This window comes from Microvirga zambiensis WSM3693 (genome assembly GCF_016735695.1).
In the GTDB taxonomy this organism is placed as follows: domain Bacteria; phylum Pseudomonadota; class Alphaproteobacteria; order Rhizobiales; family Beijerinckiaceae; genus Microvirga; species Microvirga zambiensis.
Genome location: NZ_JAERQD010000012.1, coordinates 1 through 109,167, shown reverse-complemented (window position 1 = coordinate 109,167; position 109,167 = coordinate 1). Strand labels below are relative to the sequence as shown.

Here is a 109,167-nt window from a genome sequence, read left to right as displayed (position 1 = left end):
TCGAAACGGTCACTTCGTGACCTCCTCAGGATGAGGTAGAGTAGATTGCGACGTGAATGGCCGGCACAAGGCCGGCCATGACGTGATGCGTGTCATCCCCGGCGAGCGCAGCGAGGGAAAGGGATCCATAGCGCCGAGCATGTGAGTGGGTTCCCTTCCCCTGCGATGGCTTTCGCCATCTCCGTCCGGGAATGACACTGAGGAGCGTTCGGCACTTTCAAACCGCTCACTGCCCCCAGGTGCGCTCCAGAACATTCACCCAGTTCTCGTAGCAGAGCTTGCGCAGGGTCGGTTCGTCGTAGCCGTGGCGGCGCATGGCGTCGACGAGGCATGGGAGGCCGGTGACGTCGCCGATCTCGGCGGGGATCGTCGCGCCGTCGAAATCGGAGCCGAGGCCGACGCCGTCGACGCCCACATGCTCGATCAGGTGATCCATGTGGCGGATCATCTCCTCCAGCGGCGTGTCGTCGTTGCGCTGGCCGTCGGGACGGATGAAGGAGGTGGCGAAGTTCACGCCGACCATGCCGCGGCTCTCGCGGATCGCGGCGAGCTGCCTGTCGGTCAGGTTGCGCGAGTGCTGGCAGATCTCCCACGCATTGGAATGGGTCGCGACGAGCGGCGCATCGGAGAGTTTTGCCACCTCCCAGAAACCCTTCTCGTTCAGGTGCGAGAGATCGAGCATGATCTTGAGGCGGTTGCAGGTGCGCACGAGCTCGAAGCCGCGATCGGTGAGGCCGGGGCCGGTATCCGGCGTCGAGGGATAGCGGAACGGCACGCCGTGGCCGAAGATGTTGGAGCGGCTCCAGACCGGGCCGATCGAGCGTAAGCCCGCCTCGTGGAGCACGTCGAGCATGGTGAGGTCCGGGTCGATGCCCTCGGCGCCCTCGATGTGAAGGATAGCGGCGAGCTTGCCGGTGTCGATGCAGTGGCGGATGTCGGCCACCGAGCGGCAGATCTTCACCTCGCCCTTCGAGGCCCGCTCGATCCGCATGAGGAGCGCTGCCATGTGCACCGTGACCTGCTGGCTCGAGGGGAGCGGCAGCGGCGTGGGCAGGGGCACGTCGTATTTCGTATGCGTCATCAGCGTGTCGACATCGACGCCACCGCTCTCGGACGGCACGTAGACCGCGAAGAACCCGCCGACGAAGCCTCCCTGCTTCATGCGCGGCAGATCGAGATGTCCGATATTGTCACCCTCCAGGAAGGCCTGTTCCGGAGGAATCTTGCCGCGCATCAGGCGCAGCAGCACATCGTTGTGACCATCGAAAACGGGCATGAGCGGAGATTGGGGCATCTTTTCACATCAAACGGTTAGAAATCAAAACAAGGCTCAGCCGGCCAGAGCCGTAGCCGGCTGCTTCGAAGCGCGGGAATAACCCTGGCTCGCCTGAATCAGCGACTGGGTATATTCGTTCGACGCGGCGCCCGAGCGCAATGCCTCGGCCGTCGTTTCCTCGACAGCCTCGCCATGGCGCATGACGAGCAGGCGCTCGCACAGATGGGCGACGACGGCGAGATCGTGGCTGACGAGAATATAGGTCAGCCCGAGCTTGCGGCGCAGGTCGTCGAGCAGGTTCAGGATCTCGGCCTGCACCGAGGCGTCGAGCGCGGAGGTCGGCTCGTCGAGGAGGAGCACCTTCGGGCGCAGGATCAGCGCACGGGCAATCGCGATGCGCTGGCGCTGGCCGCCGGAGAGCTGGTGCGGATAGCGGAAGCGGAAGGAGGGGCCGAGGCCCACCTCGCGCAGGGCCTGCAGGATCCGGGTCTCCGCATCGTTCTTCTCGCCGTGGATCGCGAGCGGCTCGGAGAGCGTGCGGTCGACGGTGTGGCGCGGATGGAGCGAGGCATAAGGGTCCTGGAAGACCATCTGCACCGTGCGATAGAAGGCCTTCGTCCGCGGCGTGGTGACTTCCTTCCCATCGACGAGTACGCGCCCGCCCGAGACCGGCGCCAGGCCGCAGATGGCGCGCAAAACCGTCGACTTGCCGGAGCCGGATTCGCCGACGAGCCCGTAGGCCGCGCCTTGCTCCACATGGAAGCTCACGTCCTTGACCGCATCGACCCTGAGGCGGCCGGTGCCGTAGACGACTTGAAGGTTCTGAATATCGAGCATCTTTACAGCGCCCAAGCAGGATCACGGTTGAGCGTGGGGAGTGGGCGAACGTCGTCCACCAGCGTCGGCAGGCAGCGCATCAGCCCCTGCGTGTAGGGATGCTGCGCTTCGCGCAGGTTCTTCGCCTCCAGCTCCTCGACCACGCGGCCCGCATACATCACCAGAACCCGGTCGCAGAACGAGGAGACGAGCTTCAGATCGTGCGAGATGAAGATCAGACCCATGCCGCGCTCGGTGACGAGCTCGTCGAGAATGCGTAAGACCTCCATCGAGACCGTCACGTCCAGCGCCGAGGTCGGTTCGTCGGCGATGAGGAGATCGGGATCGGTCACGAGCATCATGGCGATCATGGCGCGCTGGCCCATGCCGCCCGACACTTCGTGCGGATAGAGCGCGAAGACGCGGCCAGGATCGCGCATCTTCACCGCCTCCAGCATGGCGAGCGCCTTGTCGCGGGCCTCATTGCGGCCCGCCTTGGCATGAGCCTGATAGGCCTCGATGATCTGCTCGCCGATGGTCATGACCGGATTGAGCGAATACTTCGGGTCCTGCATCACCATGCTGATGCGACCGCCGCGCAAGGTGCGCAGCGTGCGATTCGAGGCCGTGAGCAGATCGATCCCGTCGAAGGCGAGGCGCTTCGCCGTCACCTCACCGGGAGGAGGGGTGAGGCCGAGGATGGCACGGCCCGTCTGCGACTTGCCGGAGCCGGACTCGCCGACGATTCCGAGGCGCTCGCGCCCAAGCTGGAAGGACACGCCGCGCACCGCTTCCACGGTGCCGGTGCGCAGATGGAAACGGACGCGGAGGTCCTCGACGTCAAGAAGCGGCTTCGTCATTTCGCAGCCTTCGGATCGAGAACGTCACGCAGGCCGTCGCCGAGCAGGTTGAAGCCGAGGCTCACCACGAAGATGGCAAGACCGGGCATGGCGGCGACCCACCATTGGTCGATGAGGTAGTTGCGGCCCGTGGCGACCATGGCGCCCCATTCCGGCATCGGCGGCTGTGCGCCGAGGCCGAGGAAGCCGAGGCCCGCCGCGGTGAGGATGATGCCGGCCATGTCGAGCGTCACGCGCACGATGAGGGACGAGAGGCAAAGCGGCACCACGTGGCCGAGGATGATGCGCGGCGTCGAAGCACCCTGCAGCTTCACGGCCGCGATGAAATCGCTGTTGCGGATCATCAGAGTCTCGGCGCGGGCGATGCGGGCGTATGGAGGCCAGGAGGTGATCGCGATGGCGATGATGGCGTTCTCGATGCCGGGTCCCAGAGCCGCCACGAAGGCCAGCGCCAGGACGAGGCGTGGGAAGGCGAGGAAGATGTCGGTGATCCGCATCAGGACCGTGTCGACCCAGCCGCCGAGATAGCCGGACACGGTGCCGACCAGGAGCCCGATGGGCGTCGCGATCAGCGCCACCAGCACCACGACGAAGAGCGTGATCCGCGAGCCGTAGACGACGCGTGAGAAGATGTCGCGCGCCTGGTCGTCGGTGCCGAACCAGAAGGTCTCGCTCGGCGGCAGCAGGCGCTGCGTGCGCAGGTCGCCGCCGGCGACGGGCGAATAGGGCGCGATGACATCGGCGAAGATCGCCAACAGGATCAGCAGGATGACGATCCCGAGGCCGACGACGGCGAGCGGGTTGCGGGAAAACGCGCGCCAGCCGAGATAGAACCGGCCGAGCCGCGCCTGCCACCGGGAATGCGGCTCGGGCGACAGGAGCCAGGCCCGGAGCCCGGCGGGTTGTTCAGCAAGAGGGGCGCCGGCCATCAGCGGGTCCTCGGGTCAAGCAGGCGATAGAGCAAGTCGGAGACGAGGTTGAGCAGCACGAAGACGGTTCCGATCACGAGGGTACCGCCCAGCACCGCGTTCATGTCCGCGTTCTGCAGGGAATTGGTGATGTACTGGCCTAGCCCAGGCCATGCGAAGACCGTCTCGGTGAGCACGGAGCCTTCGAGCAGGTTGGCGTAGGACAGGGCGATCACCGTTACGAGAGGCACCGCCGCATTGCGCAGGGCATGGCGCCAGATCACGCGCATCTCGGACAGGCCCTTCACCCGCGCCGCGATCACGTATTCCTGCGCGAGCTCGTTCAGCATGAAGGAGCGCGTCATGCGGCTGATATAGGCAAGCGAGAAATAGCCGAGCAGGCAGGCCGGAAGAATGACGTGCGAGACGGCATCCCAGAACGCATCCCACTGGCCCTGCATGGCGGTGTCGAGCAGCACGATGCCGGTGACGGGGGTGTAGAGATAGGAATAGGTCACGTCGATGCGGCCCGGTCCCGCGACCCAGCCCAGCTTGGCGTAGAACAGCAGGAGACCCATCAGGCCGAGCCAGAAGATCGGCACCGAATAGCCGACGAGGCCGAGCACGCGCACGAACTGATCGATCAGGGTGCCGCGCTTCACCGCGGCGAGGACGCCGAGCGGGATGCCGATGAGAACGCCGATGAGGGTGCCGAGGGTTGCAAGCTCCAGGGTCGCCGGGAAGACGTTGATGATATCGGTCATCACCGGATTGGTGGTGAGCACCGAATTGCCGAAATCGCCGGTGGCGGCCTTCTTCACATAGATGACGAACTGCTCGATCAGCGGCCGGTCGAGGCCCAGCTCCGTGCGAACGCGCTCATAGACATGGGCCGGAGCCCGGTCGCCGACGACGGCGATGACGGGGTCGATGGGAACGACGCGGCCGATGAAGAAGGTGACGGCGACAAGGCCGAGGAGAGTCGTCGCCAGGACGATGACGAACTGGGCGACTTTCTTAAGGAAGGAGCGGAGAGCACTGCCGTGCCCTCCGCCCCCGTTCATGACTGCTGAAACCATCGAGATGTCAGTTCTTCTTGGCCTGTGACACGTCGTTGTCGCTGAAGGACGGGCCGAGGACGAAGTTGTCCACGTTCTTGCGCACGGCAGCAACTTCCGTCTGCTGCAGGAAGATCACGAACGGACCGTCGTCGAGAACCGACTTCTGCAGTTCCTTGTACATCTGCGCGCGCTTCTCGCCATCACGCTCCATCACGGCGGCGCGGGTCTTGGCGGTCAGCGCGCCCGGATCCCACGAGTTGCGCCATGCGAGGGGCTTCGCCTTCGCATTGTCCGAGTTGTCGTCGTTGGCCGCGAAGGTGTCTGCGTTGGAGTTCGGGTCCTGATAGTCCGAGCCCCAGTTGCCGATATAGATGTCGTGCTGGCGGGCGCGGTACTTGGTCAGGGCCTGCTTGGAATCCATCGGCAGGATCTCAAGCTTGATGCCGGCCTGCGCGAAGGTCTGCTGCATCGCCTGCGCGATGCCGGTGATCTCGGCGGTGGAGCGGGTGTCCATCGTCACCGAGAAGCCGTCCTTCAGGCCGGCCTTGGCGAGAAGCTCCTTCGCCTTGGCGACGTCAAGCTTGTAGGGGTTCGAGGTCTCGGCGCCGAGGAAGCCCTTGGGCAGGAAGTTCTGGTGAACGTCGCCCTTGCTCTTCATGATGGTGTCGGCGATCGCCGAGTAGTCGACGAGATACTTCAGGGCCTGACGAACCTCGGGCTTGGCCAGGTTCGGGTTCTTCTGGTTCAAGCCGAGATAATAGACCGTGCCCTTGGGGCCGCTCTGGATCTTGACGTCCGCGTTCTTGGAAACCGCGGCGATCTCTTCCGGGTTCAGGTTGCGGGCAACATCGATGTCGCCCTTCTCGAGCAGGAGGCGCTGGCTCGCGGTTTCCTTGATGTGGCGGAAGATCACGCGGGCGAGGGGAGTCTTCTTCTCGTAGTTCGGGTTGCGCTCGAGGACGAGGACCTCGTTGGCCTTCCAGTCGCGCATGATGTACGGGCCGGAGCCGGCATACTTGGTCTTCAGCCAGTTATAGCCGAAGTCGCCGTCCTTCTCGTTCTGAACCAGCAGCTTCTTGTCGACGATCGAGGCGACCGAGTTGCCGAGGCAGTAGAGGACCAGGGTCGGCGCGTAGGCCTTGTCGACCTCGAAGGTCATCTCGAGCGGGCCGGTCTGCTTGACCTTGTCCTTCACGTTGTCCTTCGTCAGGCCGAACTGGCCCAGGATGAAGGCCGGGGACTTGTCGAGCGCCACGGCGCGGTGGAGCGAGTACACCACGTCCTCGGCCGTGATCGGGTTGCCCGAGGCGAATTTGCGGTTGGGCTTGATCTTGAAGGTATAGGTCTTGCCGTCCGGGGATACGGTCCAGGATTCCGCGACCTGCCCGGAGATCTTGGACACGTCCTTGATGTCGTAGGAGATCAGGCGCTCATAGGTGTTGCCGATGATCTCGGACGCGCTGAACTCGAACACCTCGGCCGGGTCGAGGGAGATGATGTCGTCGCTCTGCCAGGCTTGGACGAGGGTGTCCGCCGGGGTCGCCGCCATGACGGCGGAGAACGAGGTCGCCATGGTGGCAACCATGGCTGCAGATAGGAGAAATTTCGGAAGTCGCTTCATGGCCATTCCCTTACAGCGCTCAGAGCGCTTTTTGTTGCGCCAATATGAATGCAAATCACACAAAAGCTGTCGAGTCCAGCAAGTGGTTTTAAACTGGCAAACAATGCTCGGGCTGCCCAAAGGGAGGGCATGGCGGGCGATCCGGGTTGGCCTTCTCCGGTGAATTGTGGCAAAGGCTCAGCGACCCTCTCGATCGGATGAAGCACAGTGTCGGAAGAAGCCAAAAAACCGGGTGCCAACACCATGTGGGGCGGACGGTTCTCGTCCTCGCCCAGCGCGCTCATGGAAGCCATCAACGCCTCCATCGACTTCGACAAGCGACTGGCCTCCCAGGACATCCAGGGCTCCCTTGCCCACAGCGCCATGCTGGCGAAGCAGGGGATCATCGCGGAGAGCGACCGGGACGCCATCCACCAGGGCCTCCAGCGGGTGCTCGGCGAGATCGAGTCCGGCTCCTTCACCTTCTCCAAGGCGCTCGAAGACATCCACATGAACGTGGAGAGCCGCTTGCGCGAGATCGTCGGCGATCCGGCGGCGCGCCTCCACACCGCCCGCAGCCGCAACGACCAGGTCGCCACCGATGCCCGCCTCTGGGTGCGCGAGGCCCATGACCGGACCGACGAGCAGCTCACCAGCCTGATCAAGGCCCTGCTCGACAAGGCCGAGACCCATGCTGCCACCGTCATGCCCGGCTTCACCCATCTCCAGAGCGCCCAGCCGGTGACCTTCGGGCATCACCTCATGGCCTATGTGGAGATGTTCGGCCGCGACCGCAGCCGTATCCGCGATTCCCGCAAGCGCCTGAACGAGTCGCCACTGGGCGCCGGCGCGCTCGCCGGCACGTCCTTTCCCATCGACCGGCACATGACGGCGAAGGCCATGGGCTTCGACGGGCCGACCCGAAATTCGCTGGATACGGTCTCGGACCGGGACAGCCTTCTGGAGTTCATGGCAGCTGCTTCCATCTGCGCCGTGCACCTGTCACGTCTTGCGGAAGAAATTATCATCTGGATGTCAGCTCCCTTCGGCTTCGTCCGTCTGCCCGACCGCTGGACCACCGGCTCCAGCATGATGCCGCAGAAGCGCAACCCGGATGCCGCCGAGCTCGTGCGCGGCAAGACCGGCCGCGTGATCGGCTCGCTGGTCTCGCTGCTCACCGTCATGAAGGGCCTCCCGCTCGCCTATTCCAAGGACATGCAGGAGGACAAGGAGCAGCTCTTCGACGCCGCCGACACCATCGAGATCGTGCTCGCGGCGACGACCGGCATGATCAAGGACCTGGAGCCCGTGCCCGAGCGCATGGCGGCTTTGGCCGGAGCCGGCTTTTCGACCGCGACCGATCTTGCCGACTGGCTCGTGCGCAGCCTCGGCATCCCCTTCCGCGATGCCCATCACGTCACCGGACGGATCGTCTCCGAGGCGGAGACACGCGGCTGCAGCCTGGAGGAGCTCCCGCTCGACGCCATGCAGGCCGTCGAGCCCAAGATCCACCAGGGTATCTACGATGTGCTCGGCGTCGAGAACTCCGTCCGCTCCCGGACGAGCTTCGGCGGCACCTCGCCCGTGCGCGTGGCCGAGCAGGTCGCCTGGTGGCGGGAGCGGGTCTGATCCGCTCCTGCCAGGCGTCCCGGCAGGCCTTGATGGGGCAAGGCACTATTACCATATTGCTGACAACGGCTCCTATCCGGGAGCCATCCGGGTGCCGCGGATGCGGGCCCGGGATCACCGAAGTGCCTCTAACCTTGGGCTTCGAACATGTCGCGTCAGTCGCCCTTCGGGCATCCGTTTCTCTTAGGCTTCGACGAGATCGAGCAGGCGCTCGACCGAGTCTCCAAGGCCGCGGGGGACGGTTATCCGCCCTACAATATCGAGCGTCTGGCGCGTACCGAGAGCGCCCCTGAGCGCCTCCGCATCACCCTGGCGGTTGCCGGTTTCACCCGGGACCAGCTCGAGGTGACCCTGGAGGAGAACCAGCTCGTCATCCGGGGACGCCAGTCCGACGACAAGACAAGGCACTTCCTTCATCGCGGCATCGCCGCCCGTCAGTTCCAGCGTACCTTCCTCCTTGTCGATGGCATGGAGGTGATGGGCGCGGACCTGTCCAACGGACTTCTGTCGATCGATCTCGTCCGGCCCGAGCCGGAGCGGATCGTCCGTAAAATCGACATCAGTGCCCCGGACAAGGTGTGACGGCGTCCGCATCAAGGAGATGTCCATGAACTTCGATATCAAGCATCATGCCGAGCCGGTCCTCGATGTGGCCGAGCTGGCGGCTCTGGGGCTGGGCGAGATGGCCTATGTGAAGCCGATGGAGGCCGACGAGATCGCCCGCCTGTTCCCGCAGGCGCCGAAGCTACAGTCCGGCACCCAGCTCTTCGCGCTTCTCTCCGCCAGCGGCGAGCCCATCCTGCTGACCGACAACCGCGACGCGGCCGTGGCCAATGCCTGGGCGCATGACCTGACCACGGTGAGCCTGCACTAGGCTCATCTTCCCCCGCAAATCAGGCAATCGCTGCAACGGCCGCGATCAGTCGTTCGATATCCTCCGGCCGGGAGAGGCGGTGATCGCCATCCTTGATCAGGGTCAGCGAGACGCTGTCTCCCGGCAGGTGTTCCACCAGCTGCAACGCATGGTTCCAGGGCACATCGGGATCCTCCATTCCCTGCAGGATATGAACCGGGCAGCCGGTCTTGATCGGCTGCCTCAGGAGGAGGTGACGCCTTCCATCCTCGATCAGCTTCCAGGTGATCGGGTAGGGGTCGTCCGAATAGGCCGAAGGGCGGTGATAGACTCCTGTCTCCTGGACGTTGCGCCGCAATTCCTCGGGGAAGCGCGCCCACATCAGCTCCTCGGTCATGTCGACCGCTGGGGCGATGAGGACGATCCCTGCCGGCGCGATAGCGGGTCTTTTCTCCAGGACGTGCCGGGCTGCCAGCAGGCTGATCCAGCCTCCCATGGACGAGCCGACGAAGACGGGGCGCTCCTTCACGAACCGCTCGATTACGGTCAGGGCATCTTCGAGCCAGCGGGAGATGGTCCCCTCCTCGAAGGTGCCGCCCGACTCGCCATGTCCGCTATAGTCGAAGCGCAGGAAGGCGCGGCCGTTCGCTTCAGCCCATTCGTCGATGGCGGTGGCCTTGGTCGCGCGCATGTCCGACTTGAAGCCGCCGAGCCAGACGACGGGCGGGCCCTTGCCCTCCCTGGACAGCACGGCGATGGAGCGGGCATCCTGGCCGACCGTGACGCTTTGCGGCATGGTTAACTCATCCTCAACTGCTTTGAAGCAAGCGTTCATAGACGATTCTTTTGGACGATTCTTTTGAGAAGGCTCTGACTTCCGTGAGTTTTTCATCGCGACCCGGCGGAGGGACGGCTTTTCCGTCGTCTCATGTCCACCCGCTGGCAGGCCGGACAGTTCTCCAGATCGTCCCCGAGCTCGAGGCGGGCGGGGCGGAGCGCACGACTGTCGACATTGCCGAGGGCCTGGTCCATGCCGGCGCCCGGGCGCTGGTTGCGACCGAGGGCGGGCGCCTCGTCGGCGAGCTCCAGACCAAGGGCGGCATCTGGATTCCCTTTCCGGCCGCGACCAAGAACCCGTTCTCGATGCTGCTCAACGTGCGCAAGCTGGCGCGGATCTGCTACAACGAGAGGGTGTCTCTCGTGCACGCCCGCTCGCGGGCGCCGGCCTGGGTGGGGCTTGGAGCAGCGCGCTCCCTCAACATCCCCTTCGTCACCACCTATCACGGTAGCTATTCCGGCCGTTCTTCGGTGAAGGTGCTGTACAATTCGGTGATGGCGAGGGGCGATGCGGTCATCGCCAATTCCGAGTACACCGGCGAATTGATCCGGTCGGTCTATCCTCAATCCGGCGACCGGATCCGTGTCATCCATCGCGGCACGGACTTTGCCGTCTTTTCCCCCGGTGCCGTCGCCCCCGAGCGCATCGAGGCCCTGCGCAAGGCCTGGGAGGTGGCGCCGCATGAACGCGTGGTGCTGCTCGCCGCCCGCCTGACGGGCTGGAAAGGACAGAAGGTTTTGATCGAAGCGGCGGCCAAGCTGCGCGATGCGGGCCTTTCCGACGTCGCCTATATCCTTGCCGGCGATCCCCAGGGGCGGGATTCCTACGTGAAGGATCTCGACGGCCTGATCGAGGCGAAGAAGCTGAAGGGCATCGTGCGCCGGGTCGGCCATTGCACCGATATGCCGGCGGCATTCCTCGCCGCGTCCGTCGTCACCGTGCCGTCGACCGAGCCCGAGGCCTTCGGCCGCTCGGCGGTGGAGGCGCAGGCCATGGGAACTCCGGTCGTCGTCTCCGATCTCGGCGCGGTGCCGGAGACCGTTCTGTCCCCCCCGGCCGTGCTGCCGCACGAGCGGACGGGCTGGCGCATCCCGGCCGGCGATGCCGATGCGCTCGCCGATGCGCTCGGCGCGGCACTGAACCTTGGGGCGAGCGCCAGAATCGCCTTGGGTGCCCGGGCGAGGGCCCATGTGGAGCGTCATTTCTCGCTCGACCGCATGGTTTCGAGCACACTCGACGTGTATTCGGCCCTTCTCGAGGGCCGTTTTACCCATAGAACAAGTTGACTTCCCGCGCGTTTGCGCGAAATGTCGATTCATTCGTGGCAAGGCTGAGCCTACCTAGCAGGGATCCCCTGGGGATCTCCAATCCTCGGCCTAGCCCTTAACAGGAGATACGAGCCATTCGCAGACCAATGAGAGCCATGCCGGTGCCGCAGAAGGACGGACCGCGCGCCAACCGAGACATTCGCGGTGTTCGCGAAGTGCAGCTGATCGACGATGCAGGGCAGAACCGGGGCGTGATGCCCTTCTTCGATGCCCTGAAGGTTGCCGAAGAGGCCGGCCTCGATCTCGTGGAGATCTCGCCGAACGCAACCCCTCCCGTCTGCAAGATCCTCGACTACGGCAAATTCCGCTTCCTCGAGCAGAAGAAGGCCGCCGAGGCGCGCAAGAAGCAGAAGACGGTCGAGGTCAAGGAAATCAAGCTGCGTCCCGGCATCGATGACCACGATTACGAGGTCAAGATGAAGGCGATGAAGGGCTTCTTCGAGGAAGGCAACAAGGTGAAGATCACCCTGCGCTTCCGTGGCCGCGAAATGGCGCACCAGTCCCTGGGCCTGAAGGTCCTGGACCGGGTCAAGGCCGATGTGGGCGATCTCGCCAAGGTCGAGATGGAGCCGAACTTCGAAGGCCGCCAGGTCGTCATGGTCCTGGCGCCGCGGTAAGCGGCTCCGCCGACAGTGAAATTCATGGCCGCTGGGAAACCGGCGGCCATTGCCTTTTCGGCGGCCTTCTGTCATAAGCCGCCCTTCATTGAACCGCCCGGCTGTTAGGGCTGCCGTGGCGGTTCGTTTTGCTCATGCAGCAATGAAAAGGCCAAGGTGCGGCTCACGCTGCCTCCGAGGCCTGACCAAAGGAGAGCCAAATGCCCAAGCTGAAGACGAAGTCTGGCGCGAAAAAGCGCTTCAAGATCACTGGCACCGGCAAGGTCGTTTACGCCCAGGCCGGCAAGCGCCACGGGATGATCAAGCGGACCAACAAGCAGATCCGCAACCTGCGCGGCACGACGACCCTCTTCGAGGGCGATGCGTACAACGTGAAGAAGTTCTTCCTGCCCAACGGCTAAGGCGGTTCTTCCCTACATCCCGGATTTTGAAGGAGTTTTTCCATGGCCCGCGTCAAACGGGGCGTTACCGCCCACGCCAAGCACAAGAAGGTTCTGAAGGCCGCCAAGGGTTTCTACGGCCGCCGCAAGAGCACCATCCGCATCGCCAAGCAGGCGGTCGAGAAGAGCATGCAGTATGCTTATCGCGACCGTAAGAACAAGAAGCGCACCTTCCGCGCTCTCTGGATCCAGCGCCTCAACGCCGCTGTCCGCGAGCACGGCCTGACCTATTCCCGATTTATCGACGGTCTCGGCAAGGCTGGGATCGAGGTCGATCGCAAGGTCCTGTCCGAGATGGCCATCCACGAGCCGGCGGCCTTCGCCGCTTATGTGGAGCGCGCCAAGGCCTCCCTGCCGCAGCAGGCTGCCTGATCGGATAGACTAGCTTCGGTGCGGCTGGTTTTCAGCCGCACCGCCTTACTCCCCCTTCTCCGAGACCTTTCGCGCTGACGGCCTAAATGCGCTGTCGGTTGCCATTTCGCGGCTCGGAAGACTTGACGGTTCCCGCGCCGCGCCTCACTCAAAGCGCCTGCATTTGGCGTTTGTATCTGGCCAGGGACCGATGACCGATCTCAATCAACTCGAACATGACCTGCTTTCCCAGGTCGAAGCCGCCGGTGACGAAGCGGCTCTGGAAACCGTGCGCGTCTCGGCGCTCGGCAAGAAGGGCTCCGTCTCCGACCTCCTGAAGACGCTCGGCGCCATGACGCCGGAGGAGCGCAAGGAACGCGGCCCCCTCATCAACGGCCTGCGCGACAAGGTGCAGGGCGCGATCATGGCCAAGAAGGAAACGTTGGCGGAAGCCGCCCTCGACGCGCGTCTCTCCGCCGAGCGCATCGACGTGACGCTGCCCGTGCCGGAGGCGCCGGAGAGCCGCGGCCGGCTCCATCCGATCAGCCAGGTGATCGAGGAACTCACGGCGATCTTCGCCGATATGGGCTTCTCCGTGGCCGAGGGGCCGGATATCGAGACCGACTACCTCAACTTCACGGCGCTCAACTTCCCCGAGGGTCACCCGGCCCGCGAGATGCACGACACCTTCTTCCTTCGCCCCGACGAGAAGGGCGAGCGCAAGGTGCTGCGCACGCATACCTCGCCGGTGCAGATCCGCACGATGACCACCAAGGCGCCGCCGATCCGGGTCATCATCCCGGGACGCACCTACAGGCACGACTCGGACCAGACGCACACGCCGATGTTTCATCAGGTCGAAGGCCTCGTCATCGACAAGCAGGCCAACATCGCGCACATGAAGTGGGTGCTGGAGGAGTTCTGCAAGGCCTTCTTCGAGGTCGAGCAGGTGAAGATGCGCTTCCGCCCGTCCTTCTTCCCCTTCACCGAGCCCTCCGCCGAGGTCGACATCCAGTGCTCGCGCAAGGGCGGCGAGATCCGCTTCGGCGAGGGCACGGACTGGCTCGAGATCCTCGGCTGCGGCATGGTCCATCCGAACGTGCTGCGCAATTGCGGGCTCGACCCGGACGAGTATCAGGGCTTTGCCTGGGGCATGGGCATCGACCGCATCGCCATGCTCAAATACGGCATGCCGGACCTGCGCCCCTTCTTCGAGGCCGATGTGCGCTGGCTGAACCATTACGGCTTCCGCCCGCTCGACATTCCAAGCCTTGTGAGCGGTTTGACGTCCTGATGATTGTGCGCGAGCCCATCAATCCCTCTCCCCCCTTGTGGGGGAGAGTTGGAGAGGGGGGTAGCAACGGTTCGACCGGGAATGCCGATCAACCGGATGGCGCCGTACCCCCCTCCCTAGCCCTCCCCCACAAGGGGGGAGGGGATGAGCCTGCGCATGCTCACTTAACACCTCGCCAACGGTCCCAGGCCAAACGAATGCGCCGTGAGATGACGCCTGCCGAGCGAAAGCTCTGGTATGCTCTCAAGGCTCACCGTTTCCAGGGACTGCACATCCGCCGCCAAGTTCCCATGGGGCCTTATGTGGCGGACTTCGTCTGCCACGCTGCGAAAACCGTGTTCGAGGTCGATGGCTCTCAGCATGGTTTCGACCGGCATATCGAACGCGACCGTGCAAGAGATGCGTGGTTCGAGGCGCAGGGCTATCGAGTCCTCCGCTTCTGGAACCACGAAGTTCTGAGCAGTCTCGACAGCGTCCTCGATACGATCTTCGCAACCCTTTCATCCAACCTGCCCATTGCAGGAGATACACTATGAAATTCACCCTCTCCTGGCTCAAGGATCACATCGATACTTCGGCCTCCCTCGACGAGATCGTCGAGACGCTCACCCGCATCGGCCTCGAGGTCGAAGGGGTCGAGGACAAGACGAAGACTCTGGCGCCCTACACGGTCGCCTATGTGATCTCGGCCGAGCAGCACCCCAATGCCGATCGCCTGCGCGTATGCATGGTCGATACGGGCAACGGCTCGCCGATCCAGGTGGTCTGCGGCGCTCCCAATGCGCGCACCGGCATGAAGAGCGTGTTCGCGCCGCCCGGCACCTACATCCCGGGCAAGAACATCACGCTCGGCGTCGGCACCATCCGCGGCGTCGAGAGCGCGGGCATGCTGTGCTCGGGCTCGGAGCTGGAAATCTCCGACGATCACGACGGCATCATCGACCTTCCCGCCGATGCGCCGGTGGGCGTGCCTTATGCGACCTATGCCGGCCTCGACGATCCGGTGATCGAGATCAACCTGACGCCGAACCGTCCCGACTGCACGTCGATCCACGGCATCGCCCGCGATCTCGCGGCAGCCGGCCTCGGCACGCTCAAGGGCGACGCCGTTCCCGCCGTTGCGGCGAAGGGCGCGTGCCCCGTCTCGGTGACGATCGAGGACCAAAAACTCTGCCCCGCCTTCGCGCTCCGTCTCGTGCGCGGCGTGAAGAACGGCCCATCGCCTGAATGGATGCAGCGCCGCCTGCTCGGCATCGGCCTGCGCCCGATCAATGCGCTCGTCGACATTACCAACTACATGACGTTCGATCGCGGCCGTCCGCTCCATGTCTTCGATGCGAAGAAGGTGAAGGGCAACCTCACCGTGCGTCGGGCGAAGGAGGGCGAGGAGGTGCTCGCGCTCGACACCCGCACCTATAAGCTCGATCCGAGCATCGTGGTGATCGCGGACGAGAGCGGCGTCGAATCCATCGGCGGCATCATGGGCGGCGAGCATTCCGGCTGCGACGAGAATACAACCGACGTGCTGATCGAATCGGCGCTTTGGGACCCGCTCAACATCGCGCAGACCGGCCGCAAGCTCGGTATCATCACCGATGCGCGCTACCGCTTCGAGCGCGGCGTCGATCCGGCGTTCACGATGCCGGGCCTCGACATGGCCACCAAGCTGGTGATCGACCTGTGCGGCGGCGAGGCGAGCGAGGCCACGCTGGCCGGGGAGATTCCGCAAAGCAGGCTCGTGATCGATTTCCCGTGGAGCGAGGTTCCGCGCCTCTCGGGCCTCGACGTGCAGCCTGCCGAATCCGAGGGCATCCTGAAGAAGCTCGGCTTCCAGGTTCAGGGCTCCGGCGAGCGCGTCAGCGTCACCGCGCCGTCCTGGCGTCCGGACATCGAGGGCAAGGCCGATCTCGTCGAGGAGGTCATCCGAATCGCCGGCGTCGACCGCATCCTGCCGAAGCCGATGCCGCGCCTCGAAGATGCGGTGGCCAAGCCCATCCTCACCCTGATCCAGAAGCGCACGCGCCTGGCGCGCCGCTCGCTCGCCGTGCGCGGGCTGGTGGAGGCCGTCACCTGGTCGTTCATCTCGAAGGACGAGGCGGAGCTCTTCGGCGGCGGCGATGGCCGTCTGGCGCTCGCCAATCCGATTGCGGCGGAGCTTTCCGACATGCGCCCGAGCCTGCTGCCGGGCCTGCTGAAGGCGGCCCAGCGCAATGCGGATCGCGGGCTCGGTGACGTCGCCCTGTTCGAGGTGGGGCAGACCTTCGCCTCGGATCAACCGGAAGGCCAGTCGATCAAGGCTGCCGCCGTCCGCCGCGGCACGGCTAGGCCTGAGGGCGTCGGCCGCCACTGGGCCGGCGGGGCCAAGAGCGTCGATGCCTTCGACGCCAAGGCAGACGTGCTGGCCATGCTGGCGACGCTCGGCATACCCGCCGGCGGCCTCCAGATCGTCGCCGGCGGCCCGGCCTGGTTCCATCCCGGCCGCTCGGGCACGCTGCAGTTCGGGCCGAAGAACGTGGTCGGCGCCTTCGGCGAGGTGCATCCGAAGATCCTGAAGGCGCTCGACCTGAAGGGTCCGCTGGTGGCCTTCGAGCTCAATCTCGACGCGCTGCCGCCGCCCAAGGCGAAGCCGACCAAGATGAAGCCGAAGCTGAACCTGCCCGACTTCCAGCCGCTCACCCGCGACTTCGCCTTCGTGGTCGGCCGCAACGTCGCGGCAGGCGACATCGTGAAGGCGGCGCAGGGTGCCGAGCGCCAGCTCATCGTCGGCGTCGACGTGTTCGACATCTACGAGGGCACGGGCATCGACCCGGACAAGAAGTCCGTCGCCATCGCCGTTACCCTGCAGCCGACGGAAAAGACGCTCACCGACACGGAGATCGAGGCGGTGTCCGCCAAGATCGTTGGCGAGGTGTCGAAGAAGACCGGCGCGGTGTTGCGGGGGTAGCGCGCGCTCAACCCTCCCCCGAATGCGGGGGAGGGTGGCGAACGAAGTGAGCCGGGAGAGGGGGCGTTCGACGTCGAGCACAGCCCCTCTCCCGACCCTCGCTGATGCGAGGGTCACCCTCTCCCATCGCAAGTCGGGTGTTCCCGACTTGCGCATTTAGAATGCCGATATCGGGAACACCCGATATCGGTTGGGGAGAGGGTGTTAGCGCGGTGTCCCGTTCAACGGATTCCCCTCGTCCCATTCGTACCGCACCGTGTCGAACCGCATCGAAAGCGCGTCCACCATCAGCAGGCGCCCGACGAGGCTCTCGCCGAATCCGACGATCTCGCGGATCGCTTCCATCGCCATCAGGCTGCCCATGACGCCCGCGAGCGCGCCAAGTACGCCTGCTTCCGCACAGGTCGGGATCGCGCCTGGCGGAGGCGGGGAGGGGAAGAGGCAGCGGTAGGTCGGGTTGGGTCGTCCCTCCGGGCCGGCCGCATGGGCCCGGATCGTGGTGAGCGAGCCGTCGAACTGTCCGAGCGCCGCCGTGACCAGCGTTTTCCTCTCGAAGAAACAAGCATCGGAAACCGCATAGCGGGTGTCGAAATTGTCGGACCCGTCGGCGACGAGGTCGTAGCGGCGGACGAGGTCCCGCGCATTCCCATCCGTCACGCGAAAGGGGTGAGGCTCGACGCTCACGTGCGGGTTGAGGCGCCCGACCGCCTGGGCTGCGCTCTCCACCTTCGAGCGGCCGAGATCCGGCGTGCCGTGGATCACCTGCCGCTGCAGGTTGGAGAGGCTCACCGTATCGTCGTCGACGATGCCGATGGTGCCGATGCCCGCGGCCGCGAGATACTGAATCAGCGGGGCGCCTAAGCCCCCGGCACCGATCACGAGAATGCGAGCGCGTTTAAGCTTCTGCTGGCCGGGTCCGCCCACATCCCTCAGAACGAGGTGGCGGGCATAGCGATCGATTTCGTCCGGGGATAGAGGCATGCCATGACCTTAGAGCATCCTTTTCCCCACGATGCGCTGAAAAGGGTTTAGCTATCAACCATTCCTTGAAGGAAATAACATGCCGCCTTGACAGAGGCCTTGGCGTTGTGACCCTTGCCGTGCCATCGTCATGGGGCAACCGGCAGCAAGCCGGCGTCTAACAGGGAACAAAGCCGATGACAGTCACCAAGTTCGGCCTCGCGCTCGCGGGCCTCGCCATTTCCGCCACCGCTGCCTTCGCGCAGCAGGCCGCCTTCAAGCCTGCGGTCGTCTACGATCTCGGCGGCAAGTTCGACAAGTCCTTCAACGAAGGCGTCCATATGGGCGCGGAGAAGTTCAAGAAGGACACCGGCACCGAATACCGCGATTTCGAGCCTCAGAACGATTCCCAGCGCGAGCAGGCCCTGCGCCGCTTCGCCCGTGACGGCTTCTCGCCGATCGTCGCCGTGGGCTTCTCCCAGGAGACCGCGCTGAAGAAGGTCGCCGAGGAGTTCCCGAAGACCCAGTTCGCCATCATCGACGCTGTGGTCGAGAAGCCGAATGTGGAATCCATCGTGTTCAAGGAGCATGAGGGCTCGTTCCTGGTCGGCCTCCTGGCGGCCCAGGCCTCCAAGTCCGGCAAGGTCGGCTTCGTGGGTGGCATGGACATCCCGCTCATCCGCAAGTTCGCCTGCGGCTACGTCCAGGGCGTGAAATACGCCAAGAAGGACGCCGAGGTGTTCCAGAACATGACCGGCACCACCGGCGCTGCCTGGAACGACCCGGTGAAGGGCGGCGAGCTCGCCAAGGGCCAGATCGATCGCGGCGCCGACGTGGTCTATCACGCGGCCGGCGGCACCGGCGTCGGCGTGCTGCGCGCGGCTGCCGATGCGGGCAAGCTCGGCATCGGCGTCGACTCGAACCAGAACGCCATGCATCCGGGCAAGGTGCTGACTTCCATGGTCAAGCGCGTCGACGTTGCCACCTACAACGTGTTCGACCAGTCCAAGAAGGGCTCCTTCAAGGCCGGCCTCCAGGTTCTTGGCCTCAAGGAAGACGGCGTCGCCTGGGCGCTCGACGACAACAACAAGTCGCTGATCACCCCCGACATGAAGGCCGCCGCCGACAAGGCCGCCGCCGACATCAAGTCCGGCACGATCAAGGTTCACGACTACATGTCGGATTCCAAGTGCCCGATGTAAGATAGAGAACGTCCCGGCCGCAGGCCTTGGCGGGCCTGCGGCCGGATCCATTTTCGACCGCACTTTGTATTTCCGATAGGATCCGGCGTCTTAGTATTTGCCGGCAGACCGCTTGAGGCCGATGTCCCCAGCCATTGAACTCATTGCCATCAACAAGAGCTTCGGCACCGTTCACGCCAACAGGAACGTGAACTTAAGTGTGGAGCGCGGGACGATCCACGGCATCGTCGGCGAGAACGGGGCGGGCAAGTCGACCCTCATGTCGATCCTCTACGGCTTCTACGAAGCCGATTCCGGCGAGATCCAGGTCAACGGCCAACCGATCGCCATTCGCTCACCCAACGACGCCATCAATGCCGGCATCGGCATGGTGCATCAGCACTTCATGCTGGTGGAACCTCTGAGCGTGGTCGACAACGTGATGCTCGGCGCCGAAGGCGGCGCCATGCTGCGCGTAGGCGAGGCGAAAGCCCGTGCGGAGCTTGCGCGGCTGGCAAGAGATTACGGCCTCGAGATCGACGTGGATGCGACCGTCGGTGATCTTTCCGTCGGCCTGCAGCAGCGCGTGGAGATCCTGAAGGCGCTCTATCGCGGCGCCGACATCCTGATCCTCGATGAGCCCACCGCCGTGCTCACGCCGGCGGAAGCCGATGCGTTGTTCGAGCTGCTCCGCTCGCTCAAAGAGCAGGGCAAGACCGTCATTCTCATCACCCACAAGCTGCGCGAGATCATGGCGATCACGGATCGCGTCTCGGTCATGCGCCGCGGCGAGATGGTGGCGACGCTCGAGACGGCCGACACCTCGCCGCCGGAACTGGCGGAGCTGATGGTGGGGCGGCGCGTGCTCCTGCGCGTGGAAAAGGCCGAGAAGATTCCCGGCGCGCCTTTGCTCGAGATCGACAACCTCTCCGTCGTCGATGCGCGCGGCGTGCTGCGGGTGGCAAACGCTTCCTTCAATGTCCGCGCGGGCGAGATCGTCGGCATCGCGGGTGTGGCCGGCAACGGTCAAAGCGAGTTGTTGGAAGCCATCGCCGGCATGCGCCAGCCCATGCTTGGCTCGCTCCGCGTTGAGGGGCGGAACATTTCGTCCTCCGAGCACAACCCGCATCGCATGCGCCAGCTCGGCCTGCTTCACGTGCCGGAGGATCGGCTGCGCATGGGGCTCGTGCCGGCCTTTCCCGCGTTCGAGAGCGCGATCCTCGGCTTCAGCGACGAGCCGCAGCTCGGCCGCGGGCCGATCCTCGACCATGATCGCCTGATCGCGGATCTCACGAAGAAGATGGAGCAATACGACGTGCGCCCGCCGGCGCCGCGGCTGAAATCGTCGAAGTTTTCCGGCGGCAATCAGCAGAAGATCGTGCTCGCCCGCGAGATCGAGCGCCATCCCAAGGTGCTGCTCGTCGGCCAGCCGACACGCGGCGTCGATATCGGCGCCATCGAGTTCATCCACCGCCGCCTGATCGCCTTGCGCGATGCGGGCGTCGCGATCCTGCTCGTCTCGGTGGAACTCGACGAGATCATGAACCTCTCCGACCGCATTCTCACCATGTGCGGCGGCAAGATCACCGGCGAGCGCAAGGCTTCCGCGACCAACGAGCAGGAACTCGGCCTGCTCATGGCCGGCGTCACCGACGAGGCCGCCTGATGCAGCCGCGATTGACCCTCGTCACGCTCGGCGTGGCCGATCTCGCAAAGGCCAGAGCCTTCTATGAAGCCTGGGGCTGGAGGGCGTCGTCAGCGAGCCAGCCCAGCGTCGCGTTCTTCCAGGCGAATGGCCTCGCGCTCGGCCTCTTCGGCCGCGCCGACCTCGCCAAGGATGCCGGAGTCGAGGACAGACCCACGGGCTTTGCCGCCATCACGCTCGCCTACAACGCGCGCTCCAAGCAAGAGGCCGACGAGGTCTATGCGCTTGCCGTGAAAGCGGGCGCGCATCCCGTGAAGCCGCTGCAGGATGTTTTCTGGGGCGGCTATTCGGGCTATTTCGCCGATCCCGACGGGCATCTCTGGGAAGTCGCCTGGAACCCGTCCTTCCCCCTCGACGAACAGGGCCACATGTTCCTGCCGGATACTGAAACGTGAGCGCTCCTCTCGATCTGCCCCGATGGGCCGACACCGTTCTCGTCCCCGCGCTCTCCGTGGTGGCGGCGTTTCTCGTCGCCGGCCTCGTGGTGCTCGGCATCGGCGAGAATCCGCTCTCCGCGACGCGGTACCTTTTGCAGGGCAGCCTCGGCACCGGGGAGGGGCTCGGCTTCACCCTGTTCTACATGACGGATTTCATCTTCGTCGGCCTTGCCGTCGCGGTGGCCTATCATGCCGGATTGTTCAATATCGGCGGCGAGGGCCAGGCGACGCTGGCGGGGCTCGGCGTCGCGCTCGTCGTCAACAACCTCACCTTCCTGCCGGGCTTCCTGCTCATTCCGCTCGGCATCCTGGGCGCTGCCGCCTTCGGCGCCGCCTGGGCCGCCGTGCCCGGCTATCTGCAGGCCAAGCGCGGCAGCCACATCGTGATCACGACGATCATGTTCAACTGGCTCGCCAGCGTGCTGATCGTCTATCTGCTCGTGAACGTGCTGCGCGAGCCGCAATCCATGAACCCGGAAACGCGCGCCTTCCCGGACCAGGCGCGGATCCCCTTCGTTCACGAGGTCCTCGGCGCCATCGGCATCGAGATCCCTGCCTCCCAGCTCAACCTCACGCTGGTGCTGGCCCTCGCTGCATCCTATTTCGTCTGGCTTCTCATCTACCGCTCGCGCCTCGGCTACGCGATCCGCGTCGTCGGCTCGAACCCGAGTGCCGCGGTCTATGCGGGCATCTCGCCTGCCCGCATCACCATCATCGCCATGCTGCTCTCCGGCGCGCTCGCGGGCGGCCTCGCGGTCAACGAACTCATGGGCTACCAGCACCGACTGCTGCTCGAATTCACCTCCGGCTACGGCTTCGTCGGCATCGCGGTGGCGCTGATGGGCCGCGCGCATCCGGTCGGCATCATCCTGGCCTCGCTGCTGTTCGGCATCCTCTATCAGGGCGGTGCCGAACTCGCCTTCGAGCAGCCGGCCATCACCCGCGACATGGTGGTGGTCATCGGCGGCATCATCATCCTGTTCGCGGGCGCCCTCGACGGGCTGTTCCGCCGCGCGGTGGCGCATCTCTTCGCGCGTCAGAAGCTGGCGAGGGCGTGAGACCATGGATCTCGGCATTCTCGTCACGATCTTCGACTCGGCCCTGCGGCTCTCGATCCCGCTGCTCGCGGCCTGTCTTGCCGGGCTCTGGTCCGAGCGCTCCGGCGTGGTGGATATCGGGCTGGAAGGCAAGATGCTGGTGGCGGCCTTCGCCGGCGCCGCCGGCGCCTATGCCTTCGGCTCCGCCTGGGCTGGCCTTCTCGCCGGCATCCTTGCATCCATCGCCATCGGGCTCGTTCACGGCTTCGCCTCGATCAGCCAGCGCGGCAACCAGATCGTCTCAGGCGTCGCCATCAACATGCTGGCCGCAGGGCTGACCGCGATCGTCGGCAATGCCTGGTACGGGCAGGGCGGGCGCACACCGCCGCTGGAGGGCGATCAGCGCTTCGGCGCGGTGCTCTTCGGCCATTCGGCCCTGGTCTACGTGGTGCTACTGGCCGTGCCGGTGACCTGGTTCGTCCTCGGCCGCACCCGCTTCGGGCTGCGGCTGCGCGCGGTCGGCGAGAACCCAGCTGCGGTCGACACGGCCGGCATCTCGGTCACGGGCCTGCGCTACACCGCCGTCATCATCGCCGGGGTGCTGTGCGGGCTGGCCGGCGTCTATCTGTCCGTCGGACAGGCCGCGGGCTTCCTGCCCAACATGACGGCGGGACGAGGCTTCATCGCGCTCGCGGCCCTGATCTTCGCCAAATGGCGGGCCTGGCCGGCGCTTGGCGCCTGCTTCCTCTTCGGCCTGCTCGATGCCAGCGCCAACCAGCTGCAGGGCCTCTCGCTGCCGGGAATCGGCGAGGTGCCGGTACAGGCGATCCAGGCGCTGCCCTATCTTATGACCGTGATCCTGCTCGCGGGCGTCATCGGCAAGGCGATCCCGCCGCGTGCCGCCGGCGTGCCCTATGTGAAGGAGCGCTGAGCATGCCCTCGCTCGACACCCTGTTCGAGGCGGCCAGGGCGATCCAGGCCAAGGCCTATGCGCCCTATTCCCGCTTCAAGGTGGGCGCTGCGATCGCAACCTCCGACGGCCAGGTCTTCACCGGCTGCAACGTGGAGAACGCGGCCTATCCGGTTGGCGCCTGCGCGGAGGCCGGCGCCATCTCGGCCATGATTGCGGGCGGCGCAGGCCGTATCGCGCAGATCGTGGTGATGGGCGAGGGCGAGCACCTCGTCACCCCCTGCGGCGGCTGCCGCCAGCGCATCCGCGAATTCGCTTCGCCCGATACGCCGATCCATATCGCCGGCCCCGAAGGCATCCGGAAGAGCTTCACCCTCGACGAGCTGTTGCCCTTCTCCTTCGGGCCCGACAACCTGACGGGCCGGTAGGCCGGTCCGCCCTCTTTTGTGATGGAAGGAAGGCCTGCTTTTCAGGCCTGAAACGATGACGATGCAACAGATGATTCAGGAAGCGGCCGAGTTCGTGCGAAGCCGCGGCTTCGACGGCCATTTCGATGCGGCGTTCGTGCTCGGCACGGGGCTCGGCACCCTCGTCGACGAGGTGAGCGATGCGGTGAGCCTCGCTTACGCCGATATCCCGCATTTTCCGAAGAGCGGCGTCTCCGGCCATGCGGGCAAGCTTGTCGCCGGCACGCTGGAGGGCAAGCGTGTTCTGCTGTTCCAGGGGCGCGCGCATTACTATGAGACCGGCGATGCCGGCGCGATGCGCCTGCCGGTGGCCTTCGTGCAGGCCCTCGGTGTCCCGGTCTTCGTCGCCACCAATGCGGCCGGTTCGGTGAGTGCGAAGATTCGCCCCGGCAGTCTTGTCGCGATCAGCGACCATCTCAACCTCTCGGGCGCCAACCCGCTGCTGCGCGATCATACCGAAGGCCGGTTCGTTTCGATGACGGATGCCTACGATCCGGGTCTTCGGCAGGTGCTGCAACAGGCTGCAAAGAAAAGCGGCATCGCGTTGCCGGAAGGCGTCTATGCCTGGCTCTCGGGCCCGAGCTTCGAGACGCCGGCGGAGATCAGGATGGTGCAGGTTTTGGGCGGCGATCTCGTCGGCATGTCGACCGTGCCGGAGGTGATCCTCGCGCGCTATTACGGCCTCAAGGTCGCCGCGATTTCCGTCGTCACCAACCTTGCCGCCGGCATCGAGGGCGCCTCGCCCTCGCACCAGGAGACCAAGGACACGGCGGCGGAAGCCTCGGAAAAATTCAAGAAGCTCATCCGGTCCTTCGTTGCGGAGCTCTCCCATGTCTGATGTGCAAAACGCGACGCGCGCGCTACGCAGTCTCGATCTCACGGATCTGACGGATACCTGCACCGATCAGGCCATCGACGCGCTTTGCAAGAAAGCGCTCGATCCGCGCGGGCCGGTCGCTGCCGTGTGCGTGTGGCCGCAATTCGTGAAGCGGGCGCAGGCGAACCTCAAGGGCTCGCCCGTGCGCATCGCGACGGTCGTGAACTTCCCCGCCGGCGGCGAGGATGTGAGCCGCGTCGTCGACGATACGCAGGAGGCGCTCTCCGACGGCGCCAACGAGATCGATCTCGTCCTGCCCTACAAGGCTCTGCGCCGTGGCGATATCGCGGTCGCCACCGAGATGGTGGAAGCCGTGCGCGATCTCGTCGACGGGGATCGTCTGCTCAAGGTCATTCTCGAAACCGGCGAGTTGCAGGATCCGAAGCTCATCGAGGCGGCGAGCCGCATCGCCATCGAAGCGGGTGCGGATTTCATCAAGACCTCCACCGGCAAGACGTCGCTTTCCGCGACGCCGGAAGCGGCCGAGATCATGCTCAACGCCATCAAAGCGTCGGGCAGGCCTATCGGATTGAAGCCCTCGGGCGGCATTCGCACGGTCGAGGACGCGAAGACCTATCTCGATCTCGCCGACCGCATCATGGGGCAGGGCTGGGCCACGCCGAAGACCTTCCGCATCGGCGCGAGCAGCGTCTACGACACGCTGATCGCTGCCATCGAAGGCAAGACCGGCGCAGCCGCTACCGGGACTTACTGACATGGTCCGTCTTCCGCAGGAAATCATCCGTCACAAGCGTGACGGCGGCACGCTCGATCCGGAGCATATCGAGCACTTCATCGAAGGATTGACCGCAGGCCATGTCACGGAAGGCCAGGCGGCCTCTTTCGCCATGGCGATCTTCTTTCAGGGGCTCTCGATTCCGGAGCGCGTGGCGCTGACGCGCGCCATGGTGAATTCAGGCACTGTGCTGAAGTGGGACCTGCCGGGCCCTGTGCTCGACAAGCATTCGACCGGCGGCGTCGGCGATACGGTGAGCCTTCCGCTCGGGCCCGCGGTGGCGGCTTGCGGCGGCTATGTGCCGATGATCTCCGGTCGCGGCCTCGGTCATACCGGCGGCACCCTCGACAAGTTCGATTCCATTCCAGGTTACGTCACGCAGCCGGACATCGAAACCTTCCGCCGCGTGACGCGGGAGGTGGGCTGCGCCATCATCGGTCAGACTTCCGATCTCGCGCCCGCCGACAAGCGCCTCTATGCGATCCGCGACGTGACGGCGACGGTGGAATCGATCGATCTCATCACCGCGTCGATCCTGTCGAAGAAGCTCGCCGCCGGCCTCGACGGTCTCGTGATGGACGTGAAGTTCGGCTCCGGCGCCTTCATGGACAACGCGGACGACGCGCGCAAACTCGCCGAGAGCCTGGTGCTCGTCGCCAATGGTGCCGGCCTTCCGACGGCTGCGGTTCTCACCAACATGGACGAACCGCTCGCTTCCGCCGCAGGCAATGCGGTCGAGATGGCCTATGCGGTGGACTACCTCACGGGCCGCCATCGCGAGAGGCGCTTCCACGAAGTGACGGTGGAGCTCTCCGCCGAGATGCTCCTGCTCGGTAAGCTCGCCGCCACCATCGAAGAAGCGCGGGCGAAGATCGAGCACGCGATATCCTCCGGCAAGGCTGCGGAGGTTTTCCAGCACATGGTGACGGCGCTCGGCGGTCCCGCCGATTTCGTCGCGAACTATGAAAAGTATCTGCCGAGTGCTCCCATTGTCCGCCCGGTCTATGCCGAGCGCTCCGGCATCGTGCAGAGCATCGCCACGCGTCAGGTCGGCGTCGCGGTGGTCGCGCTCGGCGGCGGCCGCACGCGCGCGGAGGATCCCATCGATCACGCGGTCGGTCTGACAAAGCTCGCCTCCGTCGGCGACACGATCGATGCTTCGCGCCCGCTCGCCATCGTGCATGCGCGCAGCGAGCAGGCGGCCGAGGCGGCGGCGCATACATTGCGCGAATCCTATCGCATCGGCGATGCGCCGGCCGCATCCGCGCCCAGCGTCCTCGAACGGATCGAGGCAACAGCATGAGCCTTCTCGTTGCCGTCACCTGGGAGACGCAGCCCTGGGTCGAGCGCTTCCGGCGCCATCTGCCTGACCGTGACATCGTCGTGCTGGGCGAAAGTTTCGACAAGGCGGCCGTCCGTTACGTGGCGACCTGGGGGCCGAAACCGGGAAGCCTCTCCGGCCTGCCCAATCTCGAAGCGCTCTTCTCGCTCGGCGCCGGCGTCGATCACCTGATGGGCTATCCCGATCTGCCGGATGTGCCGATCGTGCGCGTGGCGCAGGACGATCTCACCCATCGCATGAGCGAATACATGGTGCTGCATTGCCTCATGCACCTGCGCGACCAGCGCCGCTTCGACGAGGACCAGACGGCGAAGCGCTGGCGGCCCGACCGTGCGCCACCCATCGCAGGCGATGTGCGCATCGGCATCATGGGTTTCGGCGTGCTGGGACAGGATTCCGCCCGCAAGCTGAAGACGATGGGATTCGATGTCGCCGGCTGGAGCCGCACGCCGAAATCCGTCGATGGATTCCAAGTCTTTGCCGGCGAGGAAGGTCTGACGCCGTTCCTCAACCGCACTGACATCCTCATCGCTCTCATGCCGCTCACGCCGGACACGAAAGGGATCCTCAACCGCTCCCTGTTCGAAAGGCTCGCCCGCGGCGGCGCGCTCGGCGGGCCGATCCTGATCAATGCGGGGCGCGGCAAGCTGCAGGTGGAGTCGGACATCCTGTCCTGCCTCGACGACGGCATCCTGCAGGCGGCGACCCTCGACGTGTTCGAGACCGAGCCGCTGCCGAAGGATTCACCGCTCTGGACGCATCCGCGCGTCACGGTCACGCCGCACAACTCGGCGACGAGCGAGCCGGAAGCGACCGCCCGCTACATCTCGCAGCAGATCCGCCGGTACGAGGCGGGGGAGGCGTTCGAGAACGTGGTGGATCGGGTGAGGGGATATTGAGGGAAGCACGTCATCCCGGACGAGCAAAGCGAGATCCGGGATCGCTAAACGGACGAGGCATTTCTCTCGACGTCATCACCGGCCTTGTGCTGGTGATCCCGATGAGCGAAACGCAGCGCTTTTCCAATCGGGATGGCCGGGACAAGCCCGGCCATGACGTGGTGGGACAGGCTTCAGCCCAGCCGCTTGATCGCGGTGATCGGCCCGTAGCTCGTCGTGCGGATACGCTCTTCGGCGACCGCCAGGGGCTCGACGATGACGGCCATGCCGTAGCCCGTGGCGTGGAGGAAGTTCGCCTCGTCCACCATCAGGCCGACATGGCCCTTCCAGAACACGATGTCCCCGCGCTTGAGGCCGCTCAGATCGGGCTTTACCTCGACGGGCGTTCCCAGCGCGCGCTCCTGCATGTCGCTGTCGCGCGGCGCCGTGATGCCGGCTGCCTTCAGCGCGGTCTGCACCAGTCCCGAGCAGTCGAGGCCGAGGCTGGTCTTGCCGCCCCAGAGATAGGGCGTGTGCAGGAAGCGCTCGGCCACAGTGACGTAGTCGGTCTCGTAGGCGTCGAGCCTGGCCAAGTGCGGGGCGTAGACCCAGCCGCCGGTGGCGAGCTTGGCATAGTCGCCCTCGGTCGCCATGACGGTCACTTTGGCATTCTGAGGCAGATAGTCCCGGGACGGCAGCTTCAGGTTCGGGCCCGGATAGACGAAGGTGCGGACGGCGCGAACCCGGTGCGTCGGCTCGAAATCGGCCTCACCGAAAGCCTCGGTCGGCAGGTAGCCCACATAGCCGTCATCCCGGACCTGCACCCAGGCCCAGCCTTCGTGCTCGTCATAGACGGTCACGCCCTCACCGAAGATCACCTGGCTGTCGACCGGCGCTTCGCGAGAGGGGTGGCGGTGGAGGGAGGCGAAGGGGACGACGATGCGCTTGAGGGTGCCCGTCGTGAAGTGCTCCGCCTCGACAAGCCCGCGCAGACGCTCATCGGCGAGGTCCGCCCGGACGGGCGTGAGACGGCGGTCGAAACTCATCGGGTCAGCTCCCTGCACGGGCAATGATCGTTCCTCCTACCATTTCCGCAGCTGGCCCGCCAGCTACCATTCGTTGAATAATAACGTTGCCAAAGCCTATCTGCTGCTATGCTTTAAGAACCGTAGCGCTCCTTCAGGAGGGCATACATCAGGCGGGCCGCCTGGACCTCGCCGCCTTCCGGACGGGCAGGCTTGGTCGCGCTGTTCCAGGCAAAGATGTCGAAATGCACATGGGCCTTGGCCGCCTCAACGAAGCGGCGCAGGAACAGGGCGGCGGTGACGGAGCCGGCCATGGGCCCGCCGGTGTTGTTCATGTCGGCGAATTTCGAGTCGAGCTGGCTCTGGTAGGGATACCAGAGCGGCATGCGCCAGACGGGGTCGTTCTCGGCCAGACCGTGGCGGGCGATGTCGGCGGCGAGCGCATCGTCATCGGTGTAGAAGGGCGGCAGCTCGGGGCCGAGCGCCACGCGGGCAGCCCCCGTGAGGGTGGCGAAATCGACGATGAGGTCCGGGCTCTCCTCGTCGGCGAGCGCAAGCGCATCGCCGAGGATGAGGCGGCCCTCCGCATCCGTGTTGCCGATCTCGACCGAGATGCCCTTGCGGCTGGCGAGAATGTCGCCGGGGCGGAAGGCGTTGCTGGAGATGGAATTCTCGACGGCCGGAATGAGCACGCGCAGGCGCACCGGCAGCTTGGCGTCCATGATCATGGAGGCGAGCGCGAGGGTCGCCGCCGCGCCGCCCATGTCCTTGCGCATCATCAGCATGGAAGCGGCCGGCTTGATGTCGAGGCCGCCGGTATCGAAGGCGACGCCCTTGCCGACGAGGGTGACGCGCGGCGCATCCGCCTTGCCCCAGGTGAAATCGATCAGGCGCGGCGGCGTGGCGGAAGCGCGGCCGACCGCGTGGATCATGGGAAAATTCTGCTTCAGCAGATCATCGCCGACGATGCTCGTGAAGGACGCGCCATGCCGCTCTGCCAGTTCGCGGGCCGCCGCTTCGATGCCGTCGGGGCCGAGATCGCTCGTCGGCGTGTTGACGAGATCGCGGCTCGCGATGACCGCACTGGCGATATGCGAGACCTCTTCCGCATCGACGCCCTTCGGCGTCACGAGGCGGACGGATTTCTCGCTGCGCTTGCGGTAGCGGCTGAAGCTGTAGCTTCCCAGGATCCAGGCGAGAGCGGCGAGCGTCGGATCCGGCGCTTCGGTTTCGAAGCGATAGTTGCCCTCGGGCAGCAGGGTGGGGAGCTTGCCGACGAGGAACGGGTCGCTGCGCTTGGCCTCGGCGCCGTTGATGCCGAAGGCGACGCCGAAGAGGTTCCCATCCGCATCCGGCAGCAGGCAATGGCTCCCGGCCTTGCCCTCGAACCCCTGCGCCTTCGCGAAGCCCTGAGCGACCGGCGGCAGGCCGCCGGCGATGTCGGACCATGTCTTGTCGGTCACGAGCCAGATGGGCGTCGACGTGTCGGTCGCGGGGGCGAGGAGGGGATGGGGCATGGGCTTGGCCTTAACGTTCAAGGGCGAATGTTGGGGTCGGTTTTAAGGGGTGAGGAAGCGTGTGTCATCCCGGACGGCGCGCATCCCTCCCCCTTGTGGGGAGAGGGGCGGGGGTGGGGTGGTAAAGTCAAAGCGCTGCGCTTCGTAACTCTTTCGATGTCATCACCGGCCTCGTGCCGGTGATCCCGATTGCATGAAGCGCTGAGCATCACAGGATCGGGATGGCCGGCACAAGGCCGGCCGTGACGTGGTGGGTGCATGACGCCTTATCTCACCCCAGCGCGTGCTGGCGCACGATCCGTGCAAGCCCTGCGATCAGGGCCTGCTGCGGCTCCTTGAACTCGGCCTCGATGCCATGACGCTTGAGCGCGTGAAGGTAGAGATCCGCGCGGCCCTGCTCGGCCAGGATGGTCACGGAGGACGGGCGCCCGAACTGGGCAAGCGCTCCGTTGATCTCGTCGCCGGTGAGCAAGCCGGAGAGGTAGGGCGCCAGCAGATTGCTGTTCATTTTCCCTGAGACTACGGAAGCGCGGGCGCTGAACAGGAGATGCAGCAGGCCGACGCGCCCATTGCCGCTGTTGCGCTTGGCAGCATCAAGCCCGAGATCGAAACCCTTCGAATCCTCCGGCGTCGTCGCCGGGCGGCCGATCATGGAATGCTCGCGCAGCAGCGCGTACATCTCGCCAGTCATGTAGGTGGCAAAGCGCGCGATGCGCCCGTCCTTTATCTCGATCCATTTGGGATGCGTGCCGGCGGCGCAGATCAGGCCGTTCTCGATCCCGGTGCCGAGCACCAGCGTCTCCTCGCCGCGCATGACGTCGGCGGCACCGGGAGCAGGCTCGCAGAACAGGCCGGGGATGATGTAGCCCTTGCGGCCGTTCTCCAGATCCACCGGTACGAGGGCTTTCGCGATCTCCGCAGGTCCTGCGGGGCAGGTGGCATAGGGTGCCTCGACCCAGCCCTCCCGGCTTCCCACCATGCCGACGAGCAGCACCGGCGCGTCGGGCTCGGCTTTGAGCCAGTGGCCGCAATGTTTGAGAAAAACATCGCAGTGCTGGCCCTTCTGCAGGGCCGACACGCCTTCGTTCGACGAGACCTGATCGAGAACGGTTTCGTTCTCTAGCAGGTAACCGCGGAAGCGGGTCGTTCCCCAATCGGCGACGATGAAGCGCAAGGCTGACAATCCTTAATTAGCGCGTGCCGTACATGCGGTCGCCGGCATCGCCGAGGCCCGGCACGATATAGCCGTGATCGTTGAGACGCTCATCGATGGAGGCGGTCCAGATGTGAACGTCGGGATGCGCGCCGCGCAGCTTCTCGATGCCCTCGGGCGCGGCGAGCAGGCAGACGAAGCGCAGGTCCTTGGCACCGCGCTCCTTCAGCCGGTCGATGGCCGCAACGGCAGAGTTCGCGGTCGCGAGCATCGGATCGAGCACCAGCACCATGCGGTCGGCGAGATCGGACGGGGCCTTGAAGTAGTATTCGACCGCCTGGAGCGATTCAGGATCGCGGTAAAGGCCGATATGCGCGACGCGGGCGGCCGGAACGAGGGTCAGCATGCCGTCGAGGAAGCCAACGCCCGCGCGCAGGATCGGCGCGAAAACGAGCTTCTTGCCGGCGATCTGCGCGCCTTCCATGGTGGTGAGCGGCGTCTCGATCTTAATGCGCTCCATGGGCAGGTTGCGGGTGACTTCGTAGCAGAGCAGCATGCCGATCTCGTTGAGGAGCTGGCGGAAGCCCTTCGTCGAGCGTTCCTTGTCCCGCATCAGGGTCAGCTTGTGCTGAACCAGCGGATGATCGACCACGGTGACGCCCTGCATGTTTTTTTCCTCTTTGATCGTCGTCTGCTGCTTCAACTAAAAAACCGTCCCGTCGCTGATCACGCTGAGAGGCGGCGAGCCGTCGCCGCGCTTCTCCTTCGCGAGCCTGCGCCCCGTCGCCCAAGTGCCGCCTTCGAGCGCCTTGGCCAGGGGAAAGTCCTCCGCGGCAAATCCTAGCTTCGCGCGGATCGGTTCGGCAATGCGGTCGAGAAGGGCGACCGTCAAGGCGCGCCATTCCACCACGAGCTGGGAATCCACAGCATGCGGGCGCTCCGCATCGGCCGGGTCCTTCAGGGCGATCACGCCGGTGTCGAGAAAAAGCCCGCCATTGCGGTATTCGGGTAGGCCAGTGAGGCCGTCGACATCGACGACGGTGAAGCCCGCCCATTCGAGTGGCTCGATGAGCGAATAGGACAGCCATTGCGACAGCTTGTGGAAGGGAATGAGCCCCTTCGTGACATCCGGCGCCTCGACCAATGGGTGACGCCAGGTATCGCCGAGATCGACACCGCCGAGCGTGATGCGGCCGGGCCAGATGGGCCCGAGATGGGTGAGCAGCGCCTTCAGGATCGCAGGCGCCGCGATGCGGTCGTCCTCGGCCGTTTCCGCGATGACGTCGAAGAGGCCGCCGGGGCGGGGATCGTCGTGCTGGCCAAAAATGTCCGGGTTCGTGGCGACGACGCGGCCGAGGCGGTTGAGCAGCGCGGCGCGGCCCTCGAGCCCGACGAGGGGATTGTCGGGAGAGACCTGGAAGCCTTCGGCCAGATCCTGCGCCGTCAGGGTCATCAGCACATCGGCATCGACGCGGAAGGGGTCTTCCGGTTTGCTGGAGAACGCGCCGCTCACGAACATGTCGAAGCTTGCCACCGCGAGCCCTTCGGAGCGGATATAGGTCTCGCCGGTGCGGCCCTCCTCGTAGCGCCATTGGGCGCCGGCGCCGGCATCGAGCAGCACCGAGACGATGGCGAGATCGAAGGCGGAGCGGGCCATCTCGGCCGCATTCTCCCAGGGCGCGCCGTGCATCACCGCATCCCAGCGGTCATGCTCGCCGGCGGCGAAATGGCGCCAGCGGGCGTGGAAGGGAATGTCGAGGGAGGGATAAGCCTGGCGGATCGTCTTGACGACCTCGTCGGCGCAGGGCTCGAGCTGGCCGAGATCGACCGTGAAATGCTTGAGGCGGCCGTCGAGGCCTGCCTGCAGGAGCTGATGCGACCGCTCCCGCACCGCGGCGGCGGAGAGAAGGCTCAGGGCCGCTTTCGTCTCAGGCGATAGGTCAGGCTGGTCGGTCACGCAGGGCTCCGGTGCTCTCTCGAGGGAGATGCGATAGCACAATGGCGAGCCCGCCCGGCATGCGCAAGGCGAGCCGTCTGGCGGAAAGGTTAAAAACGAAGCGGATGCCGACGGCAGGCCGGCATCCGCTTCGCTATTCCATGGCTCTAGAAGCGCTCGAGATCGCGGCCCTTCACCTGGTTGAGGTCGGAGGCGCTCGGCGCGCCGTCGGGCGTGTAATAGCCGGCGGCCTTCTTGGCTTCGAGCTCCACCTGCGCGTCCTGCGGCACCAGCTCGGCCGGGATCGGCACGCGCTCCACCACCTCGATGCCGGAGCCGGTGATGGCGTCGTATTTCATGTTCGACATGGACATGAGCCGGTCGATGCGGCGGATGCCGAGCCAGTGCAGCACATCGGGCATGAGCTGCTGGAAGCGCGCATCCTGCACGCCGGCCACGCATTCGGTGCGCTCGAAATAGGTGGCGGCCTGGTCGCCGCCCTCCTGGCGCTTGCGCGCATTGTAGACCAGGAACTTCGTGACCTCGCCGAGCGCTCGGCCCTCCTTGCGGTTATAGGCGATCACGCCGACGCCGCCCGACTGCGCTTCCCGCACGCATTCCTCGATGCCGTGCACGAGGTAAGGGCGGCAGGTGCAGATGTCGGAGCCGAACACGTCGGAACCGTTGCATTCGTCGTGCACGCGGCAGGCGATGCGGGTCTTGGGATCGCTCAGGCGCGACACCTCGCCGACCACATAGATTGTGGTGTTGCCGATGGGCGGCAGGAACACGCTCATGTCGGGACGGGTGACGAGCTCGGGGAACATGCCGCCGGTCTGCTCGAACAGGGTGCGGCGCAGCTCGCCCTCGGAGCAGCCGAAGCGCTGGGCGATGCCAGGCAGATGCCAGACGGGATCGACCGCGATCTTGGTCACCGAGATGTCGCCTGTGTCATGCAGGAAGCCGCCATCGGCCTTGAGCCGCTTCGCCCCCATGGCGGCGAGGATTTCCGGCATGTTGAGCCGCGCCTTGGTCACCGCGATCGAGGGGCGGATGTCGAGGCCGCCCGCGATCTCGTCCTTGTAGACCTCGCCGACCATGTGGCCCCAAGGGTCGAGGGAGACGATCTTTCCCGGCTCGAACCATTGCGGATGCGGGCCAATCTCGGCGGTCGGGTGGGTGTTGTGCAGGTCCGGACGGGCCAGCGGGTTGAGCGCCCGGGCGGAGATGGCAAGCGCCCGATACAGCGAATAGGAGCCGCCATGTGCGCCGATCACGTTGCGGTCGGACGGGTTGGTCACGGTGCCGACGATGGGGCCGCGCTCTTTCGGATCCTTCGCTCCCCATTTGATTGGATGCTTGATGGTGCCGGCGTTCGGCTCGGGATGGGAGGTGAGCCGGATATGGGTCGAGCGGTTAGGCGAGCTCATGAATGACTTCCACGCGAAACGGGAAGACTCCTCGACCGATCGCCGGAGAGCCTCCATACGATCTATGGGAGAGTGATCCAAAGTTTCGGGGCCGTCAATGGCGCGGGGGAGGGGTGCGGCAGCTTGGCCTGAAAGGGATATTCTGCGACATGGCCAAGGTTATGAGGGCCCGTCACTGCTACAGCCAGCGCCGCACCCGCGAGCGATAGCTACAATAGACATCGCCGAACTTGCGCTCGAGATAGACTTCCTCGCGCGCCACGACGCCGTAGCGGATGACGAGCGCGAAGGGCACCAGCATCACCAGCAGCCAGAGACCGTTGAACGCAATACTTAAGCCGATCAGTGCCAGGATCATGCCGAGATAGATGGGGTTTCGCGTGAAGCGGTAAGGCCCGCTCTCGACGATGGTGGTCGTCGGCCGGTTGGTGGGGACGTTCGAGCCGGCCCTGGTCATCGTCACGATGGCCCAGGCGAACAGCGCCAGCGCGAGGAGGAACACCAATGCGCCGAGGAAGCCCTTCGGGAAATCGGATGGCAGGAAAGGCAAAGGTATGAGCCAGTCGAGCGCAAGCCCGGCAAGAAGCGCGAGCCCCAAGGCAAGCGGTGGCCGAATGATGACGTGAGCGGTATCTGCCGTGTCAGCCATAGCGGGGACTGCGGAGCCCTTGTCTATGCCACTCGCACAATACCATCAAACGGCTTGTAAAGCTTGAGCCCTGAGCTGGGTCTTGCGCCGCATCGCCTTAGGCGTTCCTAAAGCCACGAAGTTCCCTTGCCGCCAAGGCGCACATCCAAATGCTTCAGCACGCTCGCGCCGATATCGGCGAAGCTCTCCCGCCGGCCGATGGCGACCCGCGCTGCGTCCGGCCCGAAGCTCAGGATCGGAACGTGCTCGCGGGTGTGGTCGGAGCCCTTCCACGAAGGGTCGTTGCCGTGATCGGCGGTGATGATGACGAGGTCGCCGTCCTTGAGAGCTGCCTCGATCTCGGGGATGCGCCGGTCGAAGGCCTCGAGCGCGGCGGCGTAGCCGGGGATATCGCGGCGGTGGCCGAACTCGCTGTCGAAGTCGACCAAGTTCGCAAAGACGAAGCCGCCATCAGGCAGATCCTTCAATGCGTCGATGGCCGCGGTGAGGCAGGCGTCGTTGCCGTTGGGCTTGATTTCTTGACCTGTCGAGCGATGGGCGAAAATGTCGCCGATCTTGCCGACGGTCACGACGGCGCGGCCAGCCTTGCCGAGCGTGTCGAGGATGGTATCGGAAGGCGGCGGTATGGCGAAATCCTTGCGGTTGCCGGTGCGCTTGAAGCCGGTCTCGGGCGAGCCGACGAAGGGCCGCGCGATGACGCGGCCGATCTTGTAGGGATCGCAAAGCTCGCGGCCGATGCGGCAGAGGTCGTAGAGCCGCTCGAGTCCGAAGGTCTCCTCATGCGCCGCGATCTGCAGCACGCTGTCGACGGAGGTGTAGAAGATCGGCTTGCCCGAGCGCATATGCTCGGCGCCGTATTCGTCGATGACGGTGGTGCCGGAGGCGTGCTTGTCGGCGAGAATGCCGGGAAGCTTGCCGCGCTCGATGAAGGCGGCCGTCAGCTCCTCCGGAAAGGCCGGAACGGTGTCGGGGAAATAGCCCCAGTCGAAGGTGACGGGGACGCCGGCGATCTCCCAATGGCCGGAAGGCGTGTCTTTCCCCTTGGACGTCTCGACGCCGTAGCCCCAGGTTCCCTTCAATTCGCCCTGCGGCGCTAGATTCGGCGGCATCCGCCCCGTCGAGGCCTCGCAGGCGAGGCCGAGGCCGAGCGCCGCCATATGCGGCAGGTTCAGTAGCCCCTCGCGCAAGCCGGCCCGGTCGCCCCGGCCCTCGGCGCAGGCCTCGGCAATATGCCCCAACGTATCGGCGCCTGCATCGCCATAGGCGGCCGCATCCTCGGCTCCGCCGATACCGACGGAATCGAGCACGATGAGAAGAGCGCGAGGCATCGGCAAGGATCCTTCAAACCACGAGAATCATGACTGATACGGCAATACGGCCAAAGATGCGATGGGCCAGGATCGCAGGGCTGTCAGCCAGGTTTGGGCGGCTGATCCACGCCGGCCTATTCCCGAACGGCGTCCGACGCCGCCGTTTCGAGATTGAAGGCGGCGGCGAAGAGCGCCTTGGTGTAATCGGTGCGTGGGGCCGCGAAAATGCTCTCGGCGGATCCTTCCTCGACGATCCTGCCGTTCTGCATCACCACAACATGGTTCGCGAGCGCCCGCACGACCTTGAGGTCGTGGCTGATGAACATGTAGGCGAGGTCGCGCCGCTTCTGCAGGTCGCGCAGCAATTCCACGATCTGCGCCTGCACGGACATGTCGAGAGCGGAGGTCGGCTCGTCGAGCATGATGAATTGCGGCTCCAGAGCCATGGCGCGGGCAATCGCAATGCGCTGGCGCTGGCCGCCGGAGAATTCGTGCGGATAGCGGTCCATGGTGGCGGGGTCGAGGCCGACATCGTGCAGCGCCTTGGCAACCACGTCGCGGCGCTGGGCGTAAGAGAGAGCCTTGTTCTGCACGAGCAGGCCCTCCTCGACGATCTCGGCCACGGACATGCGCGGCGACAGCGAGCCGTAGGGGTCCTGGAACACCACCTGCAGATCCTTGCGCATCGGGCGGATCTCCTTGCCGCGCATGCCGTCGATGCGATTGCCGAGGAAGACGATGGGGCCTTCCGACTGCACGAGACGCAGGATGGCGAGGCCCAGCGTCGTCTTGCCGGAACCGGATTCACCGACCACGCCCACGGTCTCGCCCCGGCGCACGCGCACCGAGACGCCGTCGACCGCCTTCACATGGCCGACGGTCTTCTGGAAGAAGCCGCGCTTGATCGGAAACCACACCTTGATCGGCCCGGCATCGACGATGACCGGCGCATCCTTCGCGACCGGATTGGCGCGACCCTTCGGCTCGGCGGCGAGCAGGCGTTGCGTGTAGGGGTGCTGCGGATTGCCGAAGACTTCCGCAACCGTTCCCTGCTCGACGATCTTGCCTTTGAGCATCACGCAGACGCGGTCGGCGATCTTGCGGACGATGCCGAGGTCGTGGGTGATGAAGAGCATCGACATGTTGAGCCTGCTCTTCAACTCGGCGAGGAGCTTCAGGATCTGCGCCTGCACGGTGACGTCGAGCGCGGTGGTCGGCTCGTCGGCGATGAAGAGATCGGGCTCGTTGGCGAGCGCCATGGCGATCATCACGCGCTGGCGCTGCCCGCCGGAGAGCTGGTGCGGATAGGCATCGAGCCGCGATTCCGCGTCGCGGATGCCGACGAGGGTGAGAAGCTCCAGCGTCCGCGCCCGCGCCTCACGATCGGAGAGGCCGCGATGCAGCTTCAGGATCTCGCCGACCTGCCGTTCTATGCTGTGCAGCGGGTTGAGCGAGGTCATCGGCTCCTGGAACACCATGGTGATGTCGTCGCCGCGGACTTTCCGCATCTCGTCTTCGTCGGCGGCGATCAGGTCCTTGCCCTTGAACAGGATGCGGCCGGAAGGGTGATGCGCGGACGGGTAGGGCAGGAGCTTGAGCGTGGAGAGAGCGGTCACGGATTTGCCCGATCCCGACTCGCCCACCAGTGCCACCGTCTCGCCCGGCATCACGTCGAACGAGACATGGTCGACCGCCAGCATGTCGTTCGCGCCCTGGCGGAAGGCGACCGAAAGATCCTGAACTGAGAGGAGGGGCTCGGTCATCGAAACGTCTTCCGCGGGTCGAAGGCGTCGCGCACCGCTTCGCCGACGAAGATGAGGAGGCTGAGCATGATGGCGATCACGAAGAAGCCGGCAAGGCCGAGCCACGGCGCCTGGAGATTGGCCTTGCCCTGGGCCAGCAGCTCGCCGAGCGAGGGCGAGCCGGGGGGCAGGCCGAAGCCGAGGAAGTCGAGGGAGGTGAGCGTCGTGATCGAGCCGTTGATGATGAAGGGCAGGAAGGTGAGCGTCGCCACCATGGCGTTCGGCAGGAGGTGCTTGAACATGATGGTGGAGTTAGACAGGCCGAGCGCGCGGGCCGCACGAACATATTCGAAGTTTCGCGCGCGCAGGAACTCCGCACGCACCACGCCCACAAGGGAAACCCACGAGAACAGCAGCAGGATGCCGAGCAGCACGAAGAAGCTCGGCGTGATCACCGCCGAGATGATGATGAGCAGATAGAGCGAGGGGATCGCCGTCCAGACCTCGATGAAGCGCTGGAACAGAAGGTCCGTCCAGCCGCCATAATACCCCTGGACCGCACCGGCCAGGATGCCGATGAGCGACGATATGCCGGCAAGCGTCAGCCCGAACAGCACCGAGATGCGGAAGCCGTAGATCAGGCGCGCCACCACGTCGCGGCCCTGGTCGTCGGTGCCGAGCCAGTTCCATTCGATGTCCTTGCAGCCCGTGCCGCCGGTGCGCTCCGCAATCGGCTTGCATTGCGCGTCGGTGAGCATCCAGGTCGGCGGCGCCGGCGCGGGGACGGGCAGGTCGAGATTGTGCGTGTTGTAGGAGAAGCGGACCGGCGCCCAGAGCAACCAGCCGTTCTCCTGGATCTCCTTGGAGATGACGGGGTCGCGGTAGTCGGTCTGCGCCAGGAAGCCGCCGAACTTCTCTTCCGGGTAATCGACGAAAGCCGGGAAGAGGATCTCTCCCTTGTAGGAGGCGAGGATCGGCTTGTCGTTGGCGATGAGTTCCGCGAACAGGCTCAGGACGAACAGGACCATGAAGATCCAGAACGACCAGTAGCCGCGCCGGTTGGCCTTGAAATTGGCGAAGCGCCGTCGGTTGAGCGGCGAGAGCTTGATGAAGCCTTCCTTCGGCAGGGGCGGCGCGACCGGCGATGAAGCCGGCGAGACGACGGGAATGGTCTCGTTCATCGCACGCCTCGCTCTACCGCCGTCATCACCGGCCTCGTGCCGGTGATCCCGATAAGGTGTGGCGCCATCGCCGATCGGGATGGCCGGGCTGATCCCCGGATCAAGTCCGGGGACGGCCATGACGTGAAGGGTTTCCCCGGCGAGCCGAAGGCGAGGGAAGGGGATCCATGGTGCTGCGCAGGGAGAGAGATTCCCTTCCCCTTCGCTGCGCTCCGGCCGGGAATGACATCGAGGTGTGATGGATTCATCATCTCACGCCTCCCCACCGTCGTCATGGCCGTCCCCGGACTTGATCCGGGGATCAGCCCGGCCATCCACGTCTTCGAACCGCCGCGCCAGAAGGCGTGGATACCCGGCACAAGGCCGGGCATGACGAAAGTGGGATGATCGCTCTGAATTCATCTCACGCCTCCCGGGTCTCGAAATCGATCCGCGGATCGATCCAGGTATAGGTGAGATCCGAGAGCAGGTTCACCGCGAGGCCCACGAGCGAGAAGATGTAGAGGTTGGCGAAGACCACGGGATAGTCGCGGTTGACGATGGATTCGAAGGAGAGCAGGCCGAGCCCGTCGAGGGAGAAGATGGTCTCGATCAGAAGCGCGCCGGCGAAGAAGGCTCCAATGAAGGCGCCGGGAAAGCCGGCGATCACGATCAGCATCGCATTGCGGAACACATGGCCGTAGAGCACCTGGCGCTCTGAGAGGCCCTTCATGCGTGCGGTGAGCACGTATTGCTTGCGGATCTCGTCGAGGAAGGAGTTCTTCGTCAGCAGGGTCGAGGTGGCGAAAGCACCGAGCGCCATGGCGGTGATCGGCAGCACGAGGTGCCAGAAGTAATCCACGATCTGCCAGTACCAGGGCATGAAGTCCCAGTCTTCCGAGGTCAGGCCGCGCAAGGGGAAGATCTGCCAGAACGAGCCGCCGGCGAAGAGCACGATCAGGAGGATCGCGAAGAGGAAGCCCGGGATCGCATAGCCGATGATGACGATGGCCGAGGTCCAGATGTCGAAGGAGGACCCGTCATGCACGGCTTTCCTGATGCCGAGCGGGATCGAGATCGCATAGGAGAGCAGCGTCATCCAGAGGCCCAGGCTGACAGAGACCGGCAGCTTCTCCTTGATGAGCTCCAGCACGGAGATGTCGCGAAAATAGCTCTTGCCGAAGTCGAAGCGGGCATAATCCCAGATCATCTTCAGGAAGCGCTCATAGGCCGGCTTGTCGAAGCCGAACTGGACCTCGAGCTGCTTGATGAATTGCGGATCGAGTCCTTGAGCGCCGCGATAGCGGGAGGATGTGTCACCTGCGCCCGCACCTGCTCCGCCCGGACTCTGCGCGCCGAAATCGCCGCCGCCGCCGGAGATGCGGGAGGAGGCACCCGAATCCTGCCCCTGCAGCTGCGCGATGATGCGCTCCACGGGGCCGCCGGGGGCGAACTGCACCAGCACGAAGGAGATGAGCATGATCCCGAGGATGGTGGGGATCATGAGAAGCACGCGGCGTGCGATATAGGCCAGCATCAGGCGCCTGCGGATTCAAGGCCGATGCGGCCGGTCGTCAGTGGGGTGTCCAAGCCTTATCCTCTTCCGATCCGCTTTGCCTTCTCGGCATCGTACCACCAGGTTCCCGGTGCGCCAGAGGCAAGGCGGGGCTTGGTCGCGGGGCGCGAGAACTGGTCCCAATAGGCCAGCCATTCGCTGGCCCGGTACCACATGGGAACCCAATAATGGCCCGAACGGAGAACCCGGTCCAGGGCGCGGCAGGCGATGTTCAGCTCCTGGCGCGACCTGGCGTTGCCGATCTTGTCGATGAGGGCGTCCACCGCCGGGCTGTCGATTCCGGCGATATTCCGCGAGCCTGGCCTTTTGCCGGATTCCGAACCGTAGACGATGCGCAGGCCGTCGCCAGGAGTGGACGAGCCGACGAGGTTGCGGCTCGCCATGTCGAAATCGTACTCGTCCATGCGGCGCTGATATTGCGCGGCATCCACGATGCGCGAGGAGGCGTCGATGCCGAGCCGCTTCAGGTTGGCCTGGAACGGCTGCGTATGCGGCTGAAGCGAGGGCTGGAAGTCCAGGAACTCGATCTTGAAGGGCTGCCCGTTCGGCAGCCTCAAGGTGCCGCCCTCGCGCTTGCAGCCGGCCTCGCGCAAGAGTTCGTCCGCGCGGCGCAGGAGACGCCTGTCCTGGCCCGAGCCGTCGGAAATGGGCGGCAGAACCGGATCCTCGAAGACGGTGGCGGGAAGCTTGCCGCGGAACGGCTCGAGCAGCTTCAGCTCGTCCGCCGTGGGCTTGCCCACCGCCTTCATGTCGCTGTTCTCGAAATAGGAGGTCGTCCGCTTGAACAGGCCGAACATGATGTTCGCGTTCGTCCATTCGAAGTCGAAGGCGAGGCCGATGGCTTCGCGGATGCGCGGATCCTTGAAGGTGTCGCGGCGCGTGTTGAAGTACCAGCCCTGGATCGTCGCGGGCGCCTCGCTCGAAATCTCTTCCTTCTTCACCTTGCCTTCTCGCACGGCCGGGAAGTCGTAGCCGGTCGACCAGATGCGGGACGTGTATTCCTCGTTGTAGTTGAGCGTGCCGTTCTTGAAGGCTTCGAAGGCGACGATGCGGTCGCGGAAATATTCGTAGCGAAGATGCTCGAAATTGTTCTGCCCCACATTCACCGGCAGATCCTTGGCCCAGTAGTCCCGTACGCGATCGAACTCGATGAAGCGCCCGACCTCGAAGCGTCCGACCTTGTAGGCGCCGGAGCCGAGCGGCGCTTCCAGCGTCGAGGCTTCGAAATCCTTGCCTTGCCAATAGCGCTCGGAGAAGATCGGCATTCCGGCGATGATGAGATGCAGATCGCGACTGCGCTGCGGTGTGAACTGGACACGCAGCACATCGTCGGATTCCGCTTCGGCCGATGCCATCTGGGTCAGGAGCTGGCTGAAGTTCGGATGGCCCTTGGTCTTCAGGATGTTCAGCGAGAACGCGACATCCCTCGCCGTCAGCCGCGATCCGTCATGGAAGCGCGCTTCCGGGCGCAAGATGAAGCGGTAGGTGAGCTTGTCGTCGGAGATTCGCACGCTCTTCGCGACGAGGCCGTAGAGCGCATCCGGCTCGTCCGCCGTGCCGGCCATCAGGGTGTCGAACGTGCCGGTCATGCCGGCGGCGCCGTCGCCGCGCAGGACGAAGACGTGGAGCGTGTTGAACGTATCGAAATTCTGGTTGCCGAGGGTCTGCTTGATCTGGATCGCCAGCGTGCCGCCCTTGGGAGCTGCCGGATTCACGTAGTCGAAATGCTTGAAGTCCGGCGGATATTTCAGCTCGCCGAAGCTCGAGAGACCATGCGTTTCGGTCTCGCCCTCCTGCGCGAAGCCGGTTCGTGGCAGAACGGAGAGAGCGGCGCTCGCCGCTCCGGTCTTGAGGAGGGTGCGGCGATTGAAAGGTCTCATCGCGGCGCTCCGGTCTTCGCGGCCTTGGCCTCGTCATACCACCAGATCGTCGGGAAGGCGGCGCCGCCGTAGCGCGGCATGGTTTCGGGATGGCCGTAGCGGTTCCAGCGCGCGGTGCGCTGCTTCAGCGATGTCCATTGCGGCACCACGTAATCGTGGGCCAGGAGCACGCGGTCGAGCGCCTTCGTCGCGGCCACGAGCTCCTCCCGGTCCTTGGCGTAGATCACCTTGTCGATGAGCGCATCGATGCCCGGATCGGCGATGCCGGACAGGTTGCGCGAGCCCTCGCGCGCGGCGGCCTTCGATCCCCAGAACTCGCGCTGCTCGTTGCCGGGCGATGACGATTGCGGCCACAGGCCCGTGGCGATGTCGAAGTCGAAGGCGCGGGTGCGGTTGGTGTATTGCACGTCGTCGACGGTGCGCACGGAGGTTGCGATGCCGAGGCGGTCGAGGGATGCCTTGTAGGGCAGGAACACACGCTCCTCGTTCGGGCTGCTGCTGAGCAGCTCGGCGGTCAGGACCTCGCCTTTCGCGTTGACGCGGCGGCCGTTCTTCACCTCCCAGCCGGCTTCCTTGAGCAGCCGGTCGGCCTCGCGCAGGTTGTTGCGGATCGTCTCGGGCGAATCGTTGACCGGGTTCTTGTAGGGCGTCGTGAAGACCGATGCCGGAACCTTGTCGCGAACGGATTCGAGGATCGCCAGCTCACGTCCTTCGGGCAGTCCGGACGAGGCGAGGTCGAGACCGAAGAAATAGCTCGAGGGCCGCTCGTAGAGGCCGTAGAAGATCGTCTTGTTCAGTTCCTCGAAGGGGAAGGCGAGGTTGAATGCACGGCGAACGCGCTGGTCCTTGAACTTGTCGCGCCGCATGTTGAGCACGAAAGCCTGCATCACGCCGGTGGCGCGGAAAGGAAACTCTTCGAGCACCACGCGGCCTTCCTGCCGCGCCGGGAAATCGTATCCGGTTGCCCAGTTGCGGGCGCTGTTCTCGGTGCGGAAATCGAGTCGGTCCGCCTTGAAGGCTTCGAGCAGCACCGTCGCATCGCGATAATATTCGTAGCGGATCTCGTCGAAATTGTTCTGACCGACATTCACGTTGGTTTTCTCGCCCCAATAATCCTTCACGCGCTCGTAGGATGCGTTGCGGCCGGCATCGAAATTCTTCAGGCGATAGGGGCCGGAGCCGAGCGGCGGTTCGAGGGTGGTCTGCGTGATGTCGCGCTTGCGTCCGTCCGCCGCGGTGCCCTCCCACCAGTGCTTCGGCAGCACCATCAGCTGCCCCATGATCTGCGGCAGCTCGCGGTTGCCCTTCTCGTCGAAGGTGAACTTCACCTCGCGCTCGCCGGTCTTTTCGGCCTTGCTGACGTTGGCATAATAGAATGCGTAGGTGGGGCTGTTGGTCTTCAGGCTCTCGAACGAGAAGATCACGTCGTCCACGGTCACAGGCTTGCCGTCGTGCCAGCGCGCTTCCGGGCGCAGGCGGAAGCTGACCGATGAATAATCCTCCGGAAACGAGAAGGATTCGGCGAGCAGGCCGTATGAGGCGTTCGGCTCGTCGAGGGCTGAGGTGGTCAATGTCTCGTAGATCAGGCCGAGGCCCTGTTCGGGGGATCCCTTCACGCCGGCGACGACCACGTTGAAGCTGTCGAAGGTGCCGAGCGCGCCGAGGCGCACCAGCCCGCCCTTCGGCGCGCTTGGGTTGACGTAATCGAAATGCGGGAAGTCCTGCGGGTATTTCGGCTCGTCGAGGAGGGCTGCACCGTGCCGCCATGGCGCGTCCTGGGCTGCGAGGGGCGTGAAGGCGAGGCAGGCCGCAAGCAGGCTCGGCAGAAGGGTGCGGATCACAAGGCGTCTCCTTCGAGGGTGAGGCGTCTGTTGCCCCGTTAGATTTCGTGCGTAACGGGGCGAGCGCAAGGGACAATGCCCGAAACGCGGGAAAGACCAAAAAGAAAAGCCGGGCGCGAGGGCCCGGCTTTCCGAAATGTGATCGTTGTGAATATGTTACTGAGCTGCCGGGAAGGCGACCGGGCTGTCGGAGAGGCTCCGCAGATAGGCCAGCAGGTCGGCACGGTCCTTGGCCGCGGCAAGGCCGGCGAAGGCCATGATCGTGCCGGGAGTGGCCTGCTTCGGGTTGTGGACGAAGGCGTCCAGGGCCTCGTAGGTCCAGTTGCCGCCATGGGCCTTCATGCCTGCCGAGTAGTTGAAGCCCTCGTGCGAGGCGACCGGGCGGCCGACGACGCCGTAGAGATTCGGGCCCACCTTGTTCGGCCCGCCCTTTTCGAAGGTGTGGCAGGAGGCGCATTTGCGCGACTGGGCCTGGCCCTTTGCCGCATCCGCACTGGCCAGGAGAACCGGGAGCGGCTCGGCGGGAGCCGCGGCAGCGGCGCCACCGGCGGCCGCCTCTTCCGGAGCCGGAAGGTCATAACCTGGGACGGCGGGCTTGTGAGGGGCAAACATACCGCCGGCGATAACGTTGACGCCGACCACGAAGAGGAGCGAAGCGAAGACGGCGCCCGCGATCTTATTGGTCTCGATATTCATAAGTGAAGCTCTCCTCGCCTTCGTACAACCGGCGAAACCAGGCAGCAGAACGGATCCGCGGGCATGCACCCGCGACAGGGGCGTTGCTTAGCCGTAGAGAAGGGGTTTTGACAATGGGGTTTTCTGGAGTTTTCGCCGTTCTCGTGGTCGCAGCACGGCTTTGCAACGCCTGCGGGCCTCTCAGGGTCCCGGATCCGATGTCGCCGCGGCGTTGAGGCTGGACGTTCATCGTCATCCCCGGCGCACGAAGTCGGAAGGGGCGCCTCGCGCGCTCGGTGCCATGGCTTCCCTTCCCCTCCGCTGCGCGGCTTCCCGGGAATGACAAACGGAGTCCGCCTTGGTAAGCACGCGCAGTTTTCTGAGATGAACCGCCTCATGTCCGATCCCATCATTCTCATCCCCGCCCGCCTCGCCGCCACGCGGTTGCCCAACAAGCCCCTGGCCGAGATCGCGGGAGAGCCCATGATCGTCCATGTCTGGCGCCGGGCGATGGAAGCCGGCATCGGCCCCGTTGCAGTGGCGACCGATGCTCCCGAAATCGCCGAGGCCGTTCGCGCGGTCGGCGGAGAAGCCGTCATGACCCGCTCCGACCACGGCTCCGGCTCGGATCGGATTGCCGAGGCTGTGGATAAACTCGACCCCGAGGGCCGGCATGACGTGGTCGTCAACGTTCAGGGGGATTTCCCGACCATCGACCCCCGTGCGATAGCCGCCGTCATCGCGCCTCTGCTCGATCCCGCGGTCGACATCGCGACCCTTGTCTATCCGATCGAGCGCGAGGACGAGAAGGCGAATCCGAACGTCGTGAAGATGGTGGGGACCGAACTGTCGCCCGGTCGCTTCCGTGCCCTCTACTTCACGCGGGCGACCGCCCCGACCGGCGACGGACCGCTCTACCATCACATCGGCGTCTACGCCTATCGCCGTGCCGCCCTGCAGCGCTTCGTCGGGCTTCCGGCCTCGCCCCTGGAAACCCGGGAGCGCCTGGAACAGCTCAGGGCCGTCGAGGCTGGGATGCGCATCGACGCGGTCGTCGTCGACGACGTGCCTTTCGGGGTCGACACGCCGCAGCAATTGGAGGAGGCGCGCGAGATCATCGCCTCCCGGAGGACATCATGAGCAAGATCATTTCGTTCCAAGGCGAGCTCGGCGCCAATTCGCACACGGCCTGCTCTGAGGCGCGTCCTGACTGGGAAGTCTTGCCCTGTCCGACCTTCGAGGACGCCTTCGCCGCCGTGAACGAAGGCCCGGCGGGCCTCGCCATGATCCCGATCGAGAATTCCATCGCGGGCCGCGTCGCCGACATCCACCACCTGCTGCCGACCTCGGGGCTTCACATCGTCGGCGAGCATTTCCTGCCGATCCATTTTCATCTGATGGCCATCCCCGAGGCCAATCTCGGCACCGTCAAGGACGTCTACAGCCACGTCCATGCGCTCGGCCAGTGCCGCAAGATCATCCGCAAGCTCGGGCTCAAAGCCCACGTGGCCGGCGACACCGCCGGCTCCGCGCGCGAGGTGTCGGAGTGGAAGGATCCGACCCGGGCATCCCTCTCGCCGCGCATGGCGGCCGACATCTACGGCCTGAAGATCCTGGCCGAGGATGTGGAGGACGAGGCCCACAACACCACCCGCTTCGTCATCCTGTCGAAGACGCCCCATTGGGCGCCGGCCGGGCAGGGGCCTCTCGTGACCTCCTTCGTCTTCCGCGTCCGCAACCTGCCGGCAGCGCTCTACAAGGCGCTCGGCGGTTTCGCCACCAACGGCGTCAACATGACCAAGCTCGAAAGCTACATGCTGGAGGGCGACTTCACCGCCACGCAGTTCTATGCCGAGGTCGACGGGCATCCGGAGGATCCGGGTCTGCGGCGAGCGCTGGAGGAGCTCGAGTTCTTCTCGCGCGAGTTGCGTATTCTCGGAGTCTACGAGGCCGATCCGTTCCGGGAAAAGGTCAGGGAAGCCGCCGAGTGACGATCCTCGTCCGTGAGGCGGTCGAGGCGGATGTCGAGGGCATCGCCCGGGTCCATGTCCAGGGCTGGCGCGAATCCTACAAGGATTTTCTCAGTCCAGAGGCGCTCGCCGGCCTTTCGGTCGAGGAGCGCAGGCGGATGTGGCAGGGCATTTTCGCCCGGCCGGATCCGCAGGCCAAGACGCTCGTCGCCGAAACTGGCGGCGAGATCGTCGGCTTCGCCCGTGGCGGGCCGATCCGGGGCGAGAACGCCGATCATCTGGGTGCCGAGGCCGAGATTTTCGCGATCTATCTCCTCGATAAAGTCAAGCGGCAGGGCGTCGGCCGCAGACTGATGCAAGGCGTCTTCGATCATCTTGACCAGCAAGGCTTTCGCGCCGTCGGACTGTGGGTGCTGAAGGACAACGATTCGGCCCGCCGCTTCTACGAAAGGCTCGGCGGCACGCCGGGACCTGAACAGACATTCGACCTGCGCGGCCAGAGCGTGGTGGAGATCGCCTATCGGTTCGACCTGACGGCATAGGGTTGAGTTCGCCGCGTGTGATCCCCGGCGGCCGGTGGCCGGGAAGGGGATCCACGAACAGGCGCAGCGCTATGGATTCCCTTCCCCTGCGATGGCTGCGCCATCTTCGGCCGGGAATGACACCGCCCCTCACGGCACCCTCTCCGTCATGCGACCCTCTGCTGTCATCCCATCCTCCGCCGTCGTGATACCCACCGCGTCATGCCCGCGCTTGTCGCGGGTATCCACGTCTTGGCAGCGTCGCGGTTCTTGAAGACGTGGGTGGCCGCACCAAGTGCGGCCATGACGGCGAGGGGCGGGGATGGGGATGAGGGCAACGTTATGTTCTTTCTTTGTTCTTGACAGAAATGCGAAGCTCGGCTATATCATTCGCCATCCTCGCCCGCCCGCCGAGGGGCGCGCTCGCGAGGCGTCGCAAGAACGGGGCGGAGAGCGGTCCCGCCGCAGGCCTCGCAAGCCGGTGATCGCGGGTGGCCGATCCGGGCTTGATCCGGGTCCGCTGAAACAAACCGTGTGCGACGAGCAATCCGGCTCTGAGCATTTCACACACAAAAGCGAGCCGGGCTGCCCGTCACGCCTCCCTCGACCTTGACGGCCCGCAGCGCAAGCTGCGGGCCTGAAGGTGCTGGCGCTTTGACAAGCAGTGTTGAGCTCCTCGGCCGGTCGCACCCTCTACCGTCATGGCCGCACTTGTTGCGGCCACCCACGTCTTGGGAGGCGCGGCGCCTCACCGCATCGAGGTCACCGGCACTGATCCCCGGAACAAGTCCGGGGAGGTGACGACATGGGAGGGCGAGGATTCCGGTCTCGAAGACGTGGGTCCCCGGGACAAGCCCGGGGATGACGGCGGAGGGCGGGATGACGCGGGAGGGAAACATCATCCCGGGACGAGTGACGCGCTGTCATCCCGGACGAAGCGGAGCGGAGATCCGGGATCCATAGCCGCTGACGCTGCAGAACGACGCGGATCGTCTCGACCTGAGACGGCGTGGGTCTGGATCCCCGCCGCCGCGGGGATGACAACGTCGAGGTTCACGCGCCATCCTCGTCTCGCAATCCCGGATCTCGCTTCGCTCGTCCGAAATGACGCTTCTCAGACGCTTATTCCCTCACCCACTCCCGGACGAGGTGGTTCGCGATGGCGATCGGGGCGGGGGAGTTGAAATGCGCGTGGGTGCCCGCCAGCATCTGCCGGAGATCCTCCTTCGTGAACCAGCGGGCGTCCTCCAGCTCCTCGCCGTCGAAGGTGATCTCGTCGGTCAGCGCCTCGCCGATGCAGCCGATCATGATGTTCGAGGGAAACGGCCAGGGCTGCGAGGTCATGTAGCGCACCGCGCCGACCCGGATGCCGGCCTCCTCGAAGGTCTCGCGGCGCACCGCATCCTCGATGGTCTCGCCCGGCTCCAGGAAACCCGCGAGGCAGGAATACATCTTTTCCGCGAATCGCGGCTGGCGGCCCATCAGGCACTTGTCGCCGCGGGTGATCAGCATGATCACCACCGGGTCGGTGCGCGGGAAATGCTGGGCGCCGCAGGACGCGCAGTCGCGCCGGAACCCGGCCTGCGCCAGCGTGGTGGGCGCGCCGCAATTGGCGCAGAAGCGGTGGCGCCGGTGCCAGTCGAGCAGCGATTTTGCCATGGCGAGCATCCCCAGCTCATCCGCCGGCACGAGGCCGCGTACCGCGATCGAGCGCAGGTCGACGACGGCGAAAGCCGGATCGTCCTGGAACTGCTCCGCGGCCTCGGCGGCTGCCAGGGTCGCCACGACTGGGCGCTCTCCCAGGGTCCCGAGGAAAACCTGCTCGCGATGATCCGGGAAACGGCTCAGGAAGGAGGCGGGATGCAGGCTCGTTCCAGGCTCGCCGGCCCGCAGGATCGGCACGTCGCCGGCGAGGACGATCATGGCGGTGCGGGGATCCTGCGCCGCCTTGGCGAGGGCCTCCGGGTCCCGCTCGGCGCTGTGGCGCACGAGCGGGTTCGAGATATAGGCGATGGGTCGGTTCATGGGGTCAGGCCGATGCGAAGAGGGCGGCAGCGCGCTCGATCAGGGAGCTCGCCGCATGGTCGGGATAGGGCGTCCGGGCACCAAAGCCCCAGACGGGACCGGGCCAGGCCGGATCGGAGCGGAAGCGGCCGATCACGTGGACATGAAGCTGCGTCACGATGTTGCCCAGCGCCCCCACATTCACCTTGTCGGGCTTCGAGAGCTCCAGCATCACTTTGGTGGCGATGCGGATCTCCTGCATCAGCTGGGCCGAATGCTCCTCCGACAGATCGGTGATCTCGCTCACCCCCTCGACGCGCGGCACCAGCACGAACCAGGGAAAGCGTGCGTCGTTCAGAAGCAGGACGGATGAGAGGGCGAGGTCGCCGACGGGGATCGTGTCGGCTTCGAGGCGGGAATCGAGCTGGAATGTCATGGTGCTATGTAACCGAGCCTGCGGCGCAATGTCAGCCCGAACCTCGAATGTCATCCCCGGCGAGCCGAAGGCGAGGGAAGGGGATCCACGATCAAGCGCTTCGCTGATGGATTCCCTTCCCCTTCGCTGCGCTCCGGCCGGGAATGACACGGCGGGCAGTGGAGAGCGGGGATGACCATCGAGCCGTCTCGTTTCCAACTTGCGTTTCCCGCCCGAACCGCCCATATAGCCGGTGGGAGGTTGGCGAGGGACGTCTCACTCGCCAACCGGGTCAGGTCCGGAAGGAAGCAGCCCTAACGAGACCGAACGGGTCTTCGTCCAGCCTCCCACCTAAAAAAGTTTCTCCAAAGCCTTGCAGTCGATGGACGATACCACAGCCGGCACGCCCCTGAACGACGAGCCGGCCCTGCCGGGCTTCCCCGCCGCGCCGGCATCAACGGCGCCGGCCTCTCCCTACCGCGTCCTTGCCCGAAAATACCGCCCCAGAACCTTCGACGATCTGATCGGTCAGGAGGCGATGGTGCGCACCCTCTCGAACGCCTTCGAGACCGGCCGCATTCCGCAGGCCTGGATGCTCACCGGCGTCCGCGGCGTCGGCAAGACCACGACGGCCCGCATTCTCGCCCGCGGCCTGAACTACCAGAAGGCCGACGGCTCGGGTAAGCCGACCATCCACATGCCCGAGCTCGGAGTCCATTGCGAGGCGATCATGGAATCGCGGCACGTGGACGTGCTCGAGATGGACGCCGCCTCCCATACGGGTATCGACGACGTCCGCCAGATCATCGACGGTATCCGCTATTCTCCCGTGTCGGCCCGCTACAAGGTCTACATCATCGACGAGGTCCACATGCTCTCGGAGAAGGCGTTCAACGCCTTCCTGAAGACGCTGGAGGAGCCGCCGCCGCACGCGAAGTTCATCTTCGCCACCACCGAGATCCGAAAAGTTCCGGTCACGATCCTGTCGCGCTGCCAGCGCTTCGACCTGCGCCGCATCGAGGCCGACAAGCTCGTCGCCCATCTCGGCCGCATCTGCCAGGCTGAAGGCGTGCAGGCCGAGCCGGAGGCGCTCGCCGCCATCGCCCGCGCGGCGGAAGGCTCGGCGCGCGATTCGCTCTCGCTCATGGACCAGGCCATCGCCCATGGCGCCGGCCTCGTGACCCCCGACACCGTGCGCGACATGCTCGGCCTCGCCGACCGCACCCAGGTGATCGACCTGTTCGAGACGGTGATGCGCGGCGACGTGCCGGCAGCCTTCGCGAGCTTGCGCGCGCAGTACGATGCCGGCGCCGATCCGGCCGTGATCCTGTCCGATCTCGCCGCTTTCTCGCATATCGTCACCCGCCTCAAGCTGATCCCCGAGGCGGCGCGGGATCCTGCTCTCTCCGAGATCGAGCGCACCCGCGGCACCGATTACGCGCAAAAGCTTTCCGTGCGCACCCTGTCCCGCGCCTGGCAGATCCTTCTGAAGGGCATCCCCGAGGTCCAATCGTCCAACCGCCCGATCGCAGCGGCGGAAATGGTGATCGTGCGTCTCGCCTATGCGGCCGACCTGCCGACGCCGGACGAGGCCCTGCGCGCGTTGAAGGACGGCGCTCCGGTGCCATCCGGTGGTCCTTCCGCGCCGGCGCCGCGACCCTCCGGTCCTGCGACCTCCGGCAATATGGCACTTGCGACCTCGCAACCGCATCCGCAGCCACGCCCTCAGGCCGCGCAGCCCGAGCCGACCATGCGGCTTCGCCGCTTCGAGGATGTGGTGGCGCTCGCCGGCGAGAAGCGCGAGATCGTGCTGAAGGCCCAGCTCGAACGGGAGGTGCGCCTCGTCCGTTTCGAGGAAGGCCGGATCGAGCTCAGCCTCATCGAAGGCGGCAGCCGCACCATCGCCAACGACCTCACCCGCGCGCTCCAGCAATGGACCGGCGAGCGCTGGATGGTGGCGCTCTCCACGCAGGAGGGGCAGCAGACCCTGCACGAAAAGGCGGTCGCGGCCGAACGCGAGCGCAGGGAGGGGGCTGCCAACCATCCCCTCGTGCAGGCGGTGCTTTCGAAATTTCCCGGCGCGCAGATCGTCAACGTGATCGAGCGCGCGAAGGCCGGCGAGGACGCGGAAACCGAGATCCTCGGCGAAGAGGATGCGCTCGCTGCGCACGAGGCCGAGGAAGACGACGATCTGTTTTAATTCAAGGATACGGTCATGAAGGACATCATGGGACTGATGAAGCAGGCTCAGGCGATGCAGCAGAAGCTGCAGGACGCCCAGGCCGAGCTCGACACTCTCGAAGTCGACGGTTCGTCCGGCGGCGGTGTGGTGACCGTGAAGGTGACCGGCAAGGGCAGCCTCAAGTCGATCAACATCGACCCCTCGCTCATGAATCCCGACGAGAAGGAGATCCTCGAGGATCTCATCGTCGCCGCCATGAACGACGCCAAGGGCAAGGCCGAGCGCGCCGCTCAGGAGCGCATGGAAAGCATCACCAAGGGCCTGCCCCTGCCTCCGGGCCTGAAGCTGTTCTGAGCATCGCGCGAAGAAGTGGATACCGGTTCTTCGCATGAAGCGATGCGATAAAATGAGAACTTGAATGGCCCAGCACGTTGCCGGCCCCGAGATCGAGCGCCTGATCCAGCTTCTCGCCCGCCTGCCGGGCTTGGGCCCACGCTCGGCGCGGCGCGCGGCGTTGCATCTCATCAAGAAGCGCGAGACGCTGCTCAACCCGTTGAGCGATGCCATGCGCATCGCTAACGAGCGCATCGTCGTGTGCTCGTCCTGCGGCAATGTCGATACGTCCGATCCCTGCACGATCTGCCGGGATGCCAAGCGCGATCCGTCGATCCTCGTGGTGGTCGAGGACGTGTCGGACCTCTGGGCGCTGGAGCGCTCGGGCGCGGTCAACGCGAAATATCACGTGCTCGGCGGCGTGCTCTCGCCGCTCGACGGCGTGCGGCCCGAGCACCTGAACCTTGACAGCCTCGTCGCCCGCGCTTCCGAGCCTGTTGTCGCGGAAGCGATCCTGGCGCTGAACGCCACCGTCGACGGGCAGACCACCGCCCATTACATCACCGAGCTTCTCGCCCATCTGCCCATCAAGGTGACGAAGCTCGCCCACGGCGTGCCCGTTGGCGGCGAGCTCGATTATCTCGACGAGGGCACGCTCTCCGCCGCGATCCGCCAGCGCACATCGTTCTGAGGCGACCACCTCCATCATCACCCTCGCCGTCATCCCCGGACTTGTTCCGGGGACCCACGTCTTGAGAACAATAGCGCTGCAAAGACGTGGGTGGCCGGAACAAGTCCGGCCATGACGTGAGGGGCATATTGGGTCAAAGGCAGATGATGACGTGACAGGCCGGAGCGCCGTTGCTAATCAGGCCGCATCACCATTCTTGCTTCGAGTTGCAGATGTCCAACCTTGCCCAAACCATCGACGCCGCCTGGGAAGACCGGGCCAATGTGACGCCTTCCACCACGGGAGCGGTCCGCGAGGCCGTGGAGGAGGCGATGAGCCTCCTCGATGCCGGCAAGGCGCGCGTCGCCGAGAAGACCGGCACTGAGTGGCAGGTGCATCAATGGCTGAAGAAGGCCGTGCTGCTCTCCTTCCGCCTCAACGACATGGGCATCATCAAGGGCGGGCCGGGCAATGCGGTCTGGTGGGACAAGGTGCCCTCCAAGTTCGACAACTGGTCCGAGATCGAGTTCAAGGCAGCGGGCTTCCGCGCCGTGCCGAACTGCACCGTCCGACGCGGCGCCTATATCGCGCCAAACGTCATCCTGATGCCGTCCTTCGTCAATCTCGGCGCCTATGTGGACGAGGGCACCATGGTCGATACCTGGGCGACGGTCGGCTCCTGCGCCCAGATCGGCAAGAACGTGCACCTCTCCGGCGGCGTCGGCATCGGCGGCGTGCTCGAGCCGCTCCAGGCCAACCCGACCATCATCGAGGACAACTGCTTCATCGGCGCCCGCTCCGAGGTTGTCGAAGGCGTGGTCGTCGGCGAGGGCTCGGTGCTCTCCATGGGCGTCTTCATCTCCGCCTCGACCAAGATCGTCGACCGCAACACCGGCGAGGTCTTCGTCGGCCGTGTGCCGCCGTACTCCGTGGTCGTTCCCGGCTCGCTCCCCGGCAAGCCGCTCCCGGACGGCACCCCCGGCCCGTCCCTCTACTGCGCCGTCATCGTCAAGCGCGTCGACGCCCAGACCCGGGCGAAGACGGGGATCAACGAGCTGTTGCGGGACTGATCCGATGGACACTTCCCCCCTCGCTCTCGCCCAATCCCTCCTGCGCTGCCCCTCCGTGACGCCGGAGGAGGGCGGGGCGCTCGCCTTCATCGAGAGGGTGCTGAAGGAAGCGGGGTTCGAGGTCCATCGCCCGGTCTTCTCCGAACCCGGCACGCCGGATGTGGAGAACCTCTATGCCCGCTACGGCTCGGGCAAGCCGTATCTGCTCTTCGCCGGGCATACGGATGTGGTGCCGCCGGGCGATGTGAGCCGGTGGCAATACGATCCGTTCGGCGGTGAGATCCATGGCGGCGAGCTTTATGGGCGCGGCGCGGTCGACATGAAGGGCGGCATCGCCTGCATGATGGCAGGCGCGCTCGATTTCATCCGCGACAATCCGGACTTCAAGGGCTCCATCGGCTTCCTGATCACGGGGGACGAGGAGGGGCCGGCCGTCAACGGCACGGTCAAGCTGCTCGAATGGGCGAAGGGCCGGGGCGAGCGCTTCGACCATTGCATCCTCGGCGAGCCGACGAACCCGAACCAGCTCGGCGACATGATCAAGATCGGGCGGCGCGGGTCGCTCACGGGCCGGATCGTCGTCGAAGGCAAGCAGGGGCACGTGGCCTATCCGCATCTCGCGGACAATCCGATCCCGGGCATGATGCGTCTGCTCGACGGGCTCCTGCGGGAGCCGCTCGACCGGGGGACGGATCATTTCGACGCCTCCAACCTGGAAGTGACCACGGTCGATGTGGGCAATCCGGCGGCCAATGTGATCCCGGCGGAGGCGAAGGCGACCTTCAATGTCCGCTTCAACGACCTCTGGACGCCGCACAGCCTGGAGGCGGAGATCGAGCGCCGGCTGAGGGACGCCGCCGGCAACAAAGTGCGCTACACCCTGAAGGTCGAGCCGACCAATGCGGTCGCCTTCCTCACGCCGCCGAATGCCTTCGTGAGCTTCATCGCCGATGCCATCGAAGCCGAGACCGGCTCGAAGCCGAAACTCTCGACGACGGGTGGCACCTCGGACGCTCGCTTCATTGTGAAGGACTGCCCGGTTGTCGAGTTCGGCCTCGTCGGCCAGACCATGCACCAGATCGACGAGCGCGTGGCAGTCGCGGATCTCGACCGTCTGGCAGTGATTTACCGCAAGGTGCTCGACGCCTATTTCGCCGCCTGAAAGTCTTGCTCATCAATCTCTCGACCTCATCCTGAGGAGCCTGCGGAGCGGGCGTCTCGAAGGAGGATCCAGAGCGCACTGGAGGCGCCCTCGTCCTTCGAGACGCCGCCTGCGGCGGCCCTCAGGATGAGGGCTTAGGGGCAAAAACCCCTTATGAGCCAGCCTTTGAGGACGAGCGAAGACCTTGACTATTTAGACTAAAGTCGAAGAATAGCCGGAACGTTTTGAAGCTTCCGTCCATTTTCGTGGGCAACCGCCTGCCACGAAGGGGCCGCTCATGATCGTCACGGCTGATGAGGTCAACCGCTCGTTCAGAGGAACGCTCGACCTGCTCAACAGCAGGTCGGAGGGCCTGAAATCCTTCGACATGAGCGAGCACGGCTTCTGGCGCTCCTTCACGGCGCTCTGGCTGACCCTTCCGGCCTATGTGGTTTCTCTCGCCTTCGAGCGCCTCCGCCTCGGCCTGCTCCAGCCCGACCGTGCGCTGCTCGACAATCTATGGGTCGATATGGTCGTCGCCCTCGGCCATGTGGCGGGCTTCATTGCCCTGCCGGTGGCGATGATCTGGATCGCGCGCTGGCTGCGGCTGGAGACGGCCTATGTCCCCTTCGTCATCGTGACGAATTGGATCTCCGTCATCGGCATGCTGGTGCTCTCCGTGCCGGCGATCCTCATGCTCCTCGGATGGGCGCCTCCGGGCCTCGCCAGTCTCTTCAGCCTCGCCTTCGCGATCATCATCGTGAGAATGCAATGGTTCGCCACCAAGGCGACCCTGGGGCTCTCAAGCCTGCCGGCCCTGGGCATCGTCGTCCTCGGGATCGTGCTCAACGCGGCCGTGGCGAGCGCGATGCGGAGCCTGCTAGGCTAGTTCCGGATAATCCACGCCGATCAGGTAGAGCCCGGTCGACGGCGCCATCGGGCCGCAGCGCTTGCGGTCCTTTGCGTCCAGGGCCGCGCGAACATCCTCCACCGACCAGCGCCCGGCGCCTGCGCGCTCCAGGGTCCCCGTCATCGAGCGCACCTGATGGTGCAGGAACGAGCGGGCGGAGGCATAGATGCGGATCTCCTCGCCGATCCGCTCCACGTCGAGCCGGTCGAGGGTGCGGATCGGGCTGTTCGCCTGGCATTCGGCAGCGCGGAACGTGGTGAAGTCGTGCCGCCCGATCAGCATCTGCGCGGCCTCGTGCATGACCTCGGCGTCGAGCTTCCACGCCACGTGCCAGACCCGGCTCGCGTCCAGCGTCGGCGGTGCCCGGCGGTTGAGGATCCGGTAGACGTAGTGGCGCTTCAAGGCCGAGATGCGGGCGTTGAAGGTCTCCGGCACGATCCGTGCCGAGAGGATCGCGACCGGAGCCGGCTTGAGATGCGCGTTGGTGGCGTCACGCACCGTGTCCGGCCGCCATTCCTTCTCGAGGTCCACATGGACGACCTGATGGGTGGCATGGACGCCGGAATCGGTGCGGCCGGCACAATGGATCCGCACGGCGCTGCCGGTGAAGCGCGCGATGGCATCCTCCACCGCCTGCTGCACGGAGAGGCCGTTGGTCTGATGCTGCCAACCGGTGAAGGGCGTGCCGTCATACTCGACGACAAGCTTGTAGCGAGGCATGTCTACGTCAATTCTGCAAAGGCCCGGGCATAGGCGACCGGACCATGGGCCCGTCTCCCGTCGTCGGACAGGGCAAGCGCCTGGAGATAGGGCCCGTCATAGGGCGTTTTCAGGTTCTGCGCCAGCTTCGGATCGAAACCAAACCGCCCGTAATAGGATGGCTCGCCGAGAACCACGACGAGATCGAATCCGTCATCCGTCAGGCGCTGCAGGCTCTCCCGGACCAGAGCCGTCCCGACGCCTTGATGCTGGAAGGAAGGCGAGACAGCGAGCGGCGCCAGCACGCAGGCTTTGACAGAAGGGGTTTCATGCAGGGCCAGGTGAGAATAGGCGATATGCCCTGCCGGCTTCCCGTCATACGCCACGAGCGAGAGGATCAGGTCGCCGTCTCTGTCCATGTTGCGCACGAGGTCGGCCTCCGCTGTTTGCGCGAATGCGGCATCGTAGATGGCATAGATCGCCGGCCAGTCGATGGATTCCTCCAGACGGATTCTGGTCATGACTCACCCGAAGCGGGCGCCCGGACTAAGCCTCACCCCGCGTAAGAATTCCTCGAAGGATACGGGTCCCTTGCCGGCTCGCTGAACCTGGATCAAGCGGATGGCCCCGTCGCCACAGGAAATTATACCATTGCTGTCGAGGAGTGTCCCTGGGGCGCCCGAACCAGAAGCCAGTGTCGCCCGCAGCACTTTCACGCGCTCCTGGCCCTTGCCGAAATCGGCGGTGAAATAGGCGCCGGGGAAGGGCGAGAGGCCGCGAACATGATCGTGCACCGCCTGGGCAGGCTTCGACCAGTCGATCAGGGCTTCTTCGTTCTTGATCTTGTGGGCATAGGTCACTCCATCCTCGGGCTGCGGGGTGAAGCTTAAGCCCCCGCGGGACAAGGCGGCGAGGGCCCGCACCATGAGATCGGCACCGAGAACCATCAGCCGGTCGTGCAACTCGCCCGCATTCATGTCGGGCGCGATCGCGACGCGTTCGGCCATGGCGACGGGACCCGTATCCAGGCCTTCCTCCATCTTCATGACGGCGACGCCGGTCTCCCTGTCGCCGGCCATGACCGCCCGCTGGATCGGAGCGGCTCCGCGCCAGCGCGGCAGCAGCGAGCCATGCAGGTTGAGGCAGCCGAGTTCAGGCGCCTCGAGGATCGTCTTCGGCAGCAGCATGCCGTAGGCGACCACCACGGCCACATCGGCATCGTGGCTGCGGAAGATCTCGGCGGCCTCCTCCGTGCGCAGGGTCTTGGGCGTCAGCACGGGGAGCCCAAACCGATCGGCCATCTTATGGACGGGTGAGGGCTTCAACTCCATGCCGCGCCCGGCGGCGGCCGGCGGGCGGGTATAGACGGCGACCACGTCATGGCCCTGCCCGACGATCTCGGACAGGGTGGGCACCGCGAAATCGGGCGTGCCCATGAAGACGACGCGCAGGCTCATGCCCCGGCCTCGCGCTTGGCGGCCTTCTTGAACTTGGTCATCACCCGGTCGCGTTTGAGCTTCGACAGGTAGTCGATGAAGAGGACGCCGTTGAGGTGGTCGATCTCGTGCTGCACGCAGGTGGCGAGCAGCCCATCCGCGTCCTGCTCGATGGTCTCGCCCTTCAGGTTCATGAAGCGGAAGCGGACCCGGTCAGGCCGCTCGACCTCCTCGTAATATTCCGGGATCGAGAGGCAGCCTTCCTCGTAGACGCGCTTCTCCTCCGAAACCCAAGTGATCTCCGGATTGATGAGCACCAGCGGCTGCCGTTCCTCCTCGGATTTCGACACGTCCATGGTGACCATGCGGACCGGCATTCCGATCTGGATCGCGGCAAGGCCCACGCCGGGGGCGTCGTACATGGTTTCCAGCATGTCATCCGCCAGCCGGCGGATCTCGCCCGTGACCTCCTTGATAGGCTCGGAGATCAGGCGGAGCTTGGAATCGGGGAGGATGACGAGGGGTTTGATGCTCATGATCGCGGGAGATAAGCGCTTAGCTGAGGATGGTCAAATCGTTCGTTTCCAGCATCGGACCCAAAAGTAGGTCCGCTTTTGGGACTCGTCCGATGCCTGTCATTCATGGTGCATCGTTCTCGCGGAAAAGCGGAATCCGCTTTTCCGCACGAGGCACTTGTGTTCGGATGCACCCGTCAACCGGAACCCTATGCCCGATGAACGACATCGTCCTGACCCTCGGCAAAACCTCCTTGACCTGGGGGCAGGCCGTGATGGGCATGGCGGGGTTAAGCCTCGTTCTCCTGTTCATCGTCACCCTCCTGCTCCTGCGCACCCGCCGGGACCGGGCCGTGGAGGCCGCCGTCGCCGACGAGCGGGCGCGGGAGATGGACGACAGGGTGGCGGAGCTCACCCGGATCCAGTCGGAGATGACTGGCCGGATGCGGACCATGGCCGAGGTGTTCGGTTCCCGCCAGAGCGACTTTGCCCGCATGATCTCGGAGCGGATCGACGGGCTGCAGCACCGGGTCGGCCAGGGGCTCGAGACCTCGACCCGCCACCAGAGCGAGAACCTGTCCAAGCTCAACGAGCGTCTCGCCGTGATCGATGCCGCGCAGCAGAACCTGACGAACCTCACCGGCGAGATCGTGGGTCTCAAGGACATCCTCTCGAACAAGCAGACCCGCGGCGCCTATGGCCAGGGGCGGATGGAGGCGATCGTCCGCGACGGGCTGCCGGCCAATGCCTTCGCCTTCCAGGCCACCCTGTCGAACCGCACCCGGCCCGACTGCCTCGTGCGCCTGCCCGGCGACGAGCGCGGGCTCGTCATCGACGCCAAGTTCCCCCTGGAGGGCTTTACCCTGTTCCGCGAAGCCAAGGGCGACGAGGCGAGAAACCGTGCCGCGGCGCGGGTGCGCAACGACATGCTGGTCCATGTGAAGGACATTTCCGAGAAATACCTGATCCCGGGCGAGACCCAGGACATCGCCATGCTCTTCGTGCCGGCGGAATCGATCTATGCGGATCTCGCCGAGCATTTCGACGACGTGGTGCAGAAGGCTCATCGCGCCCGCATCGTCATCGTCTCACCCTCTCTTCTGACCCTGGCGATCCAGGTCATGCAGGCGCTCGTGCGCGATGCCCGCATCCGGGAGGAGGCGCGGGTGATCCAGGTCGAGGTACAGAAGCTGCTGGAGGATGTGGGGCGGCTCGATTCCCGCGTGGCGAAGCTCGATGCGCACTTCCGCCAGGCGCAGGACGATGTGGCGCAGATCAGGGTCTCCGCCGACAAGATCGCGAAGCGCGGCGAGAGGATCGAAGCCCTCGAATTCGACGAGAGCGAAACGGAGGCCAGGGCCGAGTGGCTGCGCCTTCAGGGCCGGAATCTGAGGGCTGTGGATTAGGCCGGAACCGGCATCCGCCCGCAACGTTCTTCCCAGGCTGAACGAGGCGCCAGTTTGATGGCGCTCGCACGTTGGCTTTTCTCAGAACCCGGGAAGGATTGCGCTATGGGCCTTTTGTCGAAAGACATCAAGTCGTTGGATGATCTCTTCATCCATACTCTGCAGGACATTTACTATGCCGAGCAGCAGATCACGAAAGCGCTGCCGGAAATGATCGAGAAGGTGAGCGATCCGCAGCTGAAGCAGGCCTTCCAGACCCATCTCGGCGAAACCGAGCAGCAGATCCAGATGGTCGAGCAGGTGTTCCGCATGCACGGCCACGATCCGAAGGGCGTGACCTGCCCGGCGATCGACGGCATCATCGACGAGGCGCAGGACATTGCCGGCGACATCGACGATCCGCAGGTTCTCGACGCCGCCCTGCTCGCCGCCGCGCAGGCGGTGGAGCATTACGAGATCACCCGCTACGGCACGCTCGTCGCCTGGGCCAAGCAGCTCGGCCGCGAGGATTGCGCCGGCGTCCTGCACCAGATCCTGGATCAGGAAAAATCCACGGATCAGAAGCTCAACCGGATCGCCGAGAGCAAGATCAACACGAAGGCTGCTTAAGTCAGCGCTGCAGCCGACTGACCGAAACATACTCGTCATGGCCGGGCTTGTCCCGGCCATCCACGCCTTAGGGCCCTATCATGCAAAGACGTGGGTCCCCGGAACAAGTCCGGGGATGACGTCGCGGTTGGCCGTTACTTCACCGGCAACGCATAAGCCTTCAAAAAATCCGCCAGATCGTTGGTGATGTAGTCGATTTCCGGCGTCTTGACCGCCTCCTGCTCGAAGCTTTCCCGGAACGGATCGAAGGTTTTGGGCACGATCAGGGTCGTGGTCATGCCGAGTTCATGCGGCACGGTCAGGTTCTTGGCGATATCCTCGAACATGGCGGAGCGGGCGGGCTCCACTCCGTGCTTCTCGAGAAAGATCTCATAGGCGCGCCGGTCCGGCTTCGGCACGAAGTTGGAAGCGGCGATGTCGAACACGTCCTCGAAACAGTCGAGGATGCCGATTTTCCTCGCCACGTTCTCCGCATGCTTGCGCGAGCCATTGGTGAGAATGAGCTTGCGGCCCGGTAGCTTCTGGATCGCCTCGCCGAGGCCGTGGTTCAGCTCGATATCCGTGTGGTCGATGTCGTGCGCGAAATCGAGAAAGTCCATCGGATCGATGTCGTATTCGTCGATCAGCGCCTTAAGGGTCGTGCCGTATTTGTGGTAGAAATATTTCTGCAGCGCCTGCGCGGACAGCCCGTCGATGCCGAACAATTCCGTGACGTAGAGGGTGATGCGCTGGTCGATCTGCGGCCAGACCCGCGAGGTGTGCGGGTAGAGGGTGTTGTCCAGGTCGAAGACCCACGTCTCCACATGCGAGAAGAGGCGGGAATCGGCGGAAGACAGATGGTTCTCGAAAGCAGGCTTCGCGTTCATGGATCTTCAGAGACGACAATGGGGCCGTGCGGCCCCACTGACTTCAATATAGGCGTTATTGGCCCCCTCGTGAAGGGCGAAGCCCTACCCCCTGCGGATCAGGGTGCCAGCGCCGTGGTCGGTGAACAGTTCCAGCAGCACCGCATGCGGCACTTTGCCGTCCAGGATGACCACCGCCTCGACGCCCTTTTCCAGGGCATAGATGCAGGTCTCGATCTTCGGGATCATGCCGTCCGTGATGGTGCCGTCGGCGATCAGGCGACGGCAATCCTCGATGGTCATTTCCGGGATGAGGTTCTTGTTCTTGTCGAGAACGCCCGGAACGTCGGTGAGGAGCAGGAGGCGCTTCGCCGTCAGGGCGCCCGCGATGGCGCCGGCGAAGGTGTCGGCATTCACGTTGTAGGTCTGGCCGTCGTGGCCAGTGGCGACCGGCGCGAGGACGGGGATCAGCTCGGCCTGGAGCACCTGGTCGAGAACCGCCCGGTTCACATGCTCCGGCTCGCCGACGAAGCCGAGATCCACCACCTTCTCGATGTTGGAATCGGGATCGACCGCCGTGCGGGTCACCTTGCGGGCGGTGACCATATTGCCGTCCTTCCCGGACAGGCCCACCGCCTTGCCGCCCTCGGCCCCGATCCAGCCGACGATCTGCTTGTTGATGGAGCCGGCGAGCACCATCTCGACCACCTCGACGGTGGCCGAATCCGTCACGCGCAGCCCGCCCTTGAATTCGGACTTGATGCCGAGCTTTTCCAGCATCTTGCCGATCTGCGGGCCGCCGCCATGGACGACGATGGGCTTGATGCCCGATTGCTCGAGCAGCACCACGTCCTCGGCGAAATCCTCGGCCGCCGCACGGTCGCCCATGGCATGGCCGCCATACTTGATCACCACCACCTGCTGGTCGTAGCGCTGCATGTGCGGCAGCGCCTGCACAAGCACCTCGGCCTGCACATGAACGTCGGGAAGGGGCGTGGACGGATCGGACATGAACGGCTCCGGCGCGGACATAAGGATCAAACGGCCTGCGTTCTAGCCCAAGGATGGGCCGCTGCAAACAGAGACTTCAGGCTCTCAGGCGAAGAAGGGCTGAGGCTCCGATGAGAACCCAGCCGAGCATGAGGAGGATACCTCCCGTCGGCGCCGCCCTTGGAAACAGCGCCACTCCGGAAAAGGCGCGGCGGGAGAGATCGCCGCAGAACAGGGCGAGGCCGAGCACCAGCACGTAGCCGGCAATCTGGCCCAGCATCGGGTTCACGGCGCCCACTGCGATCAGCGCCACGAGGGCGAGGAGGGCAGGGGCGTGGAAGAGCAGGAACTGTGCTGCCGTGGCGAGGTTGCCACCGGTAACGTGGGCCGCGGCGGCGGAGAGGCCGACGCCGAGGAGGCCTGCCAGGGAGGCGAGCACGAGCAGCAGGCGGGCAGCAAGAGTCACACTGCGCCTCTTTCGCTCAAGAGCCTGGCGATACCCGCGCGAAGCTCCGGGATGCCGAAGCCCGTCCGGCTCGAGGTCGGCAGGATCTCGGGGAAGGCGGCTGCCCGCTTCTCGATCTTCTTCAGGGTGTCCGCCATGCGCTTTTCGAGCTCGCCGGGCTTCAGCTCGTCCGCCTTGGTCAGCACGATCTGGTATGAGACGGCGGCCGTGCCGAGGGTCTCTAGCACAGCCTCGTCCACCGGCTTGATGCCGTGGCGGGCGTCGATCAGCACGTAGACGCGGGCGAGGCTCGCCCTTCCGCGCAGGTAATCGTGGATCAGCTGCGTCCAGGCCTGCACTTTCTGCTTCTCGACGGCGGCAAAGCCGTAGCCGGGCATGTCGACGAGGTGGAAGCGGTCGTTGATATTAAAGAAATTGAGCTGCTGGGTGCGACCCGGCGTGTGCGAGGTGCGGGCGAGCGTGTTGCGCCCGGTCAGCGCGTTGACGAGGCTCGACTTGCCCACGTTGGAGCGCCCCGCAAAGGCGATCTCCACCTTGCTCATGGGCGGCAGGTTGTTCAGGGCATTGGCGGCCCAGATGAAATCGGCTTCGCCGGCAAAGAGCTTGCGGCCGATTTCGAGAAAGGGGTCGACGTCCTGGTTCGGGGGGCTTGTCTCGGTCATGGGGGCCCTTATCGGCGCTCGGCTCGCATTGTTCAAGGCGCCAGGGCGCCTTTACGGCCAGAAGGGATCGATCTTGGCGAGGGATTTCGCAGCAGACTTGCTCTTGTCGAGAAGCTTCTCTCGCCGCCGCTCGGCCTGCTTGGGCGAGGTTTCGACCAGGGAGGGGACGAGGGAGCCGCTGACCGCCAGATCGTGCAGTTCGCCGAGTTTCTCCTGAAGCTCCTCCAGAATGGCAGCGAGCTTCCTGCGGCGCTTCTGCTTTTTCTTGGATGGGAAGAGTGCAGCGAAGAATTCGGAGCCGTAGCGCAGTTTCTTGATGCGGATCCGCAGCTCGTGGCGTTCCTCCTCGCTGCGCTTCCTCAGGCGCTTGGCAATCTTGAGGATGCGCTTGAAACGGCGGGACAACTCGTCCGAGACGAAATCCCGAGCGAGGCGATCCCGGGCCTGCTTCAATTCGGGCGCCTCGGATGTCGTCCAGTCTCCGGCTTCGATCCAGGCCGCCGCCTTGAGCACCACATCCATGAAGCGGCGCGATTCGAGGGTCTGGAGCAGGTCGCGGTAAGCCCCGGCCCGGTGCCGCTTGACCTTCCCGATCTGCGATTTGTCGTACTCGGCCTTCGTGGAGGTGATCCGCTCCAGAAGGACGTCGAGGTCGCGCGCATAGCCCATCGCCTGTCCGGCCCAGCGCAGATCGCCTTTGATCGTCGTGCTCTCGGGATCCGTCAGCAGCTGTTTCCCGAACAGGGAGATGGCAGCGCGCAGGCGGCGCAGGCCCACCCGCATCTGGTGCAGGGATGCGGGATCCTGCGTCTGCCGCACGAGAGCTTCGTTCCGCAGCATCTGGGTCAGGCATGCCCGCGCAACGCGTTGAAAGGCCTCGGCGCAGGTGGCGTTCTTCAGCAGCTCGATCGGTTCGGCGCGGAACGGCTGAAGCGATGCGGTCTCCAGAAGCCGGTAGCCGCGCTCCGATTTCGTTACCGTGGACAGGCGCAAGGGAATCGTCTCGCCGAGGCGTCGGGCGAAAGCGAAGAGAGCGGCAGGACTTCCCTTCCTCAGCTCCAGCTCAACTTCGGAAAAGGCGACCTCCTGGTGCTTGCCGGATGCCTTGGCCCGGTCGAGCGCCACCTCGATCAGAGCATCGTCGAGTTCCGCTTCGAAGGCCTGTCGGTCCATATCGACCGTGAAGACGGGCTTGAGGCTCTCCCGCGTCGCCTCATCCGTCAGAAGCGCTTCGAGCGCCGTCCCGGCCGCGGCGGACAGGTCGAGTTCGCCGTCGACCGGGGTCTCCCATTCGCTGCGGTCCATGGCGAGGCTTCCCTTGGAGCCTTCGGCCTTGATGGTCTGGACGGCGGTTCCGCCTCGGTGTCGGATGCGCAGGCTTATGCCCTCCCGGTAAAGGGTGTGATCGTCCGTATCGAAATAGATCGCATGGAGCTGTCCGCTCTGGTCGGCCAGGGGCGTGAGACAAGACAGGGCCGGATGGGCAAGCAACTCGTCGAGGGTCCCGGAGGCGAGTTCGAGCTTCAGCTCGACCTCACGGGGCGGAACATCGGCTTTGGAACTCCGCTTCAGCCGGCTTTCTGGGGCACTCATGGCCTGTCACGCTCCGTCTCGACCCTTGAGAATATAGAGGCGGGGCGGCCAGAGAAAATCGCGACAAGCGGCGGCAGGGGGCCAAACGAAAATCCCCGGGACGAGGCCCGGGGATGATCGCATTCGGTCTTTATCCGCTTCAGCTCTTGGCAGCGCTTGGCTTGCGGCTGAAAGTCTTGCGCAGATTGTCGAAGAGTTCGATCTTCACGCCGTTGCGCCTCATGATGAAGCCCTGCTGGGTCACCGAGAGCAGGTTGTTCCAGGCCCAGTAGATCACGAGGCCGGCAGGGAACGAGCCGAGCATGAAGGTGAAGATCACCGGCATCCAGGCGAAGACCTGCTTCTGAACCGGGTCCGGCGGCTCCGGATTCATCTTCATCTGCAGCCACATGGTGATGCCCATGATGATCGGCCAAACGCCGAGCATCAGGAAGTGGCCGATGACCGGCACCGCGCCCGGGTTGTAGGGCAGGAGGCCGAACAGGTTGAAGATCGTGGTCGGATCGGGCGCGGCGAGGTCGCGGATCCAGCCGAAGAACGGCGCATGGCGCATTTCGATGGTGACGAACAGCACCTTGTAGAGCGCGAAGAACACCGGGATCTGGATCAGCACCGGCCAGCAGCCCGCGACCGGATTGATCTTCTCCTTGCGGTAGAGCTCCATCAACGCCTGCTGCTGCTTCATCTTGTCGTCGCCGTAGCGCTCGCGGATGGAGGCCATCTCCGGCTGCACTGCCTTCATCTTCGCCATGGACCGGTAGGACTTGTTGGCGAGCGGGAAGAACAGGATCTTCAGCAACACCGTGACCAGCAGGATCGCGATGCCGAAATTGCCGAACAGGCGGAAGAAGAAGTCGAGCACCTTAAAGAGCGGCTTGGTGATGAAGTAGAACCAGCCCCAGTCGATCAGGAGATCGAAGTTCTTGATGCCGTAGGTCACATGATAGTTGTCGACGGTCGCGACCTCCTTGGCGCCGGCGAAGAGGCGCTGGGTCACTTCCGTGGTCGCGCCGGGCTGGAGCGTCTGCGACGCGCCGGCGATCGTGGCCTGGTAGGTGCGATCGGTCGTCTGGCCCTGCTGCGAGGTGAAGGAGCCCTGGAAAGGCTGCGTCTGGTCGGGAATGACGGCGGCGGCCCAGTACTTGTCGGTGATGCCGAGGAAGCCGCCGGTGACCGAATTCCAGATCTGGCCGACCGTGTTGCCGCCCGAGATCGGCTCCTTCTTGTCCAGGTTCGCGTAGGTGATTTCCTGCAGGCCCTCGTCGCCGAGAACGCCGATCATTCCCTCGTGCAGCACATAGTAGCCGAGCGTGACGGGGCGGCCGTGACGCGAGACGAGGCTGTAGGATTGCAGGGTCACGGGCGCCGTGCCGCGGTTCTCGACCGCATCCTTCACCGTGAACATGAACTTGTCGTCGACCGAGATCGTGCGGCGGAAAACGAGCCCTTGTTCGTTCTGCCAGGTCAGGGTGACGGGGCTGCCGGAGGAGAGCGAGGTCTTGTCGGCCGTCCACACGGTATTCTGGTTCGGCAGGCTGCCGGCCTGGGTGCCGAGCCAGCCGAATTCCGCGTAATAGGGATTCTGGACGCCGGTGGGCGACAGAAGCACGATGATCGGGCTCTTGGGATCGACCGTCTCGCGATAGTTCTTCAGGGACACGTCGTCGATGCGGCCGCCGCGCAGATTGATCGAGCCGGCGATGGAGGGCGTGTCGATGGCCACGCGGGGCGAGGCGGCGAGGGCTGCCTCACGAGTCTGGATGGTTGGAGCCGAGGGAGTGCTCGGGACCGTTCCCGGCACCGTGGGCGAGGCCCCGCCGGCCTGGCTCGGGCTCGCGGGCGCGTTCGGCGCGTTGGGATTGACCTGCGTGGATTGCGCCTGCTGGGCGGCCTGCCTTTGTCTTTCGGCCTGAGGAGCCGCAAAGAAGTATTGCCAGCCTAGCAAAACCGCCAGCGACAGGGCGATGGCGATGATGAGGTTTTTGTTGTCTTCACGCATGGGAATGTCCGCGACGCTCGCCGTTGGAGGGAGGTGAGGAGGATTTGGTACGCTCTGCGGGAGCGGCGCTTTTCGGCTTGGTGACCGTCCGCAGGGCGCGCCGAAGATCGTCGATGAGCACGTCGAAATCGGCGGAGAGGATGTCGCGCCGTCCGATGACGACGATATCCGCATCGATCGTTGCGTAATCCCGGCCGGCCGTGGGGATGGCGGCCCGGAGCCGGCGCTTGATCCGGTTTCGCTCGGTGGCGTGGCCGACCCGCTTCGTCACCGTGAGGCCGAAGCGCAGGCCGAGGCCCGAACCCTCGCGCAGCCGAGCCTGGACCGACATCCGCTCGGTATGAAAGCGGCGGCCAGAGGCCGCCGCGACGAAGTCAGGTCTTTTCGTCAGACGCCCGAGGCTCAGCTCTGCGCGAGGCTCGCGCATCGGGCGATCCCAATAGGCTGCTTACGCCGAAAGGCGCTTGCGGCCATGGGCGCGGCGAGCGGCAATGACCTTGCGGCCACCCTTGGTCGCCATGCGCGCACGGAAGCCGTGGCGGCGCTTGCGAACCAGCTTGCTCGGTTGATACGTCCTCTTCACGGCACATCTCCGGTCGAATGGGGCAGCGGTGCTCGATGGCTCGCGCCCGTCTGGTTTGATGGGGTTTCCCCCGAAACTGTTTCGAAAAAACGATCAGCGCCCCAGAAGAGCGCTGTCAGCTTGCGGGCTTATGACGGAATGGTAGGGCAAAGTCAACGCCGCTCTGGCCTTTATGCGGCAATCGGCCCGGCGCCTGTCGGCCCGAAGTGGGGCGGTGGGCGTTAGGCTATCGAATACTCCATAGCATGCCCATTCAGGAGAGTCCGTGGTCGCAACAGAGCCGAATTCCGCCAGTGCAAAGGCAAGCGGGTCGATCTGGCGCGCCTTGCCCCTGATCCTGCTCCTGATGGCGGTCGGAGCCGTGTTCGTCACCGGGCTGCACCGGTCCCTGACCCTCGAGGCCTTCATCCGCTCCCAAGCTTGGCTGCGAGAACTCGTTGTGTCCCATCGCCTGGGGATGCTCGGGCTCTTCATCGCGATCTATGTGGCGGCCGTGACCCTGTCTTTGCCGGTCTCCGCCTTGTTGAGCGCAATCGGCGGCTATCTCTTCGGCTGGGCGGTCGGCGGCCTCGCTGCCTCCATTGCGGCGACATTGGGCGCGGCCAACATCTTCCTGATCGCCCGGACCGCCATCGGTCGGCCCCTGCTGCGGCGGGCAGGCCCTCGGATCCAGAACTTGGCCGCAGGCTTTCGGGGCGAAGCGTTTCTCTATCTCCTCTCCCTGCGTCTGATTCCCGTGATCCCGTTCTGGCTCACGAACCTGGCCGCCGCGTTCTTCGGCATGCGATTGCGGCCTTTCCTGCTCGCGACCCAGATCGGCATGCTGCCGATCTGCCTCGCCTTTGCCTTCGCAGGGTCGGGCCTGGACGAGGTCGTTGCCCGACACGAGATGCTTCGCAGCCAGTGCCTGGCGGCCGGCCGGACCGACTGCACGATCGAATTCGGTGCAGGCAGCCTGTTGACGCCCCAGTTGGCGCTCGCTCTTTCCATTCTGGGAGTTCTGGCGCTGGTCCCGGTCGCGCTCAGATATTGGCGTCAGCGGAGAGCCGAGGGATGAAGCGAGGGATGAAGAAGGCGTCTTCCCGTGTCTTTCTCCTGGGACGAGGGTGTGGCGATGGAATGTTATGGCTTGTGTCATGGCGCGCCGCCTGAGATGAAACGGGAATGAGCCAAGAGCAGATCTCCTTTGCAGGGCGTATCCTGAGCCAGTTCGGGCTCTCCGCTCGCCTGCTCCTGCTCACCGTGCTCTTCGTGATGATCGCGGAGGTGCTCATCTATGTGCCCTCCGTAGCCAATTTCCGGTTGGCCTGGCTCAACGACCGGCTGGCGGCGGCGCAGATCGCCGCCATGGTCCTCGATGCGGCACCCGAGGAATCCCTGTCGGAAGAGCTGGAGATGCGCCTGCTTCAGGGCGTCGGCGCGAGGGCCATCGCCCTGAAGGGGGGAGGGCGCAGGAGCCTTCTGGCGACGGGCGACGTCCCGCCCGAGGTGAGCAAGACGGTCGATCTGCGCGACGCGCAGTGGATGACCCTGGCGCGGGATGCCATGGATGTCCTGTTCAATCCTGCCGACAAGCCGATCCGGGTCGTCGGTTCCGGCATGGGCGTGGAATTCGTCGAGTTGATTCTCGATCAGCGCCCCCTGCGCCACGCCATGATCGAGTTCTCGCGCAACCTCCTGCTTCTCTCCCTGTTCATCTCCGCCATTACGGCGAGTCTCGTCTATCTCACGCTGCAATGGGTGATCGTGCGTCCCGTGCGGCGGCTCACCGGCAACATCGCGGATTTCTCCAGCAATCCGGAGGATGCCTCGCGGGTGATCCAGCCGACCGACCGGGTCGACGAGATCGGGCTCGCCGAACAGGCGCTTGCCCGGATGGAGACCACGCTTGCGGACGAACTGCGCCAGAAGCGCCGTCTGGCCCAGCTCGGCCTTGCGGTGAGCAAGATCAACCACGAGCTGCGCAACATGCTGACGACCGCTCAGCTTCTGACGGACCGCCTCGACCGGGTCAGCGACGAGAGCGTGCAGCGCATCGCGCCCCGCCTCGTCAGCACTCTCGACCGGGCCATCGCCTTCTGCGAGACGACCCTCGCCTACGGCCGGGCGACCGAGCCTTTGCCGCAGCGGCGGATGATCCTCCTCGCCCCCCTCATCGAGGAGCTGTCGAACCTGACGGATCTGGCGCCGGAGGTGGGAATCGTGCTCGAGGCCCAGGTGCCGGAGGATCTGATGGTCGATGCCGATCCTGATCAACTCTCCCGCGTCCTCGTCAACGTGGTCCGCAACGCCGTCCAGGCCCTCAGCCAGACGGGCTCTCCCGAAGGCACGCCGCGAATCGACATATCCGCATCCCGGGAGGGAGGCTCCGTGGTGATCCTGATCCGGGACAACGGGCCCGGCATTCCCGAGCGGGCCAAGGCCAATCTCTTCGCGCCCTTCCAGGGTTCGGCCCAGAAGGGCGGTACGGGCCTCGGCCTGCCCATCGCGGCGGAACTCGTCCAGCTCCATGGCGGCACGATCACGCTCGACGAAGGCAATGGCAAGACCTGCTTCCGCATCACCATTCCGGACCGGCTTTCATCCGTCGCGGCAAAGTGAGGCTTTTCATTTCTTCTGCACGAAGAGGCTTGCCAACCGGATCAGATCCCTCTATGTCACCGGCCTCGGCCAACGTTGCTTCCCAAGAGCGACCAGCCGACCAAGCGCCCGTAGCTCAGCTGGATAGAGCACCAGACTACGAATCTGGGGGTCAGAGGTTCGAATCCTTTCGGGCGCGCCATTTCTCTCTACATCGATGATGCAAAGAAGGTTCGAGGCCGCGGCCTGGTGCGCCGCAGCCTCTCGCGGTTGCGTCGGAGGATCGCGGTTCTAAACCTCTGCGGCCGGGGTGATGCCGAGATCGTCGAGCTTGGCTCGCACGTCCGTGACCGAACGTTTCAGCTTCAGGCTGATGACTGAGACCGGGACCCCTTCTCGGGCAAGCGCCAGGAGGGCCTGAACAGCCTCATAATTCCAGTGTTCTCCGGCAGGATTCATGGCGGCATCTCCGTTTTGAGCCGCAAAGGTCCGCCTCAAGTGAGGCGAGAAGATGAAAAATCGGGCCTGGGAAAACTCTCCGCCGCAACCTTAGCCGGGGGATGCGCGTTCTTTGTTGAGGCAACACTCGCGGGAACCACATCATGAGCATTCTCTGGACCATCATCATCGGCTTCGTGGCAGGCGTGATCGCCAAGTGGATCATGCCCGGTCGCAACGAGCCGTCCGGCTTCATCCTCACCACCATCCTCGGTATCGTGGGTGCCTTCGTCGCCACCTATCTCGGCCAGGCGCTGGGCTGGTATCGGGCCGATGAGGGAGCAGGCTTCATCGGCGCCATCGTCGGAGCCATCGTCGTGCTGTTCATCTACGGCCTGATCGCCGGTCGCCGCTCGACCTCGTCCTACTGAGTTCGATCGCACATCTATCGAGACGGAAGGGCCGCAGCTGAGCTGCGGCCATTTCCCGTTCAGCCCCGGTAGACCAGGCGTTCGCTGTCGTGATCGCCGGTGAGCGCTGCTTTGATCGGGCAATTGCCCACATATCCGCGCCAAGCCAGGTAGGAGCCACCGGCTAGCGCGAGAACGTTCAATAGCGGGTTCGGACGGGGCTTGGCCGCCGCGGCCGCGAGGCCGAGGCCCACGAGCATATAAATCCCGCGTTCCGCGGTGCTGAGATTGGGCTCTTCATTCATCGTTTCGGTACTCCTTGCTTAGCTTTTGCGAACGCGACGCGAAGCGCTGTTGTTCCTTGCGCGGCAGTCGTGAACAGGTGGCAGGAACATCAAAGCTTGACCTTCGTTGAGTCCACTCTTCAACCACGGAGCGTCACGATGCCAGCAGCTGAGAAAACCCTGAACGACCTCTTCCTTCACACCCTGAAAGACATCTTCTACGCCGAGAAGCAGATCCTGAAGGCGCTGCCGAAGATGGCGAAGAACGCGGAATCCGAAGAGCTGAGGCAGGCCTTCGAAACCCATCTCGAAGAAACGGAAGGCCAGATAGAGCGGCTCGAGCAGGTCTTCGAAATGCTCGGCAAGCCAGCCCGCGGCGTGACCTGCGAGGCGATCAACGGCATTATCGAAGAGGGCAAGGGAATCATGGAAGATTTCGCCGACAGCGAGGCGCTCGATGCCGGCATCCTTTCCGCAGCGCAGGCGGTCGAGCATTACGAGATCACCCGCTACGGCACGCTGAAGACCTGGGCCGAGGAGCTTGGCATGCGCGATGCCGCAAAGCTTCTCGATCAGAACCTTCAAGAGGAAAAGAAGACCGATCAGCTCCTGACCAAGCTCGCCGAGGCCCGCGTGAACACCAAGGCGGCCTGACCGAGGATAACATTCAAAGGCTCCGCGCTCCCGTGGGCGCGGAGCCTTATTTTTATTCCGGCAGCCTCAGTGGCGATGCGCATTGTCCGGCGCAACTTCCGTGTCGAGGACGAGGCGCATGGAGCCCGACGGCGTGATCTCGAGCGCGGCTTTCATCGTGTCCGGAAACTCGACCAGATGCATGAACGCGAGAAGCCTCAGGCGCACGATCGGGGGAAGCCGCGCGAGACATTGTGCCAGCGATTGCGATGCGCGGTCGATCATCTCCTCCTGCACGAAGGAGGCGAGGGGAACAGTCTCGTCAGGCAGCGACATGAGGCACCCGATTGAGAGGGCCTTTGAGAGGCGCGTTGCGGACAAGGGCAGAACTGCGCAAACCTGCGAGGGCGCAGACTCGGTCGAGACTGGCCTGCGAGATCCCGACCGAGGCCGCGATGCATGGCTGGCCCTCGATCACGATGGGCAGGCCCAGCGGCTTGACCTTGAATCCCGCCTGCTGCCAGCGAGGCAGCCACCACATCTCGACCACCGCCGTGACCTCCGTGATCCCTTCCTCGAGACAGAATTGCTGGATCGCTGCGAGAAGGCGGCAATCGGCGCGGCCCATTCGCCTTTCCCTGACGACGAAATACCGCGTCCATTCGAGAACATGCTGCGCTCTCGGAAGGCCGCGCGGAGCCATGTGGCTGAACACCTCGCTCAGCATGTGGGGCAGGACGGTCGGATAGAGCCGCTGCCCGCCGACGACCCGATCTCCGTCGAGGGCGAGCAGGTAAATCGCATCGTCGTTGTCGTAGGCATCGATCTCCCGCCCATCGCGGTGCTTGAGATCGCGCCATCCCCGCTCGTTCACGAAGACTTCGTATCGAAGGCGGAAGTATTCGTCCAAGATGTCCCGGTATGAATCTCGATTTGTTCTATCGATAACGTGGATTTTTGTCATGATGCGCCGTCCCCCTATCTTTGATTGATGGGGCAATTCTCGCGCATCCGCAGGAAGGCGGATATTGTAGGAAGTTACAGGGTCTGCATCACATGCCGATCAGCTTGTACTGCAGGGCGCGCGCCACGGCCTGGGTCTTGTTGACCGCATCGAGCTTCTGGCACGCGCTCGCGATATGGGCGGTCACCGTCCGCTCCGTAATGCCCAGGATCTCGCCCGTGTCGGCGGCGGATTTTCCGGCCGCGGCCCAGATCAGAGCCTCCCGCTCCCGCGGAGTGAGGAGGCCGGAGCCGACATGCGGGTTGGGCTCGAGCAGTTCCCTGGCCCGCTCGAAGGCGTACATGGCCATCAGATGCAGGGCCGGCTTGGTCCGGGACGACAGGTCGAGGTCGACACCGCTCATGGAGAAGCACGCCTCATAGCCGTTGATGCCGTGAATGGGCAGGCAGAAGCCTTCCTACATCCTGAAATCTGTTGCCCGCTCCATGATCTCGGCGGCTCTCGGTTCGCGGGTTCGATCATAAGGCGCCTCGGACCATTCGAACGGCTGGGTCGTGTTCCGGCACAGACGGATGATCGGGTCGCTCCGCACGTAATCTTCCCGTGCGTAAATATCGAACCAGCCCATAGGCCATTTCTTCAGGAGGACGACCTGTTCGAACCGCTCCTTGGGATTCGGCAGGCCGGTGATGATGAAATTCTCGAACCCGAACAGGGAGAAAGTCTTCGCGACCGCTTCGACCACCTCGTCTGCGCTGTCCATCCTGTCGAGGGCGTCGATGAAGTCGAAGGACTCCGTTCTCTTATTCCGGGGATTCTGGTCAAGCCCTTTGAGCGGCCCTCTCCGTCAGTTCGGCTGATATCACCTGTCGGGTCATGGTTCTCTCCGCGGTCGGCAGACACCGCCGCATGATGGGGTCGGAAGCCTCAGCCTCGCCATGTTGCATACGCGGTCAATCTGCTCCCTGAGGTTCAGGTATCAGGCCGCAACGGAGCCCACGCGATGGCTGCTGCCTCGTCCCGACAAGGGACATCGTACCGCCAGATCTGGCGGATCTCTTGGGGTCTCTATCTCATGCGGGCTGCCCTTCCTGGCGCGACCACCGGAAGTCCGTGTTGTCACGCCACATCCGGTGCAGAATCACTGCCAACTTACGCGCGACCGCGACGGTCGCCTTCTTGCTGCCCACCTTCTTGGCGAGCCGGGTGCCCCAGGCTTTGAGCGCAGACCAGCGCGAGACCCGGTTCAGCAGGACCCCGGCCGCCTCAAACAGATACGTGCGCAGCAACGGATCGCCGCATTTGGAGATCCGACCGCTTCGGTCGATCTCGCCCGACTGATACCGTCGTGGGGTCAGGCCAAGGTACGCCCCTACGCTGGACGAGCTCGAGAACCGGTCTGGTGCGTCGATGACACTGATATAGGCCAACGCGACCAGAGAGCCGATGCCGGGAGCCGTCATCAGGCGTCGGGCCGCTTGATCCTGGCGTGCCAGCCCCATGAGCCGACGGGTGAGGATGCCGATTTGCCGGCTGACCTCCTGCAAGGCTGTCAGGAGTGCCTCAACTGCATCCTTCAGCGGCCCATTGGCGACCAGTTCGCGCACGCGGTCGATGAAGGGCTGACGGCCTCCCTTGCCGGCCACCAACCCGAAGGGCTTGAGCATGCCTCGGATCTGGTTGATCAGATCCACGCGCACCTCCACCAAGCGAGCGCGGGAGCTGAGGAAGCTGCGGATCACCTGGCTGTCGAGGCTCTTGACGGTGACCTCCCGGTACCAGCCCGTGCGCACAATCTGAGCCAGCCCAAGCGCATCATTCGGGTCGGTCTTGTTCACCTGCAGCGACAGCGCTGCCTTGGCATGGCGCGCATCCAGGCAAATCACAGGCAAGCCGCGCTTCTTCAACTCATGCCAGTGCCAGGTCGACAACGGGCCGCTTTCCAGGCCAATGCGCTCGACATGCGGTGCTCTCGCTTCGACGACTGCCGCAATGGCTTCCGGCGTCGAGGCGCATTTGCCACGCCAGAGCGCCTTCCCGTGCTCGTCGATGATGCAGACGGCTGTCTGCTCCAGCGATACATCCAACCCGACATACTGCTTCATGAGGATACTCTCCGTTGGCTTCCAGTTTGGGCCTGATCGCATCAGACCTCAGTTTGCCGTCGAAGGGCACCAGGCCCGGAATAACCCCATGTTGCATAATCGAAGTTGTTGCCGCTCACGGAAATTCCTCCACATGCAACTTTAAGTTAAATATTACAACTATACTACCAAAAGTTTTGAAAATGGCCTAGATAGGAAAAGCCAGAGCAAAGCAGGAGCGGGCGTTTGCAAAAGAAGTCACCCAACCAGGTCGACAGGCATATCGGCAGCCGGGTCAGGGCTCGGCGGATCATGCTTGCAATGAGCCAGGAGAAACTTGCCGATGCCTTGGGGCTTACCTTCCAGCAGGTCCAGAAATACGAGAAAGGCGTGAACCGCATCGGCGCAAGCCGTCTGCTTCATATCGCTGGGATCCTGGATGTCAGCATCGAGTTCTTCTTCGAAGGCCTTCCCGGTCTTCGCGCCGGAGGCTTCTCCGACGACAGCCTCGTGGCTGAATTTTTGACCCGCTCGGAAAGCGACCGTCTCGTGCGCGGGTTCCTGAAGCTGAAGGACGACGAGGCTCGCAGGAAGGTCGCCGATCTGGTCGATTGGCTCGCTTCGGTGAGCTAGCGCACTTTTCGGCGAAGTGGATCCGGTTCGCCGTCAAAAAATGCGGCAAAGCAAAGAAGAGAGCCGGTTCCACGCAAGTGGAAACAGCTCTAGCGGGGGAGGCCTCAGACCTCTCTCCGGAGCTAAAGCATTGAGCTCTGGGCATGTTCGGAACCTGCCGCGCTTCTAAATGGTTAGACACTCACGATTAAGAGAGGTCACCATGGTGGGACAGCAGAACACCAACAGGCAGCAGGACAACGGCAATGAGGATTGGGATGCGCTGAAGGGCGATGTCGGCGATATCGCTGGTGCCGCCGTGGAGCGCAGCCGTTACTTCATCGATTCCGCGCGCGAGCAGGCGACTGACTACGTCGACCGTCGCAAGGACGACGTAGCGGCTTCGGTCGCGGATTTCGCGAATTCCCTGCGCGAGTCCACACGGTCCTTCGACGAGCGCCCCAACATTCGTGCCGTCGTCGACACCGCCGCGGAAGGCCTGGAGCAACTGGCGGAATCGATCCGCGAGCGCACCTTCGCGGATTTCTTCAACGAGTTCGAGGATATGGTGCGCCGTCGCCCGGCGACCGTGGCGGCGGTGTCGGTCGCGGTCGGCTTCCTCGCTGCCCGTTTCATCAAGAGCACGGCGGACGATCTCCGCTACGATGACGCTGTTCATCGCACGGCCGGTCCTGCACGCGCCCCCGTCCGACAGGCGCAGCGCCCGCGCAACCGAACCGGCGCCTGATGGGGGCCGCCATGCAGGGCAACAATCAAACCATCCAAGGTCTCGTCGGTGATGCTCTGCGCGAGTCGACCGATCTCGCGCAGAAGGAATTCACCCTCTTCCGGACGGAGATCACCCAGAATATCCGAACCCTGTTCATGGGGCTCGCGATGATCGTGGTGGCGGCGATCTTCGCCATCGCGGCCTTGATGCTGTTTACCGAGTCGCTCGTGAAATGGTTGGCGACCGTGGTCAATTCCGAGGCGCTGGCAGCACTCATCGTCGGTGGCGTCATGGCCCTGATCGCCATCGGACTCGGGCTGTGGGGCCGCAGCACCATGACATCCTCCTCGCTTGCGCCGCAAAGAGCGATGCGCTCGCTCAAGCGCGATGCGGAAGTTCTGTCAGAAAGGGGTGCATGATGACGCAGGACTTGCAGGATCTCGAGCAGGACATCGCACGCAGCCGCGCCCAGCTCGACCGGACCATCGATCGTCTGCAGGACAAGATGTCCGTCTCCGGCGTCGTCGACGACATGCTCGGCACTGCGCGCAGCAGCCAGTATGGCCCGCTCTACGACCGGGTTCTGGAAACGGTCAAGCGCAATCCGGTTCCGGTGATGCTGATCGCCATGGGCATCGGCCTTCTTGCTTACCGGCTCGGCCGGCAGCCCTCGCGTCATCACCGGCGGCTGATCGCCGCCGACGAGGATCTCATCACCGAAGAGCATCTCATGATGGAGATCGAGGATCCACGTCTCTACGGCTCGCAGGAGGATCCGCTGCAAAGCCCGGACGACCTTTACGAGCGTCCCGGCATGACGTCCCGCTTCTAGCGATTTCAGTGAATTGAACAGGAGATTTCGATGGTGAACACCAAGAACGATAACGGCAGTACCGGCAACGACAAGCAGAGCGGGACGGAGACAGGCACCACCGGCAAGGTGTCTGCAGGGACGTCCGTCGGGAATATCGGCGAGGCACCGATGCCTCATGCGCAGGATCAGAAATCCGCGCAGAGCAGCCAGGGCCAGCAGAAGGGCCAGTCGTCGCAGCCACAAGGCGAGTCTCTTGCCGGCAAAGCGCAGCAGGCGGCAGATCAGGTGCGCAACCGCGCCGAAGACGCTTATGAAGGTGCGTCGGAATGGGCTCGCGATACGTATGACCGCGCCTCGGAATGGGCGTCCGACACCTATCAGAACCAGCGCCGTCGCGCGACGCACGCAGGCAATCGCTCCGCACGCGCCTTCGGCCATGCCCGTGGTGGTGTTCAGAGCTACGTAGCCGAGAACCCGATGGTCGTCGGTCTCGTCGGCCTCGCAGCCGGCCTTCTCCTCGGTGCGTTGCTTCCACGTACTCGCCGCGAGAACGAGATGTTCGGGGAGTGGGCGGACGAGGTGCGCAATCAAGGCATGCGTTACGCCCGCGAAGCGGCCGACCGCGGCCGCGAATATGTCGAGGACGCCTTCAGTGGCGACGAGGCTCGCTTCAGCCGCCATGACAGCGAGTTCGGCAACCAGCGGGATGCCAACCGCCATTGAGCCCCGATCACCCATCGAGAATGAAGAGCGCCGGTGCAAGCCGGCGCTTTTTTCATGCCCGAGGCCTATCGATAAAGGCAGAAACAACAACGGCCACGGCGAAATGATGCGCGTACATCCGGCGTCATCAAATCGGCAACGTGACCGCATCTGGCGGGCGATGATGCCACCAGGTTCAGCGTCAGATAGGAACGGGGCAGGCCGGATTCAAGAGGTGGTCGCGATCGATCGCCTTCCGCAGCGTGACATGCGTTAACCCTGAATCGTCAAAGATCGTCTGGGCCGGACGATTCCCAGGAACTGCGACCCGTTCAACCGGTTGCATGTCTGCCGGGACAAAATTCCCGCTGTTCAAGAAGCCTTTCATCTCCGCTGGCGATACTGCCGAGTGGCCAGCGAACAGGGGGTTGCCGTGCGCATTCTGATCCTGGAAGACGATCCGATGATCGCGCTGGATTTGCAGGCGATCCTTGAAGCGGAAGGCCATGAGGTTCCCGATGCCGTGACGTCGCTGTCCGAGGCCTACCGCCACCTCGACGATGGTTTCGATTGCGCCTTGCTCGATATCGATGTGATAGGCGGAAAAAGCTTCGGCGTGGCCGAGGCGCTCATCGAGCGACAGATCCCGTTCGCCTTCGTGTCCGCCTCGACGCCTTCCGATGTGCCCCGGCAGTTCCAGCAGGCCGCCTTCATCGCGAAGCCTTATGACGAGCGGGTTGTCGTCGCCTCCGTCGAAGACATCGCCGCCGATCGATTGCCGTGCTAGAGCATCGGTCCCGCAAATGGCGTCCTGACCATGCAAGACTCGCGATTCGGCTTCTGCTGCAAATATATTCCCGACGACGGTTCAGCCCAGACCACGCGGCAGATGAACACGAGCACGGTGACGATGGCCTATCTCGGCCGTCTGGAACGGAGCGCGGCCTATGACAAGCTCGCATCCGTCGTCGCGCATAACCTGGAGGCGTTTCGGCTTCAGATCGCGCATGTCGCGACCCGGCCGAAGCGCGAGCGGCTTCACCGCCTCTCCAGCGACCTGCTCCCCGGCTACACGCATCCGGCCTGTCACGACCATTATCGCGATCCCGATCTGCGCCGGCTGATCGAAACGAAGCTCTCGGACCTGGGGCAGATCGCCCGCGACGGCGATGTCCGTCTCAGCATGCATCCGAGCCAGTTCTGCGTGATCGCTTCCGCCAATCCCACGGCCGCGGTGAACGGCCGGGCGGAGTTCGAGTATCATGCCGAGATCATGACGCTCATGGGCTTCGGCGAAGGCTGGCACCCGCATGGGGCGCATATCAACATTCACGGCGGCGCGAAGGCCGTCGGCGCGGAGGGCATCCGCAGCGGACTCAAGCACCTGTCGCAGAGCGCGCGAAATCTCATCACGGTGGAGAACGACGAGGTCAGCTTCGGCCTCGACGACCTTCTGCCTCTCGCCGACGATGTGCCGCTCGTTCTCGATCTTCATCATCACTGGATCATGAGCAGGGGCGAATATATCGAGCCCGACGATCCCCGGATCGCACGCATCGTCGCATCCTGGCGTGGCGTCAGGCCGGTCAGTCACGTGAGCGTCTCACGGGAGGAATTCCTGCCCGATCAGGACATCGCGGTGCTGCCCGATTTCGGGGCGTTGGTGGCTGGGGGGATCAAGCCGAAGGACCTACGCGCCCATTCGGACCTCATGTGGAACGAGGCAGTCAACGACCTGGTGATGCGCCACCTGTCCTGGTCCGATTTCGAAATCGAGGCGAAGCTCAAGAACATCGCCGTCGAGGGATTGGCACGGCATATGGAAACACGCCTGGCGGCGGTTGGCGCATGAGACAAAGTTGCAAGATTCCGGCTTTTCTCTCGGAACCAAACCGATTGGGCGGCGTTGTCGAACATTGTTCAGTGAGCCCAGTTCTAGTGAGCCAAGACATTTGATGTCCGCCGACCCCTCCACGATCCTGCTCGTCGAAGATGAGCCTCTGATCCGCCTTTTCATCTCAGATCTTCTCGAGGACGTCGGGTTCAAGGTCGTCGAGGCCGCCAACTCGGCCGAGGCCCTGGTCCTGCTCGAGGCGGGGCTGCAGGTCGAGGTTCTGCTGACGGATGTGGATATGCCCCTCGGGTGCAACGGCTTCGAGCTCGCTCACCGCGTCCATCGGGAGTGGCCGGATACGGAGATCCTGATCATGTCCGGCCGGCAATGGCCGTCGCAGGGCGATCTGCCTCCCGGCGCCGCCTTTCTGGCAAAGCCCTGTCCGAACGAGTCCATCGTGTCGCATGTCCAGTCGGCGGTGGAGCGGACGAAGCGGGCTTGGCATGTTGCCAAAACCCCACGGCCTTCCAGCGAACAGCCTGCCAAGGTTCTGCCCTTTCCGAAAACCGCCTAAATTCCTGAACTGCGGCTTGCTGACGGCGTTGTGCGGACATAAGCTCTGCCGGAATTGACCTTCTGTCAGGGGGCCGGGCGCCGGTAAGTCTCTCCGGCGTGCCCGACCGACGTTCGGTCAATGAGCTGTCGGGCTCAGGTTCGAGCTGTCGATAAGCTTTCCCATACGATTCCCGGAGGAATACATGCCGACCAAGACTACAGACGGAAAAGCCAGTGCGAAGAAGGCTGCAGACAAGCCTGCCGCTAAGGCAGCCGGCTCCAAGCCCAATGCTCTTCAGAAGCCTTTGCAGCCGTCCAAGGAACTGGCCGCCATCGTAGGCTCGGATCCGTTGCCGCGCGGCGAGGTCGTGAGCAAGATCTGGGATTACATCAAGAAGAACAATCTTCAGAACCCCGAGAACAAGCGCGAGATTCTCGCCGACGACAAGCTGAAGCCGATTTTCGGCAAGCCGAAGGTGACGATGTTCGAGATGAACAAGCACCTCGCCCAGCATCTGAAATAAGATCACTCATCTTATCAGGAATCCTGCCGCCACTTCGTGAGCGGCAGGATATCGGGCCTCTGACCGGGGGCCTTCTTCCAGGGATCCACCGCCCATTCCGTCCCTGTCCGCTTCTCGGCAATCACGGCGGTGAAATGCGGATAGCGTCCATCGAGGAAGAAGCCGCGCGATTCCGGGTACTCCACCACATGATGGGCAAGAAGACCCTGATCCTGCAGGACCAGGAGCAGGCTCGTCGTGTTCGTAGTCTCGTCCAGACAATCCATCTGCCCATAGACGCCCGACATCTGGGGCGGTGAGCCCGGTATGTCCGGTTTTCCGCCGAAGGACGCCGCCAGATAGGCCGTATAGGAGCGAACCACATCGCCTAGCGCCCGGCGCTCCGCATCCGGAGACCCCTGTCCCGCCTGGAGGATGGTCCTGGCCCTGCCGAGCCATGCCCCGTCGACGGAAATCTGCATCCGGCGCACGCAGCCATAGCCGTGGCAGGCGATGATCCGCCCTCCCGCCGGTCCGACATAGCCCTGCTGTTTGAACCAGGTCTTGGCGGGCAGGGTGTCCGCTGGGGCCGGCACCGTCATGAACAGGAATGGCAGGGCTGTCAAAATGAGAAGTGGCATCGATCTCATGATGGCGGTACCTATCCTCGAAAGCCTGCAGGTGCCCTCGGGGATATAGGTCGAGCGGCTCAGCTGCCCATAGGTTAAGCTTCGAATCGCGTAACGCCCCATAACGCCCTTGGAGTTGGCATGTCCCGAATCGTCTTCCTGAATGGATCCTTCCTCCCGATCGAAGAGGCCAAGGTGCCTTTCATGGACCGCGGCTTCCTGTTCGGAGACGGCGTCTACGAGGGTGTCGGGGTGCTCGACGGGCGCTTGATCGACAATGAGGCCCATCTCGAGCGCCTGGAGCGCTCGCTCGGAGAGGTTCGCATTCCGAACCCCTATTCCCGGGCAGAATGGACGCATCTCCAAGAAGAGCTTGTCCGCCGCAACGGCATGACGGAAGGCTTCATCTACTTCCAGGTCACCCGCGGCGTCGCGGAGCGGGACTTCTTCTTCCCCGAGAACGCCGAGCCTACCGTGGCCATGTTCACCCAGGCCAAGGCGATTGCGAATGCTCCGGCGGCGGAGAAGGGGATCGCGGTGGTCACCGTTCCCGACATGCGCTGGCAGCGGCGGGACATCAAGTCGATCAACCTGCTCGCCCAGGTTCTCTCCAAGCAGGCGGCCAAAGAGGCCGGCGCCCAGGAAGCCTGGCTGGTGGAGGACGGTTTCGTGACCGAGGGCGGCTCGTCGAGCGCCTTCATCGTCACGAGGGAGGGGAGCATCGTCGTGCGCCCGCTCTCCCAGGCCATCCTGCCAGGGATCACGCGCAAGTCCCTCCTGTGGCTCTCACGGGAAAGCGGGATCGCCCTCGAGGAGCGCCGCTTCACGGTAGATGAGGCCTATGCGGCGGCCGAGGCCTTCCTGACCAGCGCCTCGAACTTCGTGCTGCCGGTGGTGTCCATCGACGGGCGCCCGGTCGCCGACGGCAAGCCGGGCCCGATCACGCAGAGGCTGCGTCAGCTCTATCTGCAGATGGCGAGCGCGCCGGCCATGGCCGCGGAATAGCTTTGCCGGAACCCGCTTCCGGGTCGCCCGTTGCCTCTTTCAAAGGAGCGACCCATGAAGCGCGTGCTCATCCTATCCACGATTTTCGCAGCTGGTCTCGGCACGGCTGCGCTGGCGCAGAACCCCGAGGTTCTGCAGCAGCGAGCCCCCAATATGCCGGCGCCGAACCAGATGCCGGCGGAGAAGGTGGAGCCCAATAACAACGGTATCGGCACCAAGGACCCGTCCGAGACGGGCTCCACCAATACCCTGAGCGACAAGCTTGAGCGCTCGGATGGCGTGATCCGGCCCCCGGAGACTGCCACGCCCGATATCACCGTGAAACCTCCCGTGCCGGATCCGAACTCGACACCGGTCATCCGTCCCCCGGGAAGCCCGGGAGGCAATCCACAGATCCAGCCGAAGTAATCGCAGATTGTGAAGGCTACTTTCCGGCCGAACGGCGCCGCTTGCCGTCGCGCGACCCGTTGTTTTCCCGAGGCTTGCCGTTCTCGGGACGGCCATTGCCGCTCTTCATGATCTGAGCCGCCACGTCCGAGATTTGGCGACGAAGCTCGTCGTTCCCGCTCTCGGAGCCGTTGAGGTCCGCAAGACGGCCCTGGGCCTCGTCCCGCTCGCTTTCGAGCTCGCGGATCCGCGGCTCGAGAGTAAGGCCGCGTTCCTGTTCTGCCGCAAGGCGCCTTGCCATTTCCGCGAAGCGTAGCCGCTCGTCCGACAATTCGCTTTGCCTCTCGTTCAAGGCGCGCTCGAAGTCGCTGCTTCGCGCGGTCTGCGTCATCAGGCGGGTTTCGAGATCGGAGACCGTGATGCGTTTGGTCGCAAGATCGCTCAGCGCGCTCGTCACCTGCCGTTCCGCGTCGACAAGGTCCGATTCCAGGCGTGTGATCCTCTCTTCCGCCTGAACGAGCTCCGTTCTGATCTTGGAGCGCTCGGTCTGCGCCAGATCGAGTTCCATGCGGGTGTTGGACAATTCGTTCAGGGTCGCCCGATGGGCATTCTCGAGGGCGGCGAGCGTTTCCCGCGCGCTGGCGAGATGGGTCTGCGTCTGACCCAAGTCGGTCTCGCCGGCGGCAAGCCGGGTCTGGGTGGCTGCAAGGGCGGTCTCGAGCTCCAGAAAGGTCCGGTCGCGTTCGGCAAGTGTGCTCTCGAGCGCTTCGATGCGGATGGCGCGCCGGCCGAGCTCTTCCATGCTCTCATGCTTGAGAGAGAGCGCCTCTTCCGCCTTGCGCTCGATCCGGCGCTGCTGCACGGCGAATTCTGCGCGCAGGTGATCCTTCTCCGCCGTCAGCTCCGAGATCGACATGGGAAACAGGGCTTCGGCCCTGCGCCGCGCCAGCCGCTCGGCTCGGGCGTTCACGGCAGGGATGATGAGAAGCGCGATCAGGGATGCGACGACGAATCCCAGCGCGAAGATCATGACGGTTTCGACCACGCGGACGCAAACTCCAAGGTGCTTGACCGGTAACGCTCAAGCACCGTGCTTCGTGCCTGCGCAGCTTTCCAGAGGCCCGTTGTAGCGCATTCGCGGGCGGTTTCCACCGCCGGAAACGAAGCTAGATTGAACGTGCCGTCCTAAAAGGGATTCCAGGTCGGCTCGGCGGTGAACTTCAGGTAGCCCACATTGACGCCGAGACGCGCGCCGACGCCGGCCCGGATCGGCACCACGACCATCTCATCCGCCGCAACGGCTGTTACGCCGAAGCCGCCGATGAAATAGGCCGAGCCGTCGATGCCGACGAAGCGCTTATAGAGCGCCTCGGTGAAGGGCATGTTGTAGACCAGCATCATGGTCCGCGCCCCGTCGCCGCCCACGTCGAAGCCCAGGGACGGGCCCTGCCAGAAGATTCGGCGGTCGCCGGCATTGCGGGTGAAGAGCTTGCCTTCGCCGTAGCGCAAGCCGCCGAAGAAGGCGCCGGAGGCTTCCTGGCCCAGGATATAGCCGTTCGGCTCGCCCCAGCGCCGGATGGCTTCCTGAAGGGCGAGGGCGAGGCCGCGGGAGGCCGAGCCGAAGAACTGGTGTCCCGACTCGACCAATTCGTTGGAGTTGAACGATTCCGGACCGCCGGGATTGGCGGCATAGGCACGCTGGACGGTTTGCGCGGAGGCCTGCAGGGGCAGAGCGCCGAACAGGGCGGCAAAGACGGCCGCGGCAATGATCTTGGACCGGGAGCGCATGGGCTATCTCCTCGCATGAGACAGGGGACAATCCGGCTGTTTTCGGCCGAAAGGCTGCTATCGAGGTTCGAACCTTAAGTTCATCAACCCTAACAATGTCTGTACGTCATGCCTTTTCATGGCAGGAGCATGATGGGGCCGATGCCGGATATTGCTCCGCAGAGGCTGGCTCATAGATCTCTGTCCTCATCCTGAGGAGCCACGAAGTGGCGTCTCGAAGGAGCTTCCAGAGTGCACGGGAGACGCCCTCGTCCTTCGAGACGCTTCGCTCCTCAGGATGAGGGGCTAGGGGGCAAAAACCCTTTTCGAGCCAGATTCTCAGGCCGCCGAGGCCGCGACGGGCAGGTCGAGCCGGGGAGCGAGGGCGGTATCGCCGATGGCGGCGAAGGGGCCGTTCCGATAGCCGCGATCCTCGTGACCATAGGTGAGGGGGGAGCCGCCCGGACCGACGACGCTGCCGCCGGCGCAGGTCAGGATATGGTCGCCCGCTGCCGTATCCCATTCCATGGTCGGGCCGCAGCGTACGTAGACATCGGCCTCGCCCGAGGCGATGAGGCAGAATTTCAGAGCCGAGGAGGTCATGCGCCGCGTGCCGATCGACAGGACCGAGAGGCAGGCTTCCGTGGCGATGTCCCCATGGCGGCGGCTCACCAGGGCGATCAGGTCCTTTTCGGGCGCCGGCCGGACCTTCGCTTCGCGCCATGCGAAGGGCGTCTCCGCATCGGCTGCGAGCGCGCTCACCCGGGCTGTCGTCCCTGCGATCCAGATCGAGCCCATGGCCGGGGCGGCCACAACCGCCGCGACGGGTCTCTCACCCCGGATCAGGGCGATGTTGACGCTGTACTCGCCCGTGCCGTGAATGAAGTCGCCGGTGCCGTCGAGGGGATCGACGAGAAAGAAATAATCGCCCTTCTCGGCCGCGCTGCAGGTTTCTTCCGCGACCACCGGAACGCCGGGCCAAGCTTCGTCCAAGCGTTTGATGATCAGCTCTTCCGCGGCCAGATCGGCGGCTGTCGTCGGGCTCCCGTCGCCCTTGATGCGCTTGTCGATCAAGGCGTTTTCCATGCTGCGCAGGATCCGCCCCGCCTCCCGGGCGATGGCGGCAAGTATCATGGCGATCTCGTCGGGACTCTGACCAGCGAAGCGCATCATGGCTTTGTGCCCGTTCCCTCGGGACGTGTCGATCACTTTTTGCCCGCTTTTCAAACAACCCGTAGCCGGGTATCCCGGTTCACGTTCTCTTTCCTGTTTGGCTGTATTGGTGATCGTCGAAATCTCGATTTCATGAATGCATTGCCGAATTTACGGTGCTTCCGGAGCCCTCATGGCCACGATCTCTCTCGAATCGCTCGACCTCGCCGCTCTTCTCTGCTCGCGCGTCTGCCATGACGTGATTTCGCCGGTCGGCGCGATCGTCAATGGGCTCGAAGTGCTCGAGGATGACAGCGATGCTTCCATGCGCGACTTCGCTCTGGACCTTATTCAGAAAAGCGCCAAGCAGGCCTCCGCCCGTCTGCAATTCGCGCGCCTGGCCTTCGGTGCGGCCGGATCCGCCGGCGCGTCCATCGATCTCGGCGATGCGGAACAGGTGGCCCGCGGCCTCTTCCTCGATGACAAGATCAGCTTCTCCTGGTCCTCGCCGCGTCTGCTGTTCCCGAAAAACCGGGTGAAGCTTCTCCTCAACCTGATCATGACCGCCACGTCGGCCATTCCCCGCGGCGGTTCGATCAGCGTGACGGTCACGGGGGACGCGGATGCCTGCGCCTTCATCATCCTCGCGAAGGGCCTCAATGCCCGCATCCCCGCCCATGCGGAGGCCCTGCTGGCCGGAAACTCCGAGAACGGCACGGTCGATGCCCATGGCATCCAGACCTACTATGCCGGAATGATTGCCCGTGCCTCGCACATGGATGTCCGCTTCAGCATCGACGGCGACGAGGTGACGATCAAAGCGGAGACGGCCTGAGGGTCACGCCTTGTAGGCGACGAGCACCGCGCCTGACGCGATCAACGCGATGCCGATCCAGTTCGGCATCGACAGCTTCTCCCCGAGAAACAGCACGCCCATCACGGCGACGAAAACGACGCTGAGCTTGTCGAGCGGCGCGACCCGCGCCGCGTCGCCGAGCTTCAGGGCACGGAAATAGCAGAGCCAGGATGCGCCGGTGGCGAGGCCTGACAAGACAAGGAAGAGATAGGTCCTTCCGGAAATCGATGACGGCGGCTGCCACTGCCCGCTGCCGATCAGGATGCCGCCGAGCACGACCAGAATCACGATGGTTCTGATGAACGTGGCGAAGTCCGAATTGATGTGCTCGATGCCCACCTTGGCGAAGATGGCGGTGAGAGCTGCGAACCCGGCCGACAGCAGCGCCCAGAATTGCCATGACAGCAGAACGGATTTCATCGAAGCCTCCATGCCTTGCGAACGAAATGCCTGACAAACGAAAAGAGCCCGGGCTGGGACCGGGCTCTTTTGAAACCGCCGCGTTACGGCGCTTAGATGGCGATGCGCTCTTCCACGTCGTTCGGCTCGCGCAGCACGTAGCCGCGGCCCCACACGGTCTCGATGTAGTTGCGGCCCTGCGAGGCGTTGGCGAGCTTCTTGCGCAGCTTGCAGATGAAGACGTCGATGATCTTCAGCTCCGGCTCGTCCATGCCGCCATAGAGGTGGTTGAGGAACATCTCCTTGGTCAGGGTCGTGCCCTTGCGCAGGGAGAGGAGCTCCAGCATCTGGTATTCCTTGCCGGTCAGGTGCACGCGGGCGCCGCTGACCTCGACCGTCTTGGTGTCGAGATTCACGATCAGGTCGCCGGTGGTGATGACCGATTGCGCATGACCCTTCGAACGGCGGACGATCGCATGGATGCGGGCGACCATCTCGTCCTTGTGGAACGGCTTCGTCAGGTAATCGTCGGCGCCGAAGCCGAGGCCCTTCACCTTGTCCTCAATGCCGGCCATGCCGGAGAGGATGAGGATCGGCGTCTTGACCTTCGCGACGCGCAGCGTCCGCAGAACCTCGTAGCCCGACATGTCGGGCAGGTTCAGGTCGAGCAGGATGATGTCGTAATCGTAGAGTTTGCCGAGGTCGATGCCCTCTTCGCCGAGATCGGTCGTATAGATATTGAAGTTCTCGGACTTCAGCATCAGTTCGATGCTTTGCGCAGTCGCGCTGTCGTCTTCAATCAGAAGTACGCGCATGTTCAATCCCCAGCCCTAGCCCGAGAGCTTGTGAACAGCGGGTCGCTGCCCATCCGCCGCCGGGCCTGAGGCGGATGCTCTTTTGAACTGATTCGAAACGCTAATACGGAATGGTTAACAAACCCTGATTCTGGGATGCAAGCGCTTAACGAGCTTGGCAGCCGGATCATCCGACGAAGGCGATTATCCTGTGGATTCCGGGCAACCATGAGGAACCGCCTTGCTCCATCCAAAAAGCTTATTCCGAAAGCGTTTCAGCTGTATCCGGAAGCGGATCCGAGGAAGCCGTGTCCGTGACCGAGGCAGTGTTAACGAAATCGGTAAACGAAAGGTTTACGGGACCGGCCGGCGGGCGCCCTGGGCCCAAGAACCGGGGAGAGATAGGAAATTTTTTGTCGCAGCCGGTAAGGAAAGCTCAACTTCCGTCGGCGAAGGTGACCCCATGTCTGGCGGATAACTGAGCGATCCGTGAGATGCACTGCAACAGCGACGTGTGGAGTTGAATCAAGATGAAGTCGCGGGATACGCTCATCCGCCTCAAGCGCTTTCAGGTCGACGAGAAGCGTCGCCGGGTCGCGCAGATCGAGATGATGATCGCCGAGTTCGACCGCATGGCGGCTGACCTCGACCGGGAAATCGCGGCGGAGGAGCAGAAGGCCGGCATCTCCGACCCGAACCACTTTGCCTATCCGACCTATGCACGCGCCGCTGCCCAGCGGCGGGACAATCTTCGCCACTCGGCCCAGAACCTCCATATCCAGCTCGACGACGCGAAGGCCGAGCTCGGCGAGGCCTTCGAGGAGCTGAAGAAGGCCGAGAGCCTCGAGGATCGCGAACGCTCCATGGATGCCGCGATCAGCCAGCTCGGGCAGGGACGCCCCGTTCGCGCGACCGCCTGATCCGCTGCTCTCGTCGAATTTTGAAAGGACGCGCCCGCCGGGACGCGTCCTTTTTCATGCTCCGGGTGCAAGGACCGGAACATGGGGCGCAGCCTCCCGCGGCAGGAAGCCGAGCAGCCGCGGATCGTCCGCCACCTCGATTGCCCGCTTATAGGGCGTGAAGCCCGAGCGGATGTAGAAGGCGAGGGCGCTCGGGGCATCGAGGGTGCAGGTATGGACGAAGAAGCGCCGGATCGGCCGTGCGAAGGCGCGGGCGACGGCCTCGTTCATCAGGAAACGTCCGGCTCCCTGACCGATGAAGCCGGGGACGAGTCCGAGAAAGGCCAGCTCTGCCTCCCCGTCCGACCGAAAGTCGAGTTCCAGGATGCCGACATCGGCGCTGCCATCGTTGAGGGCATAGGCCTCGACCTCCGGGGCGCCGAGGATCTCCGCCAGCTCGTCATCGGGCATCACGACCCGGCTGAACCAGAGCCAGGGCTCTCCGACGATCCGATACAGTTTTCTGTAACGATCGAGATCCGGGTCGATGCGCTGGAGCGTCCAGCCGGCGGGCGCCTGGGCGGAGGATAGGGGTGGGCGCTCCCGCATCTCGAGATAGGTCACGATCGTCGCGATCTTGTCCGACGGCAGGTCGGTATAGCCGTCCAGGTTGAGAGCAGCTGCCACATGTACCGACATCGCGTACCTTTCAGATGCCAAGAGAGAACGGACCGCTTGATAAGGGGATTGCCGCCCGCCGTCACGCTTCCCGTTGCGGCAGGCTGCAGCTGAGCCGCTTCGCCGTTTTGCCCGTCTCCGGATTGGACCTTATGTCATGCCGCGAGAGGGCAATATCCCCTTGCGGACCAAGGGGATTGTGGGCACAGAAGAAGGAACGAGGGAGTGCTGCCGGCTCGATGAAGAATGTGCGTGAGTTCATTTGGCCCGTGATCGGGCTGCTGGCAGTCGTCATATCGGGCTGGCTTCTTTACCGTGAGTTGCGCGGCATGTCCCTGGACGATGTCTGGGGCAGCCTGACCGCCGTGCCGGCGCACCGCTATGGGCTCGCGGCTCTATCGACCCTCGTCGCCTATGCGGCGCTCGCCTGGTACGACCGCATCGCCCTGCTGCATCTCGGCGTGCATCATATTTCGTGGCTGTTCGTCTCCATCACCTCGTTCACGACCTATGCCCTGTCGCACAATATCGGCGCCTCGGTCTTTTCCGGCGCGGTGGTCCGGTATCGGGCCTACACGTCGAAAGGGCTGGGCGCCCCCCAGATCGCCGTGCTGGTTGCCCTGTGCTCCTTCACCTTCGGCCTCGGCACCATCCTGCTCGGCGGTGTCGTTCTGGTGGCCGATCCGACCCTGCTGCACCGGCTCGAGGAACTTCTGCCCTCGATGCTGACCAACCCGGCCACGGCCCGCACCGTCGGCTTTCTGCTCCTCGGCTTCGTTGCGCTCTATGTGGTCGGCTCCATCCTGCATCTGCCGCCCCTCGTCATCCGCAAGGCCAAGCTGGAATATCCCCGTCCCGCCGTCATGACGCGCCAGCTGATCGCCGCGCCGCTCGAGTTGCTCGGGGCTGCCGGCATCATCTATTTCGTGCTGCCGGCCCATCTGGAGCCGAGCTTCATCATCGTGCTGGCCGTCTTCCTGGCCTCTTTCTCCGCCGCTCTCGTCAGCCATGCTCCCGGCGGGCTCGGAGTATTCGAGCTGGTGTTCCTGACTGCGATGCCCGATATCCCGAAAGCCGATGTGCTGGCGGCGCTGATCATCTTCCGCCTGTTCTATCTCCTGATCCCATTCGGTCTCTCGCTCGTGGTCGTGCTGATGTTCGAGCGCGCTCGCCTGGCTCAGGCCTGGCGCGGACGGGTTGCCGCGCCCGAAGGGACGGTGCCGCCGCCGCCGCTGTCCTCGTCCGATCAATGAGCCATTTCTGGCGAAGGCTGCGCTTCGGCGCCTCGACGCTGCTCGGCACCAGACGTCTCGGCTTCTTCATTCCCTATCGCTATGCCGAGAGCGTCGAGCCCCTCGATTACCCGGCACTCGAACCTCTTTTCGAAGCAGCGCAGCCGCGTTTTTCCGTGGTGCTGGACGCCATCGAGAGCCAAGCCGACGACCTCCGCGCAATTCTGCAGGGAAGGGGACCCGCCCGTTTCGATCAGAGCTGGTTCCCGAGGCTCGACGCGGCGGCGGCCTATGCCATCGTCCGTCGGGAGAAGCCGCGGCGCATCGTCGAGATCGGGTCGGGACACTCGACCCGTTTCATGGCCCAGGCGGTGCAGGACGGAGGGCTTTCCACCCGCATCACCTGCATCGATCCCGCGCCACGGGCGAGCCTGAAGAAGCTCGAGGTCGAGCATCTACAGGCACTGCTCCGGGACGCCGACGCGGGTGTGTTCGAGGCGCTTGCGGCAGGCGACGTCCTCTTCATCGATTCAAGCCATATCGCCATGCCCGGCACCGATGTGGATCGCCTCTTCCTCGACGTGCTGCCCCGCCTGGCGAGGGGAGCCTTGATCCACATCCACGACATCGCGCTGCCCTATGCCTATCCGGCGATCTGGGATTGGCGCGGCTATAACGAGCAGCTGCTCGTCGGCGCACTCCTGCAGGGTGGCTACGAGCTGATTTTCGCGAGCCATTACCTCGTGCGGGGCCGTTCGGAGGCGCTTCAAAAGGGCATTCTGTCGGAGCTGCCGCTCGTTCCGGGCGCGCACGAGACCAGCATCTGGGTGCGCAAGAAGTAGCGCGGTCAGGCCACGGCGGGCTTCTGCCCGGGCTCCGGCACGGCGATGCCGGCTTCCATGTATTCGTTCAGCTTGTTGCGCAGGGTGCGGATCGAGATGCCCAGGATTCTCGCCGCATGGGTCCGGTTGCCGAAGCAGAAGGCAAGGGTGTCCAGGATGAGGTGACGCTCGACATCGGCGATCGTCCGGCCGATGAGGATCCGCCTCAGAGCATCGGTGGTTTGTTCGGCCTCGGAGAGGGGCGGCAGTTGGGCATCAGCCTGAGATGAACCTTGCTGTTCCAACGAAACCTGGGCGCCAAGCACGATGTGAGCCTGCCTTAAGGGAAGTGATTCAGGAGTTTATGCTCATCTTATGGTTAGAAAGGTCTTAACGGCCACGCTTGCGACGGCGGTTTTACGCCCTGGAATGAAAAAAGGCGCTGCCTTGATCGAGCAGCGCCCTTCGATTGGGATATCGGGACGATTACTGCCGATACTGCTGGATGCGGGTGGTGCGCAGCCCGGCCAGGCCGTGCTGGTCGATGGACATCTGCCAGCTCAGGAACTCTTCAGTGGTCAGCGTGTAGCGCTGACAGGCTTCCTCGAGGCTCAGCAGGCCGCCGCGGACAGCGGCGACGACTTCGGCCTTGCGGCGGATGACCCAACGGCGGGTGCTGGAGGGAGGAAGGTCGGCAATCGTCAGGGGACTGCCATCGGGCCCAATGACATACTTGACCCTTGGGCGGTGGGGTTCGGTCATGATACGCTCACACAAAAATTCAACGACCTTTGGTAATCTCGAACCTACGCGACGGGACTTAATGTTTTCCTAAGCTCGATCAGGCGGTTACGAGAATGCCTAAGCTTAGCCATAAACGTTAACTTTGGCTTATTCCGGCGCACTTTCCCTTTAAGAATTGTGGCGAAAGAACCTCGGACCCGGAAGCCGACCTGCGCTTTTGGACCCGTTCCGATGCTCATCCTTTGAGCCGGGGCATCGTTCGGCGCAGGCCTGGAGACCTGCGTCAGTGAAAACCGGGTCCACTTTTCCGCACGATGCGCTATAGAGAGGCTTTCACCCCCCTCCCGTGCGCCGCCTTGAACGGCGCCTCTGGACGGAAAAATGCTCAATTCACTCGATCTTCCCACCGAACCCTCCAAGACCCGCGTCGTCGTCGCGATGTCGGGCGGCGTGGATTCGTCGGTGGTCGCGGCCCTGCTCAAGAGCGAGGGCTACGACGTCATCGGCATCACGCTCCAGCTCTACGATCATGGCGCCGCCGCCCACCGCAAGGGCGCCTGCTGCGCCGGTCAGGACATCTACGATGCCCGCCGGGTCGCGGAGGCCATCGGCATTCCCCATTACGTGCTCGATTACGAGGCTCGTTTCCGCGAGGCTGTGATCGACCGCTTCACCCAGAGCTATCTGGCCGGCGAGACGCCGATCCCCTGCGTCGAATGCAACCGCTCGATCAAGTTCCGCGACCTGCTGGAAACCGCCAGGGAACTCGGCGCGGACGTGCTCGCCACCGGCCATTACGTGGCAAGCCGCCGCCTGCCGGACGGGCGCCGCGCCCTGCACCGGGCAGCCGATCCGGACCGGGACCAGAGCTATTTTCTCTATGCGACCACGCCCGCGCAGCTCGACATCCTGCGTTTTCCTCTGGGCGAGCTGCCCAAGGAGAAGACCCGCGAGCTGGCGCGCGAATTCGGGCTCACCGTGGCGGAGAAGGCGGACAGCCAGGATATCTGCTTCGTCACGCAGGGTCGCTACAGCGACGTGATCGAGCGCCTGAAGCCAGGAGCCGTGCAGGGCGGCGAGATCGTCCATATCGACGGCCGCGTGCTCGGCCGTCATGAGGGCATCATCCATTACACCGTCGGGCAGCGGAAGGGCCTCGGCCTCTCCGTGGGCGAGCCGCTCTATGTCGTCCGCCTCGATGCCAAGGAGGCCCGCGTGGTCGTCGGCCCCCGGGAGGCCCTGGCCACCCGCATGATCCGCGTCACCGACATGAACTGGCTCGGCGACGTGCCGCTCGAATCCTTAAGCGAGACGGGCATGGAGGTAGCCGTACGGGTGCGCTCCACCCGCGAGCCGCGCCCGGCGATCCTTCGATCCACAGGAACCGGCACTATTGTCGAGCTGTTATCGGCGGAAGACGGGGTGTCTCCCGGTCAAGCTTGTGTCATCTATGAGAGCGATGCTCCCCGGGCGCGCGTGCTTGGCGGCGGCACCATTGCTCGCACTCTCGCCGAAGCCGCCCCTGCCGCGGCGTGAGGCATCGACCGAAGGGACCTTTATGACGGATGGAGCGACCACCGTCCTGATGCGCAAGGCTTATGCGCGTTGGGCGCCGATCTATGATGTCGTCTACGACAAGCTGACGGAGCCGGCCGCCCGCGCCGCCGTGAATGCGGCCGTGGCCTGCGGGCCGAAGGTCCTGGAGGCCGGCGTCGGCACCGGTCTCTCCCTCGGCTACTATCCGAGGCATGCCGAGGTCTACGGGGTCGATCTCTCGGAGGACATGCTCCGCCGCGCCCAGGACAAGGTCGAGAAGAGGGGGCTCTCCCATGTGAAGAGCCTGCAGGTGATGGACGTCACCCGCCTTGGATTCCCAGACGAGAGCTTCGACGCGGTCACGGCCCAGTTCATCATCACCCTCGTCCCGGAGCCCGAGACGGCGCTGAACGAATTCATGCGGGTGCTGAAGCCGGGCGGAGAGATCGTGCTCGCCAATCACTGGGGGCAGCCCTCCGGCCCCGTTGCCGCTTTGGAGGAGCTGGCCTCGCCCATCGCCAAGGCGATCGGCTGGAGCTCGGCCTTCAAGGCCGCCCGCGTCGAAAACTGGGCCAAGGGGACCGGGCGCATGGAGGTGGTGGAACTCCGCTCCCTCTTCCCGGTCGGCTTCTTCAAGCTGATGCGGATCAGGAAGATCGGCTGAGGCCTAGGGGCATGAGGCACCGAGGACGGAAGATGACTTTCGGGCCCTGAACCCTATTTGTAGCATTAATGCCAACCCGTTCAACGGAAAGCCACTCCCATGCGCCTCTTCATGTTCACCTCGCAGGCCAAGGACGATCTGCATGCTTTCGCTGGCGACGAGTCTGGCACCAAGCTCCCAGCCAAGTACGGCCCATGGGGGTTGACGGGGACGCTCGGCTCCCGGGAAACCCCGCCGCACAAATTCTCGCGCAAGACCATCGAGCAGTCGATCTCGACCGAAGGTTTTCAGCTCTGGCGCATGAAGCCCAAAGGCTGAATCGGGGCTCCCATATTTCCGCGCGCCGATCGCGGGTCTTTTCTTGACACTGGGGGGCAACCTTCCCTATATCGCGCATGCCTGACGCGGGGTCCGCCCCGCTTCCCGGGGCGGAGTAGCTCAGTTGGTCAGAGCAGAGGAATCATAATCCTTGTGTCGGGGGTTCAAATCCCTCCTCCGCTACCATTAGCCCGATAGTCACAGCGCTTCGCTGATGAGGGCGCAAAGCTTCCATGATAGCCTTCGAGATGTGATCTGCTTCCATGGCAGATCAGATGCCGCTTCCCGGCGTGCCCTGCCTCAGCCGGAACGACTTCTCGAACTTGTGTAGACGTTCCCGGAAACTTAGCAGGCGCTCATGCGTCCCATCCCAGTCGTCAGTGACCGGGGAACTTCCATGATCAGGATGTATGGATCCGCAATCGCCGGGTTCCTGTTGGCCGGGATTGGGTCTGCCTTCGCAGAGCCCGGCCCACGCGACAGGCCGTGCATGGTGGGAGAGCGGCGCGTCGATGGCGAATGCCGGCCCCTGTCGCAAGGCTCCGGCGGGCGAGGGGATCAGGGGAACACGGGAAATAGCGGCGATCGCGGCAGATAGCGCATCGTGCAGAAAAGTGGACCCGGTTTTCTGCGTTCAACGATGCGCTCTCCAAAGAGTGGAGCATCGGATTGGATCCCAAAAGTGGGTCCACTTTTGGGTCCGATGCTCTAGGCGCGCAGCGGAGCCTCAGGCCGCAGCATGCGGGAGAGGGGGTTGCAGGACCGGGCTTTCGCTGTCGGGGCCGCAGACTGCGTTCCGCCCGGAAGCTTTGGCGCGGTAGAGCGCGCGGTCGGCCGCGTCGAGAAGGACCGAGCGGTCGCTGCCGCGGGACGGTCGCGAGTCGGCAGCGCCGATGCTGATCGTGACTGTCAGATACGGACTGCCCTCGTGCACGGTCTCCATCGACGCGACGGCTCGACGGATGTTCTCGGCAATCGTGAGAGCGCCCGCCAGATCCGTCTCCGGCAGGACGATGGCGAATTCCTCGCCGCCATGGCGGGCTGCGACGTCGCGCGGGCGGCGGATGCTCGCTTCCAGGGAGTCCGCAATGGCGCGCAGAACCTCGTCGCCTCGTCCATGACCATAGCGGTCGTTGAAGCTCTTGAAGAAATCGGCATCGATATAGAGCAGCGACAGGGACGAGCCGGAGCGGATCGCATGGCGCCATTCGCGCTCGAACGTTTCCCGGAATGCGCGGCGGTTCGGCAGGCCTGTCAGATCGTCGGTTCGCGCAATCCGCCGGAGCTTGGTCTCCGCCCTTGTCCTGCGCCGCAATTCACGCTGGAACAGGACGGTCAGCCCGACGACGGCGCAGCACAGGACCAGCGTCGCGAGACTGAGGACCAGGGCCTTGCGCTGCCATGCAGCGAAGATCTCCTCGACGGACAAGGCAACGGTTAGGACGAGAGGATATCTCTCCAGGCGCTCGAACGAGATGATGCGCCGGATGCCGTCGATCGGCGAAATGGAATCGAAAGTGCCCGATTTGGCCTGCATCAGGCGCTGCACGTGCTCAGAGCCGCCGAGATCCTGATTGATTTGGCTTTCGAGGAAGGGATAGCGGGTCAGCAGCACGCCGTCGCCGCGGAAGAGATTGATCGCTCCCTGCTTGCCAAGGCTAAGGTTGTTGAAGGGCTGGTTGATGGTGGCCAGGGAGATGGAGCCCATCACGACGCCGGCGAACCCTCCGGCCTTGTCCTGGACGCGCCGGCTGATCCCGATGGCCAGTTCGCTGCGGGGCGCTCGGTTGGTGAAGGGGCGGCTCACATAGAGCCCGAGATGCGAGTTCTCCCGATGGGCGATGAAATATTCGCGGTCCGCGACATTGAGGGCGCGCGACGCGATGACCGGTCCTGCATCCGCAACAAGGTTTCCATCCTTGTCGACGAGAAGCAGCGTTCCCAAGAAGGAGGCGGACGTCGCACGGTCGAACAGCATCCGATACTGGAGGTCGGGCGGAAGCCGCTGGAAATCCGGGTGCCTCAGCCCTTCCATCGTTCCTTTCAGCGACTGGTCGAGCAACTCGATCTTACCGTCGAGATCGCGTGCGATGGTGGTCAGCACGTTTCGGGACGATTTCTCCGCCTCCTGCCAGAGGCTCTGGCGATCCATCCATAGGGTATGGGCGGAAATCCCGAGAATGCCCAAGGCAATCACGCCGGCAATCAGGTGCAGATAGACGTCTGACAGCAGGCGCTTCATTCGGCGGGCGGACTCTGAAATGAATATATGTCTATAGTCGACCGAAAGAGATATAGACAATAGAGGGGTGAATTAGACTCTTGCATAACCGAGGCGGCATGCAGGACAGACGTAACATTTCAATAGTGTCTGGTAAATATATGAAATAAAATTACCGTATCTGGCCGATTTGCTATTGTCGTGTGTTGGCGACCTCCGTTTGCTCTGAATGTGGCGCGGTTAAAGCTGAATATTCCGCTTGGGAAGGGTCGCGTCCGAAGAAAAGCCAAGCTTCGACAATGTTGGCTTTTCTCGTTCACAATCGACTGATTGCAGGCCCCGCGCGGTTGAAGACGATGTGCGGGAGCGCCACATCAGCTCCATCTGCCCCGTGGAACCAAACACTGCGGGAGAAGCGTTCCCCTTGGGATGCGATGGAGGCAGGTCATGACAGGATTCTCCGGACGCTGGCTCGTGACTGTCTCGCTTGCCGGCTTTCTCGTAACGCCCCTCTTCGCCCATGCGCAGTCGGGACGTGCCTGGGTCGATCCACCGGCTGAATCCGACGCATTGCCTTCACGGCCAGTCCACACGCCATCGCCAGCTCCTATGGCAGCGCCCGCAAAGCCGGCCGAGCCTGTCTCTACACCACAGCATGCCGCCAAGCCTGCGCCACAATCCGATACCATCAATGCTGATGCGGAATTGCAGCGTCCGCCGGATGCTACTCAGCAGAGTGCGGCGGTGGACGAGCAAGCCAAGCCAAAGCCATTGGTCGAGCGCAAAACGCGTGCGTCTCAGCAGGCAAATTCTTCGACAAGAACCAAACGCAACGCGCAGATCGAGCGGCGGCGTGAGGCGAGAACCCAGATGTCTCAGGCCGAGCCGCGCAATGCATTCGAGCGTCGTGCCCGCATCACCCGCTATGGATCGATTCAGGAAGGCCTCGATGCCGGCTTGCAGGTGATGCGCCTGCGAACGATTCAATTGCCGGACGGACGTCACATCACCGTTCTGACGCGTCCCGATCAGGATATCGCATCCGGCATGATCGACGGCTATTGACGCAAGCGCGCTGCGATCTCGGTTGCCCGACGCCTGATATCGAGCCACAGGTCGCGTTCGCGGCGCGCATCGGCAAGAGCGCGATGTTCCGCCGGCCCACGCGCGGTATCCTCTCTCTCGGCATATGCGATAATATCTCGCGTCGCACCTGCCTGAAGATGGTCGGGAACATTGGCCGCGCACAAGATGTCCTGCACAACACGCTGGTGAGCGAGTTCCGTATCCTCGATGCGCAATGCATGCCGCGGAAGGCCGGCCGCGCGAAGCAGCTTGCTCAGCCACTTGCCGTCCCACGATGGAGCCGTTGCATAGAGTGAGTGTCCCACGAGAGCGGCCATCATTCTTTGCGCCACATCTTCAACCGTTCTTCCCTCGGTAAGGAGACGCTCGCGCGTGATGCCGTGTATCCGTTCCGCCTCCTCGTCCCAATCGGTCCATGACGGATCCGGCCTGATCAGATGGCTCTCCTCCTGTCCGCCAACGAGAACCCAGGCAATCTCGATCGGATATCCCTCCTTGCCCAGTGAGGACGCTTCGAAATCGAGGAACGCGATGTTTGGGAGATCGTGCATATGAGCCGACAAGAGAGCGAAAGCTGTCGCCGTTCGATCTTGAACGGCTTTTACCTGACATTGCAACGGAAATGCTCGCGGCAAGCCTTGCGTCGCACGACTGGCGCAACAGAGGCGCACTACCGAGTCCGCTTCGAAGATATATCCAAATCCGCGACGGGAAGCGTTATCGGGTTCCTGCGGGAAGTGTTGTTGCGGAAGCCACCGAACCGGTCATGAACGGGTCGCTTGCACCGGTTCTCAAGGCGCCTAACAGACCCTTTCGCTTCGCTTCGTAATAATAGCCGCCGGCATAAAGAGCGACGGCGCGATCCTGATTGCCGCCGGCGACCTTATAGGCGTTCGCCAAGTAGGGGACGGCATAGGTCAGATTTGTATTGGCATCGAACAGCCCTGAGACGGCGCCCCGATATCCCATTCCGCGTGCCGTCGCGTAACGGATCTGCATCAGGCCGAAATTGCCGCTGTTCGCCGCACGCGGATTGTAGCCACTCTCCCGTTTGATGATGCGATGTACCAATGTCTCGGGAATGCCGTGGGCTTTCGCATGCTGCGATACGAGGGCGTCGATGGCTGCCCGTTCATCCGCTATCGCTGGCACTGTGCAGGCGATCGTCGCGCATGCAAGAACAACACGAGCAATCATGTGCATCCCCTTTGTCGTTGAGGGGATTTTCTCGGCGCCAATCGTGGCAATTGGACGTCAGCTTGGCCGTAGCCTCATGCAAGGGTTTGCGTAAAACTGGGCAGACGGAGCGGCCCTTAGAGGGTTTGCAGGTGCCAGTCGAGTTCCCACATCGAGGTGCTTCAATTGCGGTGCTGAAATAAGCTGATGCTGCACCCGAAATTTCTGGCGAAATATTATACCTTTTCGTGCATGATCAAAGGTAGATATGCATTTCCCCTCAGGAACATAGAAGTTTCTACCTCCTAAGCATGACCTGCTACCTCTTTATGCGGGATAGTTAACCAACCGTAAATTCGTACAATCCGGGGTAATCTTTGCGGAAAAGGCTCTCTCGCATGTCCCATCTTCTGCCGGTCACCACTATTCTTGGCTGCAAGAATTCTATGCTTCGTGAGGGTTTGAGGCATATCCTCTCGAGCACGCGCTTCAAGCTGCATCCGGAGAGCTTCGGGCGTGGGGAAATCAAGCTCGATGCATCCGCTTCCGAGCAGCCGCTTCTGTTCGTTCTCGATGCCAATCTTTACCTGTCCGAACTGGCCGACATCATCGGCCCGTTGAAGCTTCAGCATCCGCCGGCTCGGGTCGTCATTCTCGCCGATGTCTTCAACCTGGACGGAATGAAGCTGGCCTTCCAGGCGGGGGCGGACGGCTATTGCCTTGCGACGACCGGGTGCGAAGCCCTCATCAAATACCTCGACCTGGTCATGCTGGGAGAGGTGGTCTTCCCGTCGGCCGCCTTCCTGACCGCTATTTCCTCCCTCGGAATGGATGCGGATGCCCAGAAGGATGTCTCTGCCATCCGTGTTCCGGCCGCAAGGACCACTCAGGCGCTGGACGGCCACGATTCGCCGATCCGGACGCTGTCGAGCCGTGAAGCCGAGATCCTGCATTGCCTGATGCAGGGTTCGCCGAACAAGGTGATCGCGCGCAAGCTCGATGTCGCCGAGGCGACGGTCAAAGTTCACATCAAGGCGATCCTCCGCAAGATCCGCGTCGCGAATCGCACGCAAGCCGCCATGTGGGCCGTGAATCATCTGTCGCCCGATCAGATGGATGGCCCCCGGGCTCCCTAATCGAGAGCGATCCCTCGAGACTGACAGAACCCTCGCAACCGTTGCGGGGGTTCTCTACTTTCAGCCAATGTAACTGGATAGCGAAGTAGAGATCGGGTATGCCTTTGCGGTAGGTCATCCCCGACCTTGTCTATCCGAATTGTAATACGATATTACGTATCGTATTTGGCTGCGTCGGTAACATTTTATTAAAATGATTTGAATGGGTAATGATTGTCTAAAATGAGATTATAAGCTAAACATCTTTAGGGAAATTTTATTATTTTTCTTACCGAATCAAGACCAGAAAGGCATCTGCGATGCGGAACTCCTACGATCTTGATAGTCTTCCTCATCCTGGCGCCTCTTCGGCGAAGGATGTTGCGTATTCAAGATATATGGAACTGGCCCGTTCGGTAGAGCCCTCGTCGACAGAGCACGCTGCCGCACGGTCGATCAAGACGCTTCTCGTCGAGCCTAATGCTCTCTTGAGAGAAGGGCTTCGTCGAATTCTGTCCGAGACCGTCTATGCGCCCGCGATGGCAGCGGCAAGCCTCGATGAACTCGGCCCGACGGCGAACCTGGACAACAGCTCCATTATTTTGATCGTCGATGCGAGCCACAATCATGACGTGACCTGCGCTCAGACCCGCAAGCTGAAGGACGACAATCCGACTGCGAAGGTCGTGATGCTGGTCGAGCAATACGATCTGAAGCAGGTGATCTCTGCCTTCCAGGGCGGCGCGGATGCCTATCTCAAGAAATCCATCTCTCATGAAGTCCTTGTGAAGTCCCTGGATCTCGTGATGCTGGGCGAGGCCATCTTCCCCAGTGCCATTCTCGATATGCTGCGCGAGCAGGATCTTCGCTCCGATCGGGCGAAGGAAGCGCCGGTTTCCGAGGAGTCTCAGGATCTAAGCCATCTCGCAAAGGGATTGTCCGTTCGCGAGACGGTCATCCTACGCTGCCTGATGGACGGCGATTCGAACAAGATCATCGCGCGCAAGTTCGATATCACGGAAGCGACCGTGAAGGTGCACGTGAAGGCGATCCTGCGTAAGATTCAGGCGAAGAACCGGACGCAGGCCGCGATCTGGGCGGCAAGCCACCTCACGGCTGCCCGCACCGCTCCTGCCAGCTGATCCCTGTTGCACCGAAAAGACATCTCCGATGGGCGCCACTGGCGCCCATCGGCGTTTTAGGGGACTCTCCCGCCTCAAGCCGAGCGAAGGATGACCGGGGAGAGCGCTGACTGATCCTCAAGGATCATGCCGGCGCCTTTATCGGCGATCATCAGCGTCGGCGAGTTCGTGTTGCCGCTCGTAATCGCCGGCATGACCGAGGCGTCGATGACGCGAAGTCCCTCGATGCCGCGAACGCGCAGCCGCGAATCGGTCACAGCTGCCGGATCACTGTCGATCCCCATCTTGGCCGTGCCGACCGGGTGGAAGATGGTGGTCCCGACATCGCGCGCGCCGTTCAGGAGTTCTGCGTCAGAGGTCAGCTGCGCGCCGGGTCTATATTCCTCGGGGCGATATTTTTGGAGCGCTGGCATGGAGACGACGTGCCGGACCAGGCGCAACGCATCCACGGCAACTCTCTGGTCCTCCTCGGCCGACAGATAGTTCGGGCGGATCGACGGTGCATCGGCCGCATCGCCGCTGCGGAGCCTGACGCTGCCGCGGCTGGTCGGCCTGAGATTGCAGACGCTCGCCGTGAAGGCCGGGAAGGGGTGCGGGTCCTCTCCGAATTTGTCGAGAGAAAGCGGCTGGATATGGAATTGAAGATTGGGCGTCGCATAGTCGGGCGATGAACGAGTAAAGGCTCCGAGCTGCGAGGGTGCCATGGTGAGCGGCCCCTTGCGGAAAAAGGCGTACTCGAATGCCATCTGCCCCTTCTTCAGGAGCGAGCGATATTCCTCATTGAGCGTACGCACGCCGCTGACCTTGAAGATCGGGCGAAGCTGCAGATGGTCCTGCAGGTTCTCACCCACGCCCGGCAGGTGATGGACGACCGGAATCCCATGCTCCTGAAGCAGCGCCCCGTTGCCGATACCGGAAAGCTGAAGGATCTGCGGCGAGGCGATAGCGCCCGCTGAAAGGATGACTTCCTTGCGGGCCATTATGCGTCTTAAAGCGCCATTCTGGCGAATCTCCACACCGATGGCACGCCTGCCCTCGAACAGGATCCGCGTGGCGTGAGCATGGGTTTCGACCTTCAGGTTCGGCCGCGAAAGGGCCGGCTTGAGGAAGCCGCGGGCGGAGGACCAGCGCCGTCCGCTCTTCTGGTTGACGTGGAAGTAGGAGATCCCCTCGTTGCTGCCCGTATTGAAATCGCTGACCCGGGGAATTCCTGCCTCGACGGCAGCGTCAATAAACGAGTCCAGGATCTTCCACCGCACGCGAGGCGCCTCGACCCGCCATTCGCCGCCAGCGCCATGGTGCTCGCCAGCGCCGAGGTAGTGATCGAGATGCTGCCGGAAGATCGGCTTCACGTCGTCCCAACCCCAGCCCTCGAGGCCCATCTGGCGCCAATTGTCGTAATCCTCGCGCTGACCTCTGATGTAGATCATCGCATTGATGGCGGAGCAGCCGCCGAGCACCTTGCCGCGCGGATAGTTGAGGATGCGCCCGTTCAGGCCGGGCTCTGCCTCGGTCTTGAACATCCAATCCGCACGGGGATTGCCGATGGCGAAAAGATATCCGACCGGGATGTGAAACCAGATCCAGTTGTCCTTGCCGCCGGCCTCGAGAAGGCAGACCGAGTTGCGCGGGTCCTTTGAGAGACGGTTGGCGAGAACGCATCCCGCCGAACCTGCCCCGATGATCACGTAGTCGAATGTATTACTGTCTGACATGGCATGGCTCACTTGGTGCGCCGGTGCCGGTATCGGCGACACCGGCAGAATCATGCGTTCACGTCCTACGAGGCGCTTTTGCCCTTGCGCCTCATCAATTCGAGGATCTCTCCCACGATGCCGCGCCGGAACAGCAGCACGCAGATCACGAAGATGATGCCGATCAGGACCGTCACCGGGAAATCGGACGCCGCGAGATAGTTCTGCAGGGCGATGACCAGGCCTGCACCCACGATGGGGCCGACCATCGTGCCGATTCCTCCGAGCAGCGTCATGAGGATCACCTCGCCCGACATCTGCCACTGTACGTCGGTAAGCGTCGCGAACTGAAACACGATGGCCTTCGTGCCGCCGGCCATTCCGGCAAGGGCCGCGGACATGACGAAGGCGCCGAGCTTGTAGCGGTCCACCCGGTAGCCCAGCGACACCGCGCGCTTCTCATTCTCGCGGATCGCCTTGAGGATGTTGCCGAAGGGCGAGTTCACGATGCGCCAGATGGCGAAGAAGCCGAACAGGAAGATCGCCAGCGTGACGTAATACATCGTGAGCGGCTGGTTCAGGTCGATGAAGCCGAGCAGATAGCCGCGCGGCACGCCCTGGATGCCGTCCTCGCCATGGGTGAAGGGGGCCTGGAGGCAGATGAAGGCGAACATCTGCGACAGGGCGAGCGTGATCATGGCGAAATAGATGCCCTGGCGGCGGATCGCCACGAAGCCGATGATGAGGCCCATGACGGCTGCCCCGGCCACGCCCAGGAGGATTGCGGCGAGGGGATCCCAGCCCCACACCTTGGCGGCATGGGCGGTGAAATAGGCCGCTCCTCCGAAGAAGGCCGCGTGACCGAAGGAGAGAAGCCCGACATAGCCGATGAGCAGGTTGAAGGCGCAGGCGAAGAGCGCGAAGCAGAGCACGCTCATCAGCATGACGGGATAGAAGAAGAAGGGAGCCGCCAGCATGGCCGCGATGGCGATCGCGCCCAGCACCAGGGACGAGGTGCGCAGCTTGGGCTGCTCTGCGAGATATTGGGTTCCGACAGCCATGATATCACTCCTCCCGCCCGAAGAGACCTGCCGGCCTGACGAGCAGAACGATGGCCATGATCACGAAGATAACGATACTCGAGGCCTCAGGGTAGAAAACCTTCGTCAGCCCCTCGAGCACGCCGAGCATGTAGCCCGTGACGATGGCGCCCAGGATCGAGCCCATGCCGCCGACCACCACGACGGCGAAGACGATGATGATGAGGTTCGAGCCCATCAGCGGGCTGACCTGGTAGATCGGCGCTGCCAGCACGCCGGCAAGGGCGGCGAGGGCTGCACCGAGACCATAGGTGAGGGTGAGCAGCAGAGGCACGTTCACGCCGAAGGCCTGCACGAGCGTGGCGTTTTCGGTGGCTGCGCGCAGATAGGCGCCGAGCCGCGTCTTCTCGATCAGGAGCCAGGTGCCGATACAGACCACGAGCGAAGCGATGACCACCCAGCCACGGTAGATCGGCATGAACATGAAGCCGAGGTTGATCGCGCCGGTCAGCTGCTCCGGCGGCGCATAAGGCTTGCCGGCCGCGCCGAACCAGTAGCGGAAGGCGCCTTCGAGGATGAGGGCGAGGCCGAAGGTCAGGAGAAGGCCGTAGAGCGGGTCGACGCCGTAGAGGCGGCTCAGCATCGTCTTCTCGATCACGACTGCAATCGCGCCGACGATGAGAGGCGCCAGAATGAGCGCGAGCCAATAGCCGATGCCCAGATAGCTCAGCAGCAGGTAGGCGGCAAAGGCGCCGAGCATGTATTGCGCGCCGTGGGCGAAGTTGATGACCCGCAACAGGCCGAAAATCACCGCAAGGCCGAGGCTGAGCATGGCGTAGAACGAGCCGTTGATCAGGCCGATGAGAATCTGCCCGTAGAGGGCAGGGGTCGGAACGCCGAAAATCGTACTCATGATGCCCTATACCCCAAGAACTTCGTGAAGTTCGTCCATGCGCGCATCGAGCTCATGCCCGGGGAACGAGTTCACCATACGCCCGTCCTCCATGAGGTAGAAGCGATCGGCCACTTTCTTTGCGAAGCGGAAGTTCTGCTCCACGAGCAGGATCGTCATGCCGCGCTTCTTCAGCGCCACCAGCACGTCGCCGATGCGCTGCACGATGACGGGTGCGAGACCCTCGGTCGGCTCGTCGAGCAGAATGATCCGCGCACCTGTGCGCAGCACGCGGGCGATGGCAAGCATCTGCTGCTCGCCGCCCGACAGCTTCGTGCCCTGGCTCGAACGGCGCTCGTGCAGATTGGGGAAGAGCTGGTAGATCTCATCCACGCTCATGCCGCCTTCGGAGACGGTCGGCGGCAGCATCAGGTTCTCGGAAACGTTGAGGCTCGCGAAGATGCCGCGCTCCTCCGGCACGTAGCCGAGACCGGATTGCGCCACCTTGTGGAGCGGCAGGCCCAGGATATCCTGTCCGCGCAGGCGGATGACGCCCTCGCGGCGGCGCAGGATGCCCATGATCGCACGCAGGGTTGTCGTCTTGCCCGCGCCGTTGCGGCCGAGCAGCGTGATGGTTTCGCCCTCGTGGATGTCGAGGTCGACGCCATGGAGGACGTGGCTTTCGCCGTACCAGGCATTGAGTCCGCGGACTTCGAGAAGGGGAGCGCTACTCATGCTCGGTTCCCATATAGGCTTCGCGCACGCGCGGGTCCTGGCTGACCTTGTCGTAGGAGCCGTCTGAAAGGATCTCGCCGCGCGCCAGAACGGTGACGCGGTCGCAGAGATCGGCGACGACGTTCAGGTTGTGCTCGACCATCAGCACCGTGCGGTTCTTGGCGATGCGCCTGATCAGATCGGAGATGCGGCCGATATCCTCATGGCCCATGCCGGCCATAGGCTCGTCGAGAAGCAGCATGGCCGGATCGAGCGCGAGCGTCGTAGCGATCTCCAGCGCGCGCTTGCGGCCGTAGGACAATTCGGAAGCAGTCAGATTCCTGTAGGATGAGAGGTTGACCGCATCGATCAACTCCATCGCCCGCTCGTCGAGGGCGGAGAGGGCGTTCGACGAGCGCCAGAACTGCGTTGCGAGACCGGAGGGGCGCTGCAGGGCGACGCGTACATTGTCGAGCACGGTGAGATGCGGAAACACCGCCGAAATCTGGAAGGAGCGCACGAGCCCGAGACGCGCGACCTCGGCAGGCTTCAGGCCGGTGATATCCGAGCCCTTGAAGGTGATCTGTCCGCGCGTCGGCGTCAGGAATTTCGTCAGAAGATTGAAAACCGTCGTCTTGCCGGCACCGTTCGGCCCGATCAGGGCGTGAATCGTGCCCTCGTTGACGGACAACGTCACGTCCTTCACGGCAAGGAAGCCGCGGAACTCCATGGTGAGCCCGGTGGCGCTCAGGATTGGTTGCGTACTGACCATATGAACCGGCCGACACTCTCTTGGTGAGGAGGCAACGGCCGGTTCGGGCGCGATGCTCGATACCAGCCGTTGTCAGAGGATGAAGGGACAGGGCAACTCGCGCCACCCTGCCTCGGTATAATGATTACTGCGTGACCTGGCAGCCGCTGTCGGCAACCGAGAGATAGGCCTGGTCGCCGGGGACCTTGGCGAGCTGCTTGTACATGTCCCACTCGCTCTTGCTCTCTTCCGGCTTCTTTACCTGGAAGAGATACATGTCGTAGACCATGCGTCCGTTGGCGAGCACCTTGCCCTTCTTGGCGAAGACGTCTTCGACCGGCATCTCGTGCAGGAGCTTTGCCACCGGCTCGGTCGCATCCGTGCCGGCCTTCTGGACAGCCTTGAGATACTGCGTCACGGCGGAGTAGGTGCCGACATGGATCATGTTCGGCATGCGGCCGGTCTTCTCCTGGAACTTCTTCGCGAAGGCGCGGTTCTCGTCGCTCTGATCCCAGTACCAGCCCTCGGTCAGGGTCAGACCCTGGGCCGCCTTGAGGCCGAGGCCCTTCACCTCGGCAAGCGTGAAGAGAAGCGCTGCGAGACGGGTGCCGCCCTGGGTCAGGCCGAACTCGGCAGCCTGCTTGATGGCATTCGCCGTATCGAGGCCGGCATTGGCCATGCCGATTACGTTCGCGCCGGAACTCTGAGCCTGCAGCAGGAAGGACGAGTAGTCGGTGGCGGCGAGCGGGTGACGCACGGCGCCGAGCACCTGGCCGCCCTTCGACTTCACGAACTTCGAGGTCTGCTCCTCGAGGGAGTAGCCGAAGGCGTAGTCGGCGGTGAGGAAGAACCACTTGTTGCCGCCGTTTTCCACCAGCGCGCCGCCGGTGCCGACCGCAAGCGCGTGGGTGTCATAGGCCCAATGGAAGCCGAAAGGAGAGCACTGCTTGCCGGTCAAATCGGTCGTCGCTGCGCCGGTCGTCATGGTGATCTTCTTTTTGTCCTTCGACAGACCCTGCACCGCGAGCGCCACCGAGGAGGTCGTCAGTTCCATGATGGAATCGACCTTTTCCGTGTCGTACCATTGCCGCGCGATGCTGGCGGCGACGTCGGGCTTGTTCTGGTGATCGGCGCTGACGATTTCGACCGGCACGCCGAGCACTTTGCCACCGAAATCCTGCACGGCCATGCGGGCCGCCTCGACGGAGGACTTGCCGCCGAAGTCGGCATAGACGCCGGATTGATCGTTCAGGATGCCGATCTTGACCACACCGTCGGAGGCCTGTTGCGCATAAGCCGATTGCGCCATCACGGTGCAGCTGAGGGCAAACAGAATCTTATTGAGAACTCGCATCGACATCCTTCCCTTCGCTCTGAGGCTGTTTATCCAGCCGTCGTTCGGGCCGAGGCATGAGCGCATGCTCGGCAATGGTCAGAAAGGTACAGACACCGGCGGGCATGGCAATGCGAGAAAAGGTCATCCTTAAGTCGCAGATATCTTTGAACTTCTGCCTTATTTTGAGGCATTGGCGAGGCCCTCGAATCGGCGAGCTCGGCCGCTCTTCCGGTAACCCTGATCCGCATCCCCAGCTGTTCCCATGAGCGACCGCAGCACCTATATCGCTCTCAGCATTTTTTGATCCTTCGATGATGACAGGAGCCTCACCCATGACCGCGCAGTTGCAGCCTGTTGAGCGCCGAGTTGTTGATCTGCGGGATCCATCGCTGCTGGTGGAGAAGGCCTATGTGGCGGGCGAGTGGGTTGCGGCCGCGGACGGCAAGAGCTTCGCCGTCACCGATCCCTATGACGGCGCCGCGATCGCCGATGTGCCCTCCCTCAGCGTCGAGGCGGCGCGGCGGGCGATCGACACGGCGGCTACGGTGCAGAAGGACTGGGCCCGCCGCACCGCCAAGGAGCGCAGCCGCATCCTGAAAGCCTGGTACGACCTGATCGTTGCCAACGCCGACGATCTCGCTCTGATCCTGACCACCGAGCAGGGCAAGCCGCTCTCGGAAGCCAAGGCCGAGGTGCTCTCGAACGCGGCCTATATCGA

General features: G+C 64.0%; 117 protein-coding genes, 2 tRNA genes, 1 other RNA gene and 1 pseudogene. 60 read left to right on the top strand and 61 right to left on the bottom strand.

The annotated features are described in order from the left end of the window. Nucleotides 1-226 precede the first annotated feature (226 nt). The 6 genes from JKL46_RS11925 to JKL46_RS11900 are packed head-to-tail and all read right to left on the bottom strand — an operon-like array spanning nt 227 to nt 6,548. Nucleotides 227-1,294, bottom strand: a complete 1,068-nt coding sequence (locus JKL46_RS11925; protein ID WP_201833050.1) for a dipeptidase — start codon at nt 1,292-1,294, stop codon at nt 227-229. Nucleotides 1,295-1,330: 36 nt separating this feature from the next. Next, nucleotides 1,331-2,113: an ABC transporter ATP-binding protein gene (locus JKL46_RS11920; protein ID WP_201833048.1), complete on the bottom strand. Its 783-nt coding sequence runs from the start codon at nt 2,111-2,113 to the stop codon at nt 1,331-1,333. A 2-nt stretch (nt 2,114-2,115) separates the two neighbouring features. Then, the gene (locus tag JKL46_RS11915) at nt 2,116-2,952 is read right to left on the bottom strand and encodes an ABC transporter ATP-binding protein (protein ID WP_201833047.1); all 837 of its coding nucleotides are present in this window, start codon (nt 2,950-2,952) and stop codon (nt 2,116-2,118) included. Further along, nucleotides 2,949-3,881, bottom strand: a complete 933-nt coding sequence (locus JKL46_RS11910) for an ABC transporter permease (RefSeq protein WP_201833046.1) — start codon at nt 3,879-3,881, stop codon at nt 2,949-2,951. Before JKL46_RS11910 ends, JKL46_RS11915 begins: the two co-directional genes overlap by 4 nt. Beyond that, a complete protein-coding gene (locus JKL46_RS11905; RefSeq protein WP_425493258.1) occupies nt 3,881-4,939 on the bottom strand; it encodes an ABC transporter permease in 1,059 nt (352 codons plus the stop codon). Before JKL46_RS11905 ends, JKL46_RS11910 begins: the two co-directional genes overlap by 1 nt. 7 nt (nt 4,940-4,946) lie before the next feature. Continuing rightward, nucleotides 4,947-6,548, bottom strand: coding sequence for an ABC transporter substrate-binding protein (locus JKL46_RS11900; protein ID WP_201833045.1), 1,602 nt, complete (start codon nt 6,546-6,548; stop codon nt 4,947-4,949). A gap of 237 nt (nt 6,549-6,785) precedes the next feature. On the opposite strand from JKL46_RS11900, the gene argH reads away from it, so the two are divergent. The 3 genes from argH to JKL46_RS11885 all read left to right on the top strand — a co-directional run bounded on the left by argH (nt 6,786) and on the right by JKL46_RS11885 (nt 9,024). Continuing rightward, on the top strand, nt 6,786-8,150 hold the full coding sequence (gene argH / locus JKL46_RS11895; RefSeq protein WP_201833095.1) for an argininosuccinate lyase: 1,365 nt from the start codon (nt 6,786-6,788) through the stop codon (nt 8,148-8,150). 147 nt (nt 8,151-8,297) lie between these two features. After that, complete coding sequence (locus JKL46_RS11890) at nt 8,298-8,732, top strand: Hsp20 family protein (RefSeq protein ID WP_201833044.1); 435 nt, start codon at nt 8,298-8,300, stop codon at nt 8,730-8,732. Between the two features lie 25 nt (nt 8,733-8,757). Next, entirely contained in the window at nt 8,758-9,024 is a 267-nt protein-coding gene (locus JKL46_RS11885; RefSeq protein WP_201833043.1) for a BQ00720 family protein, read from the top strand. 19 nt (nt 9,025-9,043) lie between these two features. On the opposite strand, the gene JKL46_RS11880 is transcribed toward JKL46_RS11885, so the two are convergent. Continuing rightward, nucleotides 9,044-9,799, bottom strand: coding sequence for an alpha/beta hydrolase (locus JKL46_RS11880; protein WP_201833042.1), 756 nt, complete (start codon nt 9,797-9,799; stop codon nt 9,044-9,046). An 83-nt stretch (nt 9,800-9,882) separates the two neighbouring features. On the opposite strand from JKL46_RS11880, the gene JKL46_RS11875 reads away from it, so the two are divergent. The 7 genes from JKL46_RS11875 to pheT all read left to right on the top strand — a co-directional run bounded on the left by JKL46_RS11875 (nt 9,883) and on the right by pheT (nt 16,815). Further along, on the top strand, nt 9,883-11,127 hold the full coding sequence (locus JKL46_RS11875; protein WP_201833041.1) for a glycosyltransferase: 1,245 nt from the start codon (nt 9,883-9,885) through the stop codon (nt 11,125-11,127). A 137-nt stretch (nt 11,128-11,264) separates the two neighbouring features. Further along, nucleotides 11,265-11,786, top strand: coding sequence for a translation initiation factor IF-3 (infC, locus tag JKL46_RS11870; protein ID WP_246529274.1), 522 nt, complete (start codon nt 11,265-11,267; stop codon nt 11,784-11,786). 200 nt (nt 11,787-11,986) lie between these two features. Next, a complete protein-coding gene (gene rpmI, locus JKL46_RS11865; RefSeq protein ID WP_201833036.1) occupies nt 11,987-12,187 on the top strand; it encodes a 50S ribosomal protein L35 in 201 nt (66 codons plus the stop codon). A 42-nt stretch (nt 12,188-12,229) separates the two neighbouring features. After that, entirely contained in the window at nt 12,230-12,598 is a 369-nt protein-coding gene (rplT, locus tag JKL46_RS11860) for a 50S ribosomal protein L20 (protein WP_201833034.1), read from the top strand. 190 nt (nt 12,599-12,788) lie between these two features. Then, on the top strand, nt 12,789-13,871 hold the full coding sequence (gene pheS, locus JKL46_RS11855) for a phenylalanine--tRNA ligase subunit alpha (RefSeq protein ID WP_201833032.1): 1,083 nt from the start codon (nt 12,789-12,791) through the stop codon (nt 13,869-13,871). Further along, entirely contained in the window at nt 13,871-14,407 is a 537-nt protein-coding gene (locus JKL46_RS36285; protein WP_201833030.1) for an endonuclease domain-containing protein, read from the top strand. The genes pheS and JKL46_RS36285 overlap by 1 nt, the downstream gene beginning before the upstream one ends. Beyond that, nucleotides 14,404-16,815, top strand: coding sequence for a phenylalanine--tRNA ligase subunit beta (gene pheT / locus JKL46_RS11845; protein WP_201833027.1), 2,412 nt, complete (start codon nt 14,404-14,406; stop codon nt 16,813-16,815). Before JKL46_RS36285 ends, pheT begins: the two co-directional genes overlap by 4 nt. A 204-nt stretch (nt 16,816-17,019) precedes the next feature. Here pheT and JKL46_RS11840 read toward each other — a convergent pair whose 3' ends face one another. After that, the gene (locus tag JKL46_RS11840) at nt 17,020-17,796 is read right to left on the bottom strand and encodes a HesA/MoeB/ThiF family protein (protein ID WP_201833025.1); all 777 of its coding nucleotides are present in this window, start codon (nt 17,794-17,796) and stop codon (nt 17,020-17,022) included. A gap of 176 nt (nt 17,797-17,972) precedes the next feature. Here JKL46_RS11840 and JKL46_RS11835 point away from each other — a divergent pair, with 176 nt between their 5' ends. The 10 genes from JKL46_RS11835 to JKL46_RS11790 all read left to right on the top strand — a co-directional run bounded on the left by JKL46_RS11835 (nt 17,973) and on the right by JKL46_RS11790 (nt 27,366). Next, entirely contained in the window at nt 17,973-18,977 is a 1,005-nt protein-coding gene (locus tag JKL46_RS11835; RefSeq protein WP_201833023.1) for a BMP family lipoprotein, read from the top strand. A gap of 121 nt (nt 18,978-19,098) precedes the next feature. Further along, nucleotides 19,099-20,622, top strand: coding sequence for an ABC transporter ATP-binding protein (locus tag JKL46_RS11830; RefSeq protein ID WP_201833021.1), 1,524 nt, complete (start codon nt 19,099-19,101; stop codon nt 20,620-20,622). Beyond that, the gene (locus tag JKL46_RS11825) at nt 20,622-21,056 is read left to right on the top strand and encodes a VOC family protein (RefSeq protein ID WP_201833019.1); all 435 of its coding nucleotides are present in this window, start codon (nt 20,622-20,624) and stop codon (nt 21,054-21,056) included. The genes JKL46_RS11830 and JKL46_RS11825 overlap by 1 nt, the downstream gene beginning before the upstream one ends. Then, nucleotides 21,053-22,156 (top strand): ABC transporter permease subunit, encoded by a 1,104-nt coding sequence (locus tag JKL46_RS11820; RefSeq protein ID WP_201833017.1) that lies wholly within the window; start codon nt 21,053-21,055, stop codon nt 22,154-22,156. The genes JKL46_RS11825 and JKL46_RS11820 overlap by 4 nt, the downstream gene beginning before the upstream one ends. Before the next feature lie 4 nt (nt 22,157-22,160). Beyond that, complete coding sequence (locus JKL46_RS11815; protein WP_201833014.1) at nt 22,161-23,066, top strand: ABC transporter permease; 906 nt, start codon at nt 22,161-22,163, stop codon at nt 23,064-23,066. A gap of 2 nt (nt 23,067-23,068) precedes the next feature. Then, entirely contained in the window at nt 23,069-23,473 is a 405-nt protein-coding gene (locus JKL46_RS11810; RefSeq protein ID WP_201833012.1) for a cytidine deaminase, read from the top strand. A 55-nt stretch (nt 23,474-23,528) separates the two neighbouring features. Then, nucleotides 23,529-24,350: a purine-nucleoside phosphorylase gene (locus JKL46_RS11805; protein WP_201833009.1), complete on the top strand. Its 822-nt coding sequence runs from the start codon at nt 23,529-23,531 to the stop codon at nt 24,348-24,350. Continuing rightward, nucleotides 24,343-25,104: a deoxyribose-phosphate aldolase gene (deoC, locus tag JKL46_RS11800; RefSeq protein WP_201833007.1), complete on the top strand. Its 762-nt coding sequence runs from the start codon at nt 24,343-24,345 to the stop codon at nt 25,102-25,104. The genes JKL46_RS11805 and deoC overlap by 8 nt, the downstream gene beginning before the upstream one ends. Before the next feature lies 1 nt (nt 25,105). Next, nucleotides 25,106-26,428 (top strand): thymidine phosphorylase, encoded by a 1,323-nt coding sequence (deoA, locus tag JKL46_RS11795; protein ID WP_201833005.1) that lies wholly within the window; start codon nt 25,106-25,108, stop codon nt 26,426-26,428. Next, nucleotides 26,425-27,366, top strand: coding sequence for a 2-hydroxyacid dehydrogenase (locus tag JKL46_RS11790; protein WP_201833003.1), 942 nt, complete (start codon nt 26,425-26,427; stop codon nt 27,364-27,366). The genes deoA and JKL46_RS11790 overlap by 4 nt, the downstream gene beginning before the upstream one ends. Nucleotides 27,367-27,539: 173 nt before the next feature. Here JKL46_RS11790 and JKL46_RS11785 read toward each other — a convergent pair whose 3' ends face one another. The 14 genes from JKL46_RS11785 to JKL46_RS11720 all read right to left on the bottom strand — a co-directional run bounded on the left by JKL46_RS11785 (nt 27,540) and on the right by JKL46_RS11720 (nt 45,260). Next, entirely contained in the window at nt 27,540-28,391 is an 852-nt protein-coding gene (locus tag JKL46_RS11785) for a C40 family peptidase (RefSeq protein ID WP_201833000.1), read from the bottom strand. Between the two features lie 113 nt (nt 28,392-28,504). Then, nucleotides 28,505-29,887, bottom strand: coding sequence for a leucyl aminopeptidase family protein (locus tag JKL46_RS11780; RefSeq protein ID WP_201832998.1), 1,383 nt, complete (start codon nt 29,885-29,887; stop codon nt 28,505-28,507). Between the two features lie 271 nt (nt 29,888-30,158). Next, the gene (locus JKL46_RS11775; RefSeq protein ID WP_201832996.1) at nt 30,159-31,061 is read right to left on the bottom strand and encodes a 2-dehydro-3-deoxygalactonokinase; all 903 of its coding nucleotides are present in this window, start codon (nt 31,059-31,061) and stop codon (nt 30,159-30,161) included. Between the two features lie 16 nt (nt 31,062-31,077). Further along, nucleotides 31,078-31,707: a uracil phosphoribosyltransferase gene (gene upp / locus JKL46_RS11770; protein WP_201832993.1), complete on the bottom strand. Its 630-nt coding sequence runs from the start codon at nt 31,705-31,707 to the stop codon at nt 31,078-31,080. Nucleotides 31,708-31,743: 36 nt separating this feature from the next. Further along, complete coding sequence (locus JKL46_RS11765; protein ID WP_201832991.1) at nt 31,744-32,997, bottom strand: DUF1688 family protein; 1,254 nt, start codon at nt 32,995-32,997, stop codon at nt 31,744-31,746. A gap of 146 nt (nt 32,998-33,143) precedes the next feature. Next, complete coding sequence (locus JKL46_RS11760) at nt 33,144-34,406, bottom strand: GTP cyclohydrolase II (RefSeq protein ID WP_201832989.1); 1,263 nt, start codon at nt 34,404-34,406, stop codon at nt 33,144-33,146. 178 nt (nt 34,407-34,584) lie between these two features. Next, nucleotides 34,585-35,055, bottom strand: coding sequence for a methyltransferase family protein (locus JKL46_RS11755; RefSeq protein WP_201832986.1), 471 nt, complete (start codon nt 35,053-35,055; stop codon nt 34,585-34,587). A gap of 107 nt (nt 35,056-35,162) precedes the next feature. Continuing rightward, on the bottom strand, nt 35,163-36,383 hold the full coding sequence (locus JKL46_RS11750; protein WP_201832985.1) for a phosphopentomutase: 1,221 nt from the start codon (nt 36,381-36,383) through the stop codon (nt 35,163-35,165). Nucleotides 36,384-36,499: 116 nt separating this feature from the next. Continuing rightward, nucleotides 36,500-38,128 (bottom strand): ABC transporter ATP-binding protein, encoded by a 1,629-nt coding sequence (locus tag JKL46_RS11745; RefSeq protein WP_201832982.1) that lies wholly within the window; start codon nt 38,126-38,128, stop codon nt 36,500-36,502. Beyond that, nucleotides 38,125-39,288: an ABC transporter permease gene (locus tag JKL46_RS11740; RefSeq protein WP_201833094.1), complete on the bottom strand. Its 1,164-nt coding sequence runs from the start codon at nt 39,286-39,288 to the stop codon at nt 38,125-38,127. The genes JKL46_RS11745 and JKL46_RS11740 overlap by 4 nt, the downstream gene beginning before the upstream one ends. Before the next feature lie 403 nt (nt 39,289-39,691). Then, nucleotides 39,692-40,804 (bottom strand): microcin C ABC transporter permease YejB, encoded by a 1,113-nt coding sequence (locus JKL46_RS11735; protein WP_201832980.1) that lies wholly within the window; start codon nt 40,802-40,804, stop codon nt 39,692-39,694. A 56-nt stretch (nt 40,805-40,860) separates the two neighbouring features. Then, a complete protein-coding gene (locus JKL46_RS11730; protein ID WP_201832978.1) occupies nt 40,861-42,723 on the bottom strand; it encodes an extracellular solute-binding protein in 1,863 nt (620 codons plus the stop codon). Further along, nucleotides 42,720-44,564, bottom strand: coding sequence for an ABC transporter substrate-binding protein (locus tag JKL46_RS11725; RefSeq protein WP_201832976.1), 1,845 nt, complete (start codon nt 44,562-44,564; stop codon nt 42,720-42,722). Before JKL46_RS11725 ends, JKL46_RS11730 begins: the two co-directional genes overlap by 4 nt. A gap of 156 nt (nt 44,565-44,720) precedes the next feature. Then, entirely contained in the window at nt 44,721-45,260 is a 540-nt protein-coding gene (locus JKL46_RS11720) for a c-type cytochrome (protein ID WP_201832974.1), read from the bottom strand. 375 nt (nt 45,261-45,635) lie between these two features. On the opposite strand from JKL46_RS11720, the gene JKL46_RS11715 reads away from it, so the two are divergent. Genes JKL46_RS11715 through JKL46_RS11705 form a run of 3 tightly spaced genes read left to right on the top strand, consistent with a single transcriptional unit; the run spans nt 45,636 to nt 47,751 of the window. Beyond that, nucleotides 45,636-46,379, top strand: a complete 744-nt coding sequence (locus tag JKL46_RS11715; RefSeq protein WP_201832972.1) for a 3-deoxy-manno-octulosonate cytidylyltransferase — start codon at nt 45,636-45,638, stop codon at nt 46,377-46,379. Next, the gene (locus tag JKL46_RS11710) at nt 46,376-47,230 is read left to right on the top strand and encodes a prephenate dehydratase (RefSeq protein ID WP_210381333.1); all 855 of its coding nucleotides are present in this window, start codon (nt 46,376-46,378) and stop codon (nt 47,228-47,230) included. Before JKL46_RS11715 ends, JKL46_RS11710 begins: the two co-directional genes overlap by 4 nt. Next, nucleotides 47,227-47,751 carry a GNAT family N-acetyltransferase gene (locus tag JKL46_RS11705; protein WP_201832970.1) on the top strand — a complete coding sequence of 175 codons (525 nt, stop codon included), beginning with the start codon at nt 47,227-47,229 and terminating at the stop codon, nt 47,749-47,751. Before JKL46_RS11710 ends, JKL46_RS11705 begins: the two co-directional genes overlap by 4 nt. A 1,101-nt stretch (nt 47,752-48,852) precedes the next feature. On the opposite strand, the gene nudC is transcribed toward JKL46_RS11705, so the two are convergent. Further along, complete coding sequence (gene nudC / locus JKL46_RS11700; RefSeq protein ID WP_201832969.1) at nt 48,853-49,755, bottom strand: NAD(+) diphosphatase; 903 nt, start codon at nt 49,753-49,755, stop codon at nt 48,853-48,855. 4 nt (nt 49,756-49,759) lie between these two features. Continuing rightward, nucleotides 49,760-50,170, bottom strand: coding sequence for an HIT domain-containing protein (locus JKL46_RS11695; protein WP_201832968.1), 411 nt, complete (start codon nt 50,168-50,170; stop codon nt 49,760-49,762). A gap of 234 nt (nt 50,171-50,404) precedes the next feature. Here JKL46_RS11695 and ffs point away from each other — a divergent pair. From ffs to JKL46_RS11660, 7 genes are all read left to right on the top strand, one after another. Beyond that, nucleotides 50,405-50,501: signal recognition particle sRNA small type (gene ffs / locus JKL46_RS11690), an RNA gene on the top strand. A gap of 30 nt (nt 50,502-50,531) precedes the next feature. Continuing rightward, nucleotides 50,532-52,349: a DNA polymerase III subunit gamma/tau gene (locus tag JKL46_RS11685; RefSeq protein WP_201832967.1), complete on the top strand. Its 1,818-nt coding sequence runs from the start codon at nt 50,532-50,534 to the stop codon at nt 52,347-52,349. A 15-nt stretch (nt 52,350-52,364) separates the two neighbouring features. After that, nucleotides 52,365-52,685 (top strand): YbaB/EbfC family nucleoid-associated protein, encoded by a 321-nt coding sequence (locus JKL46_RS11680; protein WP_201832966.1) that lies wholly within the window; start codon nt 52,365-52,367, stop codon nt 52,683-52,685. Nucleotides 52,686-52,749: 64 nt separating this feature from the next. Next, entirely contained in the window at nt 52,750-53,355 is a 606-nt protein-coding gene (gene recR / locus JKL46_RS11675; RefSeq protein WP_201832965.1) for a recombination mediator RecR, read from the top strand. A 212-nt stretch (nt 53,356-53,567) separates the two neighbouring features. Then, nucleotides 53,568-54,404, top strand: a complete 837-nt coding sequence (dapD, locus tag JKL46_RS11670) for a 2,3,4,5-tetrahydropyridine-2,6-dicarboxylate N-succinyltransferase (protein WP_425493257.1) — start codon at nt 53,568-53,570, stop codon at nt 54,402-54,404. A gap of 4 nt (nt 54,405-54,408) precedes the next feature. Further along, complete coding sequence (dapE, locus tag JKL46_RS11665; protein WP_201832964.1) at nt 54,409-55,566, top strand: succinyl-diaminopimelate desuccinylase; 1,158 nt, start codon at nt 54,409-54,411, stop codon at nt 55,564-55,566. 277 nt (nt 55,567-55,843) lie between these two features. Then, nucleotides 55,844-56,434 (top strand): hypothetical protein, encoded by a 591-nt coding sequence (locus JKL46_RS11660; protein ID WP_201832962.1) that lies wholly within the window; start codon nt 55,844-55,846, stop codon nt 56,432-56,434. Here JKL46_RS11660 and truA read toward each other — a convergent pair. The 4 genes from truA to def are packed head-to-tail and all read right to left on the bottom strand — an operon-like array spanning nt 56,426 to nt 59,126. Further along, nucleotides 56,426-57,175 (bottom strand): tRNA pseudouridine(38-40) synthase TruA, encoded by a 750-nt coding sequence (gene truA / locus JKL46_RS11655; RefSeq protein WP_201832960.1) that lies wholly within the window; start codon nt 57,173-57,175, stop codon nt 56,426-56,428. The two genes, JKL46_RS11660 and truA, sit on opposite strands and share 9 nt — an antisense overlap. 2 nt (nt 57,176-57,177) lie before the next feature. Then, a complete protein-coding gene (locus JKL46_RS11650; RefSeq protein ID WP_201832958.1) occupies nt 57,178-57,675 on the bottom strand; it encodes a GNAT family N-acetyltransferase in 498 nt (165 codons plus the stop codon). 3 nt (nt 57,676-57,678) lie between these two features. Next, nucleotides 57,679-58,611 carry a methionyl-tRNA formyltransferase gene (fmt, locus tag JKL46_RS11645; protein WP_201832956.1) on the bottom strand — a complete coding sequence of 311 codons (933 nt, stop codon included), beginning with the start codon at nt 58,609-58,611 and terminating at the stop codon, nt 57,679-57,681. Then, nucleotides 58,608-59,126 carry a peptide deformylase gene (gene def / locus JKL46_RS11640; RefSeq protein ID WP_201832955.1) on the bottom strand — a complete coding sequence of 173 codons (519 nt, stop codon included), beginning with the start codon at nt 59,124-59,126 and terminating at the stop codon, nt 58,608-58,610. Before def ends, fmt begins: the two co-directional genes overlap by 4 nt. A gap of 197 nt (nt 59,127-59,323) precedes the next feature. Here def and JKL46_RS11635 point away from each other — a divergent pair, with 197 nt between their 5' ends. Together JKL46_RS11635 and JKL46_RS11630 are read left to right on the top strand one after the other, a co-directional pair. Beyond that, nucleotides 59,324-60,511, top strand: a complete 1,188-nt coding sequence (locus JKL46_RS11635; RefSeq protein ID WP_201832953.1) for a DNA recombination protein RmuC — start codon at nt 59,324-59,326, stop codon at nt 60,509-60,511. Nucleotides 60,512-60,616: 105 nt separating this feature from the next. Continuing rightward, nucleotides 60,617-61,120, top strand: coding sequence for a YciE/YciF ferroxidase family protein (locus JKL46_RS11630; protein ID WP_201832951.1), 504 nt, complete (start codon nt 60,617-60,619; stop codon nt 61,118-61,120). 134 nt (nt 61,121-61,254) lie between these two features. Here JKL46_RS11630 and JKL46_RS11625 read toward each other — a convergent pair whose 3' ends face one another. The 8 genes from JKL46_RS11625 to rpmH all read right to left on the bottom strand — a co-directional run bounded on the left by JKL46_RS11625 (nt 61,255) and on the right by rpmH (nt 68,258). Next, entirely contained in the window at nt 61,255-61,986 is a 732-nt protein-coding gene (locus JKL46_RS11625) for a pyrimidine 5'-nucleotidase (RefSeq protein ID WP_201832949.1), read from the bottom strand. 84 nt (nt 61,987-62,070) lie between these two features. Further along, on the bottom strand, nt 62,071-62,976 hold the full coding sequence (argB, locus tag JKL46_RS11620) for an acetylglutamate kinase (protein ID WP_201832947.1): 906 nt from the start codon (nt 62,974-62,976) through the stop codon (nt 62,071-62,073). 76 nt (nt 62,977-63,052) lie between these two features. After that, entirely contained in the window at nt 63,053-63,421 is a 369-nt protein-coding gene (locus JKL46_RS11615) for a DUF423 domain-containing protein (protein ID WP_201832945.1), read from the bottom strand. Next, nucleotides 63,418-64,083 carry a ribosome biogenesis GTP-binding protein YihA/YsxC gene (gene yihA, locus JKL46_RS11610; protein WP_201832942.1) on the bottom strand — a complete coding sequence of 222 codons (666 nt, stop codon included), beginning with the start codon at nt 64,081-64,083 and terminating at the stop codon, nt 63,418-63,420. The genes JKL46_RS11615 and yihA overlap by 4 nt, the downstream gene beginning before the upstream one ends. 51 nt (nt 64,084-64,134) lie before the next feature. Next, on the bottom strand, nt 64,135-65,676 hold the full coding sequence (locus JKL46_RS11605; protein ID WP_201832940.1) for a CYTH and CHAD domain-containing protein: 1,542 nt from the start codon (nt 65,674-65,676) through the stop codon (nt 64,135-64,137). Between the two features lie 139 nt (nt 65,677-65,815). After that, on the bottom strand, nt 65,816-67,675 hold the full coding sequence (yidC, locus tag JKL46_RS11600) for a membrane protein insertase YidC (RefSeq protein ID WP_201832938.1): 1,860 nt from the start codon (nt 67,673-67,675) through the stop codon (nt 65,816-65,818). After that, nucleotides 67,668-68,102 (bottom strand): ribonuclease P protein component, encoded by a 435-nt coding sequence (gene rnpA, locus JKL46_RS11595; RefSeq protein ID WP_201832936.1) that lies wholly within the window; start codon nt 68,100-68,102, stop codon nt 67,668-67,670. Before rnpA ends, yidC begins: the two co-directional genes overlap by 8 nt. Nucleotides 68,103-68,123: 21 nt before the next feature. After that, complete coding sequence (gene rpmH / locus JKL46_RS11590) at nt 68,124-68,258, bottom strand: 50S ribosomal protein L34 (RefSeq protein WP_027314822.1); 135 nt, start codon at nt 68,256-68,258, stop codon at nt 68,124-68,126. A gap of 265 nt (nt 68,259-68,523) precedes the next feature. Between rpmH and JKL46_RS11585 the strand changes: the two genes are divergently transcribed. The 3 genes from JKL46_RS11585 to JKL46_RS11575 all read left to right on the top strand — a co-directional run bounded on the left by JKL46_RS11585 (nt 68,524) and on the right by JKL46_RS11575 (nt 71,040). After that, nucleotides 68,524-69,315 (top strand): VTT domain-containing protein, encoded by a 792-nt coding sequence (locus JKL46_RS11585; RefSeq protein WP_201832935.1) that lies wholly within the window; start codon nt 68,524-68,526, stop codon nt 69,313-69,315. Nucleotides 69,316-69,422: 107 nt separating this feature from the next. After that, nucleotides 69,423-70,859 carry a sensor histidine kinase gene (locus JKL46_RS11580; RefSeq protein WP_201832934.1) on the top strand — a complete coding sequence of 479 codons (1,437 nt, stop codon included), beginning with the start codon at nt 69,423-69,425 and terminating at the stop codon, nt 70,857-70,859. A gap of 104 nt (nt 70,860-70,963) precedes the next feature. Then, nucleotides 70,964-71,040: transfer RNA gene (locus JKL46_RS11575), tRNA-Arg, on the top strand. A gap of 89 nt (nt 71,041-71,129) precedes the next feature. On the opposite strand, the gene JKL46_RS11570 is transcribed toward JKL46_RS11575, so the two are convergent. Next, entirely contained in the window at nt 71,130-71,297 is a 168-nt protein-coding gene (locus JKL46_RS11570) for a hypothetical protein (protein WP_201832933.1), read from the bottom strand. 143 nt (nt 71,298-71,440) lie between these two features. On the opposite strand from JKL46_RS11570, the gene JKL46_RS11565 reads away from it, so the two are divergent. Further along, nucleotides 71,441-71,707 (top strand): GlsB/YeaQ/YmgE family stress response membrane protein, encoded by a 267-nt coding sequence (locus JKL46_RS11565; protein WP_201832932.1) that lies wholly within the window; start codon nt 71,441-71,443, stop codon nt 71,705-71,707. A gap of 59 nt (nt 71,708-71,766) precedes the next feature. Here JKL46_RS11565 and JKL46_RS11560 read toward each other — a convergent pair whose 3' ends face one another. Beyond that, on the bottom strand, nt 71,767-71,991 hold the full coding sequence (locus tag JKL46_RS11560) for a YgaP-like transmembrane domain (protein WP_201832931.1): 225 nt from the start codon (nt 71,989-71,991) through the stop codon (nt 71,767-71,769). Nucleotides 71,992-72,129: 138 nt separating this feature from the next. Between JKL46_RS11560 and JKL46_RS11555 the strand changes: the two genes are divergently transcribed. After that, nucleotides 72,130-72,624 carry a YciE/YciF ferroxidase family protein gene (locus JKL46_RS11555; protein WP_201832929.1) on the top strand — a complete coding sequence of 165 codons (495 nt, stop codon included), beginning with the start codon at nt 72,130-72,132 and terminating at the stop codon, nt 72,622-72,624. Between the two features lie 66 nt (nt 72,625-72,690). Here the strand turns inward: JKL46_RS11555 and JKL46_RS11550 are convergent, their stop codons facing one another. The 5 genes from JKL46_RS11550 to JKL46_RS11535 form a co-directional block, all read right to left on the bottom strand. After that, the gene (locus tag JKL46_RS11550) at nt 72,691-72,939 is read right to left on the bottom strand and encodes a hypothetical protein (RefSeq protein WP_201832927.1); all 249 of its coding nucleotides are present in this window, start codon (nt 72,937-72,939) and stop codon (nt 72,691-72,693) included. Next, complete coding sequence (locus JKL46_RS11545; protein WP_201832925.1) at nt 72,926-73,567, bottom strand: acyl-homoserine-lactone synthase; 642 nt, start codon at nt 73,565-73,567, stop codon at nt 72,926-72,928. The genes JKL46_RS11550 and JKL46_RS11545 overlap by 14 nt, the downstream gene beginning before the upstream one ends. Before the next feature lie 88 nt (nt 73,568-73,655). Continuing rightward, nucleotides 73,656-73,970, bottom strand: coding sequence for a response regulator transcription factor (locus JKL46_RS35460; protein WP_343074051.1), 315 nt, complete (start codon nt 73,968-73,970; stop codon nt 73,656-73,658). Nucleotides 73,971-74,024: 54 nt separating this feature from the next. After that, the gene (locus tag JKL46_RS35455; RefSeq protein ID WP_343074050.1) at nt 74,025-74,330 is read right to left on the bottom strand and encodes an autoinducer binding domain-containing protein; all 306 of its coding nucleotides are present in this window, start codon (nt 74,328-74,330) and stop codon (nt 74,025-74,027) included. A gap of 310 nt (nt 74,331-74,640) precedes the next feature. Continuing rightward, nucleotides 74,641-75,672 (bottom strand): IS110 family RNA-guided transposase, encoded by a 1,032-nt coding sequence (locus JKL46_RS11535; protein WP_201832923.1) that lies wholly within the window; start codon nt 75,670-75,672, stop codon nt 74,641-74,643. A 225-nt stretch (nt 75,673-75,897) separates the two neighbouring features. On the opposite strand from JKL46_RS11535, the gene JKL46_RS11530 reads away from it, so the two are divergent. From JKL46_RS11530 to JKL46_RS11490, 9 genes are all read left to right on the top strand, one after another. Further along, nucleotides 75,898-76,284 carry a helix-turn-helix domain-containing protein gene (locus JKL46_RS11530; protein ID WP_201832921.1) on the top strand — a complete coding sequence of 129 codons (387 nt, stop codon included), beginning with the start codon at nt 75,898-75,900 and terminating at the stop codon, nt 76,282-76,284. Nucleotides 76,285-76,486: 202 nt separating this feature from the next. Beyond that, on the top strand, nt 76,487-77,011 hold the full coding sequence (locus JKL46_RS11525; protein ID WP_201832920.1) for a hypothetical protein: 525 nt from the start codon (nt 76,487-76,489) through the stop codon (nt 77,009-77,011). 11 nt (nt 77,012-77,022) lie between these two features. Next, entirely contained in the window at nt 77,023-77,412 is a 390-nt protein-coding gene (locus tag JKL46_RS11520) for a phage holin family protein (protein ID WP_201832919.1), read from the top strand. After that, nucleotides 77,409-77,825 (top strand): DUF3618 domain-containing protein, encoded by a 417-nt coding sequence (locus JKL46_RS11515; RefSeq protein ID WP_201832918.1) that lies wholly within the window; start codon nt 77,409-77,411, stop codon nt 77,823-77,825. Before JKL46_RS11520 ends, JKL46_RS11515 begins: the two co-directional genes overlap by 4 nt. Nucleotides 77,826-77,855: 30 nt before the next feature. Next, nucleotides 77,856-78,530 (top strand): hypothetical protein, encoded by a 675-nt coding sequence (locus JKL46_RS11510; RefSeq protein ID WP_201832917.1) that lies wholly within the window; start codon nt 77,856-77,858, stop codon nt 78,528-78,530. A 412-nt stretch (nt 78,531-78,942) separates the two neighbouring features. Beyond that, complete coding sequence (locus tag JKL46_RS11505; protein ID WP_201832916.1) at nt 78,943-79,296, top strand: response regulator; 354 nt, start codon at nt 78,943-78,945, stop codon at nt 79,294-79,296. A gap of 30 nt (nt 79,297-79,326) precedes the next feature. Then, on the top strand, nt 79,327-80,361 hold the full coding sequence (locus JKL46_RS11500; protein WP_201832914.1) for an apurinic/apyrimidinic endonuclease family protein: 1,035 nt from the start codon (nt 79,327-79,329) through the stop codon (nt 80,359-80,361). 103 nt (nt 80,362-80,464) lie between these two features. Continuing rightward, the gene (locus tag JKL46_RS11495; RefSeq protein WP_201832912.1) at nt 80,465-80,917 is read left to right on the top strand and encodes a response regulator; all 453 of its coding nucleotides are present in this window, start codon (nt 80,465-80,467) and stop codon (nt 80,915-80,917) included. A gap of 184 nt (nt 80,918-81,101) precedes the next feature. Then, on the top strand, nt 81,102-81,422 hold the full coding sequence (locus JKL46_RS11490) for an SWIB/MDM2 domain-containing protein (protein WP_201832911.1): 321 nt from the start codon (nt 81,102-81,104) through the stop codon (nt 81,420-81,422). A gap of 14 nt (nt 81,423-81,436) precedes the next feature. Here the strand turns inward: JKL46_RS11490 and JKL46_RS11485 are convergent, their stop codons facing one another. Continuing rightward, nucleotides 81,437-82,042 (bottom strand): hypothetical protein, encoded by a 606-nt coding sequence (locus JKL46_RS11485; RefSeq protein ID WP_201832910.1) that lies wholly within the window; start codon nt 82,040-82,042, stop codon nt 81,437-81,439. Nucleotides 82,043-82,171: 129 nt separating this feature from the next. Here JKL46_RS11485 and JKL46_RS11480 point away from each other — a divergent pair, with 129 nt between their 5' ends. Together JKL46_RS11480 and JKL46_RS11475 are read left to right on the top strand one after the other, a co-directional pair. Beyond that, nucleotides 82,172-83,035: a D-amino-acid transaminase gene (locus JKL46_RS11480; RefSeq protein WP_201832909.1), complete on the top strand. Its 864-nt coding sequence runs from the start codon at nt 82,172-82,174 to the stop codon at nt 83,033-83,035. Between the two features lie 54 nt (nt 83,036-83,089). Continuing rightward, a complete protein-coding gene (locus tag JKL46_RS11475) occupies nt 83,090-83,443 on the top strand; it encodes a hypothetical protein (RefSeq protein WP_201832903.1) in 354 nt (117 codons plus the stop codon). Between the two features lie 16 nt (nt 83,444-83,459). On the opposite strand, the gene JKL46_RS11470 is transcribed toward JKL46_RS11475, so the two are convergent. The 3 genes from JKL46_RS11470 to JKL46_RS11460 form a co-directional block, all read right to left on the bottom strand. Continuing rightward, nucleotides 83,460-84,467 (bottom strand): coiled-coil domain-containing protein, encoded by a 1,008-nt coding sequence (locus tag JKL46_RS11470; RefSeq protein WP_201832901.1) that lies wholly within the window; start codon nt 84,465-84,467, stop codon nt 83,460-83,462. A 140-nt stretch (nt 84,468-84,607) separates the two neighbouring features. Further along, a complete protein-coding gene (locus tag JKL46_RS11465) occupies nt 84,608-85,210 on the bottom strand; it encodes a DUF1134 domain-containing protein (protein ID WP_201832898.1) in 603 nt (200 codons plus the stop codon). A 318-nt stretch (nt 85,211-85,528) separates the two neighbouring features. After that, nucleotides 85,529-86,362 (bottom strand): 3'(2'),5'-bisphosphate nucleotidase CysQ family protein, encoded by an 834-nt coding sequence (locus JKL46_RS11460; protein WP_201832897.1) that lies wholly within the window; start codon nt 86,360-86,362, stop codon nt 85,529-85,531. A gap of 172 nt (nt 86,363-86,534) precedes the next feature. Between JKL46_RS11460 and chpT the strand changes: the two genes are divergently transcribed. Further along, nucleotides 86,535-87,176: a histidine phosphotransferase ChpT gene (gene chpT / locus JKL46_RS11455; RefSeq protein WP_201832895.1), complete on the top strand. Its 642-nt coding sequence runs from the start codon at nt 86,535-86,537 to the stop codon at nt 87,174-87,176. A gap of 3 nt (nt 87,177-87,179) precedes the next feature. Here chpT and JKL46_RS11450 read toward each other — a convergent pair whose 3' ends face one another. Both JKL46_RS11450 and ctrA read right to left on the bottom strand, forming a co-directional pair. Next, nucleotides 87,180-87,617: an EamA family transporter gene (locus tag JKL46_RS11450; protein ID WP_201832892.1), complete on the bottom strand. Its 438-nt coding sequence runs from the start codon at nt 87,615-87,617 to the stop codon at nt 87,180-87,182. 92 nt (nt 87,618-87,709) lie between these two features. Next, nucleotides 87,710-88,411 carry a response regulator transcription factor CtrA gene (gene ctrA / locus JKL46_RS11445; protein WP_201832890.1) on the bottom strand — a complete coding sequence of 234 codons (702 nt, stop codon included), beginning with the start codon at nt 88,409-88,411 and terminating at the stop codon, nt 87,710-87,712. 509 nt (nt 88,412-88,920) lie between these two features. Here ctrA and fliJ point away from each other — a divergent pair. Then, nucleotides 88,921-89,310, top strand: coding sequence for a flagellar export protein FliJ (fliJ, locus tag JKL46_RS11440; protein WP_201832888.1), 390 nt, complete (start codon nt 88,921-88,923; stop codon nt 89,308-89,310). 54 nt (nt 89,311-89,364) lie between these two features. On the opposite strand, the gene JKL46_RS11435 is transcribed toward fliJ, so the two are convergent. After that, complete coding sequence (locus JKL46_RS11435; protein WP_201832886.1) at nt 89,365-89,988, bottom strand: GNAT family N-acetyltransferase; 624 nt, start codon at nt 89,986-89,988, stop codon at nt 89,365-89,367. Nucleotides 89,989-90,206: 218 nt separating this feature from the next. Here JKL46_RS11435 and JKL46_RS11430 point away from each other — a divergent pair, with 218 nt between their 5' ends. Then, nucleotides 90,207-91,220 carry a lysylphosphatidylglycerol synthase domain-containing protein gene (locus JKL46_RS11430; RefSeq protein ID WP_201832884.1) on the top strand — a complete coding sequence of 338 codons (1,014 nt, stop codon included), beginning with the start codon at nt 90,207-90,209 and terminating at the stop codon, nt 91,218-91,220. Next, nucleotides 91,217-92,041 (top strand): class I SAM-dependent methyltransferase, encoded by an 825-nt coding sequence (locus JKL46_RS11425; protein ID WP_201832883.1) that lies wholly within the window; start codon nt 91,217-91,219, stop codon nt 92,039-92,041. Before JKL46_RS11430 ends, JKL46_RS11425 begins: the two co-directional genes overlap by 4 nt. Before the next feature lie 5 nt (nt 92,042-92,046). On the opposite strand, the pseudogene JKL46_RS11420 reads toward JKL46_RS11425, so the two are convergent. After that, nucleotides 92,047-92,247: pseudogene (locus JKL46_RS11420) on the bottom strand (helix-turn-helix domain-containing protein); the annotation flags it as partial. Between the two features lie 259 nt (nt 92,248-92,506). Continuing rightward, complete coding sequence (gene sciP / locus JKL46_RS11415; RefSeq protein WP_009763782.1) at nt 92,507-92,782, bottom strand: CtrA inhibitor SciP; 276 nt, start codon at nt 92,780-92,782, stop codon at nt 92,507-92,509. A 363-nt stretch (nt 92,783-93,145) separates the two neighbouring features. On the opposite strand from sciP, the gene mnmA reads away from it, so the two are divergent. The 4 genes from mnmA (at nt 93,146) to JKL46_RS11395 (ending at nt 95,468) form a co-directional block, all read left to right on the top strand. Beyond that, the gene (mnmA, locus tag JKL46_RS11410) at nt 93,146-94,300 is read left to right on the top strand and encodes a tRNA 2-thiouridine(34) synthase MnmA (RefSeq protein ID WP_201832882.1); all 1,155 of its coding nucleotides are present in this window, start codon (nt 93,146-93,148) and stop codon (nt 94,298-94,300) included. 22 nt (nt 94,301-94,322) lie between these two features. Further along, nucleotides 94,323-94,964 carry a class I SAM-dependent methyltransferase gene (locus tag JKL46_RS11405; protein ID WP_201832881.1) on the top strand — a complete coding sequence of 214 codons (642 nt, stop codon included), beginning with the start codon at nt 94,323-94,325 and terminating at the stop codon, nt 94,962-94,964. Between the two features lie 99 nt (nt 94,965-95,063). Then, the gene (locus JKL46_RS11400) at nt 95,064-95,282 is read left to right on the top strand and encodes a hypothetical protein (protein ID WP_201832880.1); all 219 of its coding nucleotides are present in this window, start codon (nt 95,064-95,066) and stop codon (nt 95,280-95,282) included. 109 nt (nt 95,283-95,391) lie between these two features. Beyond that, nucleotides 95,392-95,468: transfer RNA gene (locus JKL46_RS11395), tRNA-Met, on the top strand. 541 nt (nt 95,469-96,009) lie between these two features. Here the strand turns inward: JKL46_RS11395 and JKL46_RS11390 are convergent. Beyond that, nucleotides 96,010-97,524 (bottom strand): sensor domain-containing diguanylate cyclase, encoded by a 1,515-nt coding sequence (locus JKL46_RS11390; protein ID WP_201832879.1) that lies wholly within the window; start codon nt 97,522-97,524, stop codon nt 96,010-96,012. A gap of 426 nt (nt 97,525-97,950) precedes the next feature. Between JKL46_RS11390 and JKL46_RS11385 the strand changes: the two genes are divergently transcribed. Then, nucleotides 97,951-98,568, top strand: coding sequence for a hypothetical protein (locus tag JKL46_RS11385; RefSeq protein ID WP_201832878.1), 618 nt, complete (start codon nt 97,951-97,953; stop codon nt 98,566-98,568). On the opposite strand, the gene JKL46_RS11380 is transcribed toward JKL46_RS11385, so the two are convergent. Together JKL46_RS11380 and JKL46_RS11375 are read right to left on the bottom strand one after the other, a co-directional pair. Then, nucleotides 98,562-99,140 carry a 3'-5' exonuclease gene (locus JKL46_RS11380; protein WP_201832877.1) on the bottom strand — a complete coding sequence of 193 codons (579 nt, stop codon included), beginning with the start codon at nt 99,138-99,140 and terminating at the stop codon, nt 98,562-98,564. The two genes, JKL46_RS11385 and JKL46_RS11380, sit on opposite strands and share 7 nt — an antisense overlap. A gap of 166 nt (nt 99,141-99,306) precedes the next feature. Next, nucleotides 99,307-99,786: a lytic transglycosylase domain-containing protein gene (locus JKL46_RS11375; RefSeq protein WP_201832875.1), complete on the bottom strand. Its 480-nt coding sequence runs from the start codon at nt 99,784-99,786 to the stop codon at nt 99,307-99,309. Nucleotides 99,787-100,163: 377 nt separating this feature from the next. Between JKL46_RS11375 and JKL46_RS11370 the strand changes: the two genes are divergently transcribed. Beyond that, a complete protein-coding gene (locus JKL46_RS11370; RefSeq protein ID WP_201832873.1) occupies nt 100,164-100,901 on the top strand; it encodes a LuxR C-terminal-related transcriptional regulator in 738 nt (245 codons plus the stop codon). 377 nt (nt 100,902-101,278) lie between these two features. After that, a complete protein-coding gene (locus JKL46_RS11365) occupies nt 101,279-102,022 on the top strand; it encodes a response regulator transcription factor (protein WP_201832871.1) in 744 nt (247 codons plus the stop codon). A gap of 74 nt (nt 102,023-102,096) precedes the next feature. Here the strand turns inward: JKL46_RS11365 and JKL46_RS11360 are convergent, their stop codons facing one another. From JKL46_RS11360 to JKL46_RS11335, 6 genes are all read right to left on the bottom strand, one after another. After that, a complete protein-coding gene (locus tag JKL46_RS11360; protein ID WP_201832870.1) occupies nt 102,097-103,737 on the bottom strand; it encodes a GMC family oxidoreductase in 1,641 nt (546 codons plus the stop codon). A 65-nt stretch (nt 103,738-103,802) separates the two neighbouring features. Further along, on the bottom strand, nt 103,803-104,777 hold the full coding sequence (locus JKL46_RS11355) for a branched-chain amino acid ABC transporter permease (protein WP_201832869.1): 975 nt from the start codon (nt 104,775-104,777) through the stop codon (nt 103,803-103,805). A 4-nt stretch (nt 104,778-104,781) separates the two neighbouring features. After that, nucleotides 104,782-105,669 carry a branched-chain amino acid ABC transporter permease gene (locus JKL46_RS11350; protein ID WP_201832868.1) on the bottom strand — a complete coding sequence of 296 codons (888 nt, stop codon included), beginning with the start codon at nt 105,667-105,669 and terminating at the stop codon, nt 104,782-104,784. 6 nt (nt 105,670-105,675) lie between these two features. Then, nucleotides 105,676-106,383 (bottom strand): ABC transporter ATP-binding protein, encoded by a 708-nt coding sequence (locus JKL46_RS11345; RefSeq protein WP_201832867.1) that lies wholly within the window; start codon nt 106,381-106,383, stop codon nt 105,676-105,678. After that, complete coding sequence (locus JKL46_RS11340) at nt 106,376-107,134, bottom strand: ABC transporter ATP-binding protein (protein ID WP_201832866.1); 759 nt, start codon at nt 107,132-107,134, stop codon at nt 106,376-106,378. Before JKL46_RS11340 ends, JKL46_RS11345 begins: the two co-directional genes overlap by 8 nt. 124 nt (nt 107,135-107,258) lie before the next feature. Further along, nucleotides 107,259-108,422 (bottom strand): ABC transporter substrate-binding protein, encoded by a 1,164-nt coding sequence (locus tag JKL46_RS11335; protein WP_201833090.1) that lies wholly within the window; start codon nt 108,420-108,422, stop codon nt 107,259-107,261. 359 nt (nt 108,423-108,781) lie between these two features. Between JKL46_RS11335 and JKL46_RS11330 the strand changes: the two genes are divergently transcribed. Then, a partial coding sequence (locus tag JKL46_RS11330; protein WP_201832865.1) for an aldehyde dehydrogenase family protein occupies nt 108,782-109,167 on the top strand: 386 nt, incomplete at its 3' end.

Bases quoted from the DNA above. Each gene is read 5' to 3' on its own strand.
- JKL46_RS11760 (WP_201832989.1), bottom strand. From the start codon at position 34,406: ATGAGCTCGCCTAACCGCTCGACCCATATCCGGCTCACCTCCCATCCC.
- JKL46_RS11370 (WP_201832873.1), top strand. From the start codon at position 100,164: ATGTCCCATCTTCTGCCGGTCACCACTATTCTTGGCTGCAAGAATTCT.
- rpmI (WP_201833036.1), top strand. From the start codon at position 11,987: ATGCCCAAGCTGAAGACGAAGTCTGGCGCGAAAAAGCGCTTCAAGATC.
- JKL46_RS11815 (WP_201833014.1), top strand. From the start codon at position 22,161: ATGGATCTCGGCATTCTCGTCACGATCTTCGACTCGGCCCTGCGGCTC.
- JKL46_RS11830 (WP_201833021.1), top strand. From the start codon at position 19,099: ATGTCCCCAGCCATTGAACTCATTGCCATCAACAAGAGCTTCGGCACC.
- JKL46_RS11680 (WP_201832966.1), top strand. From the start codon at position 52,365: ATGAAGGACATCATGGGACTGATGAAGCAGGCTCAGGCGATGCAGCAG.
- JKL46_RS11465 (WP_201832898.1), bottom strand. From the start codon at position 85,210: ATGCGCTCCCGGTCCAAGATCATTGCCGCGGCCGTCTTTGCCGCCCTG.
- JKL46_RS11925 (WP_201833050.1), bottom strand. From the start codon at position 1,294: ATGCCCCAATCTCCGCTCATGCCCGTTTTCGATGGTCACAACGATGTG.
- pheT (WP_201833027.1), top strand. From the start codon at position 14,404: ATGAAATTCACCCTCTCCTGGCTCAAGGATCACATCGATACTTCGGCC.
- JKL46_RS11825 (WP_201833019.1), top strand. From the start codon at position 20,622: ATGCAGCCGCGATTGACCCTCGTCACGCTCGGCGTGGCCGATCTCGCA.
- JKL46_RS11745 (WP_201832982.1), bottom strand. From the start codon at position 38,128: ATGACCGAGCCCCTCCTCTCAGTTCAGGATCTTTCGGTCGCCTTCCGC.
- JKL46_RS11555 (WP_201832929.1), top strand. From the start codon at position 72,130: ATGCCAGCAGCTGAGAAAACCCTGAACGACCTCTTCCTTCACACCCTG.
- JKL46_RS11385 (WP_201832878.1), top strand. From the start codon at position 97,951: ATGACAGGATTCTCCGGACGCTGGCTCGTGACTGTCTCGCTTGCCGGC.
- JKL46_RS11810 (WP_201833012.1), top strand. From the start codon at position 23,069: ATGCCCTCGCTCGACACCCTGTTCGAGGCGGCCAGGGCGATCCAGGCC.
- JKL46_RS11400 (WP_201832880.1), top strand. From the start codon at position 95,064: ATGCGCCTCTTCATGTTCACCTCGCAGGCCAAGGACGATCTGCATGCT.
- JKL46_RS11685 (WP_201832967.1), top strand. From the start codon at position 50,532: ATGGACGATACCACAGCCGGCACGCCCCTGAACGACGAGCCGGCCCTG.
- JKL46_RS11430 (WP_201832884.1), top strand. From the start codon at position 90,207: ATGAAGAATGTGCGTGAGTTCATTTGGCCCGTGATCGGGCTGCTGGCA.
- JKL46_RS11740 (WP_201833094.1), bottom strand. From the start codon at position 39,288: ATGAACGAGACCATTCCCGTCGTCTCGCCGGCTTCATCGCCGGTCGCG.
- yihA (WP_201832942.1), bottom strand. From the start codon at position 64,083: ATGACCGAGACAAGCCCCCCGAACCAGGACGTCGACCCCTTTCTCGAA.
- JKL46_RS11785 (WP_201833000.1), bottom strand. From the start codon at position 28,391: ATGAGTTTCGACCGCCGTCTCACGCCCGTCCGGGCGGACCTCGCCGAT.
- recR (WP_201832965.1), top strand. From the start codon at position 52,750: ATGGCCCAGCACGTTGCCGGCCCCGAGATCGAGCGCCTGATCCAGCTT.
- sciP (WP_009763782.1), bottom strand. From the start codon at position 92,782: ATGACCGAACCCCACCGCCCAAGGGTCAAGTATGTCATTGGGCCCGAT.
- dapD (WP_425493257.1), top strand. From the start codon at position 53,568: ATGTCCAACCTTGCCCAAACCATCGACGCCGCCTGGGAAGACCGGGCC.
- JKL46_RS11550 (WP_201832927.1), bottom strand. From the start codon at position 72,939: ATGTCGCTGCCTGACGAGACTGTTCCCCTCGCCTCCTTCGTGCAGGAG.
- JKL46_RS11730 (WP_201832978.1), bottom strand. From the start codon at position 42,723: ATGAGACCTTTCAATCGCCGCACCCTCCTCAAGACCGGAGCGGCGAGC.
- argB (WP_201832947.1), bottom strand. From the start codon at position 62,976: ATGTCCGATCCGTCCACGCCCCTTCCCGACGTTCATGTGCAGGCCGAG.
- def (WP_201832955.1), bottom strand. From the start codon at position 59,126: ATGAGCATCAAACCCCTCGTCATCCTCCCCGATTCCAAGCTCCGCCTG.
- JKL46_RS11780 (WP_201832998.1), bottom strand. From the start codon at position 29,887: ATGCCCCATCCCCTCCTCGCCCCCGCGACCGACACGTCGACGCCCATC.
- JKL46_RS11625 (WP_201832949.1), bottom strand. From the start codon at position 61,986: ATGAACGCGAAGCCTGCTTTCGAGAACCATCTGTCTTCCGCCGATTCC.
- ctrA (WP_201832890.1), bottom strand. From the start codon at position 88,411: ATGCGCGTACTTCTGATTGAAGACGACAGCGCGACTGCGCAAAGCATC.
- JKL46_RS11880 (WP_201833042.1), bottom strand. From the start codon at position 9,799: ATGCCGCAAAGCGTCACGGTCGGCCAGGATGCCCGCTCCATCGCCGTG.
- JKL46_RS11905 (WP_425493258.1), bottom strand. From the start codon at position 4,939: ATGGTTTCAGCAGTCATGAACGGGGGCGGAGGGCACGGCAGTGCTCTC.
- JKL46_RS11885 (WP_201833043.1), top strand. From the start codon at position 8,758: ATGAACTTCGATATCAAGCATCATGCCGAGCCGGTCCTCGATGTGGCC.
- JKL46_RS11660 (WP_201832962.1), top strand. From the start codon at position 55,844: ATGATCGTCACGGCTGATGAGGTCAACCGCTCGTTCAGAGGAACGCTC.
- JKL46_RS11390 (WP_201832879.1), bottom strand. From the start codon at position 97,524: ATGAAGCGCCTGCTGTCAGACGTCTATCTGCACCTGATTGCCGGCGTG.
- JKL46_RS11365 (WP_201832871.1), top strand. From the start codon at position 101,279: ATGGAACTGGCCCGTTCGGTAGAGCCCTCGTCGACAGAGCACGCTGCC.
- JKL46_RS11650 (WP_201832958.1), bottom strand. From the start codon at position 57,675: ATGACCAGAATCCGTCTGGAGGAATCCATCGACTGGCCGGCGATCTAT.
- JKL46_RS11500 (WP_201832914.1), top strand. From the start codon at position 79,327: ATGCAAGACTCGCGATTCGGCTTCTGCTGCAAATATATTCCCGACGAC.
- JKL46_RS11360 (WP_201832870.1), bottom strand. From the start codon at position 103,737: ATGTCAGACAGTAATACATTCGACTACGTGATCATCGGGGCAGGTTCG.
- JKL46_RS11510 (WP_201832917.1), top strand. From the start codon at position 77,856: ATGGTGAACACCAAGAACGATAACGGCAGTACCGGCAACGACAAGCAG.
- JKL46_RS11425 (WP_201832883.1), top strand. From the start codon at position 91,217: ATGAGCCATTTCTGGCGAAGGCTGCGCTTCGGCGCCTCGACGCTGCTC.
- JKL46_RS36285 (WP_201833030.1), top strand. From the start codon at position 13,871: ATGATTGTGCGCGAGCCCATCAATCCCTCTCCCCCCTTGTGGGGGAGA.
- dapE (WP_201832964.1), top strand. From the start codon at position 54,409: ATGGACACTTCCCCCCTCGCTCTCGCCCAATCCCTCCTGCGCTGCCCC.
- JKL46_RS11635 (WP_201832953.1), top strand. From the start codon at position 59,324: ATGAACGACATCGTCCTGACCCTCGGCAAAACCTCCTTGACCTGGGGG.
- JKL46_RS11350 (WP_201832868.1), bottom strand. From the start codon at position 105,669: ATGAGTACGATTTTCGGCGTTCCGACCCCTGCCCTCTACGGGCAGATT.
- JKL46_RS11435 (WP_201832886.1), bottom strand. From the start codon at position 89,988: ATGTCGGTACATGTGGCAGCTGCTCTCAACCTGGACGGCTATACCGAC.
- JKL46_RS11495 (WP_201832912.1), top strand. From the start codon at position 80,465: ATGTCCGCCGACCCCTCCACGATCCTGCTCGTCGAAGATGAGCCTCTG.
- JKL46_RS11475 (WP_201832903.1), top strand. From the start codon at position 83,090: ATGAAGCGCGTGCTCATCCTATCCACGATTTTCGCAGCTGGTCTCGGC.
- pheS (WP_201833032.1), top strand. From the start codon at position 12,789: ATGACCGATCTCAATCAACTCGAACATGACCTGCTTTCCCAGGTCGAA.
- JKL46_RS11840 (WP_201833025.1), bottom strand. From the start codon at position 17,796: ATGCCTCTATCCCCGGACGAAATCGATCGCTATGCCCGCCACCTCGTT.
- JKL46_RS11345 (WP_201832867.1), bottom strand. From the start codon at position 106,383: ATGAGTAGCGCTCCCCTTCTCGAAGTCCGCGGACTCAATGCCTGGTAC.
- JKL46_RS11630 (WP_201832951.1), top strand. From the start codon at position 60,617: ATGGGCCTTTTGTCGAAAGACATCAAGTCGTTGGATGATCTCTTCATC.
- JKL46_RS11605 (WP_201832940.1), bottom strand. From the start codon at position 65,676: ATGAGTGCCCCAGAAAGCCGGCTGAAGCGGAGTTCCAAAGCCGATGTT.
- JKL46_RS11750 (WP_201832985.1), bottom strand. From the start codon at position 36,383: ATGCCTCGCGCTCTTCTCATCGTGCTCGATTCCGTCGGTATCGGCGGA.
- JKL46_RS11535 (WP_201832923.1), bottom strand. From the start codon at position 75,672: ATGAAGCAGTATGTCGGGTTGGATGTATCGCTGGAGCAGACAGCCGTC.
- JKL46_RS11720 (WP_201832974.1), bottom strand. From the start codon at position 45,260: ATGAATATCGAGACCAATAAGATCGCGGGCGCCGTCTTCGCTTCGCTC.
- JKL46_RS11335 (WP_201833090.1), bottom strand. From the start codon at position 108,422: ATGGCGCAATCGGCTTATGCGCAACAGGCCTCCGACGGTGTGGTCAAG.
- JKL46_RS11525 (WP_201832920.1), top strand. From the start codon at position 76,487: ATGGTGGGACAGCAGAACACCAACAGGCAGCAGGACAACGGCAATGAG.
- deoA (WP_201833005.1), top strand. From the start codon at position 25,106: ATGGTCCGTCTTCCGCAGGAAATCATCCGTCACAAGCGTGACGGCGGC.
- JKL46_RS11715 (WP_201832972.1), top strand. From the start codon at position 45,636: ATGTCCGATCCCATCATTCTCATCCCCGCCCGCCTCGCCGCCACGCGG.
- JKL46_RS11835 (WP_201833023.1), top strand. From the start codon at position 17,973: ATGACAGTCACCAAGTTCGGCCTCGCGCTCGCGGGCCTCGCCATTTCC.
- JKL46_RS11755 (WP_201832986.1), bottom strand. From the start codon at position 35,055: ATGGCTGACACGGCAGATACCGCTCACGTCATCATTCGGCCACCGCTT.
- JKL46_RS35455 (WP_343074050.1), bottom strand. From the start codon at position 74,330: ATGGACAGCGCAGACGAGGTGGTCGAAGCGGTCGCGAAGACTTTCTCC.
- JKL46_RS11790 (WP_201833003.1), top strand. From the start codon at position 26,425: ATGAGCCTTCTCGTTGCCGTCACCTGGGAGACGCAGCCCTGGGTCGAG.
- JKL46_RS11735 (WP_201832980.1), bottom strand. From the start codon at position 40,804: ATGCTGGCCTATATCGCACGCCGCGTGCTTCTCATGATCCCCACCATC.
- JKL46_RS11515 (WP_201832918.1), top strand. From the start codon at position 77,409: ATGATGACGCAGGACTTGCAGGATCTCGAGCAGGACATCGCACGCAGC.
- JKL46_RS11695 (WP_201832968.1), bottom strand. From the start codon at position 50,170: ATGACATTCCAGCTCGATTCCCGCCTCGAAGCCGACACGATCCCCGTC.
- JKL46_RS11915 (WP_201833047.1), bottom strand. From the start codon at position 2,952: ATGACGAAGCCGCTTCTTGACGTCGAGGACCTCCGCGTCCGTTTCCAT.
- argH (WP_201833095.1), top strand. From the start codon at position 6,786: ATGTGGGGCGGACGGTTCTCGTCCTCGCCCAGCGCGCTCATGGAAGCC.
- deoC (WP_201833007.1), top strand. From the start codon at position 24,343: ATGTCTGATGTGCAAAACGCGACGCGCGCGCTACGCAGTCTCGATCTC.
- JKL46_RS11900 (WP_201833045.1), bottom strand. From the start codon at position 6,548: ATGGCCATGAAGCGACTTCCGAAATTTCTCCTATCTGCAGCCATGGTT.
- JKL46_RS11920 (WP_201833048.1), bottom strand. From the start codon at position 2,113: ATGCTCGATATTCAGAACCTTCAAGTCGTCTACGGCACCGGCCGCCTC.
- JKL46_RS11450 (WP_201832892.1), bottom strand. From the start codon at position 87,617: ATGAAATCCGTTCTGCTGTCATGGCAATTCTGGGCGCTGCTGTCGGCC.
- JKL46_RS11485 (WP_201832910.1), bottom strand. From the start codon at position 82,042: ATGCCACTTCTCATTTTGACAGCCCTGCCATTCCTGTTCATGACGGTG.
- JKL46_RS11560 (WP_201832931.1), bottom strand. From the start codon at position 71,991: ATGAATGAAGAGCCCAATCTCAGCACCGCGGAACGCGGGATTTATATG.
- infC (WP_246529274.1), top strand. From the start codon at position 11,265: ATGCCGGTGCCGCAGAAGGACGGACCGCGCGCCAACCGAGACATTCGC.
- JKL46_RS35460 (WP_343074051.1), bottom strand. From the start codon at position 73,970: ATGAGCGGTGTCGACCTCGACCTGTCGTCCCGGACCAAGCCGGCCCTG.
- JKL46_RS11405 (WP_201832881.1), top strand. From the start codon at position 94,323: ATGACGGATGGAGCGACCACCGTCCTGATGCGCAAGGCTTATGCGCGT.
- JKL46_RS11805 (WP_201833009.1), top strand. From the start codon at position 23,529: ATGACGATGCAACAGATGATTCAGGAAGCGGCCGAGTTCGTGCGAAGC.
- mnmA (WP_201832882.1), top strand. From the start codon at position 93,146: ATGCTCAATTCACTCGATCTTCCCACCGAACCCTCCAAGACCCGCGTC.
- JKL46_RS11340 (WP_201832866.1), bottom strand. From the start codon at position 107,134: ATGGTCAGTACGCAACCAATCCTGAGCGCCACCGGGCTCACCATGGAG.
- truA (WP_201832960.1), bottom strand. From the start codon at position 57,175: ATGCCTCGCTACAAGCTTGTCGTCGAGTATGACGGCACGCCCTTCACC.
- nudC (WP_201832969.1), bottom strand. From the start codon at position 49,755: ATGAACCGACCCATCGCCTATATCTCGAACCCGCTCGTGCGCCACAGC.
- JKL46_RS11375 (WP_201832875.1), bottom strand. From the start codon at position 99,786: ATGATTGCTCGTGTTGTTCTTGCATGCGCGACGATCGCCTGCACAGTG.
- JKL46_RS11460 (WP_201832897.1), bottom strand. From the start codon at position 86,362: ATGATGCGCTTCGCTGGTCAGAGTCCCGACGAGATCGCCATGATACTT.
- JKL46_RS11580 (WP_201832934.1), top strand. From the start codon at position 69,423: ATGAGCCAAGAGCAGATCTCCTTTGCAGGGCGTATCCTGAGCCAGTTC.
- chpT (WP_201832895.1), top strand. From the start codon at position 86,535: ATGGCCACGATCTCTCTCGAATCGCTCGACCTCGCCGCTCTTCTCTGC.
- yidC (WP_201832938.1), bottom strand. From the start codon at position 67,675: ATGCGTGAAGACAACAAAAACCTCATCATCGCCATCGCCCTGTCGCTG.
- JKL46_RS11480 (WP_201832909.1), top strand. From the start codon at position 82,172: ATGTCCCGAATCGTCTTCCTGAATGGATCCTTCCTCCCGATCGAAGAG.
- JKL46_RS11520 (WP_201832919.1), top strand. From the start codon at position 77,023: ATGCAGGGCAACAATCAAACCATCCAAGGTCTCGTCGGTGATGCTCTG.
- JKL46_RS11565 (WP_201832932.1), top strand. From the start codon at position 71,441: ATGAGCATTCTCTGGACCATCATCATCGGCTTCGTGGCAGGCGTGATC.
- JKL46_RS11490 (WP_201832911.1), top strand. From the start codon at position 81,102: ATGCCGACCAAGACTACAGACGGAAAAGCCAGTGCGAAGAAGGCTGCA.
- rplT (WP_201833034.1), top strand. From the start codon at position 12,230: ATGGCCCGCGTCAAACGGGGCGTTACCGCCCACGCCAAGCACAAGAAG.
- fmt (WP_201832956.1), bottom strand. From the start codon at position 58,611: ATGAGCCTGCGCGTCGTCTTCATGGGCACGCCCGATTTCGCGGTGCCC.
- JKL46_RS11355 (WP_201832869.1), bottom strand. From the start codon at position 104,777: ATGGCTGTCGGAACCCAATATCTCGCAGAGCAGCCCAAGCTGCGCACC.
- JKL46_RS11545 (WP_201832925.1), bottom strand. From the start codon at position 73,567: ATGACAAAAATCCACGTTATCGATAGAACAAATCGAGATTCATACCGG.
- JKL46_RS11710 (WP_210381333.1), top strand. From the start codon at position 46,376: ATGAGCAAGATCATTTCGTTCCAAGGCGAGCTCGGCGCCAATTCGCAC.
- upp (WP_201832993.1), bottom strand. From the start codon at position 31,707: ATGCAGGGCGTCACCGTGGTCGATCATCCGCTGGTTCAGCACAAGCTG.
- JKL46_RS11570 (WP_201832933.1), bottom strand. From the start codon at position 71,297: ATGAATCCTGCCGGAGAACACTGGAATTATGAGGCTGTTCAGGCCCTC.
- rnpA (WP_201832936.1), bottom strand. From the start codon at position 68,102: ATGCGCGAGCCTCGCGCAGAGCTGAGCCTCGGGCGTCTGACGAAAAGA.
- JKL46_RS11380 (WP_201832877.1), bottom strand. From the start codon at position 99,140: ATGCACGATCTCCCAAACATCGCGTTCCTCGATTTCGAAGCGTCCTCA.
- fliJ (WP_201832888.1), top strand. From the start codon at position 88,921: ATGAAGTCGCGGGATACGCTCATCCGCCTCAAGCGCTTTCAGGTCGAC.
- JKL46_RS11910 (WP_201833046.1), bottom strand. From the start codon at position 3,881: ATGGCCGGCGCCCCTCTTGCTGAACAACCCGCCGGGCTCCGGGCCTGG.
- JKL46_RS11890 (WP_201833044.1), top strand. From the start codon at position 8,298: ATGTCGCGTCAGTCGCCCTTCGGGCATCCGTTTCTCTTAGGCTTCGAC.